At 55.0% G+C, this 115,343-nt stretch carries 100 protein-coding genes, 4 tRNA genes and 1 pseudogene (2 of these 105 cut by a window edge); 65 read left to right on the top strand and 40 right to left on the bottom strand.

What is annotated here, in order from left to right; all coding sequences use genetic code 11:
* Nucleotides 1–677, top strand: the final stretch of a protein-coding gene (gene infB / locus IY73_RS01040) for a translation initiation factor IF-2 (RefSeq protein WP_053978684.1). Its footprint begins 2,194 nt before the window's first position; the window shows 677 of its 2,871 coding nt (coding positions 2,195–2,871); its start codon lies off the left edge, out of view; it ends in the stop codon at nucleotides 675–677.
* A 483-nt stretch (nucleotides 678–1,160) separates the two neighbouring features.
* A complete protein-coding gene (locus IY73_RS01035; protein WP_053978683.1) occupies nucleotides 1,161–2,492 on the top strand; it encodes an MFS transporter in 1,332 nt (443 codons plus the stop codon).
* A 120-nt stretch (nucleotides 2,493–2,612) separates the two neighbouring features.
* On the opposite strand, the gene IY73_RS01030 is transcribed toward IY73_RS01035, so the two are convergent.
* On the bottom strand, nucleotides 2,613–3,884 hold the full coding sequence (locus IY73_RS01030; protein ID WP_053978682.1) for an MFS transporter: 1,272 nt from the start codon (nucleotides 3,882–3,884) through the stop codon (nucleotides 2,613–2,615).
* Between the two features lie 269 nt (nucleotides 3,885–4,153).
* On the opposite strand from IY73_RS01030, the gene rbfA reads away from it, so the two are divergent.
* The 7 genes from rbfA to rpsO all read left to right on the top strand — a co-directional run bounded on the left by rbfA (nucleotide 4,154) and on the right by rpsO (nucleotide 10,283).
* Nucleotides 4,154–4,603, top strand: coding sequence for a 30S ribosome-binding factor RbfA (gene rbfA / locus IY73_RS01025; RefSeq protein WP_053961430.1), 450 nt, complete (start codon nucleotides 4,154–4,156; stop codon nucleotides 4,601–4,603).
* 37 nt (nucleotides 4,604–4,640) lie between these two features.
* Complete coding sequence (locus IY73_RS01020; protein ID WP_053961429.1) at nucleotides 4,641–5,648, top strand: DHH family phosphoesterase; 1,008 nt, start codon at nucleotides 4,641–4,643, stop codon at nucleotides 5,646–5,648.
* Nucleotides 5,649–5,650: 2 nt separating this feature from the next.
* Nucleotides 5,651–7,003, top strand: a complete 1,353-nt coding sequence (locus IY73_RS01015) for an MATE family efflux transporter (protein WP_053978681.1) — start codon at nucleotides 5,651–5,653, stop codon at nucleotides 7,001–7,003.
* Nucleotides 7,004–7,011: 8 nt separating this feature from the next.
* Entirely contained in the window at nucleotides 7,012–7,794 is a 783-nt protein-coding gene (locus tag IY73_RS01010) for a 4'-phosphopantetheinyl transferase family protein (RefSeq protein WP_053961427.1), read from the top strand.
* 5 nt (nucleotides 7,795–7,799) lie between these two features.
* Nucleotides 7,800–8,750, top strand: a complete 951-nt coding sequence (gene truB, locus IY73_RS01005) for a tRNA pseudouridine(55) synthase TruB (protein WP_053961426.1) — start codon at nucleotides 7,800–7,802, stop codon at nucleotides 8,748–8,750.
* Nucleotides 8,751–8,826: 76 nt separating this feature from the next.
* A complete protein-coding gene (locus tag IY73_RS01000) occupies nucleotides 8,827–9,816 on the top strand; it encodes a bifunctional riboflavin kinase/FAD synthetase (protein ID WP_237023741.1) in 990 nt (329 codons plus the stop codon).
* Between the two features lie 197 nt (nucleotides 9,817–10,013).
* Nucleotides 10,014–10,283, top strand: coding sequence for a 30S ribosomal protein S15 (gene rpsO / locus IY73_RS00995; RefSeq protein ID WP_053961424.1), 270 nt, complete (start codon nucleotides 10,014–10,016; stop codon nucleotides 10,281–10,283).
* Between the two features lie 221 nt (nucleotides 10,284–10,504).
* Here rpsO and IY73_RS00990 read toward each other — a convergent pair whose 3' ends face one another.
* Complete coding sequence (locus IY73_RS00990; protein WP_053961423.1) at nucleotides 10,505–10,999, bottom strand: phosphoribosyltransferase; 495 nt, start codon at nucleotides 10,997–10,999, stop codon at nucleotides 10,505–10,507.
* 464 nt (nucleotides 11,000–11,463) lie between these two features.
* Here IY73_RS00990 and IY73_RS00985 point away from each other — a divergent pair, with 464 nt between their 5' ends.
* The 11 genes from IY73_RS00985 to IY73_RS00935 all read left to right on the top strand — a co-directional run bounded on the left by IY73_RS00985 (nucleotide 11,464) and on the right by IY73_RS00935 (nucleotide 27,576).
* On the top strand, nucleotides 11,464–13,707 hold the full coding sequence (locus IY73_RS00985; RefSeq protein WP_053961422.1) for a polyribonucleotide nucleotidyltransferase: 2,244 nt from the start codon (nucleotides 11,464–11,466) through the stop codon (nucleotides 13,705–13,707).
* A 465-nt stretch (nucleotides 13,708–14,172) separates the two neighbouring features.
* On the top strand, nucleotides 14,173–15,891 hold the full coding sequence (locus IY73_RS00980) for a sodium:solute symporter family protein (protein WP_053978680.1): 1,719 nt from the start codon (nucleotides 14,173–14,175) through the stop codon (nucleotides 15,889–15,891).
* Between the two features lie 12 nt (nucleotides 15,892–15,903).
* A complete protein-coding gene (locus tag IY73_RS00975) occupies nucleotides 15,904–16,230 on the top strand; it encodes a hypothetical protein (protein ID WP_063665723.1) in 327 nt (108 codons plus the stop codon).
* 182 nt (nucleotides 16,231–16,412) lie between these two features.
* On the top strand, nucleotides 16,413–17,549 hold the full coding sequence (gene galT, locus IY73_RS00970; protein ID WP_390175775.1) for a galactose-1-phosphate uridylyltransferase: 1,137 nt from the start codon (nucleotides 16,413–16,415) through the stop codon (nucleotides 17,547–17,549).
* The gene (galK, locus tag IY73_RS00965; protein ID WP_053978679.1) at nucleotides 17,542–18,849 is read left to right on the top strand and encodes a galactokinase; all 1,308 of its coding nucleotides are present in this window, start codon (nucleotides 17,542–17,544) and stop codon (nucleotides 18,847–18,849) included. The genes galT and galK overlap by 8 nt, the downstream gene beginning before the upstream one ends.
* Before the next feature lie 138 nt (nucleotides 18,850–18,987).
* Nucleotides 18,988–19,743: a 4-hydroxy-tetrahydrodipicolinate reductase gene (gene dapB / locus IY73_RS00960; protein WP_053961418.1), complete on the top strand. Its 756-nt coding sequence runs from the start codon at nucleotides 18,988–18,990 to the stop codon at nucleotides 19,741–19,743.
* The gene (thyX, locus tag IY73_RS00955; protein WP_053961417.1) at nucleotides 19,740–20,489 is read left to right on the top strand and encodes an FAD-dependent thymidylate synthase; all 750 of its coding nucleotides are present in this window, start codon (nucleotides 19,740–19,742) and stop codon (nucleotides 20,487–20,489) included. The genes dapB and thyX overlap by 4 nt, the downstream gene beginning before the upstream one ends.
* Nucleotides 20,490–20,595: 106 nt before the next feature.
* On the top strand, nucleotides 20,596–21,501 hold the full coding sequence (gene dapA, locus IY73_RS00950; protein WP_053961416.1) for a 4-hydroxy-tetrahydrodipicolinate synthase: 906 nt from the start codon (nucleotides 20,596–20,598) through the stop codon (nucleotides 21,499–21,501).
* Between the two features lie 191 nt (nucleotides 21,502–21,692).
* On the top strand, nucleotides 21,693–23,561 hold the full coding sequence (locus tag IY73_RS00945) for a ribonuclease J (protein WP_053978678.1): 1,869 nt from the start codon (nucleotides 21,693–21,695) through the stop codon (nucleotides 23,559–23,561).
* 131 nt (nucleotides 23,562–23,692) lie between these two features.
* Complete coding sequence (locus IY73_RS00940) at nucleotides 23,693–26,212, top strand: DNA translocase FtsK (protein ID WP_082345269.1); 2,520 nt, start codon at nucleotides 23,693–23,695, stop codon at nucleotides 26,210–26,212.
* Between the two features lie 203 nt (nucleotides 26,213–26,415).
* Nucleotides 26,416–27,576: a TerC family protein gene (locus IY73_RS00935; RefSeq protein ID WP_082346507.1), complete on the top strand. Its 1,161-nt coding sequence runs from the start codon at nucleotides 26,416–26,418 to the stop codon at nucleotides 27,574–27,576.
* Between the two features lie 80 nt (nucleotides 27,577–27,656).
* On the opposite strand, the gene IY73_RS00930 is transcribed toward IY73_RS00935, so the two are convergent.
* Nucleotides 27,657–27,944 carry a YciI family protein gene (locus IY73_RS00930; protein WP_053961413.1) on the bottom strand — a complete coding sequence of 96 codons (288 nt, stop codon included), beginning with the start codon at nucleotides 27,942–27,944 and terminating at the stop codon, nucleotides 27,657–27,659.
* A gap of 48 nt (nucleotides 27,945–27,992) precedes the next feature.
* Nucleotides 27,993–28,538 (bottom strand): amino-acid N-acetyltransferase, encoded by a 546-nt coding sequence (locus tag IY73_RS00925; RefSeq protein WP_053961412.1) that lies wholly within the window; start codon nucleotides 28,536–28,538, stop codon nucleotides 27,993–27,995.
* Between the two features lie 92 nt (nucleotides 28,539–28,630).
* On the opposite strand from IY73_RS00925, the gene pgsA (IY73_RS00920) reads away from it, so the two are divergent.
* The 4 genes from pgsA (IY73_RS00920) to IY73_RS00910 all read left to right on the top strand — a co-directional run bounded on the left by pgsA (IY73_RS00920) (nucleotide 28,631) and on the right by IY73_RS00910 (nucleotide 31,188).
* Nucleotides 28,631–29,263, top strand: a complete 633-nt coding sequence (pgsA, locus tag IY73_RS00920; protein WP_053978677.1) for a CDP-diacylglycerol--glycerol-3-phosphate 3-phosphatidyltransferase — start codon at nucleotides 28,631–28,633, stop codon at nucleotides 29,261–29,263.
* Between the two features lie 3 nt (nucleotides 29,264–29,266).
* Entirely contained in the window at nucleotides 29,267–29,761 is a 495-nt protein-coding gene (locus tag IY73_RS07975) for a CinA family protein (RefSeq protein WP_082345268.1), read from the top strand.
* A gap of 141 nt (nucleotides 29,762–29,902) precedes the next feature.
* Nucleotides 29,903–30,175 (top strand): helix-turn-helix domain-containing protein, encoded by a 273-nt coding sequence (locus tag IY73_RS00915; protein ID WP_053962627.1) that lies wholly within the window; start codon nucleotides 29,903–29,905, stop codon nucleotides 30,173–30,175.
* 164 nt (nucleotides 30,176–30,339) lie between these two features.
* Nucleotides 30,340–31,188 carry a PspA/IM30 family protein gene (locus tag IY73_RS00910; protein ID WP_053978676.1) on the top strand — a complete coding sequence of 283 codons (849 nt, stop codon included), beginning with the start codon at nucleotides 30,340–30,342 and terminating at the stop codon, nucleotides 31,186–31,188.
* 59 nt (nucleotides 31,189–31,247) lie between these two features.
* On the opposite strand, the gene IY73_RS00905 is transcribed toward IY73_RS00910, so the two are convergent.
* Genes IY73_RS00905 through IY73_RS00895 form a run of 3 tightly spaced genes read right to left on the bottom strand, consistent with a single transcriptional unit; the run spans nucleotide 31,248 to nucleotide 33,247 of the window.
* Entirely contained in the window at nucleotides 31,248–31,871 is a 624-nt protein-coding gene (locus tag IY73_RS00905) for an energy-coupling factor transporter transmembrane component T family protein (RefSeq protein ID WP_053961409.1), read from the bottom strand.
* Between the two features lie 12 nt (nucleotides 31,872–31,883).
* A complete protein-coding gene (locus tag IY73_RS00900; protein WP_053978675.1) occupies nucleotides 31,884–32,561 on the bottom strand; it encodes an energy-coupling factor ABC transporter ATP-binding protein in 678 nt (225 codons plus the stop codon).
* Nucleotides 32,558–33,247 (bottom strand): biotin transporter BioY, encoded by a 690-nt coding sequence (locus IY73_RS00895; RefSeq protein ID WP_082346506.1) that lies wholly within the window; start codon nucleotides 33,245–33,247, stop codon nucleotides 32,558–32,560. Before IY73_RS00895 ends, IY73_RS00900 begins: the two co-directional genes overlap by 4 nt.
* A gap of 88 nt (nucleotides 33,248–33,335) precedes the next feature.
* On the opposite strand from IY73_RS00895, the gene IY73_RS07970 reads away from it, so the two are divergent.
* The 4 genes from IY73_RS07970 to miaB all read left to right on the top strand — a co-directional run bounded on the left by IY73_RS07970 (nucleotide 33,336) and on the right by miaB (nucleotide 36,920).
* Nucleotides 33,336–33,560, top strand: a complete 225-nt coding sequence (locus IY73_RS07970; protein ID WP_315861664.1) for a DUF3046 domain-containing protein — start codon at nucleotides 33,336–33,338, stop codon at nucleotides 33,558–33,560.
* A 149-nt stretch (nucleotides 33,561–33,709) separates the two neighbouring features.
* Nucleotides 33,710–34,771 (top strand): recombinase RecA, encoded by a 1,062-nt coding sequence (gene recA, locus IY73_RS00890; RefSeq protein ID WP_053978674.1) that lies wholly within the window; start codon nucleotides 33,710–33,712, stop codon nucleotides 34,769–34,771.
* A 3-nt stretch (nucleotides 34,772–34,774) separates the two neighbouring features.
* Nucleotides 34,775–35,380, top strand: coding sequence for a regulatory protein RecX (locus tag IY73_RS07965; protein ID WP_082345266.1), 606 nt, complete (start codon nucleotides 34,775–34,777; stop codon nucleotides 35,378–35,380).
* Nucleotides 35,381–35,453: 73 nt separating this feature from the next.
* Complete coding sequence (miaB, locus tag IY73_RS00880; protein ID WP_053978673.1) at nucleotides 35,454–36,920, top strand: tRNA (N6-isopentenyl adenosine(37)-C2)-methylthiotransferase MiaB; 1,467 nt, start codon at nucleotides 35,454–35,456, stop codon at nucleotides 36,918–36,920.
* An 86-nt stretch (nucleotides 36,921–37,006) separates the two neighbouring features.
* Here the strand turns inward: miaB and IY73_RS00875 are convergent, their stop codons facing one another.
* The gene (locus tag IY73_RS00875; RefSeq protein ID WP_053978672.1) at nucleotides 37,007–38,347 is read right to left on the bottom strand and encodes a DUF349 domain-containing protein; all 1,341 of its coding nucleotides are present in this window, start codon (nucleotides 38,345–38,347) and stop codon (nucleotides 37,007–37,009) included.
* Between the two features lie 180 nt (nucleotides 38,348–38,527).
* Here IY73_RS00875 and miaA point away from each other — a divergent pair, with 180 nt between their 5' ends.
* Genes miaA through hflX form a run of 4 tightly spaced genes read left to right on the top strand, consistent with a single transcriptional unit; the run spans nucleotide 38,528 to nucleotide 42,542 of the window.
* Nucleotides 38,528–39,460 (top strand): tRNA (adenosine(37)-N6)-dimethylallyltransferase MiaA, encoded by a 933-nt coding sequence (gene miaA / locus IY73_RS00870; protein WP_053978671.1) that lies wholly within the window; start codon nucleotides 38,528–38,530, stop codon nucleotides 39,458–39,460.
* 51 nt (nucleotides 39,461–39,511) lie between these two features.
* The gene (locus tag IY73_RS00865) at nucleotides 39,512–40,282 is read left to right on the top strand and encodes an IclR family transcriptional regulator (protein WP_053961401.1); all 771 of its coding nucleotides are present in this window, start codon (nucleotides 39,512–39,514) and stop codon (nucleotides 40,280–40,282) included.
* 12 nt (nucleotides 40,283–40,294) lie between these two features.
* A complete protein-coding gene (gene dapF / locus IY73_RS00860; RefSeq protein ID WP_053961400.1) occupies nucleotides 40,295–41,164 on the top strand; it encodes a diaminopimelate epimerase in 870 nt (289 codons plus the stop codon).
* Nucleotides 41,157–42,542, top strand: a complete 1,386-nt coding sequence (gene hflX, locus IY73_RS00855; protein WP_053961399.1) for a GTPase HflX — start codon at nucleotides 41,157–41,159, stop codon at nucleotides 42,540–42,542. Before dapF ends, hflX begins: the two co-directional genes overlap by 8 nt.
* Here the strand turns inward: hflX and IY73_RS00850 are convergent.
* Together IY73_RS00850 and IY73_RS00845 are read right to left on the bottom strand one after the other, a co-directional pair.
* The gene (locus tag IY73_RS00850) at nucleotides 42,528–42,788 is read right to left on the bottom strand and encodes an HPr family phosphocarrier protein (RefSeq protein WP_053961398.1); all 261 of its coding nucleotides are present in this window, start codon (nucleotides 42,786–42,788) and stop codon (nucleotides 42,528–42,530) included. The two genes, hflX and IY73_RS00850, sit on opposite strands and share 15 nt — an antisense overlap.
* Before the next feature lie 116 nt (nucleotides 42,789–42,904).
* Nucleotides 42,905–44,974, bottom strand: coding sequence for a PTS fructose transporter subunit IIABC (locus tag IY73_RS00845; RefSeq protein WP_053961397.1), 2,070 nt, complete (start codon nucleotides 44,972–44,974; stop codon nucleotides 42,905–42,907).
* Nucleotides 44,975–45,415: 441 nt separating this feature from the next.
* Between IY73_RS00845 and IY73_RS00840 the strand changes: the two genes are divergently transcribed.
* Nucleotides 45,416–47,176, top strand: a complete 1,761-nt coding sequence (locus tag IY73_RS00840; RefSeq protein ID WP_053961396.1) for a phosphoenolpyruvate--protein phosphotransferase — start codon at nucleotides 45,416–45,418, stop codon at nucleotides 47,174–47,176.
* Between the two features lie 45 nt (nucleotides 47,177–47,221).
* Here the strand turns inward: IY73_RS00840 and lexA are convergent, their stop codons facing one another.
* Nucleotides 47,222–47,899 carry a transcriptional repressor LexA gene (gene lexA / locus IY73_RS00835; protein ID WP_053961395.1) on the bottom strand — a complete coding sequence of 226 codons (678 nt, stop codon included), beginning with the start codon at nucleotides 47,897–47,899 and terminating at the stop codon, nucleotides 47,222–47,224.
* A gap of 213 nt (nucleotides 47,900–48,112) precedes the next feature.
* Between lexA and IY73_RS08445 the strand changes: the two genes are divergently transcribed.
* Both IY73_RS08445 and nrdR read left to right on the top strand, forming a co-directional pair.
* Complete coding sequence (locus IY73_RS08445; protein WP_199397491.1) at nucleotides 48,113–48,760, top strand: LysM peptidoglycan-binding domain-containing protein; 648 nt, start codon at nucleotides 48,113–48,115, stop codon at nucleotides 48,758–48,760.
* Nucleotides 48,761–48,864: 104 nt separating this feature from the next.
* Nucleotides 48,865–49,350 (top strand): transcriptional regulator NrdR, encoded by a 486-nt coding sequence (nrdR, locus tag IY73_RS00830; RefSeq protein WP_053961394.1) that lies wholly within the window; start codon nucleotides 48,865–48,867, stop codon nucleotides 49,348–49,350.
* Between the two features lie 56 nt (nucleotides 49,351–49,406).
* On the opposite strand, the gene hrpA is transcribed toward nrdR, so the two are convergent.
* The 5 genes from hrpA to IY73_RS00805 all read right to left on the bottom strand — a co-directional run bounded on the left by hrpA (nucleotide 49,407) and on the right by IY73_RS00805 (nucleotide 61,164).
* Nucleotides 49,407–53,318, bottom strand: a complete 3,912-nt coding sequence (gene hrpA / locus IY73_RS00825; protein ID WP_199397490.1) for an ATP-dependent RNA helicase HrpA — start codon at nucleotides 53,316–53,318, stop codon at nucleotides 49,407–49,409.
* Between the two features lie 170 nt (nucleotides 53,319–53,488).
* The gene (locus IY73_RS00820) at nucleotides 53,489–55,603 is read right to left on the bottom strand and encodes a beta-glucosidase (RefSeq protein WP_053961391.1); all 2,115 of its coding nucleotides are present in this window, start codon (nucleotides 55,601–55,603) and stop codon (nucleotides 53,489–53,491) included.
* Nucleotides 55,604–55,825: 222 nt separating this feature from the next.
* A complete protein-coding gene (locus tag IY73_RS00815; RefSeq protein ID WP_053961390.1) occupies nucleotides 55,826–57,976 on the bottom strand; it encodes a glycoside hydrolase family 3 C-terminal domain-containing protein in 2,151 nt (716 codons plus the stop codon).
* Between the two features lie 195 nt (nucleotides 57,977–58,171).
* The gene (locus IY73_RS00810) at nucleotides 58,172–60,283 is read right to left on the bottom strand and encodes a beta-glucosidase family protein (protein ID WP_053961389.1); all 2,112 of its coding nucleotides are present in this window, start codon (nucleotides 60,281–60,283) and stop codon (nucleotides 58,172–58,174) included.
* A 290-nt stretch (nucleotides 60,284–60,573) separates the two neighbouring features.
* Nucleotides 60,574–61,164, bottom strand: coding sequence for a peroxiredoxin (locus tag IY73_RS00805; RefSeq protein ID WP_053962626.1), 591 nt, complete (start codon nucleotides 61,162–61,164; stop codon nucleotides 60,574–60,576).
* Nucleotides 61,165–61,288: 124 nt separating this feature from the next.
* Here IY73_RS00805 and IY73_RS00800 point away from each other — a divergent pair, with 124 nt between their 5' ends.
* Nucleotides 61,289–62,239, top strand: coding sequence for a hydrogen peroxide-inducible genes activator (locus IY73_RS00800; RefSeq protein WP_053962625.1), 951 nt, complete (start codon nucleotides 61,289–61,291; stop codon nucleotides 62,237–62,239).
* Nucleotides 62,240–62,341: 102 nt separating this feature from the next.
* On the opposite strand, the gene IY73_RS00795 is transcribed toward IY73_RS00800, so the two are convergent.
* The 4 genes from IY73_RS00795 to IY73_RS00780 all read right to left on the bottom strand — a co-directional run bounded on the left by IY73_RS00795 (nucleotide 62,342) and on the right by IY73_RS00780 (nucleotide 67,641).
* On the bottom strand, nucleotides 62,342–63,271 hold the full coding sequence (locus IY73_RS00795) for an SDR family oxidoreductase (RefSeq protein ID WP_199397489.1): 930 nt from the start codon (nucleotides 63,269–63,271) through the stop codon (nucleotides 62,342–62,344).
* A 195-nt stretch (nucleotides 63,272–63,466) separates the two neighbouring features.
* A complete protein-coding gene (locus tag IY73_RS00790; RefSeq protein WP_053978669.1) occupies nucleotides 63,467–64,159 on the bottom strand; it encodes a GNAT family N-acetyltransferase in 693 nt (230 codons plus the stop codon).
* A complete protein-coding gene (locus tag IY73_RS00785) occupies nucleotides 64,159–66,687 on the bottom strand; it encodes a DEAD/DEAH box helicase (RefSeq protein WP_096334755.1) in 2,529 nt (842 codons plus the stop codon). The genes IY73_RS00790 and IY73_RS00785 overlap by 1 nt, the downstream gene beginning before the upstream one ends.
* A gap of 3 nt (nucleotides 66,688–66,690) precedes the next feature.
* Nucleotides 66,691–67,641: a PAC2 family protein gene (locus IY73_RS00780; protein WP_053961387.1), complete on the bottom strand. Its 951-nt coding sequence runs from the start codon at nucleotides 67,639–67,641 to the stop codon at nucleotides 66,691–66,693.
* A gap of 233 nt (nucleotides 67,642–67,874) precedes the next feature.
* On the opposite strand from IY73_RS00780, the gene IY73_RS00775 reads away from it, so the two are divergent.
* The gene (locus tag IY73_RS00775) at nucleotides 67,875–68,858 is read left to right on the top strand and encodes a DUF5642 family protein (RefSeq protein ID WP_148417447.1); all 984 of its coding nucleotides are present in this window, start codon (nucleotides 67,875–67,877) and stop codon (nucleotides 68,856–68,858) included.
* Between the two features lie 148 nt (nucleotides 68,859–69,006).
* Nucleotides 69,007–70,128, top strand: a complete 1,122-nt coding sequence (locus IY73_RS00770) for a DUF4192 family protein (RefSeq protein ID WP_053978668.1) — start codon at nucleotides 69,007–69,009, stop codon at nucleotides 70,126–70,128.
* Here IY73_RS00770 and galE read toward each other — a convergent pair.
* The 4 genes from galE to IY73_RS00750 form a co-directional block, all read right to left on the bottom strand.
* Nucleotides 70,125–71,114 (bottom strand): UDP-glucose 4-epimerase GalE, encoded by a 990-nt coding sequence (galE, locus tag IY73_RS00765; protein ID WP_053961384.1) that lies wholly within the window; start codon nucleotides 71,112–71,114, stop codon nucleotides 70,125–70,127. The genes IY73_RS00770 and galE overlap by 4 nt on opposite strands.
* A gap of 3 nt (nucleotides 71,115–71,117) precedes the next feature.
* The gene (locus tag IY73_RS00760; protein WP_053961383.1) at nucleotides 71,118–71,807 is read right to left on the bottom strand and encodes a metal-dependent transcriptional regulator; all 690 of its coding nucleotides are present in this window, start codon (nucleotides 71,805–71,807) and stop codon (nucleotides 71,118–71,120) included.
* A 161-nt stretch (nucleotides 71,808–71,968) separates the two neighbouring features.
* Nucleotides 71,969–72,946 carry an RNA polymerase sigma factor SigB gene (gene sigB, locus IY73_RS00755; protein ID WP_053978667.1) on the bottom strand — a complete coding sequence of 326 codons (978 nt, stop codon included), beginning with the start codon at nucleotides 72,944–72,946 and terminating at the stop codon, nucleotides 71,969–71,971.
* A 78-nt stretch (nucleotides 72,947–73,024) separates the two neighbouring features.
* Complete coding sequence (locus tag IY73_RS00750; protein WP_053978666.1) at nucleotides 73,025–74,587, bottom strand: DUF7059 domain-containing protein; 1,563 nt, start codon at nucleotides 74,585–74,587, stop codon at nucleotides 73,025–73,027.
* Between the two features lie 81 nt (nucleotides 74,588–74,668).
* Between IY73_RS00750 and IY73_RS00745 the strand changes: the two genes are divergently transcribed.
* Entirely contained in the window at nucleotides 74,669–74,920 is a 252-nt protein-coding gene (locus IY73_RS00745; RefSeq protein ID WP_053961380.1) for a DUF3039 domain-containing protein, read from the top strand.
* Nucleotides 74,921–75,045: 125 nt separating this feature from the next.
* On the opposite strand, the gene IY73_RS00740 is transcribed toward IY73_RS00745, so the two are convergent.
* Both IY73_RS00740 and ppgK read right to left on the bottom strand, forming a co-directional pair.
* Nucleotides 75,046–76,842 carry an RNA polymerase sigma factor gene (locus tag IY73_RS00740; RefSeq protein ID WP_053978665.1) on the bottom strand — a complete coding sequence of 599 codons (1,797 nt, stop codon included), beginning with the start codon at nucleotides 76,840–76,842 and terminating at the stop codon, nucleotides 75,046–75,048.
* 226 nt (nucleotides 76,843–77,068) lie between these two features.
* Entirely contained in the window at nucleotides 77,069–77,842 is a 774-nt protein-coding gene (gene ppgK / locus IY73_RS00735; RefSeq protein ID WP_053961378.1) for a polyphosphate--glucose phosphotransferase, read from the bottom strand.
* A 271-nt stretch (nucleotides 77,843–78,113) separates the two neighbouring features.
* Between ppgK and IY73_RS00730 the strand changes: the two genes are divergently transcribed.
* The gene (locus IY73_RS00730) at nucleotides 78,114–79,043 is read left to right on the top strand and encodes an inositol monophosphatase family protein (RefSeq protein WP_063665717.1); all 930 of its coding nucleotides are present in this window, start codon (nucleotides 78,114–78,116) and stop codon (nucleotides 79,041–79,043) included.
* 132 nt (nucleotides 79,044–79,175) lie between these two features.
* Here the strand turns inward: IY73_RS00730 and IY73_RS00725 are convergent, their stop codons facing one another.
* The 4 genes from IY73_RS00725 to IY73_RS00710 are packed head-to-tail and all read right to left on the bottom strand — an operon-like array spanning nucleotide 79,176 to nucleotide 83,915.
* On the bottom strand, nucleotides 79,176–80,834 hold the full coding sequence (locus tag IY73_RS00725) for an NAD(P)-binding protein (protein ID WP_053961377.1): 1,659 nt from the start codon (nucleotides 80,832–80,834) through the stop codon (nucleotides 79,176–79,178).
* Between the two features lie 3 nt (nucleotides 80,835–80,837).
* Nucleotides 80,838–82,052, bottom strand: coding sequence for a thiamine pyrophosphate-dependent enzyme (locus IY73_RS00720; protein ID WP_053978664.1), 1,215 nt, complete (start codon nucleotides 82,050–82,052; stop codon nucleotides 80,838–80,840).
* 11 nt (nucleotides 82,053–82,063) lie between these two features.
* On the bottom strand, nucleotides 82,064–83,350 hold the full coding sequence (locus tag IY73_RS00715) for a transketolase C-terminal domain-containing protein (protein WP_199397488.1): 1,287 nt from the start codon (nucleotides 83,348–83,350) through the stop codon (nucleotides 82,064–82,066).
* A complete protein-coding gene (locus tag IY73_RS00710; protein WP_053961375.1) occupies nucleotides 83,337–83,915 on the bottom strand; it encodes a 2-oxoacid:acceptor oxidoreductase family protein in 579 nt (192 codons plus the stop codon). The genes IY73_RS00715 and IY73_RS00710 overlap by 14 nt, the downstream gene beginning before the upstream one ends.
* Nucleotides 83,916–84,547: 632 nt before the next feature.
* Here IY73_RS00710 and IY73_RS00705 point away from each other — a divergent pair.
* From IY73_RS00705 to IY73_RS00695, 3 genes are all read left to right on the top strand, one after another.
* Nucleotides 84,548–84,853, top strand: coding sequence for a DUF4193 domain-containing protein (locus IY73_RS00705; RefSeq protein ID WP_053961374.1), 306 nt, complete (start codon nucleotides 84,548–84,550; stop codon nucleotides 84,851–84,853).
* 224 nt (nucleotides 84,854–85,077) lie between these two features.
* Nucleotides 85,078–85,554, top strand: coding sequence for a dUTP diphosphatase (gene dut / locus IY73_RS00700; protein WP_053961373.1), 477 nt, complete (start codon nucleotides 85,078–85,080; stop codon nucleotides 85,552–85,554).
* Nucleotides 85,555–85,557: 3 nt separating this feature from the next.
* Nucleotides 85,558–86,370, top strand: coding sequence for a DUF3710 domain-containing protein (locus IY73_RS00695; RefSeq protein WP_053961372.1), 813 nt, complete (start codon nucleotides 85,558–85,560; stop codon nucleotides 86,368–86,370).
* Here IY73_RS00695 and IY73_RS00690 read toward each other — a convergent pair.
* Complete coding sequence (locus IY73_RS00690) at nucleotides 86,367–87,149, bottom strand: alpha/beta fold hydrolase (RefSeq protein WP_053961371.1); 783 nt, start codon at nucleotides 87,147–87,149, stop codon at nucleotides 86,367–86,369. The two genes, IY73_RS00695 and IY73_RS00690, sit on opposite strands and share 4 nt — an antisense overlap.
* Nucleotides 87,150–87,284: 135 nt before the next feature.
* Between IY73_RS00690 and IY73_RS08280 the strand changes: the two genes are divergently transcribed.
* Both IY73_RS08280 and IY73_RS00685 read left to right on the top strand, forming a co-directional pair.
* Entirely contained in the window at nucleotides 87,285–87,569 is a 285-nt protein-coding gene (locus tag IY73_RS08280) for an OB-fold nucleic acid binding domain-containing protein (RefSeq protein ID WP_148565036.1), read from the top strand.
* Nucleotides 87,566–88,324: a DUF3159 domain-containing protein gene (locus IY73_RS00685; RefSeq protein ID WP_063665716.1), complete on the top strand. Its 759-nt coding sequence runs from the start codon at nucleotides 87,566–87,568 to the stop codon at nucleotides 88,322–88,324. Before IY73_RS08280 ends, IY73_RS00685 begins: the two co-directional genes overlap by 4 nt.
* Here IY73_RS00685 and IY73_RS00680 read toward each other — a convergent pair.
* Both IY73_RS00680 and IY73_RS00675 read right to left on the bottom strand, forming a co-directional pair.
* Nucleotides 88,284–89,030, bottom strand: coding sequence for a potassium channel family protein (locus IY73_RS00680; RefSeq protein WP_063665715.1), 747 nt, complete (start codon nucleotides 89,028–89,030; stop codon nucleotides 88,284–88,286). The two genes, IY73_RS00685 and IY73_RS00680, sit on opposite strands and share 41 nt — an antisense overlap.
* On the bottom strand, nucleotides 89,030–89,698 hold the full coding sequence (locus tag IY73_RS00675) for a potassium channel family protein (protein WP_053978663.1): 669 nt from the start codon (nucleotides 89,696–89,698) through the stop codon (nucleotides 89,030–89,032). Before IY73_RS00675 ends, IY73_RS00680 begins: the two co-directional genes overlap by 1 nt.
* 147 nt (nucleotides 89,699–89,845) lie before the next feature.
* On the opposite strand from IY73_RS00675, the gene IY73_RS00670 reads away from it, so the two are divergent.
* Genes IY73_RS00670 through dxs form a run of 3 tightly spaced genes read left to right on the top strand, consistent with a single transcriptional unit; the run spans nucleotide 89,846 to nucleotide 95,135 of the window.
* Entirely contained in the window at nucleotides 89,846–91,879 is a 2,034-nt protein-coding gene (locus IY73_RS00670; protein ID WP_053978662.1) for an APC family permease, read from the top strand.
* Complete coding sequence (locus IY73_RS00665; protein ID WP_063665714.1) at nucleotides 91,863–93,209, top strand: class I SAM-dependent RNA methyltransferase; 1,347 nt, start codon at nucleotides 91,863–91,865, stop codon at nucleotides 93,207–93,209. Before IY73_RS00670 ends, IY73_RS00665 begins: the two co-directional genes overlap by 17 nt.
* Before the next feature lie 48 nt (nucleotides 93,210–93,257).
* Nucleotides 93,258–95,135 carry a 1-deoxy-D-xylulose-5-phosphate synthase gene (gene dxs / locus IY73_RS00660; protein ID WP_053978660.1) on the top strand — a complete coding sequence of 626 codons (1,878 nt, stop codon included), beginning with the start codon at nucleotides 93,258–93,260 and terminating at the stop codon, nucleotides 95,133–95,135.
* Between the two features lie 83 nt (nucleotides 95,136–95,218).
* Here dxs and IY73_RS00655 read toward each other — a convergent pair whose 3' ends face one another.
* The 7 genes from IY73_RS00655 to IY73_RS00625 all read right to left on the bottom strand — a co-directional run bounded on the left by IY73_RS00655 (nucleotide 95,219) and on the right by IY73_RS00625 (nucleotide 99,394).
* Nucleotides 95,219–96,469 carry an HRDC domain-containing protein gene (locus tag IY73_RS00655; protein WP_053961364.1) on the bottom strand — a complete coding sequence of 417 codons (1,251 nt, stop codon included), beginning with the start codon at nucleotides 96,467–96,469 and terminating at the stop codon, nucleotides 95,219–95,221.
* A 7-nt stretch (nucleotides 96,470–96,476) separates the two neighbouring features.
* Nucleotides 96,477–97,043 carry a DUF3000 domain-containing protein gene (locus tag IY73_RS00650; RefSeq protein WP_390175774.1) on the bottom strand — a complete coding sequence of 189 codons (567 nt, stop codon included), beginning with the start codon at nucleotides 97,041–97,043 and terminating at the stop codon, nucleotides 96,477–96,479.
* A gap of 98 nt (nucleotides 97,044–97,141) precedes the next feature.
* A complete protein-coding gene (locus tag IY73_RS00645) occupies nucleotides 97,142–98,368 on the bottom strand; it encodes a glycosyltransferase family 87 protein (RefSeq protein ID WP_053978659.1) in 1,227 nt (408 codons plus the stop codon).
* Between the two features lie 75 nt (nucleotides 98,369–98,443).
* Nucleotides 98,444–99,016, bottom strand: coding sequence for a GNAT family N-acetyltransferase (locus IY73_RS00640; RefSeq protein WP_053978658.1), 573 nt, complete (start codon nucleotides 99,014–99,016; stop codon nucleotides 98,444–98,446).
* A 124-nt stretch (nucleotides 99,017–99,140) separates the two neighbouring features.
* A tRNA-Val gene (locus tag IY73_RS00635) sits at nucleotides 99,141–99,215 on the bottom strand.
* Nucleotides 99,216–99,231: 16 nt separating this feature from the next.
* A tRNA-Cys gene (locus IY73_RS00630) sits at nucleotides 99,232–99,302 on the bottom strand.
* Nucleotides 99,303–99,318: 16 nt separating this feature from the next.
* Nucleotides 99,319–99,394 (bottom strand) — tRNA-Gly (locus IY73_RS00625).
* Between the two features lie 335 nt (nucleotides 99,395–99,729).
* Here IY73_RS00625 and IY73_RS00620 point away from each other — a divergent pair.
* From IY73_RS00620 to IY73_RS00540, 17 genes and pseudogenes are all read left to right on the top strand, one after another.
* Nucleotides 99,730–99,801, top strand: a tRNA-Val gene (locus IY73_RS00620).
* Nucleotides 99,802–99,998: 197 nt separating this feature from the next.
* Nucleotides 99,999–102,026, top strand: coding sequence for a threonine--tRNA ligase (thrS, locus tag IY73_RS00615; protein ID WP_082345559.1), 2,028 nt, complete (start codon nucleotides 99,999–100,001; stop codon nucleotides 102,024–102,026).
* 61 nt (nucleotides 102,027–102,087) lie between these two features.
* A complete protein-coding gene (locus IY73_RS00610; protein ID WP_082345557.1) occupies nucleotides 102,088–102,600 on the top strand; it encodes an HIT family protein in 513 nt (170 codons plus the stop codon).
* Between the two features lie 15 nt (nucleotides 102,601–102,615).
* Nucleotides 102,616–103,269, top strand: coding sequence for a phosphatidylinositol phosphate synthase (pgsA, locus tag IY73_RS00605; protein WP_053978657.1), 654 nt, complete (start codon nucleotides 102,616–102,618; stop codon nucleotides 103,267–103,269).
* Nucleotides 103,270–103,349: 80 nt separating this feature from the next.
* Complete coding sequence (locus tag IY73_RS00600) at nucleotides 103,350–104,288, top strand: phosphatidylinositol mannoside acyltransferase (RefSeq protein ID WP_053979178.1); 939 nt, start codon at nucleotides 103,350–103,352, stop codon at nucleotides 104,286–104,288.
* 3 nt (nucleotides 104,289–104,291) lie between these two features.
* Complete coding sequence (locus tag IY73_RS00595) at nucleotides 104,292–105,416, top strand: glycosyltransferase family 4 protein (protein WP_053978656.1); 1,125 nt, start codon at nucleotides 104,292–104,294, stop codon at nucleotides 105,414–105,416.
* The gene (locus IY73_RS00590) at nucleotides 105,413–106,081 is read left to right on the top strand and encodes a hypothetical protein (RefSeq protein WP_053978655.1); all 669 of its coding nucleotides are present in this window, start codon (nucleotides 105,413–105,415) and stop codon (nucleotides 106,079–106,081) included. Before IY73_RS00595 ends, IY73_RS00590 begins: the two co-directional genes overlap by 4 nt.
* Before the next feature lie 131 nt (nucleotides 106,082–106,212).
* The gene (gene pdxS / locus IY73_RS00585) at nucleotides 106,213–107,106 is read left to right on the top strand and encodes a pyridoxal 5'-phosphate synthase lyase subunit PdxS (RefSeq protein WP_053961355.1); all 894 of its coding nucleotides are present in this window, start codon (nucleotides 106,213–106,215) and stop codon (nucleotides 107,104–107,106) included.
* Nucleotides 107,107–107,255: 149 nt separating this feature from the next.
* A complete protein-coding gene (pdxT, locus tag IY73_RS00580) occupies nucleotides 107,256–107,861 on the top strand; it encodes a pyridoxal 5'-phosphate synthase glutaminase subunit PdxT (protein ID WP_053979177.1) in 606 nt (201 codons plus the stop codon).
* 135 nt (nucleotides 107,862–107,996) lie between these two features.
* Nucleotides 107,997–108,761: a YebC/PmpR family DNA-binding transcriptional regulator gene (locus IY73_RS00575; protein ID WP_053978654.1), complete on the top strand. Its 765-nt coding sequence runs from the start codon at nucleotides 107,997–107,999 to the stop codon at nucleotides 108,759–108,761.
* 69 nt (nucleotides 108,762–108,830) lie between these two features.
* The gene (gene ruvC, locus IY73_RS00570; protein WP_053961353.1) at nucleotides 108,831–109,400 is read left to right on the top strand and encodes a crossover junction endodeoxyribonuclease RuvC; all 570 of its coding nucleotides are present in this window, start codon (nucleotides 108,831–108,833) and stop codon (nucleotides 109,398–109,400) included.
* Nucleotides 109,401–110,000 (top strand): Holliday junction branch migration protein RuvA, encoded by a 600-nt coding sequence (gene ruvA / locus IY73_RS00565; RefSeq protein ID WP_053961352.1) that lies wholly within the window; start codon nucleotides 109,401–109,403, stop codon nucleotides 109,998–110,000.
* Entirely contained in the window at nucleotides 109,997–111,124 is a 1,128-nt protein-coding gene (gene ruvB / locus IY73_RS00560; protein ID WP_063665713.1) for a Holliday junction branch migration DNA helicase RuvB, read from the top strand. The genes ruvA and ruvB overlap by 4 nt, the downstream gene beginning before the upstream one ends.
* A gap of 94 nt (nucleotides 111,125–111,218) precedes the next feature.
* Nucleotides 111,219–111,686 carry a preprotein translocase subunit YajC gene (yajC, locus tag IY73_RS00555; protein WP_053978653.1) on the top strand — a complete coding sequence of 156 codons (468 nt, stop codon included), beginning with the start codon at nucleotides 111,219–111,221 and terminating at the stop codon, nucleotides 111,684–111,686.
* A 71-nt stretch (nucleotides 111,687–111,757) separates the two neighbouring features.
* Nucleotides 111,758–113,452, top strand: a complete 1,695-nt coding sequence (gene secD, locus IY73_RS00550; protein ID WP_063665712.1) for a protein translocase subunit SecD — start codon at nucleotides 111,758–111,760, stop codon at nucleotides 113,450–113,452.
* 97 nt (nucleotides 113,453–113,549) lie between these two features.
* A pseudogene (secF, locus tag IY73_RS00545) lies at nucleotides 113,550–114,464 on the top strand (protein translocase subunit SecF); the annotation flags it as partial.
* 119 nt (nucleotides 114,465–114,583) lie between these two features.
* On the top strand, nucleotides 114,584–115,343 hold the 5' portion of the coding sequence (locus IY73_RS00540; protein ID WP_053978652.1) for an ABC transporter substrate-binding protein. 941 nt of this gene lie beyond the right edge of the window; the window shows 760 of its 1,701 coding nt (coding positions 1–760); the start codon lies at nucleotides 114,584–114,586; its stop codon lies off the right edge, out of view.

The following is a 115,343-nucleotide window of genomic DNA, read 5'->3' as shown; positions in this document are numbered from 1 at the left end:
CACTGGCAGCCAAGACTCGTAAGCGCGTCAGTTTGGAGGATCTCGACGAGGTCTTGAAGGAGACGTCGAAGCTCAACCTCATCCTTAAGGGTGACAACTCTGGCACGGTCGAAGCTCTTGAGTCGTCGTTGCTGGAGATTGAGGTTGACGACGAAGTTGAGCTCAACATCATTGACCGTGGTGTTGGTGCTGTGACGGAGACGAACGTCATGCTGGCGCAAGCTTCTGATGCCGTCATCATTGGTTATAACGTCCGTGCCGAGGGTAAGGCCACGGAGATCGCCAACCGTGAAGGTGTGGAGATTCGTTACTACACCGTCATCTATGAGGCTATTGATGAAGTGGAAAAGGCTCTGAAGGGTCTTCTCAAACCGATCTACGAAGAGCATGTCATTGGCCATGCCGAGATTCGTGCACTGTTCAAGTCTTCCAAGGTTGGTACGATCGCTGGCTGCATGATTAAGGACGGAATTGTCCGGCGCAATGCTAAGGCTCGTGTTGTGCGAGATGGCAATGTTGTCTGTCCGGAGACATCTGTAAACTCGCTACGGCGTGAAAAGGATGATGTGACAGAGGTTCGTGAAGGTTTCGAATGTGGTCTGACAGTTGGATATTCCGATATTAAGGTTGATGACATTATCGAGGTTTACGAAATTGTCGAGAAGCCACGCGACTAGTTTTGCGTTACACGTGTAAATAGTACGTAACAAGAGGCTCCCTTCTTCTAGCGGGAAGGGAGCCTCTTTTACCGTTTGAAGTGGCAAAAAATGGCGAAAGGTAGCCACGGGGGTAGCGAAGGGGGTAAAAATGGGGGTGAAATATGGGGGTAGATGCGTAAATTGTGAAAAAGTTTTTTGTTGTGTCAGAGACGTTCACCATTATTTACCCAAAACTACCTCAATTTCATCATGTGGAAATACTTATTCGGAGTATCTAACTAAACCCCAAGCTATCTTCGGGTTATGTGAGACGAGACTTGTCCTAATCTTCCAATAATTCCGCATAGTGACGCGCTTCACATTGATGTAAAAGGGTATTGCAGAGCAAGAAATTAAGAAAGTTCTCAGACGCTTAGAAAGGTTTTAGAGGGCCAAAAAATAAGGGGAACGTAAGAGTCATAGTGTGAGTGCAGGTTAGTAATTCGCCCAAAGGAGACGTTGATGTCTTTGTTCACCAAGAACGCGGATCCGTTAGCCCTGTCCACTATCACCCCCGAACTGAAGAAAGCACGCGCTGCGGACTCCGTAGCTTTTGCTATTCAGGCCATGCTGATGGTGGCTCTGCTAACTTCTCTGCCCTCTCTTATGCCCCTGCTGGGTATCTCAGCTTCTAAGATCGCTCTCGTCGTTCTCGCTCTTTCAGCTTTCTCTGCAGCGGGTTCTGTCGTTATTACCATTGTTGCTAGTAAGACTTCCAGTGCCTTCGCTATTCGTGTCGCACTCGCACTACTTATTCTCGCCAGTTTCGGCCTCACCTTTGGCCCTGCATCCCCCGGTAACTCTAAGCTCCCCGTCTTTATCATCTGCACGATCTTCTATGGGTTTGCCGTGGGTGCACTTGATGCAACCACTAACATGCAGGCCGTGGCTATCCAGCGTCGCTACGGACGAGTTATTCTCAACTCCTTCCACGCAGTGTGGTCGGCCGGTGCCATCGTTGGCTCCCTCGTAGTTTCTCTAGGCCAGTGGGTTGCCGGAAAGATGGGATTCGGTCCCACCGCTGACGGCGATCCCTACCTTTATCAGCGCTACATGTGGACAATGGTGACCCTCATCATCCTCCTCACCATTGTTATCTTCATCATCTCCCCGAAGATGTTGAAGTACGGTCACGAAGAGGATGAGACCAGTGCTGAGGTGAAGAAGAAGTTCCACCCGCCGATGAAGATCTTTGCCGCTCTCTGTGCAGCCATGGTCTTCTTCTACACCATTGACTTCGGTATTCAGAACTGGTCCGCCGTCTTCCTGACGGATATCGAGCACGCCGATAAGGCCATTGCCCCGTTGGGTCTCTCCTGCTACATGGTTCTCGGGATGATCGCTCGTATCGTTGCTGACCGGCTGGCTCGCCGCTTCGGTGAAAGCAAGACGCTTTTTGTTGCCGCTATTATCTCCCTTATTGGCTTGGTCATCGTCCTACTCGCCAAGTCTCCGATCGTCGCTGTGGTTGGCTTTGCGATTGTGGGTTGTGGTGTTCCGATCACCGCCCCGCTGTGCTTCTCCACTGCCGGCTACCTGGTGCCAATGGAACAGCTCGACGAAGCTATTGGGCGCCTCAACCTCTTCAACTACATCGGTACTCTGCTAGGCGGCGGTGTGGTTGGTCTCATCTCGCAGGGTGATATGAAGGTAGCAATGCTTTTCCCCCTCGTGATGTGTGTCGCACTTGTTTGCCTGTCGCCCTTCTTCCGTCGTCCCACTGACCTGGAAGCTGTCGAAGAAGGCGATACTGTGGATGTTGGTAACATTACCTTCACGGATGTTCTCAAGTAAGAGACGAACTAACTAATTCCATTTTGAGTTTTCCCATAATGATGTCCCCTCCGGATGAGTCCGGAGGGGACATCATTATGAAGTTGTAAGCAATGCGGGCTGCGGTGCAGCTCGTGTGCTTTAGTCAACAATAACGTCGGGCTTCTTAAACGACGGCGAGGTCAGTAGAAGCAAAACTGCCATCACCAAGGGGAAGATCATGGCGATTTTCAGGTTGTCGCCAGCGATCAAACCGACAATGCCGCCGCCGAAAACGGTACCAGCGTAATTGAAAAGGTTAAGCCGGCCGACAGCTTCGTCCATCTGGTTGATAGGAACCATGTATCCGGCAGTGGAGAAGCACAGCGGGGCGGTGATCGGAACACCACAACCCACAATCGCAAAGCCAACCACAGCGACGATGGCGTTCGAAGCTGTGAGAACGACGATCATACCGATGATGGAGACAACCGCAGCCAGTGCGAGAGTTTTGACCTCGCCAAGCTTGTTGACGACGCGATCAGCGAGTGAGCGGGCGATCAGACCAAAGATGGTGTAGACCGTAACACCCAGGGGTGCAGTGGCTTTATCTGCCTCGAGAAGCTGTTCCAAATAGAGTGGGGACCAGTTCTGAATACCAAAGTCGATGGCGTAGAAGAACGCCATGGCAGCACAGAGAGCGGCAAAGGCCTTCATCGGTGCGGCAAACTTAATCTTGTTGCCCTGGTCATCGACTAGGGAGTCTTTCTCCCGGCCGTACTCGAGCATCTTCGGAGAGATGATGAGACTTACAACGGCGAGGATGAGGACTACCGTAATCATCGTCCACATGTAGCGCGGGTAGAGGTAGGGATCAGAAACTACATCCCCGGCAGCACTTTTATGAGGGCCGAATCCGGCCATATCGCCAATCGCTTGGCCTGCGGACACCAGCAAGGAGCCGACGATGGCACCCACTGACCAAATGGCGTGGAAGGAGTTGAGAATAACTCGTCCGTAGCGGCGCTGAATAGCCACGGCCTGCATGTTGGTCGTAGCATCGATAGAACCGACAGAGAGCCCGTAGATCAGGATAGAGACGCAGAACAAGGGCAGACGGGCATTTTCTGCAGCGGCAGGGGTAAACGCGAGGAACAGGCCAGAAACAACCAGCATCCCCAGTGCGATACGAATGGAGAATGCAGAGGAGGTACGCTTCGCGACCAAGGTCATGAGGGTAGAACCCACTGCAGCAATAATGGAGAGAGCGAGAACGATATACGCGACATGGCGGAGTTCAAGCCCGAGGATGGGAACTAGGCTCGGCAAAGACGTCACCAACGCCACCAGCAGCATGGCGTGAACGCCGAATGCGCAGGCAGCGGAGATACGAGACTTGCGGAGTTCGGGAATAATAGCGGTATCGACCGTCACAGTAGTCTCCTCATGGAATGGTTGGCTTTCCCTATTGAACTTAGTCAAATGTGCTTTGGCAGAAGCTGTTTTTCACAGTTGAGACGAAATCAGGATGGCTAAGTGGGTACCGTTCCCCAAAACTTGGCAATATGTCAGCTTCCCCTTATTCTCGCATTCGAGGGAGCCGCCTCACCTGTTCACCCCGTTATTGGGTATTCTCGAAAGGTACGTCACACACTGTCATGCCGTGTACCGTGTAGCGGCATACTTCGTCAGAGGAGGGCCTTATGGCATCATCGCCCCGTACGCGCCGACTCGCAAAGCGTATCGGTGAGATCGTGGCTACCGCGATTGACCGAGAAATTAAAGACCCTCGCCTGCAATACGTCACTATCACTGACGTGCGGCTAACCGGAGACCTCCACGATGCTACGGTCTATTACACGGTACGGGGAGAAACGCTGGATGCGACTCCTAACGTGAATGCCGCAGCTGCTGCACTTAATAAGGCCAAAGGCCAGCTGCGTACTTTGGTCGGGCAGGGCACTGGAGTTCGGTTTACACCCACGTTGCGCTTCGAAGCTGACACCGTTCCCGATGCTGCTCTCCGCATGGAGGAGCTACTGGCAAAAGCGCGTGCTGCTGATGCTGCTACTGCAAAGGCGCGGGAAGGAGCCTCACCTGCTGGCGAAGCAAACCCCTACCGGGACAACGAAGACGTCGATTCTGACGACTAATTCAGAGCGAGGGTGTATCACCCCAGGAAGGAGACGCGTGACCGCGCAGCACGTTACGATCGCTGAAGCAGCCCGCCTCTTTGCAAACCACGCCCACCGAATCGCTGTTATTGCGCACGTTAATCCTGACGCTGATGCTATCGGCTCAGGTCTGGCAGTCGTGCATATCGCCCATCTTATGGGGAAAGAAGCCTGGCTGAGTTTCGCACGCCCTGACCGCACTCCAGAAACACTACAGATCCTGCCCGGTGCGGAGAGTATTGTGCGTCCCAATGAGATGCCTGATGATCTGGATTTTGTGGTTGTCGTGGATTGTGGTTCTGCTGATCGTATGGGAGAACTGCACCATCTTGCCGAGAAAGTGCCCTATACCCTCATTCTTGATCATCATCGATCTAATGACGGCTTTGGCACCCATAGCGTGATCATTCCCCGTGCAGATGCGACAGCTCAGCTCGTGTTGGATGTACTAGATGAACTTGACCTAGAGCTCACCAAAGATATCGCACAGTGCCTTTTTGCTGGTCTCCTTACCGATACTGGCGGGTTTCACTGGGGAAGCCCACGGGCACACAGCGATGCAGCACGCCTCGTACAAGCGGGAATCGATTCGGATACCCTTACTCGCCAACTCCTGGACACCCGCCCCTTCAGCTACCTTGAGCTGCTTGCAACAGTCTTACAGACAGCCACCTTAATTCAGGATGCAGGAAAGGGAAGAGGCTTGGTTTACGCCACAGTCCCTTATGACGTTTACCGTCACGCTCGTCCCGAAGACGTACAAGCTCTCATCGAGGTGGTCCGTACTACTGCAGAAGCAGAAATCGCCTTGGTCGTGCGGGAGATGACACCCGGAACATGGACCGGATCTCTCCGTTCGCGGAGTCTCGTCAATGCCGCGGAAATTGCCCGCCATCTTGGAGGCGGAGGGCATCGCCGGGCCGCTGGTTTCACCGTGCAGAGCACGTTGGCAGAGGTGCTCGAGAAAATTCTTATCATACTGAGTGACCCACCTCTGCACGACGGACATCGGGCACTGAACTAGCGATGCCTACCCCGTCTCAGCACTTGTCACAGCACCTCATTCCTGATCTCTTGCGGCTAGCACTCCCTGCACTCGTTGTCCTTGCCGCAGAACCGCTGTATGTACTCTTTGATACTGCGCTAGTTGGTCATCTGGGAGCAGTCGAACTAGCAGCACTCGCTGCTGGCGGCACAGTTCTGGCAGTTGTTTCGTCACAGCTTACATTTCTGTCCTACGAGACAACGGCACGATCTGCTCGATTCTATGGGGCTGGCGAGGCGAGGCTTGCCCGTCAAGAGGGCGTACAGGCAAGCTGGCTCGCTCTCCTAGTAGGCGTCAGCATCCTCGTTATTATGCAGATTTTTCTGGAGCCCATTGCTCAGCTCCTCACCGGCGGCGGTGAATTAGCCTCCGATACCGTGCTGTGGCTGCGTATCGCATTAGGGGGAGTTCCTTTTATCCTGTTGTCCATGGCGGGAAATGGGTGGATGCGAGGTGTCCAAGAGGTCCGTCGTCCTCCCATTTTCGTTGTTATCGGCTTCGGTTTATCTGCAGTTTTGTGCCCAGCCCTTATCTACGGTTGGTGGGGTTTACCCGCGCTCGGTCTGCATGGTTCCGCGTGGGCCAACGTCGTAGGACAATCAGCTACGGGGCTACTTTTCTTAGTTGCACTGATTCGAACAGCCCGGCAGTATCAGCTGTCCTGGAAACCGCAGTGGTCGGTCGTCCGTGAACAGCTCCATATGGGTAAAGACCTAATTGTGCGGTCTCTTGGATTCCAGGTGTGCTTTCTTTCCGTTTCGGCGGTAGCTGCGCGTATCGGGGCGGAGACACTCGCAGCTCATCAAATTGTGTGGCAAATCTGGGTGTTTACGTCCCTCCTCCTCGATTCGATTGCGATTGCTGCACAGTCATTGGTGGGGGAGTCTCTCGGTGCGCAGCGTACTACCGAGACAAGTCGGCTGGGACGACAGATTGTGGTGAGTGGGACACTTTTCGCGACGGTTATCGCTTTCGCCTATGCGGCGTTGCACAGTGTGATTCCGAAAATCTTCACCCACGACTCAGCAGTGCTCACACAAGCGTCTATCCCGTGGTGGTTTATGGTGTGCTTGCTTCCTGTGGCAGGTGCCGTGTTTGCATGTGATGGGGTCCTTCTTGGCGCAGGGGATGCTGCATTTCTCCGCAATGTCACCGCAGCCGCCGCATTTGGCTGTTATCTTCCGATGATTTGGCTGAGCTACAGCATGCACTGGGGGTTGGCTGGGCTGTGGAGCGGGTTCGTTCTTTTCATTGTTGTGAGAGCAGTCGCAGGGCTTATCCGACAGCGACGTGGGAAGTGGCTTATATATGGAACACCTGATGCTTTAAAGTAAGCACTATCATGAGCCAGCACCTTTATACTTTCTATCAGCTTGTTTCTCATCTTGGTCACGGGGTGAACGGAAACTGCTTCTGCGATGACGAAGATTTCACCGCTACTTCGGCCGCCGCTGCGGAAGCGCTTGCCCAGCTCCTCCCAGCAGAGAGAGAGCTCGTAGCACAAGCCGTTCCCAGCCGTCAATGGGAATTTGCACGAACACGTCTCCTCGCTCACGAGCTGCTCAGCACACTTGGTTACCCACGTGTGGATCTTCTCCGCGATGAACAACGCGCGCCACTATGGCCTGTTGGGGTGTGCGGAGCCTTGGCACACACACATGGATTCCAATGCGCACTCGTCGCGACGACCGATCGGGTTCTGACATTAGGTCTCGATGCCGAACGTGCCGGACCTTTGCCTCCCGATGTGCTGGAGTCAATTGCCAGTCCAGGTGAACGGCAGCACCTCAGCCAACAAGCTGCTCATCTTCCCCTTGACACGGTACTTTTTTCCGCAAAGGAAGCCCTCTACAAAGCCTGGTATCCGGTTACTGGTGCCTGGCTAGGATTTGAGGACGCAGAGCTGAATCTCATCGTGGACAGCGTTACCGCAAAGACATCTGAGACGACAACCTATCTTTCCGGTTCGGGACGTTTTACTGCACGAGTTGAAGAGCAGGTACTGGCGCTCTATGAGGACACCTCCCCACAGTGCATGGAATTCGCAGAATGCAGCGGGGTGTGGGTGGTGGAGGAGGGGCTCATTGTCACTGCGTTGGTTCTTCCCGCCCCACAGGTAGACTAAGCGGCATGTCTCGTCGTCCTGTTTCCTTGGCTGACTCTGGACTTGTCGTCGTTGATAAACCCGCCGGTATGACCAGCCATGATGTTGTTTCTGTATTGCGAAGGGCTTTCCACACCCGTCGCGTCGGTCACTCCGGCACCCTCGATCCTGCTGCCACCGGTGTGCTCGTTGTGGGAATTGAGCGGGGCACAAAGCTGCTGCCGTTCCTTCTGCAGGAATCGAAGAGTTACCAGGCCACTATCGTGATCGGCCAGGCGACCTCTACAGAAGATGCGGAGGGTGAGGTGTGTGCTACGGATGCTCCCGAGCTTTTGGACGCTCTCACCGAAACCCAACTGCACGATGCTGCAGCCCAGTTCATAGGCGATAGTCAGCAGGTTCCTTCTGCCGTCTCGGCAATTAAAGTTCAAGGGGTGCGCGCCTACGAGCGTGTACGGCGGGGAGAGTCCGTTGAACTGGCGGCACGCCCGATCCATGTGGATGAGTTTTCCTTGTCGGACATCCATCGCACTCCCGAGGGGTGGTGGCAGCTCAACGCTATGGTGAGCTGTTCAGCCGGCACCTATGTGCGGGCTCTTGCCCGCGATCTAGCCGCACGGGTAGGGCTGCATGCACATCTCGCTGCATTGCGACGTACGCGAGTCGGGGCCTTCGACCTGTCATGGGCGCAGCCCCTGGAGAAATATAAAGCCGCAATCGACGCAGGGGAGCGGGCCCACCTTACCCTCGACCTGGACACTGCTACATGCATGGGGAGAGATACTCGTCATCTTTCAGCTGAGGAAGCGACCAAAGTGGCATTGGGACAGCGTATCGCTCCTGCTGGTCTCCCCGGAATCTATGCTGGGGTTGACCCAGAGGGGCACACAATTGCACTGCTAGAAGAGACGTTTGCGAAGGCAGACCCGGGGACTGTACGGTCTGTTTTTGTCGCGCGCCCAGCCACCTTGCAGTAGTTGTTTACCGTTTCGTTGGGCTTTGTCGATGCTTCCTCAATTCCCTCCATCGGCTCTCACCCATTACCCTGGTAATGTGCATATTTGGCAAGGCGTAGAAAACTATCCGCTCGACCGTGGCCCTAGCGTTGTCACCATTGGGGTTTTTGATGGGCTCCACCGGGGACACGCTCGTTTGGCGACAGCTGCCGCCCACTACGCGGAGAAGCATGGCATCACCTCTCTCATGCTCAGTTTCCACCCCCATCCCTCTTCAGTGGTGGGTAAAGGTATTGCTCCCCTCCGACTTTCTACTCTCGAATTCCGTGCCCAGCTGGCGCATGAAATCGGGATCGATGAGTTTGTCGTCCTCAGCTTTACCCCGGAACGTGCTGGCCAGGCTCCTGCAGACTTCGTGAAAGAAGTGCTGGTAGATAGGCTCCACGCAGAGCATGTTGTGGTGGGAGAGAACTTTACCTTCGGTGCACGTGCCGCGGGCACCCCGGAGGTTCTTACCCAGTTGGGGGAGGAGTACGGTTTCACCACCGAGATTGTTCCCCTTCTCAAAGAAGACGGGCATACCGTGTCCAGTACCTACATCCGACAGTCGCTGGCAGATTCTCGCATTAGGGATGCTATCCAGGCGCTTGGCCACCTCCCACGAGTAGAAGGGGAAGTGGTTCATGGAGCCGGCCGAGGCGGGCGCCAGTTAGGTTTCCCCACTGCCAATATCAGCTTTGCTAGTGATATTGCGCTCCCGGCCGATGGCGTTTATGCCGGCTGGTTCGCCATCGTTGATGAAGGCCCGGTAGAGGGCACGATCGAGCCGCAGAAGTGGTACCCCACGGCGGTGTCGGTAGGGACAAATCCCACCTTTGACGGGGCGGTCCGCACCGTTGAAGCTTTCGTTCTTGACGAGGACGCTGACCTCTACCACCGATACGCGGTTGTCGAGTTTGTCGATCGAGTGCGTGGAATGGAAAAGTTTGACTCCGTTGATGATCTCTTGGAGCACATGCATCGCGATGTGGCGAAGACACGAGAGATCCTGGAGGACTCCGCCGTTCCCCCGACTGAACTGTGGTAGTGGGCATCGCTACGGGGGCGTAACGCAGCAGTGCCTGTAGGGGCATGCTGCTGCGGGGATTTCACAATTTTGTGCTGTCTCCTGATAGACTGACAGCTCGGTGTTCACTGTGGTTCGTGGCGGTGCACCATCTTCCCCCTGCTGTTAAGGGGAGAGGCTCTATTAATACACGACACTGAAAAACAAGGAGTTATCTCGTGGCCCTTTCGTCCGCTGAGAAGAAGGAAATCCTCGCCGAGTACGGTCTGCATGACACCGATACCGGTTCCCCGGAGGCCCAGGTGGCCCTCCTGTCGAAGCGAATCTCTGACCTCACCGAGCACCTCAAGGTTCACAAGCACGATCACCATTCGCGCCGTGGCCTGCTGCTCCTCGTTGGTCGTCGCAAGCGTCTGCTTAAGTACCTTGCAGATGTCGACATTGAGCGCTACCGCTCCCTGATTGAGCGTCTTGGTTTGCGCCGCTAGCATGCGTTATTAGACGAGGCGTAGCTGACGTTCAGTGCATCTAAGCCCCTTTCTGTGGAAGTGTTTCCCAGGAGAGGGGCTTTTTTGTGAGCAGGTGTCAGTGGACGGGTAGAAAAGACCAAGCGGTGGAAACACCACACGCAGGTAGGCGACAACGACAATAAGGAAGTGGCCCTACTCCAGGGAGAGGAACAGGGCCACAGGTTCGTTATCGGCAGAAATTAGATGCCGTCGGGGAACTCCACGGGCGGCAGGGTCGACCACGGGAAGTTGATCCACCGATCGGTGCGCTTCCACACGTATTCGCACTTTACCGTGGAGTGAGACTTTTCGAAGACCACCGCGCAGCGTACATCAGCGACGTATTCGTGCACGAAGTCGTAGACGAATCGAAGTGTAGCACCGGTATCAGCAACATCATCGGTGATCAGCACACGAGCGCCCTGCAGCATGCCCGGCTTCGGAACTGGAGGGAGCATAACGGGGAGATCGAGCCGTTCGTTTATACCGGTGTAGTACTCCACGTTCATCACGTGGAGGTTCTTTACATCGAGGGCGTAGCCCAAGGCACCTGCGACAAAGAGTCCCCCGCGGGCGATAGAGAGAATGAGGTCAGGCCGGTACCCATCATCGGCAACCATTTGTGCAAGTTCACGAGAGGCGGAACCAAATCCTTCCCACGTCAGTACTTCACGATCAGGCGACGTATCGGTCACGGTGTAGCCTTTCTGGTGTGGTGCGTTTCTCGGGGGGTAGGGAGGAAGCACGGTCTCCGCGTGATAATTCCGCCGTGTCATGTACGCCAGAATCACATCGATTGTTAGGTTCTAGTATGCCGGAAAAGACCCGAGGGACGTAATAGGGGAGAGGTGACCTGCAGCATATCAACGGCCAGGAGCGCGCCCACGACACGACTACTATATGTGCTACCTCGGGATTTGCTACACTAGGAGTGTCACTAAAGCCTGCTTGAGGCTAACCCATTGGAGCTGACCTACGTGTGAACGGTCCTCGGTGGTGGTTGTCGGACCTATTCTCTTCACAAAATCCTTTCTGACGTGGCATAAGACGAGAAACAGATGAGCTGTGTCGGGGTGTGGGAAGGGGCAGTATTCCGGCAGCTTCGATCGATGACCATGTTTTCGACTGGGCAGCTCCCAGACGAAAGATGCATAACCCTATGACTGAACTCCGTGAGTTCGAGGTGGAAGAGGGCGTTTTCGAAACCGAAACCACCATCGATAACGGTGCTTTTGGCACGCGTAATGTCCGTTTCGAGACTGGCCGTCTGGCAAAGCAAGCTGCGGGTTCCGCAGTTGTGTACCTCGATGACGAAACAATGATGCTGTCGTGCACCACCGCTTCTAAGCAACCCCGGGAAGGTTTTGACTTCTTCCCTCTGACGGTTGACGTGGAAGAACGCATGTATGCTGCGGGACGGATCCCCGGCAACTTTTTCCGCCGCGAAGGTCGCCCGACCACTGACGCTATTCTTACCTGCCGGCTTATCGACCGTCCGCTCCGCCCCAGCTTCGTGTCTGGTCTGCGTAACGAGGTGCAGGTGGTTGTTACCATGCTGAGCCTGCGACCCGGCGACATCTACGACTGTGTCGCCATTAACGCTGCGTCCTGCTCCACCCAGCTGGCTGGCCTGCCGTTCTCTGGGCCGGTTGGTGGTGTCCGCATCGCCCTTATCCCCACCGAATCCAACCCGGAGGGGCAGTGGGTGTGCTTCCCGACTGTCGAACAGCTCAAGATGGCTGTATTCAACATGGCGGTGGCCGGTCGTATTGTTTCCGAAGATGACGGCACCGGCAGTCCGGAGATCGCCATCATGATGGTGGAAGCTGGCGCAACCGAAGAGGTAGTGGAGCTCGTCGGCGGTGGCGCACAAGCTCCCACTGAAGAGGTCGTTGCAGGTGGTCTGGAAGCTGCCAAGCCCTTCATCGCACAGCTTTGCCAGGCTCAGCAGCAGCTTGCGGGCGTAGCCGCCAAGGAAACTGCAGAATTCCCTCTCTACCCGGCATATCAAGACGATTCCTTCGAGGCAGTGGAGAAGGCTGCCACGGCGGAACTGGAGAAGATCTACACCATCGCAGACAAGCAAGAACGCGAAGCTGCCGACACTGAGCTCAAAGAGAAGGTGTTTGAGGAGCTTGCTGAGCAGTTCGAAGGACGCGAGAGTGAAATTGGCGGTGCTTACAAGGCCATCACCAAGAAGATCATTCGACAGCGTATCCTCAAAGATCATTTCCGTATTGACGGCCGTGACGTCACCGACATCCGTGCCCTTTCCGCAGAAGTTGAGGTGATTCCGCGCGCCCACGGTTCCTCTCTCTTTGAGCGCGGGGAAACCCAGATTATGGGTGTGACCACCCTTGACATGCTGAAGATGGAGCAGCAGATCGACTCCCTCGGCCCCGAGGAGAGCAAGCGCTACATCCACCATTACAACTTCCCCCCTTATTCCACCGGCGACACCGGCCGTGTCGGCTCCCCGAAGCGCCGTGAAATTGGCCACGGTGCTCTGGCTGAGCGTGCCCTGCTGCCGATGATCCCGTCTCGTGAGGATTTCCCCTACGCCATCCGCCAGGTTTCCGAGGCTCTCGGTTCTAATGGATCCACCTCGATGGGTTCGGTCTGCGCCTCCACTATGTCGCTCCTCAATGCAGGTGTGCCGCTGAAGGCTCCGGTTGCCGGTATCGCAATGGGTCTGGTTTCCGATGAGGTCGATGGCGAAATGCAGTACCAGGCCCTTACTGACATCCTTGGCGCCGAAGATGCCTTTGGCGATATGGACTTCAAGGTGGCTGGTACCAAGGACTTCATTACCGCCCTGCAGCTTGACACTAAACTCGACGGCATCCCCTCCCACGTACTGGCAGCTGCTCTCACACAGGCTCGTGATGCACGCCTCACTATCCTTGATGTGATGAATGAAGCTATTGACGCCCCCGATGAGCTGAGCCCCTACGCTCCGCGGATCACTAGCATTCAGATCCCCGTCGACAAGATTGGCGAGGTCATCGGCCCTAAGGGTAAGCAGATCAACGCCATTACCGAGGAGACTGGCGCCAATATCTCTATCGAGGATGACGGTACGGTCTATGTCTCTGCCACCAATGGGGATGCCGCACAAGCTGCCATCGACCTCATTAATGCGATTGCTAACCCGCAGCTCCCGAAGGTCGGTGAACGGTTCCTCGGTACTGTGGTGAAGACCACCGCCTTTGGTGCGTTCGTGTCGTTGCTGCCGGGACGTGACGGCCTGGTACACATTTCGAAACTGGGCAAGGGTAAGCGCATTGCCAAGGTTGAAGACGTTGTCAATGTTGGCGATAAACTGCAGGTGGAGATTGCTGATATTGATAAGCGAGGCAAGATCTCCCTGGTGCCTGTGGATGATAGTGACGATAACGAGTAAGACGTTGGTACCCATCCTGCGTTGCTGCTAGTGACACCGTCGTAGCAGGCGCGTACTATACGGTGTTCTGAAGCCCCGATCCTTTTCCTGAGGATCGGGGCTTCAGCGTACAGCAGCGGTGGCAAATTGTTTCACTGAATCGGGTTCTCCTGTTGCATGAAGATAGCCACTCTAGGGCTGTGTAGAAATCCCAGCTAAGCCCCATCCTGCCCGTTAATCATGGGTAAATACTGCAAGAGAAAACGATTCAGAAGCGCTTTAACGGTTGCCAATTTTCATTCTCAGGAAAGCCTGGACTGTTAGTGTAATCCCGACTGAGCAAAACGTTCGGTACCTAAGGCGTGCCTCCACGGCCACCAATGAATGACAAAAACGTCGGGTCATAGTCTCGCTTTAGGTGTGAATTAACCGCTGGACAGCGCACTGTCACATCGAGAGCGACAATGGGCGACTTGAAGGAGACCAATGATCCTCGCTGAAGGCGCGGTAGACTTCAGGCTAGACGCCATATGGGTGGACTACCTGATCATCGCAGTATATTTCTGCTTCATTCTGAGCATCGGCATGCTGGCCCGACGCAAGGTTTCGAGCAGTATCGACTTTTTCCTTTCTGGGCGTAACTTGCCCGCATGGGTTACCGGTCTGGCATTCATCTCTGCCAACCTCGGTGCCACTGAACTTATGGGTATGTCCGCTACTGGTGCCCAGTACGGCTTCCCGACCTTCCACTACTACTGGGTAGGCACCATCCCTGCCATGCTGTTCCTCGGCGTGGTCATGATGCCGTTCTACTACGGCTCTAAGGTGCGTTCGGTGCCGGAGTTCATGCACGAGCGTTTCGGTGTGGGTGCACACCTCGTGAACTCCCTCTCGTTCGCACTGTCGCAGCTCTTCATCGCTGGTACTAACCTCTACCTGCTGCAGCTTGTGGTGAACCGCCTCTTCGGCTTGCCCACCTGGGTGTCCCTCATCATTGGCGGCGTCATCGTGCTGGCTTACATCACCCTCGGTGGTCTCTCCGCCGCTATCTACAACGAAGTTATGCAGTTCTTCGTCGTGGTGGCCGGCCTGCTTCCCCTCACCCTTATCGGTCTGCACCGTGTGGGTGGGTGGAACGGACTCAAAGAAAAGGTCATCAACGATGGTCTACTAGGCGATCAGCAGCTGCACACCTGGCCGGGCGAAGCCCTCTCCGGTTTCAACAGTCCCGTCCTTTCAGTGATCGGCATCGTCTTTGGCCTCGGCTTCGTGCTGTCCTTCGGTTACTGGACCACCAACTTCGTCGAGGTTCAACGCGCTATGGCTTCTAACACCATGGATTCCGCTCGCTGCACCCCGATTATTGGTTCCTTCCCCAAGATGTTCATCCCCTTCATTGTCGTTCTGCCCGGTATGATCGCCGCAGTTCTCGTCAACGAAATGATGGCCTACAAGGGAATGGCTTATGCTGACGGCGCTTCTGCCGCCACCGCAGCGTTTGATGGTCTCAAGTACAATGACGCTATCCTGCTGTTGATGCGTGACGTGCTTCCTAACGGCCTCCTCGGTGTCGTGCTGGCCGGTCTTTTGGCATCCTTCACCACTGGTATGGCTGCCAACATCTCCTCCTTCAACGCCGTCTTCACCTACGACATCTGGCAGCGTTACATCAAGAAGGACAAGGACGACAAGTACTACCTGAATGCAGGACGTATCGTCACTGTAGTCGCCACCGTCATTGCTATTGGTACCTCTCTGCTGGCTGCTTCCTTCTCCAACCTGATGGATTACCTGCAGACCCTGTTTGGCTTCTTCAACGCACCGCTGTTCGCAACGTTCATCGTGGGTATGTTCTGGAAGCGCATGACTCCGACTGCAGGTTGGGTCTCGCTACTGGGCGGCACTCTGTCCGCTGTGGTGGTCTTTGTTCTCGGCCAGGTGGGAGTCATTCACCTTCCGGGTCAGGGCCTCGCCTTCATGTGCGCCATCACCGCTTTCGTAGTGGACGTGCTGCTGGCTGTGGTGGTCTCTATCTTCACCAAGCCCAAGCCGGCAAGCGAGCTGGTGGGCTTCGTCTACTCTGAGACCCCGAAGGAGCACTTCCACGATCCGCGTGATGTTGGTCGTGCATGGTACCGCCGTCCGGTCCCGTTGGCCATCATCTCACTGGTGCTGGTCATCGCCCTCAACATCATCTTCGCTTAGGAGTGAATACCCATGGCTAAGAAGACTACGACCGCTGGCGCCTTCGACGTCCGCAACATTATCGGTTTGCTACTGACCATCTACGGTGTCATCCTAACGATCCTCGGTGCCGTTTCCTACGACGCTGCCGATGCCGCAAAGACCGGTGACATCAACGCTAACCTCATCGTCGGAATTGTCCTTCTGGTGGTGGGTGTGTTCTTCCTTGTGTGGGCAAAAGTTCGCCCGCAGGTTGTTCACGCGGATCCGGAGAGCCTCGCAGAGGAAGCTGCCGCCATCGAAGATAAAGCAATTGCCACTGGCGATGCGTTTGTCTCTCTCGATGAGGACAAAGAATAGCTGCTGCTCGCTTTCGTAGCATGCATAGAGACAAACCCCGCTCGCCATCGATTGGCACGCGAGTGGGGTTTGTTTCGCCATAATAAGAACAAGAGCAGTCCCGCACAACACTAAACAACTTACTTATGAGGAGTACTGTGTCTCACACGGAAAAACGACCCGCTACCAAGCCAGCGGGGGAGGTGACTCCGATCGTCCGGAAAACAGTGACAACACTGTCTGATGGACGAGAGCTGATCTATTTTGACGATTCCGAGCCCTATCTATCAGGGGAAGCCACCCGCGAACTTCACGATGGGAGAGGCCTTCCCACATCCACACCACTCAGCTCTATGCGTCGTGACCCGTTGACAGGTGACTGGACCGCACTAGCAGCACACCGGATGAACCGGACATTCATGCCCCCGGCTAACGAGAACCCGCTGGGTCCCACGAGACCCGGACAGCTGCCAACTGAGATTCCCGCAGACAACTACGATGTTGTCGTTTTCGAAAATCGATTCCCGTCTTTTGCCCGTACTGCTTACCTCGATGAGGAACTGCCTAGCACGGTAGATGGGATGGACCTTGTTCCCCAAGCGCCCGGACGCGGCCGTTGTGAAGTTGTCTGCTTCAGCCCCAACTCCGCAGGAAGCTTCTGCGAGCTGTCCGAGCGACGTGTCCGCACCATCATTGAAGCGTGGGCTGATCGGACCGCGGCGCTTTCTGCCCTTGATGGTATTGAGCAGGTGTTCTGTTTCGAGAACCGGGGTGAAGAAATTGGGGTCACACTACAGCATCCGCATGGTCAGATCTACGGTTACCCCTTCCTTCCCCCTCGCACAGAAGCTATCCTCCGGCAGTCCCGCGCCTACTTCGAGAAAACTGGACGGCAGCTTCAACACGATGTTGTGATGGCCGAGCTTGACGCTCGTACCCGTGTGGTCTTTGAGAGCGAGTATTGGTTCGCCTACGTGCCTGCCGCCGCAAAGTGGCCGTTGGAAGTCATGCTGGTACCCAAACGAGATGTCTCAGATTTCCCCGCGCTCTCTGTAGAAGAGCGTGGGGAATTGGCGGTTGTGTACCCGCAGTTGTTGCGCCAAGTTGATCGATTCTTCCCCGGAATTGAGAAGACTGCCTACATCGCAGGCTGGAACCAAGCACCTGTGAATGAGGGACGTGAGTTCGGCCGTCTCCATTTGCAGCTCTTCAGCCTGCGTCGTTCCCCCGACAAGATGAAGTTCCTCGCCGGTTCTGAGTCTGCGATGGCGGTGTGGATTAACGACACTACCCCCGAACGTATCGCCGAACGACTCCGAGAGGTCGCTGAACATGAGTGACACATTTGCCATGGTCAGTGCTGACGCTGCTGCACAGCTCTTTGCTGACACTTACGGTTATGAACCCACCGGTGTGTGGTCTGCCCCCGGACGCGTCAACGTTATTGGCGAACACGTTGATTATGCCGGCGGTATTTGCCTACCTTTTGCGATTAATCGCCGCACCTATTGTGCTGCCGCACTCCGCGAGGATGGTGTGATCCGTCTCGCCTCCCGCCTTCCGTATTCCCGTAAGGCGTCACGGTGGGAAGGAAAACTCGCTGAGATAGGACCTGGTAATCCTAGTAGTTGGCCGGGATATCCAGCAGGCGTGATCTGGAGTATGTGGCAGGATGCTGACGCTATCGGTGTCAACCTGACGGAAAACTCCGGCTTTGACATGGTGTTTGTCTCTGACGTTCCGTTGGCCGCGGGGCTCTCCAGTTCTGCTGCTATTGAACTTGCCGCCGCCTGTGCGGTCTTCGATCTCACCGGACCGGGCTTGGAGAGTCTGGATGAGGGACGTCTCGACGAACCCTCCAATCACCTTATTGCAGCGTGTATTCGTGCTGAGAACGATGTTGTGGGTGCTTCGACAGGTGGTCTAGACCAGTCCGTATCCTTCCGTGGACGCGTAGGTGAAGTGCTTGAACTCGATATGGGTGAGAATGCTGTCGCAGAGGTTCCCTTTGACCTCGATAGCAATGGTCTCGCTATTCTCGTCATGAATACCAATGCTCCGCATAGCCTCAGCGACGGACAGTACGCCTCGCGTCGCGCAGTGGTTGACCGTGTGATGGAGGGACTTAATGTTACGGCTCCGCATCGGGAACACAAGCTTGTCGATCGTGCCGTGGAATGGGCTGCGACCCAGACTGAGGCAGAAAAGAAGAAGGGCAAGCAAGCTTGGTTGGATCTCGTCGCACGACGAATGCGTCACATTGTCACCGAGTCTCGTCGCACTGAGTCCCTTGTCCAGGCGCTGCGGAAGGGAGCACTTGGTGACCCCAAGGATGCCGATGCGGTACGAGGCCTCGAACAAGTTGGTGGTCTGATGACGGCGTCCCACGAGTCACTCCGTGATGACTATGAAGTCAGTTGCCCTGAACTCGATAGTGCAGTTGATGCGGCTCTCGAGTGTGGTGCCTGGGGCGCACGGATGACCGGTGGCGGTTTTGGCGGTTCTGCTATTGCTCTCATCAATGCAGAAGACGTTGACAAGGTGGGAAAGGCAGTGTTAGCCAGCGCTGCACAACTTGGTTTGGCTACTCCCAGCTTCCTAGTCGCTGTTCCAAGCGAAGGCGCGGGCCGCGACAAGTAGTCTCTAAAGTTCGGAAGAGTGTGGAGCCCAGTCGTGTGACTGGGCTCCACACTCGTGTCGCAGAGTAGACTAGAGCACGATATGAAGAGCTGGTGCTCACGGATAACCCTTTGAGCCCGAGGGAGAAAAGAACGGAAGATGGCTGAACTGTTGAAAGTCGGTGTAGTAGGTGCCCTCGGTCGAGTCGGCAAGACAATGTGTGAGGCAGTCAATGCTGCTTCAGATCTGGAGCTGGCCGCCGCTGTCGATCGTGACGACGATCTGCAGACTCTTGTCGATAACGGTGTTGAGGTCATTATTGACTTCACCCACCCCGACGTGGTTATGGACAATCTGGAGTGGCTCATTAAGCACGGTATTCATTGCGTGGTGGGAACCACTGGCTTCACCGAAGAACGCCTAGCACAGGTGCGCAGGTGGTGCGAAGAAAATCCCGGTGTGGGGGTTATCATCGCTCCCAACTTTGCCATTAGTGCTGTGCTGTGCATGAGTTTCGCTGAGCAAGCTGCGAAGTTCTTTGAATCTGTGGAAGTTATCGAACTCCATCATCCAGATAAGGCGGATGCACCGTCCGGTACCGCCACGACCACCGCGCAGCGTGTTGCGGCAGCCCGCCATGCCGCTAACGTTGCTGATAGCCCAGATGCCACAACCCAGAGCCTTGAGGGAGCACGTGGTGCGACAGTGGATGGAGTGCACGTCCATGCCGTTCGTCTGCGTGGTCTCATCGCCCATCAGGAAGTTCTCCTCGGTGGTCCGGGAGAAACTCTCACGATTCGACAGGACTCCACGGATCGAACCAGTTTCGTCCCCGGTGTTCTGCTGGGTGTCCGAGAAGTGGCAGAGCGCCCTGGCCTCACATTCGGTCTTGATGCGGTACTGGGCCTAGCATGACCAACCTGGTCACGATGCGCGTTCAGCTCGTCGCATATACACACTTTGAACCGCCCGCAGATCTCTCCTGGGAAACAGACGCGGAGGGTGCGGAAGCGCTGACCGAGTTTGCAGGCCGGGCCTGCTACGAAACGTGGGACAAGCCGAACCCCCATACTGCGACAAATGCTGGGTACATACGGCATGTGCTGGAAGTGGGGCATGTTTCGCTACTTGAGCACGCCAATGTAACGTTCTATATCACGGGTATTTCGCGCTCTTGCACGCATGAGCTCATTCGTCACCGGCACTTTTCCTATTCGCAGCTTTCCCAGCGATTTGTGCCAGAGGAGGATGCACTTGTTGTTCCACCTCCCGCTCTCGAAGATGATCCGGAAATGGTGGCGGTTTTCACTGCTGCCGCTGAACAGAGTCGAGAAGCCTACCGAACCCTGCTTACTGCTTTAGAAGAGAAGTTCGCAGATGAACCGAATGCTCTGTTACGTCGTAAACAGGCACGTCAAGCAGCCCGTGCAGTTCTCCCTAATGCTACGGAAACGCGCATTGTGGTGACGGGAAATCTGCGGTCATGGCGTCACTTCATCGGCATGCGGGCAACCGAGTATGCGGATGTGGAAATTCGGCAGCTGGCTATTTCGTGTTTGCGGCAGCTACAGAACATTGCCCCTACTGTGTTCGGAGACTTTGAGATCTCCGTGCTATCCGATGGTTCGGAAATCGCCACCAGCCCATACGCCATGGACTGAATCACTCTGGCAGACCGTGGGCACTATAGTGAAAGAGTACTGAGGATCGTGCTTCAACATAGTCTGCAGTTCCTCAATCATCAAGAGAAACGGGTAGTCTAAAGCTATGACGAACGGAATGGCCAGCACTCGCGCTGCAGAGCACTTTGGAACCGTCCTTGTCGCAATGGTGACCCCCTTCGACAAGGATATGGAGCTCGACATTGATGCAGGTGTAAAGCTCGCCAAGAAGCTTGTCGATGATGGTTGTGATGGCCTTGTACTGGCTGGTACGACCGGTGAATCTCCCACGACGTCCACTGAGGAAAAACTGACGCTGATGCGTGAGGTGAAGGCTGCGGTGGGGGATCGCGCCAAGATTGTGGCGGGAGCTGGGAACTACAGCACAGCGTCCTCCATTGAGTTAGCACGGAAGTCGGAAGCAGCAGGTGCAGACGGGCTGTTGGTCGTCACGCCCTACTACTCAAAGCCACCGCAAGAGGGGCTGTACCAGCACTTCAAAGGAGTTGCTGAGGCCGTCGATTGCCCAGTGATGCTCTACGATATCCCCGGGCGTACTGCTACTCCCATTGCGGAGGAAACGGCCATGCGGTTGGCGGAAGTCCCCAATATTGTGGCTATCAAAGAGGCTAAGGGAGACCTGGCTTCCGGTGGTCGTCTCTACCAGAACACTGAACTAGCGCTCTATTCTGGTGATGACCCAATTAATATTCCGTGGCTTTCTGTTGGAGCCACAGGATTCGTGTCGGTGGTGGGGCACCTGGCCGCGCGCACTCTGCGGGGGATGAGGGATGCTTTTGACCGTGGCGATCTCGCTGAGGCTTTGCGGTTGAATGCCACCATGTTCCCGCTCAATCGTGCCATGGCTCGTTCTGGTGGAGTGAGTTTTGCCAAGGCTGCCCTACAGCTCATTGGTATGCCTGTCGGTATTCCGCGACTGCCGCAGGTGCCACTTGATGCTGCCACTATGGATGTTTTGGCAGAGGATCTGCGCCAGGCAGGTGTGCTGTAAACAGACCGCTTCGGCTAATCTGTTATGAACATTACGTCACCGGGACTATCTAGAGGGATGAGATGGTTATGGTGAATGGGGATACATTCACCCCCGGGGTGCCATTATGCGCTGTCGCATATTTTTAGACCGCTCGCGACGATGACCGTCGCCTTATCCCCACGACGGGGATACACAATTGAAGGATAAGTATGTCTGATACGAAACGTACCGGCCGCAAGCGCGTTACTCGCCGCATGGGGCCGCCTGAGGCTGACCCCGAAACCTTGGTATTCGATAACGACGATGCCGGTTCTACCAACTCTTCTGCCGAGACGTACACCGAGTCGAGTTATGGTGGCGTGCATATGATGCAGGGAATGGACCTTTCCGAACCACTCTCTGCTCCTACTCCGCTGGCCCCAGGAGCTATGCGACTAGTAGCGCTGGGCGGTGTGTCCGAAATCGGTCGCAATATGATGACCTACGAGTACGATGGGCGTATTCTTCTCTGCGACTGCGGTGTACTGTTCCCCAGCTCGTCGGAGCCGGGAATTGATCTGATCTTGCCAGACTTCGGTTATCTGGAAGATCGGCTCGATGATATTGAGGCACTTGTCCTCACCCATGGCCACGAAGACCATATCGGGGCTATTCCCTTCCTCCTTAAGCTGCGGCCAGATATTCCCATCGTGGGCAGCGAGTTTACAAATGCACTGGTTAAAGCGAAGTGTGAAGAGCACCGGCTGCATCCACACTGCACTAATGTGACGGGGGAATCGAGCCATAATGCAGGCCCCTTCACTGTGGAGTTTTTCCACGTGAATCACTCGATTCCGGGGGCACTAGGTGTGGTAGTGAAGTCTCCAGCCGGGGTAGTTGTGCAAACTGGTGATATCAAAGTCGACCAAACTCCTAAAGATAATCTCCCCACCGATCTGCCTGCGCTGTCTCGTTTTGGTGATGACGGTATCGATCTCATGCTTGTCGATTCCACGAATGCCACTCACAAAGGTTTGGCACCGAGCGAAGCAGAAATTGAGCCAGCCTTACGTCGTCTCATCCGGGATGCGGAGGAACTTGTCGTTGTGGCCTGTTTCGCTTCTAACGTCACTCGCGTACAGATGGTCGCTGATGCTGCCGTTTCGGCACATCGTAAGTTGGCGTTGAGTGGGCGCTCAATGATTCGCAATATGGCTATTGCCCGCGATATGGGTCTCTTCACTATCTCCGATGATGACCTCATTGATGCGCAAGACATCAACCAATACCGGCGCGATGAAGTTGTTGTCATGACGACGGGTACTCAGGGAGAGGCGATGGCGGGGCTGGCGCGTATGGCGCGCAGTGAACACCGTCAGGTGAGTCTGCATGATGGCGATACTGTCATCATGTCCTCATCCGTCGTTCCGGGTAATGAAGAGGCGGTGTTTGGCATGCTGAATACGCTTGCACAACGCGGTATCAAGGTCATTACCAACCATGATGCCAATATCCATGTGTCGGGACACGGATACGCTACTGATCTCCTATTCCTCTATAACGCTGCCCGTCCATCCAATGTGATGCCGGTTCATGGGGAATGGCGTCATCTGCGGTACAACCGTGACTTGGCTGTCTCGACGGGAGTTGCTCCGGATCGTGTCGTTTTCGCTGCTAATGGTGTGTGTGTTGATCTTTTTGAGGGCCGTCTATCGATTGCAGGACAGGTGCCGGTAGGACATCTTTATGTTGATGGTTTGTCTACCGGCGACATTAGCGGCGATGTGTTGGCTGATCGTGCGATCTTGGGTGAAGGTGGCTTCATTGCGGCTACGGTAGTGGTTGACCGCCGCTCTGGGCAGCCTCTCGCTACTCCACAGGTGATAGGTAAAGGGTTCACTGATGAACCAGACGCTCTGGATGATGTTCCAGAGTTGGTGGAGAAAGCACTACGCAAGCTGGCTAAAGAGGCAGAGAATGACCCGTATCGTATGGCGCAAACAGTGCGCCGTACAGTAGGGAAGTGGGTGGCTAAGAAGTGGCGTCGTCGCCCGATGATTGTGCCTACCGTCATCATGGCGGAGCCGCCGCAGGAGTAGAACGCCTGGTGCTTTCCGGAGGTTTTGTCCACCACAGTGTGTTACCAGTGTTATTAGTGTGACTAAAGGGGTTACACTAATACCATCAGTATGCCTTCTTTACTACCGCAGGAAAGGACCCCGCTTTTACAGTGAGCGCTTCTCGGGCCCCTCGACAAGCACGGCGTGGCAGCAGCACTGCTGCCCGTCGTCCTGCTGCACGTCGAACCTCTGGAACACGGCAATCGAATCGCCGTCCACAGACCCGCCGTCCGCATCCACCAGCGGCGCAGCGTACCGCCGGTGCATTCAATGCTGTGGGGCAGGGGTTGAAAAAAGGCTGGACAGCACTAGCAACCGGTGTCGGTAAGGGCGTACGGACGATTAGTCGGGCTGGTGAGATTGACGCAGGTCATGCGCGAGACGGTTGGGCGTTATTCTGTTGTGCCCTGGGTATTGTCCTCAGTGTCATGCTATGGGCACCTATGTCCGTCCCCATCGGAGGATATGTCCTTGGAGGATTGAGCTATGTTGTGGGCACAGCAGTACACCTGCTCCCGATCCTCCTTTTTGCAGCCACCTTCCTGCTAATGCTGACCCCACCAATTCTGGACGAGCGGCGCGTTCCTATCGCACTCGGTGGAACCTTGCTGAACTGGTCTGTGCTGGGCATCTGGCACATTGCCAGTGGCCGACCCCACAACATCCATGAGGTCCAAGACGGTGCTGGCGTGCTGGGCTTCATCACAGGCGAGCCACTCGCGCAGGGGCTCACCTCCCCACTCGCCGTCATCATCTTCCTTCTCGTCGCATTCTTTAGTATTCTGCTCCTTACCAATCGCCGCATCCACGATGTGGGAGCCTACCTACGGATTGCAGTGATCACTATCCGTGATGGGATTGCGGCACGGCGTGCGGAAACCAGCGTTGTGGTCTCAGATGACGACGATGATGCAGAGAGTGCTGAACTTCAACCGGCCTACCTCTCCCGTAGCCCCGAAGAAAACTATCCGACAGAGCCGGATACCTCCGAACTTGCCCTCATGCGGCAGCAGTGGCGCGAACGGATCGCAAACTATGAGGACGACGACTCTGCTGCTACTACCGCCGCTGTCGAGGACGATACAACGGTCGCGGACGTCGATGATGACGATGACGAACTCGTCATGAGTACAGAGTTCTCCGACACGGATTACGAACTTCCCGATGCGGAACTTCTCATCGCAGGTGAACCGGCACGGGGGCATTCCCGTGCTAATGACCTCATCATTGACGCTATTAATGGAGTCTTCGAGCAATTTGCCATTGATGCTGCAGTCACCGGAATGAGCCGTGGGCCGACAGTGACTCGTTACGAGGTGTCACTTGGCTCTGGTGTGAAAGTCGAAAAGATCACCGGGGTACAGCGCAATATTGCCTACGCTGTCGCCAACGACAATATTCGCCTCCTCGCCCCCATCCCAGGTAAATCCGCAGTTGGTATCGAGGTTCCCAACACCGACCGCGAAATGGTGCGTCTTCACGATGTGCTGACATGCGACTACATGCAGCGCAATAGTGACCCGATGATGATCGGCATGGGCAAAGATATCGAAGGCGGCTTCGTCCACTCGTCCATCGAGAAGATGCCGCATCTGCTGGTCGCTGGTGCTACCGGATCGGGTAAGTCTGCCTTTGTGAACTCCACGCTCATTTCTATGTTGGTTCGGTCCACCCCAGAACAACTACGGCTCATTCTCATCGATCCAAAGATGGTTGAGCTCACTCCCTACGAGGGTATTCCCCATCTCATCACCCCCATCGTCACGCAGCCAAAGAAGGCTGCGGCGGCGTTGGAATGGTTGGTCGAAGAGATGGAACAGCGCTACAAGGATATGCAGGCCACCGGCACACGAAAAATTAGCGACTTTAATGCGAAGGTTGTATCCGGAGAAATAACCGCTCCGCTGGGCTCCGAGCGAGTCTACAAACCGTATCCGCGCGTCGTCTGCATTGTTGATGAGCTCGCTGACCTTATGATGACCTCAGGAAAAGAGGTGGAAGACTCCATCGTACGGTTGACCCAGAAAGCTCGTGCAGCGGGTATTCACCTTATTTTGGCCACCCAGCGCCCCTCAGTAGACGTCGTCACCGGTCTCATTAAGTCCAATGTTCCCTCGCGTCTGGCCTTCGCTACCTCATCTCTGACAGACTCGCGTGTCATCTTAGATCAAGGTGGTGCGGAGAACCTCATCGGTATGGGTGATGCACTCTTTATCGCCCAAGGTGGCCGTCCTGTGCGTATGCAGGGTGCATTTGTTTCCGATGAAGAGATCTACCGCATCGTCACGTTCATTAAGGAACAAGCAGAGCCAGAATATGAAGAGGGCGTAACGGAACAAAAGACGCAAGGTCGGGAGATCGATGAGGAAATCGGTAAGGACCTAGATGATCTTCTTGCTGCCGCAGAACTCGTCATCACGTCGCAGTTCGGGTCGACTTCGATGCTGCAGCGAAAACTTCGTGTGGGTTTTGCGAAGGCAGGCCGCCTCATGGACCTCATGGAATCCCGTGGCATTGTGGGTCCTTCCGAAGGCTCGAAAGCCCGCGAAGTTCTGGTGAAACCGGAAGAGCTTGATGCCGTGATGTGGTCGTTGAAGGGCGGCGACCCACACGCTATGAGCGAAGGCTGACGGTGTCAGTAGAGCGCATGTCCTACTCTTCTGTACACTGGACTGCGTAGGAGGGGAGTATCCCACATCCGTACTCGTCGTCAACACGTTATGTCCGTACTTAACCGGCGAACGGGCTCAGTACGCATTCTTTACGGTATGCGGGCTGTAGCGGGAGAGACCTCCGGAGATACGTGTACTTGCACATCCCCGGAGGGAGTTCTATGGACGTTAATGCCCTAATGTGGATCATCAGTGTCGTGGTGATCATTGGCCTCTTCATTTTTGATTTCTATTCTCACGTCAAAACTCCGCATGTTCCTTCTCTCAAAGAAGCTGCTCTGTGGTCTCTGTTCTACATTGTTGTCGCATGCATTTTCGGCGGTTTTCTTTGGTGGTATTGGAGAGAGCCAGGCAACCCTCATCAGCACGGTATGGAATTTTTCGCCGGCTACGTTACCGAGAAGTCTCTTTCGGTAGATAACCTCTTTGTCTTTTCCCTCATCTTGGGTAGCTTCCGCGTCCCTGCAAAATACCAGCAAAAGGTTCTTCTTATCGGCATTGCTATTGCCCTTGCACTGCGAGCTATCTTCATTGGCATGGGTGCTGCAGCTATCAACACATGGGCATGGGTCTTCTACCTCTTTGGTCTTTTCCTGTTCTACACCGCCATCAAACTGGTGGTGGAAGAGATTAAGGACGAAGAACCCAAACAGGTCAGTGAACACGCGTCAGTGAAGTTCGCCCCGCGGTTTTTCCATGTGAGCCATGAACTTCACGGAGATCGCATCATGTTCCGCCGCGGTGGCAAAGTAGTGTTTACTCCGCTTTTTATCGCGCTCGTCGCGATTGGTTTCACTGACGTTCTCTTCGCCCTAGACTCGATTCCTGCCATCTATGGCCTCACCAAAGAGCCGTATATCGTCTTCATGACGAACGCCCTGGCACTGTTGGGTCTGCGGCAGCTGTACTTCCTCCTACACGGTTTGCTTGATAGGTTGTCGCTGCTCAGCTACGGCTTGTCTATTATTCTTGGTTTCATCGGCATTAAGCTGGTGTTGCATGCCCTCCATGAAAACAAGGTGCCTTTCATTAATAATGGTGAGCCTGTGCACGTCTGGCAGCCATCCATTACTTTCTCGCTGCTCTTTATTCTCGGTGTCCTTGTCGTGACAGTGGTTGCTTCTGTCATCAAAAACGCAGTAGATAAGCGACGCGGAACTCATGATCCAGAAACGCTTATCGAGGAAGAAAAGGGGCAGCTTGCCGCCATGGAGGCTGAAGCAGCTGCGCATGCTCTGCCAGATGTAGGCTATGACGATGACGAGCCTCTCCTCCCGCACCCTCATCTCCGTCGGCATAATAAGAAGTCCGCAACAGACTAAGCTTTTGTCGCTGCCACCGACATAAAGGAAAGGTCCTGGCCCCCTAGTGAGAGTCAGGACCTTTCAGGTCTATAGGCCGGTTAGCAGTCAGTGAAAGCGCCGAGCACCGACTTCCACTCACGGCAGGACCGATCCACGACCATACCGTTCTTGTAGAACGGATCCTGGTTCATAAAGTCGGTCGCTTCCTTTTCGTCTTTTGCCTTCACCAAGATCAGGGCACCTTCACCGCTGGTGAATGGTCCAGAGGCCAGAACGATATCGTGTTTTGCTCCCTCGCCAAGGTACCCACGGTGCAAGGGGCGCAGCTCATCCATCTTGGCGGCATTAGCGTCGTCATACACATAGCGGAATGCGAAAACAGACATGGTTTTCTCCTCGTGACGGTTCAGTACAAATAGTGACCAGTATGGGGTCTATTGTAGTGTGGCACAGTGTGGTCCCACATGAGCCAGCATACGCGTATTGCCGAGTGTGTTTGGCTTCACGGAGGATAAGTCGAGGAATTCCGCTACGCCAGCATCGTAGGAACGCAGCATCTGGTCATAAATTGGCCTGCTCACTGGAGTTCCTTCGATTTCTTCGAACCCATAACGAGCAAAAAAGTCGACTTCGAAGGTGAGGACAAAGACCCGTTTCAGCCCTAATGCACAGGCTTTACTTAGCAACGTTGTGACAATCTTATGGCCAAGGCGTTGCCCCTGGTTATCGGGGTGGACAGCAACGGTTCGCAGCTCTCCCAGGTCCGACCACAGTACATGTAGTGCTCCGCACCCCACAATCTGGCCATCAACTTCCACCACGACGTATTCCTGGAGTGCCTCGTAGATGTCGATGAGGTTCTTGGCAAGAAGAATCTTGCCAGCGTAGATGTCAACTAGGGCTTTAATCCCAGGGACATCATGGGTGGTGGCAGCTCGTACACTGACGGCGGTGGAACCGGCAGCGGGAGTGTTCGTCATAGCAACCAGAATAGCGCCTCGACAGAAGTTAGGGGAGCGGGCAGACTAGAATGGTACGTGGCTGTGCACTAGCTATACGAAGGATGGGCCACATGGCGATGATGGAAGAAACCCGTGCGAAAGTATGGAATATCCCCAACGTTCTAACGGCTACTCGGATTCTCCTCGTACCAGCATTTCTGGCGGTTTTTTTCTGTGTTACCCCGGAAGCTACTGCGCGTATCTGGGCTGTTGTGATTTTCTGTATTGCGATGGCGACGGATACCGCTGACGGCCATATTGCGCGCCGTTATGGGCTTGTCACTGACTTTGGCAAGATTGCCGATCCTATTGCAGATAAGGCCATTATGGCGGCGGCACTTATCAGCTTGAATATTGTTGGGAAACTCTGGTGGTGGGTGACGGCTATTCTTCTCATCCGAGAAATTGGTATCACCATTTGGCGTCTTACTGTCCTCAAAGATCGAGTTGTCCCCGCTAGCCGTGGTGGTAAGGCTAAGACTATGACACAAACCTTGGCCGTCTTCCTCCTTCTCATTCCCTACGATGGTTGGCTTGCCTGGTGCGGTTGGATCGTCATGGGCGTGGCTCTTATCCTGACTGTCGTCACCGGTGTTGACTACATTTGGAAGGCCTATCGTGCTCCTCAGCCGGGAGATACCGCTGCATCGGTGACAAGCTCCGCTGGAGAGGCTCCTGGCGCTGGCTCTGAGGTCCACGGGTAACTCATGGAGACGGTGCTATCTCCTCTCGCTGTAGCGACAATCGCGGATCTGAGCAAGCGTCGTCTTACCATTGCTGCGGCCGAGTCGCTGACAGCAGGAATGTTTTGCGCGAGCCTTGCATCGGTGCCAGGTGCCAGTGCGGTACTGCGCGGCGGTCTTGTTGTCTATGCCACTGACCTCAAACACCGTTTGGCAGGCGTATCCGCCGCTACGCTACAGAAAATGGGCCCTGTTGCGGAAGATACTGCTGCTGAGCTAGCAGAGGGAGCAAGACGTACGTGTCAAGCAGATATTGGGGTTGGACTCACCGGAGTGGCGGGACCTGCCACACAGGGGGGACATCCAGTGGGAACGGTCTTTATTGGTGTGGCATTGCCACAGGCGCCAGTCAATGTTCGTGAGTGCCATTTTCGAGGAAGTAGGCAGGACATCCGGCAGCAAAGTGTCGATAGCGCATTGGGTATGGTGTGTGATCTTCTCGACCAACTTGGGTATTAAAAAAATTATTATAAATAAAATAATTTTAAGGCTTTGACCTGGGTATTTGTAGCAAAATTTCTTCCTTTCCGATGTTGCAGAGAAAATACTGGGAATTAATTCGCTCACAGCGTTGTTGTGCTGAGTGTGAATGACCCAGTGATGACCAGTACCCGCCCCCTTCTTCGTGAAGCCCTGGGCGCAGTTCTCCGAACCTACCGTCTCGATGCTAATCGCACTCTCCGAGACGTGGCAGAAACAGCGCGCGTCAGTTCTGGTTACCTTTCTGAGCTCGAACGCGGCCGTAAAGAAGTCTCATCGGAAGTTCTCCGGTCTATCTGTGACGCCCTTGGTGTCAATCTCGCGGTGGTACTGCTGCGCGCAGCCTCTCTCATGGGAGTCGAGCAAGACTCCCGTCTCCGTGCAGCCGCTTAACCTCAACATAGTAGATATTTCTTTTCAGACGGAAAGCGCGCCAAAGTAGCTCTCCTACAACGTTCGCTGGTTCTGTACTATCGGTGGTAACAGCTCCAAATTGGGAGGATGTCCGGTCAGCGGCATCACATGACATGCTGATCTGTCTACGTCGAGGAGTAAGAATGGCTAATCCCTTTGTTAAGGCCTGGAAGTACCTGATGGCAAAGCTCGATCTTACGGTCGAAGAAAACGCAGATCCCAAGGTGCAGATTGAACAGGCGATTGCCGAGGCAAAGCGTCAGCACCAAGAATTGTCCCAGCAAGCTGCTGCCGTTGTCGGTAATCAGCGCCAGCTTGAGATGAAAATGAACCGTCAGCTTGCGGACGTAGAGAAGATCAAGAATAACGTTCGCCAGGCTCTCTTGATGGCCGAGGATGCCCGTAAGAAGGGTGACAACGATAAGGCTGCCGAATACGAAAATGCTGCGAATGCTTTTTCTGCACAGCTTGTTACCGCCGAGACTGCTGTCACTGACCTCAAATCTCTCTATTCCCAGTCCAGCGGAGCATCCGATGCTGCCCGCGCGGCCGTTGAACGCAATGCGCGCGTCCTGCAGCAGCAGCTGGCAGAACGCACCAAGCTTCTGAACCAGCTGGATCAAGCCAAAATGCAGGAAAAGGTTGTTCAGACGATGCAGCAGTTGAACGCCTTCGAAGCAGACAACGTTGTTCCCAACCTTGAACAGGTGCGCGAGAAGATTGAAAGCCGCTACGCTCAAGCTATGGGGCAGACGGAACTCGCGAACGGTGGTATGGCTAACCGGCTGATGGAAATTGAGGCCAACTCTTCGGAAATGATCACCAATAACCGTCTTGAAGAGATCCGTGTCCAAATGATGGCTGCCGGCGAACTGCCGGGTGGGGACGCCCCCGCCCCTGAGCAACTCACTGCTGCTCCCGGAGAGACTGCGGCCCCTGTTGAAGCTGAAACTCTTCCTGCAGAGCCGATTGATAACCAGCCTGCTCAGTAACCTGTATTGCAGCCCTCGACACTGCGTACTTTCGTTGTCTGACGCCATATAAGGTCCCGTTAGTGGCCCGGGGAATCATCGATTCCCCGGGCCACTAACGCATCTGCAACTCCGTCAGCATAGAGAAGAATCCGGGAGAGTAGCGGAGTGGTGAGGGCGCGGAGGGAACGTGTGGCACTCCGGGACCACAGGGACTCTCGGACATCATTCACCATCGCAGAGATGACCGGAATAGTCTGCAGAGTGAGGGCGAAGGTCAAAGCGATGCGGTCAGTAGGAATCCCTAAACGACGAAGCGGATGGAGAAGGACAACGTAGCCGTCTATCATGTCAGTCACGCGCGTGGTGAGAGTGACGCTAATGGCCGCAAGAACGCAACAGAGGATGATGCCTGTAATGCGAAGCGCCTCTTGCCACCCAACCGCCCACCACTGGTAGAGAGCGATGAGAGCGAGAAGGGGGAGAGTCGGCCATATCTGCGCCCAGACGATGCGAACTGGGGCATGCACCACGGCAAGAAGTATGGCTACTAGGATGAATGGTACGGTTACCCAAGAAACCTGGCGGCAGCCTACCGCTACGGCAATCACCCAGAGCACTAATCCCACCAGTTTGGCGGCAGCAGGTAAACGGTGGAGGAACGATGTTCCGGGGTAGTACACCCCAAGTGTTCGAATAGTCATCGTGAGAGCCTGCTAGTTGTCTAAGAACGCGTCATATGCCGCTAATGCTTTTGCGGGACTATCGTCTGCGAGAATGCTGCCGTTGTTCAGTACCAGCACGCGATCCATCTGTTCGAGAATAGAAAAATCGTGGGATACGACGACAATCTGTGCATCCATTTGGTGGAACACGGTAAGAAGACGGCGCGTATTGCGCCTATCCAACATTGCGGTAGGTTCATCGGCAAGCACGAGTTGAGGATCGATGGCCATGATGGAGGCTATGGCTAGGAGCTGTTGCTGTCCACCGGATAGTTGATGCGGTGAGGAGTCCGCCCGTTCTGCTAACCCAAAATCTGTAAGGTGACGGAGCGCCTGCTGGCGCCTTGTTTTTTTATCTTTGATGCGCGTGCGCAGGGAAAACTCCACATCTTCGATGAGGGTGGGCATGAGGATCTGTGTACGTGGATCGGAAAAGATAAAGCCAGTATGTTGGCGTATCTTGGCACGGGCGTTCCGAGTGTTAAGACTATTGACAATCACCTCACCGCGGGTGGGAATGATGAGTCCGTTCATCATTCGAATGAGCGTTGATTTACCTGATCCATTGGGGCCGGTAATGCCGATGCGTCGTTCGGTGAGAACTGCAGAGATATGGCGAAGAACGACAGTGTCCTCGAACGCGTGGGAAACATCCTGTAGTTCGATCATGATTGTTGCTCGTCTCCGGGATTGTTATCCGAAGTGAGTGTGATGTCTCCCTCTCGTGGTGGTTGAACAGGCATTTCTGTGTCTAGTTGATTGAGTGTGTCTAGAGCCCGCCTCTCTCCACCCGGCAGCGCCCGAATATTGGGGAGAGCTTTCAGCTGTGCGGCAGTGACCGACGCTGCTACAACGATCTTGAGGAGGTCACCCGGGAGATATGCTGGCAAGGTGACGGCAGCGGCGTTGAAGGAGATATGGCCAACAACCATCATCCCAGCGATGCCGAAGGCATAGTTGACGACAATGCCACCGAGGATGCCAGCGAGAATGTTGATGCCTATATTTCTTCCTGTGTGCCACTGTGTGATGAGTCCGATGACTGCAGCAGCCGGAAGGTATCCCAGGAAGAACCCAGCTGTGGGAGAGGCGAGTGCGACGAGACCTGAGCGGCCTCCCGCCAGAATGGGGAGGCCGGTGCAGGCTAGTGCGATAAAGAGCAGTGCGGCTAGGGTGCCTCGCCGTGGTCCCAAGACCATTCCCATAAGAATGATGCCGAGATTCTGAACCAGGATGGGGACACCAAGTGGACCGGCAGGTAGCGGAGGAACGAAACCCAGCACAATTGTCACCGCAGCGAAAACAGCAATGTACGCTACGTCTCTGGCTGGTGAAGAAGAATGGGTGATAGACATGAGGCAAGATTCAGTAGACAGTGTTCAATGGTTTATGAATAGACCATATGCCACATAGCGTAAACCTCGCTAGGCTTAGCGTGTGCGTATGACAGAATTTCAGGTAGCACTCCACCGAGAATTTGGAGAGATGGTGGGGGATAGCCTCCTAAGCGATACGATACTGAGTGACCTTGATGGGAAAACTCCCCAAGAAGCACTGGATGCCGGCTATGACATTCGAGAAGTATGGCTTGCACTCTGTCGACATCAGCAAGTTCCGGAGGAAAGGCGATGGGGGCCGGATATTGGTGCAGGCGACATGGTGGACTAACAGTGCTGAGAATCCTGCATGACACGATCGCTAAAGTGGAAATTCGAAACTGTGTTCTATTAGACTGTGGATAACTGATCTTTTGTTACTAGGTCTCTTTATAGTGGGCAGTAACAACAGTGAACGACATCATAAAGGAGAAACCACTCATGGCCGCTGCAAAAATTCCCGACCGTTCTAAGGCCTTAGAGCATGCTCTGGCACAGATCGATAAGCAGTACGGCAAAGGGTCGGTGATGCGCTTAGGTGATGAGCAGCATCAGGCAGTTGCGGCTATTCCTACCGGTTCAATCGCCCTGGATATTGCCCTTGGTATTGGGGGTTTGCCGCGTGGCCGAGTGGTGGAAATCTACGGTCCAGAATCGTCAGGTAAGACGACAGTTGCCCTTCACGCAGTGGCAAATGCACAAAAGGCGGGCGGTATTGCCGCCTTTATCGATGCTGAACATGCTCTTGACCCTGAGTATGCGCGTGCGCTTGGTGTGGATACCGATGCGTTGCTCGTTTCGCAGCCGGATACAGGCGAACAAGCACTCGAAATTGCTGATATGCTCGTTCGCTCCGGAGCCATCGACATCATCGTGATTGACTCTGTTGCCGCGCTGGTACCGCGTGCTGAAATTGAAGGCGAGATGGGCGATAGCCACGTTGGTCTGCAGGCGCGATTGATGAGCCAAGCACTCCGCAAGATGACTGGTGGGCTTTCTGCTTCTGGCACCACTGCTATCTTCATTAACCAGCTTCGAGAGAAGATCGGTGTGATGTTCGGGTCCCCGGAAACAACCACGGGTGGTAAAGCTCTCAAGTTCTACTCGTCGGTGCGCCTGGACGTGCGTCGTATTGAGACCCTGAAAGACGGTACTGAACCTGTCGGCAACCGTACCCGTGTGAAAGTGGTGAAGAACAAGGTTGCCCCGCCCTTTAAACAAGCAGAGTTCGACCTCCTTTATGGGCAAGGTATTTCTCGCGAAGGATCCATTATCGATATGGGCGTCGAACAAGGGTTTATCCGCAGATCCGGATCCTGGTACACCTACGAAGGTGATCAACTGGGACAAGGAAAAGAAAAGGTACGCACCAATCTGCGGGAGAATCCTGCCCTTTGTGATGAGATCGAAGAAAAGATTCTTCGCAAACTTAAGATCGGTGCCTACGCCAATGAACCCGATGATGACGCAGCTACCACCGATGATGGTTCTGTGGATTTCTAAACCTTGACGACGGATAACGGCCACCAGCAGCGCACCCTTCAGACTCTTCGAGCGGCAACGGAGAGTGTGTTGTCCGCATCGTCTTATAGTGGAGACAATCTCGCCGATGACCTTCGTGATCGTGCTAGAGAGGCGGCGCTGCGACTCCTTTCTATACGCGAACGGAGTAGCAAGGAACTTACCGATCGTCTCCGTGACAAAGGCTTTCCTACAGAAATTGTGGACGACCTCGTCACACGCTTTCTCGAGATTAAGCTGCTCGATGATGAGCGGTTTGCCCGCGAATGGGTTACCTCGCGCGCCCAACACAGTGCGCGAGGGAAAAGCGTCCTTCGTCAAGAACTACGTCACAAAGGGATCCCCACTCCTGTCATTGACGCGGTACTCGAGAGCCTTTCGCCAGAAATAGAAGAGGACAGTGCACGAATGCTGCTCTCCCGAAAACTACGAGCGATCGATCCGGCTAGCCTTAGTGACCGTGAGATTTACCGCAAACAACAGCGCCGCCTCTACAACATGCTGGCTCGGCGAGGGTTTTCCAGTGAATTGGCACAGCGCGTCACCCAGGATGCCTTAACCGAGCATCGCGCGAATTCGTCTACGGAATAAGAGAAGTTCCCCAGCTCGGGTAAACTGGAAGACCTGCCCACGACAAGCAGCATCCAGACAGGAGGGGAGCACAGTGGAGCGCAGGCAATACGAGATCCGCACCTTTGGGTGCCAGATGAATGTCCACGATTCCGAACGGATCGCAGGAGTTCTCGAAGCAGATGGCTACACCAGCTTCGAAGGCAAAGGAACACCAGATCTCATCGTGTTCAATACCTGTGCTGTGCGCGAAAACGCAGCCAACCGCCTCTACGGAACGTTAGGTCTCCTCCGCCCCCTGAAAGACGACAATCCCCGCCTACAATTTGCTGTCGGCGGCTGTCTTGCCCAAAAAGACAAAGACGACGTCCTTGCCCGTGCACCATGGGTAGATGTTGTCTTCGGAACGCATAACCTCGGCTCGCTTCCCATACTCTTACGCCGTGCTCGGCACAACCAGGAAGCACAAGTCGAGATTTACGAGTCCCTCAAAGAATTCCCCTCGACCCTCCCGGCAAAGCGAGAATCGTCCTATGCCGCCTGGGTGTCAATCTCCGTCGGATGCAATAACACGTGCACATTCTGTATCGTCCCTTCACTTCGCGGCAAAGAGATCGATCGTCCACCAACAGATGTTGTTGCGGAAGTCCAGAGCCTCGTTGACGAAGGCATTCAGGAAATCACCCTGCTCGGACAGAACGTCAACTCCTACGGAATGAGCTTTGCCGACCCGCAACGCCCGCGGAATCGGCAAGCCTTCTCTGAACTATTGAGAGCTTGTGGAGAGATCCCCGGACTGGAACGTCTGAAGTTTACCTCGCCCCATCCAGCACAATTCACCGAAGATGTCGTGCTAGCTATGGCAGAAGTCCCCACGGTGTGCCCACAACTCCATATGCCACTGCAATCTGGTTCAGACAGGATTCTGCGTGCTATGCGCCGCTCCTATCGACAAAAGCGGTTTCTCGGCATCGTCGATAATGTTCGGGAGCACCTCCCCAACGCTGCCATCACGACCGATATCATTGTCGGATTCCCCGGAGAGACGGAAGAGGACTTCCAAGAAACCCTCAAGGTCGTCGAACGCGTCCGCTTCAGCAGTGCATTTACGTTCCAATACTCACCCCGCCCCGGTACGCCAGCAGCGGAAATGGAAGACCAAGTACCCGCGGGTGTAGTCCAAGAACGCTACGACCGGTTGGTAGCACTGCAGGAACGCATCACCCTAGAAGAAAACCAGAAGCTTGTGGGGTCAACGCAGGAACTTCTTGTCACCACACACGACGGCCGGAAAAACAATGCCACCCAACGCCGCAGCGGCCGTACTCGCTGCGGTCGGCTTGTCCACTTCACCGATCACAGTGCTGAAACTGTTCGCCCTGGAGATATGGTCACCGTCGCGATCACCGATGCGGCTCCCCACCACCTTCTCGCCGACGACGGTATCCTTTCCGCGCGGCACACCAAAGCTGGGAATAACTACGTGGCCGGGATTCGGCCCCAAGTAAAGCCGGTGGGAACAGGGCTGGGAATACCCACGTTCCGCACCGTGGAAGCCTAGTCGGCGGGGTGAAGAAAGCTCGGGTATGCAGCGTGTACCCGAGCTTTCTTCACCTATCGATATATGGCGACAACAATGTGATGCCTCTACAGCCCGTTGAGTGAGTCCTCTGCGGCCTTCGCCCACTCAGTCCATTGGGCAGCCTGTGCGCGCGCCTTTTCCGCATCCTTGGTGCGGCCAGCTTTTTCTGCCTTTTCCGCCTGAGCCTCAAAGTCCTTGACACGGTCCCAGAACTGCTGCGCGCGGGCCTGCACTTCCGGATCTGTCCGCTGCCACTCAGCTTTTTCCATATCGGCAACATGGCGTTCCAGGTTCCGCAACGCGTCGTCGAAAGGACGCATGTCGGCACGTGGGACACGCCCAATCTGCTCCCATTTGCCCACTAGTTCGCTCACTAACGAACGAGCCTCATCATAGTTCTCCGCGGCATCAATACGCGGCGAATACTCATCGAGGAGGGCGCGCTTCGCCGCACCATTGGCTGCAAACTCCGAGTCCCGCTGATCCATTACAGCCTTGCGGCGATCGAAGAAGTTATCCTGAGCCTTCTTGAAGCGTTCCCACAAGGAGTCATCCACGTCCTTCTGCGCGCGACCTGCCTTCTTCCATTCGGACATCAAATGCCGGTATTCGGCAGCTGTGTCATTCCATTCCTCAGAATCTTGCAGTGCTTCTGCCGCGGCTACAAGCTCTTCCTTACGTCGCGCAGCTGCTGCACGCACCCGGTCGAGTTCTGCAAAGTGAGAACCACGACGCCGGTTAAAACTTTCCCGGGCGCGAGAGAAGCGCTTCCACAACGCGTCGTCAGTTTTCCGATCAATACCGTGAATGGTCTTCCATTCCTCCAAGATGTCCCGCAAGCGGTCCCCAGATTGCTTCCATGACGTGGCAGATGCACCAATTGCTTCAGCTTCTTCAACAAGCTTTGTCTTCCGCGCAATCGCGGCATTACGACGCTGCTGGCGGAGTTCTTTTGCCTTCTCCTCGGCAGTAAAGGACTTTGCCACGACTTCTTGTAGACGCTCATCGAGCGCCGCAAGATCGCCAATAACTGCAGCCGTAGCCAGGGATTCTTTCAAGTCTGCTGCGTGCTTGCGCGTCGCAGTAGCTTCCACTGGATGGCTTTCGAGACGCCGCTCAAGCAGAGCGACCTCAGTAACGAGATCATCATAACGGCGGCCGAAATGGGCGAGTCCTTCTTCGGGGGCACCAGCCTGCCATGTCCCGATGAGGCGCTCTCCGTCTGCCGTCTTCACCCATGCTGAGCCGTCTTCGTCAACACGGCCCCATTTTTCCGGCTGTGAACGCGGAGGAGCTACCACGGTGGTACGTCGGCGTAATTGTGCTGGACTCGGACCTGCAGCAGGGGTACCGGAGGTAGGGGGGACAGGGGATGAAGGGGTAGGGGACGGTGTGGTATCGGACATTTCTGCCTCATCTCTGCCGCGCGACACGGCTGCCAAAGTGAAAGTGCAGCACCTTCTCCACAAGAAGGTGCATATCTTCAGAGTAACGAGTTACACCCTATTCTTGCCTAAAAACCGCAAGAATTTCGAGATGTGGGAAGATAACTACAGCAGATCCCAACGACGAAAGAAACCCTCACGATGCCAACGACTCTACCCACTCCGGTTGCCGTCGTCGGTCCTACTGGATCCGGAAAGTCAGCACTCGGTCTTGCGCTCGCAGAGCGTCTAGGTGGCGAAATTGTGAACTGTGACGCCATGCAGCAGTACCGAGGAATGGATATTGGAACTGCCAAAACACCCGTGGCAGAACGCCGAGGGATCGCGCACCACCAGATTGATGTGCTGGAGGTAACTGAAACAGCTACCGTTGCTCGCTATCAAGAGGCGGCTCGAACAGACATCGAACGTCTACGCAGTGCTGGGATTATCCCCATTATTGTGGGAGGATCCATGCTCTACATTCAGTCTTTGCTCGACGACTGGCGCTTCCCTCCGACTGATCCAACGGTGCGTGCTTATTGGGAAGCCCAGCTTGCTGAGCGGGGTGTCGCGGATCTACACCGCGAATTGGCCGAGCGGGATCCAGCGGCCGCGCAGACGATTCTCCCATCAGACCCACGTCGTACGGTGCGTGCTCTGGAAGTAATGGACCTTACCGGCCAGCCCTTCACTGCCTCTCAACCGCACCGGGGGGAGCCTCCCCAATGGGGGACCCACATTGTTGGTCTAGCTACCAATGTTGAGTGGCTTGACCCCCTCCTACTGCACCGGACTCAGCAAATGTTTGCAGATGGATTGGTGGAGGAAGCGCGGGCGCTGTGTGACGATGGTCTTCGGGAAGGTGTAACTGCCGCCCGTGCGATTGGTTATACCCAAGCCTTAGACGTCATTGACCATCGTCTTTCCGTAGAAGAAGCAGTGGAAAGCACCTTTGTGGCAACTAGGCGCTATGTTCGTCGCCAGCGGTCCTGGTTTAAACGAGACGAGAGGATAAACTGGTGTACAGCATCCACGGATTCTCTTGCTGACGAAGTTTATAACGCCCTTCCAGCACTACGGGAGACACCGTAGTTGTCGGGAACATTACTTGTAGGCTTTTTCACACGATAAGGACAATAGGCAATGGTTGATGAGTCAGTCTTCCGGTTTAGCGGTGATGACTCGAAGCGAGGACACGTTCAATCCGTGGACCGTTCTCTCCAATTGCTTGATGCATTGGCTGATCTGGGAGGGATGGCCTCTCTCTCTGATCTCGTCACCCACACCGCTCTTCCTGTCGCCACCATTCACCGGCTTATCGGGACCATGCGAGATGCCGGCTATGTTCGACAAGAAGCCAATCGCCACTATGCACTAGGTGTCCGGCTCGTACGCTTGGGAGAAAGCGCCGGCCGGCTAGTGGGTGACTGGGTTAAGCCCACTCTGCAACGCCTCGTTGACTACACCGGTGAAACCGCCAATATGGCAATGCTCGATGGGAACCAGGCGGTCTACATGGCAGGTGTTCCCTCACCTCATATGATGCGCATGTTCACCGAAGTAGGCCGGCGAGTTGGTGTTCACAGCACTGCTGTGGGTAAAGCACTCGTCGCGTGCTTAGACGACGTCACCATTATGAGAATGCTGGAGACGCAAGGTATGCGCCCTGATACCGAGCACACCATCACCGACCCGGACGCGTTTCTCGAGCACATCCGCATTGTCCGGGAGGCTGGTTATGCCACCGATGAACAGGAAAAAGAAGCCGGTGTACGGTGTGTTGCAGTAGCACGCGTCGTTGGTTCCACTCCTATCGCGCTTTCCGTCTCTGGACCTGAAGCCCGCTTCACTGTAGAAAAACGCAACTCTGCTGTCGCCATCCTTCAGGAGGCGGCAAACAAGATGCTCTGCTAGTAGGCTGTCTGCATGATCTTTCTTAAAGCTCACGGAACGCAGAACGACTTCGTTGTTCTTCCCGATCCAGAGTGTGCACTGCGCCTCAGCGCCCCCTATGTTGCTCAGTTGTGCGATCGACGCGCAGGTATCGGTGCCGATGGTGTCATTCGCTTGAGTCGCGCTAAAGATTTGCTTGTAGCGGGGGAACTCGCGGCATTGCCCACCGGAGTCCACCCTGATGAGTGGTTCATGGATTACCGGAACGCGGACGGCAGTATCGCCGAGATGTGTGGAAACGGTGCTCGTGTCTGTGCACATGTCCTTACCGCTCGCGGTTTTTTGCCAGCAGATACCGAACAGGGGGCATTCGGAACTCGGGCGGGCAGGAAAGAGTTCCACATTCACGAATACGCGGATAATGGCACCTGGGCCGATGTAGAGATCGCGATGGGGGAAGTTGAGCTGATGGGAATCTCCTCGGCAGAGTTCGCCGGTCAGCATGTCGCCGGGCTCGCGCTTTCTATTGGTAACCCGCATCTTGCATGTGTCCTGTCGAACCTCACTGCGGAACAGCTGGCCGCGATGGATTTCCGTCAGCCCCCAGAGCTCGATACAGAATTTTTCCCGGCAGGAACCAACCTAGAGATTCTTACCCCGCTTGTAGACGGACATACCTCCATGCGGGTCTATGAACGTGGTGTGGGAGAGACTCAATCCTGCGGTACTGGTACTGTCGCCAGTGCCTTTGCGGCCCTCGCTGATGCCGGTATAGAAAATGGCGCAGTCACTATTTCTGTCCCCGGTGGTGAACTCCAAGTGAGATTTACCCCGGAGACTAGTTTCCTCCGCGGCCCATCCGTCATCGTTGCTGAAGGAGAGTACCTCGAGCCTTATGCGTGAACCAACCCGCGGTGAAATGGAATTGGAGGAGCGATCCTCCTTACGCCATGTGGTGGGTCTTTCCACCGAACTCCAGGACATCACCGATGCCGAGTATCGAGAGCTTCGTTTAGAGAAAGTCGTCTTGGTTGGTGTCTGGACCGAGGGGTCAGTTGCACAGGCTGAAGCGGCTATGGCTGAACTAGCGGCACTTGCAGAAACTGCTGGAGCTGCGGTACTCGACGTGTTGATTCAGCGGCGTGATAAGCCGGATCCTGCCACTTACATCGGATCGGGAAAAGTGCGGGAAGTAAAGCAGGTGGTCGATGCGCTCGGCGCAGATACCGTCATCTGTGATGGTGAACTTTCTGCAGGTCAACTCATTGCGCTAGAAAAAGCCATTAACGTAAAAGTAATTGACCGTACCGCGCTCATCTTGGATATCTTTGCCCAACATGCTTCCTCCTCAGAGGGCAAAGCACAGGTCACACTGGCACAGATGGAGTACATGTTGCCTCGCCTGCGAGGTTGGGGTGATACTCTGTCGCGGCAGGCGGGTGGTCGCGCTGGTTCCAACGGCGGTGTCGGCCTGCGTGGTCCGGGTGAAACCAAGATCGAAACTGATCGACGCCGCATTCGGCATCGTATGGCCAAACTGCGCCGTGAGCTGGCGGAGATGAAAATGTCTCGACAAACCAAGCGACAACGGCGGCGTGCGGGGGATACCCCCTCGATTGTCATCGTGGGATACACCAATGCGGGTAAATCCAGCTTGCTGAACCGTATTACCGGCGCCGGTGTGCTCGTCCAGGATGCCCTCTTCGCGACGTTGGATCCCACCACTCGTCGTGCAGAGCTTCCCGACGGTCACTCAGTTGTCTTGACTGACACTGTCGGATTCGTTCGCTACCTTCCCACCCAACTCGTCGAAGCTTTCCGCTCCACGCTGGAAGAAGTAGCTGATGCTGACATTATCGTGCAGGTTGTCGACGGCTCCGACGACTTCCCGCTGCAACAGGTCGAGTCAGTCAACGATGTGTTGGCGGATGTGGTTGCGGAATATGGGATTGACCTACCGCCGACCGTCATTGTTATCAATAAATGTGATGCAGCTGAGCCGCTGACGTTAGCGCAATTGCGGAGCGAGATCCCGGATGCTGTTTTCGTGTCTGCACGCACAAGGGAGGGGATGGACGATTTCCTAGTGGCTCTCTCCCATCTACTTGATGAACGTGAAACCACCGTTCACGCGCTTATTCCCTATGACCACGGTGAGCTCGTCTCCCGCTTGTATGAACATGGGCGGGTGCTTAATGAAGAACACGGGCCCGATGGGACGACCATCGAAGCCCGTGTTCCGCGCGCGCTAGCGCAACAGCTTGAATTATTCCGCGTCTAGGTCCTGCGCAACCAAGTCGGCGATGGCGTCCACAGCGGCGACATTCTCCGACTCAATGGTGACGGTCTGGCCATGTTCCACGCCGAGGCTCATGATGAGCAGTGCGGAAGTGGCATTCACTGGTTCTTCGCCGTCAACTGCGATGGTGATTTCTTCATCAAACTTGGCAGCAGCATCGGAGATAATGCCGGCCGGGCGCGCGTGAAGGCCAATAGCGGAGCCAACAACAACATCTTTCGCAGTCATAATTCCTCAGGTCTCTGTGAAGCTTCTTGCAATGATTCTACTTTACGCAAGGGTGAGGGCGAAAAATGGCGAACGGAGCCACCATATTCACTCTCTCGGACATCTCGTCAACTAACTTATGCTGCCGCCGGTGCGGTTTTATGGCCAGCATTCTTCCTCCTCAGCACCGCTTTCAGGAAGATGACGACGATAGTAGTCGTTGCGGTTCCGGCCGCCACGGCAGCAAGGAATCCTAACGGGTTGTCCATAGCAAAGAGGACGAAGATTCCTCCATGCGGGGCTCTACACCCAACGTGGAGAGCCATAGAGAGACCACCCGCAACTGCTCCGCCTAGCGTAGTGGCGGGGAGAACACGGAGTGGATCGGATGCAGCGAAAGGCACGGCCCCTTCCGTCACGAAAGAAAAACCAAGCAGCCAGGCCGCTTTACCGTTCTGCTGTTCATTGGAGGTGAAAAGATGCTTGCGGATGACGGTTGCAAGAGCGAGACCTAGCGGAGGTACCATACCAGCCGCCATCGTCGCTGCCATGACGGAAAAGGCTGCTCCTGATTGCGCTGCTAAACCAGCGGTGGCGAAAAGATATGCAGATTTGTTGATCGGCCCACCTAGGTCGGAGCACATCATGACGCCCAGAAGAACTCCTAACAGAACTGCTGAGGTATCGCTCATTCCAGCAAGCCACGTTTGGAGCCCGCTCATGGCCCACGCTAGGGGTTTGCCTAAGCCAAATACCATCAGAGACCCCACAATGAGGCTGCCCAAGAGCGGCAGAATAACGACCGGCATGAGTGTTTCTAGCCACTGCGGGACGGGGATCAGTCGGAAGAGCAGTACGACTAAGCCAGCGAGGAGACCCGTCACAATCCCACCCAGGAAACCGGCTCCGAGGAATACAGATACTGCACCTCCGACAAAGCCTGGTGCGATTGCTGGACGCCCACCTAGCCCGTAAGCGATGTATCCGGAGAGGACCGGAATAATGAAACTCATCGCCATCTGTCCTAAGGCGTAAAACACCGAGCCGATGTAGAGCGCTACGCCACTTCTACTCGTTGTGAGCTGTAAACCATGGCGGTCTCCAACCAGGTAGCTCATCTGCGGTGGAAGATCATTCAGGGAATAGTGGGTGAGCACTTGCCGAGCCACTCCTCCTACTTCATATCCTCCAATAAGGAACCCTAAAGCGATGAGAAGGCCTCCGGCAGCGATGAACGGGATCATGTAGCTGACCCCTGTCATTACCGCTTGTCCAATTCCCGAGAGCTTTCCTTGCAGAGATGCAGGAATGCTCTTGATAAACGTGCTACGGGTTCGGTGGGGGCGGTTTCGGTGGGCGCTCTCACTGTCGAAACCTGCTTCTCCGCGGGAGAGGCGGGCCAGTTCGACTGCTTGCTGGATGACAGTATTGGGGGAGTTGAGAGCTTGTCGGACACCGACGGAAATAGAAGGAAGGTTGACAAACCTATCCCGACCGCGAATGGCCACATCGGACGCGAAAATAACGACGTCGGCATTGTCGATTTGCCGGCTTGTTAGCTGTGTATCGTCTCCTGCCCCTTGTGTCTCCACATGCAGCTCGACGTCGGGGAAGTGGGATTGAATGGCTTGTTCAAGTGCTTCCGCCGACATATAGGTATGGGCAATTCCGGTGGGGCAGCCGGTGACCGCAAGAAGCTTGATTTTGTGATTACATGCGGGGGTAGGCGGAAGGAGTGGCCCCGAGTTACCTAGGGGGCCGTTGAGGAGTCGGAAGACATCTGCGGGCTCTTCTGCTTCATGCAGTTGTGCCAGCACTTCATCATGGACAAGAGCACGCGCTAGGCGGGAGAGTAGCTTAGTGTGGCTGATGAGTCCGTCGAGCGGTGTCGCCAGCATGAAGATGAGATCGGCTGGCCCGTCAGTGGCACCGAAATCGACAGGATGGGACAGGCGTGCGAAGACAATGGTGGGGAAAGCAATAGCTTCCGTACGGCAATGGGGAATTGCGATGCCGCCCGGAAGCCCCGTGGCAGACTGGTTTTCCCGTGCCTGGAGATCTTGTGTAAGTTGTTGTGCGTCACCAGATCGGCCGATGTCTTCGACGCGCTGAGCAAGAGCGGTGATGACGTCACTTTTCGTGGCCCCGAGATCAACGTCGAGGAGGACGGCATCTGCCGACAGAATGGTGAGGAAGCTAGGCGCCATGCGGTTGTCTCAAGCCTTTCTGTCTGAGTGATTTATGCGTGCGGTGCCGGCGCGTCGCGCGTACTACCTACGGGGTCGTGGAATGCAGGGGAGCGGCAACCAGGGAGGGGATTAGCTGCTTTTGTCACTTGTAAGTGAGACCTTTGCCCACCTCGACAACGAGAAATGAGGCAAGGAGAGAAAAGGGTTCGCTCATGGTGGACATCATCAGATATTCCGTCAATCATCTTACTGAATCGTGCCGTGCTCGTCGGAAAATGAGGTTGCAGCAACTGTTGCAATTGCTATTGAAAAAAATCACAGTTGTCGCTAATGCAGCAATTTGACCGGGTAGCAAGGATTGGGCATATTTAGGGGTGTAAGACATCCGCCCAGCATGAGGCCCCGTCGCTCATCGAGTTATGAGAGGTTTCCTCTAAGAAACACCGAGGAAGAAGTGCGATGAAGGTGTATATGAACAACGCCGGACCAACCAATGGCCAGAGCAGAGCACTACAAGGTATTGCCGTAGTACCTGGCGTCGTTAATGGGTCCGTTGCGTGGTTCCGACATGGGCCAGAACTTCCCCGGCGTGGCTACCGAGTTAAGGTTGCTGATCGTCCTGCGGAACTTGAGCGGTTCCATGACGCCCTCGATGATGTTGCGACAGGATTACGTGAGCAAGCGGATCGACTGACGGGAGTTACCGCCGACGTCATCCGATCGAGCGTCTATTTGGTTACTGACCGTGGATGGGTCGGACCGGCGGAACGCGATATTACCGCTGGTATGACTGCGGAAACAGCCACCGGTCACCAGATTGGTCGTTTCATCGAACTGCTGGAACGACGTGGCGGTTTTGCTGCAGAACGGACGGCAGATCTCCGAGATATTCGTGATCGCATTGCTCGACGTTTGCAGGGGATTGACGAACCAAGTCTTCCCAAATTGACCCCCTCTTCTATTCTCGTCGCAGATGAACTTGCACCTGCTGATATTGCGGCAATCGATCCGAATTCAATTGGTGCAATTGCCACGATTCGTGGCGGTCTTACTGGGCATATCGCTATTGTCGCTCGTCAGTTGGGTATCCCATACGTCACTGGTGTGATGGATCTAACTGTCTTGTCAGAGGGGACGAGTGCGCTGCTGGATGGTGTGCGTGGTTTGGTGATTGCTAATCCCCCCACCTCCGTCGTTGCCCAGCGTCTCGCTTCAGATGAGCGTCATCGCGAACAGGTAGAAACATGGTCGGGTCCTGCACAGACTCGCGATAAAGTGCCGGTTTCACTGCTAGCAAACGTGCAAGATGAGAATACTATCGACGAAGCTCGCCATACCATGGTGGACGGAGTGGGTCTCTTCCGCACCGAGCTCTGTTTTATCAACCGGAGTGTTGAACCTAGTGTCGACGAGCAGGCCAGTATCTACGAAAAGGTTTTTCGTGCATTCGGAAATAGGGTGACCATTCGCACCTTGGATTCTGGGTCTGACAAACCTCTGAAGTTTGCGCATACAGGGCGGGAGGAGAATCCAGCCCTAGGAATGAGGGGAGTGCGCATTGGACTGCAGAATGAGGATCTTCTCATTCGCCAACTTGATGCAATTGCAGAGGGCGCGCGCCGGGCGGGTTTGTCGGACGATACTGCACCGCGAGTAATGGCCCCCATGATTTCACGAGTGTCCGAAGCGCGGCATTTTGCGGCGATGGTACGCGAGCGCGGCCTTATTCCGGGCATTGTCGTGGAAGTTCCGGCGACCGCGATAATGGCTGAGATGTTCATGCGTGAGGTCGATTTCTGTTCCATTGGTACGAACGACTTGATTCAGTACACTATGGCGGCGGATCGTCTCTCCGCCGACCTTTTTGAACTTACAGATCCCTGGCAACCGGCAGGTTTGCGGCTGATCAATAGTGTCATTGAAGCGGCCAAGAAGTGCGGTAAATCTGTCTCTATTTGTGGCGAGTCAGCTAGTGATCCCTATCTAGCGCAGGTTTTCGTGGGGATGGGTGTTGATGCTCTCTCCATGGCTCCAAACGCAGTACCTGAGGTGGGCGTAGTCCTCGAAAAATGGGATATGCACCATTACCAAGAGTTGGCCCAGGAAGTTCTTAAGGCTGAAGGCGCGCACCATGCTCGCCGTATTGCCGCAGACTACTTCGCTCAGCTTAAAGAGGACGAAGGTGCTGTCGGTGAACTCTCAGAGGAGATGACAGGATAAATCGCCTGATCCTGTCATCTGGGTAGGTCGATCGCTGTAGGCTCGCTAGACCTTGCGGAGTACTGCAACGACTTTGCCCATAATGCGGGCGTGTTCACCGGGGATGGGGTCAAAAACCGGATTTTGCGGCATAAGCCATATACCGGTGTTGTTGTGGACGAAAGTCTTTACCGTTGCCTCTTCGTCAATGAGGGCCGCAATAATGTCGCCGTTGTCTGCGACATTCTGGGAACGGACGATAACCCAGTCGCCATCACAGATCGATGCGTTGATCATCGACTCACCTACTACCCGCAGCATGAAGAGATCGCCGTAACCTACTACATCGCGGGGGAGGGGCATAACATTTTCAATGTTTTCCTCCGCCAGGATCGGAGCACCGGCGGCGATACGACCCACTAGAGGGACGAAAGCAGCGGTATCGTCACCATTGGTATCGGTGAATGTGGAGCTAGATGTCGGTTCCTGCGGGACGTGCTCTACGTCTACTACCTGCATTGCCCGAGGTTGATTGGGGAAACGCTTAATGAAGCCGAAGTTTTCCAGGTTGTCGAGTTGGTAGGACACCGATGAGGTGGAGTTGAGACCAGTCGCATCGCAGATCTCGCGAATGGTGGGAGGATAGCCACGTAAGTCATTGGCATCTTTAATGAAGTCGTAGATGCGGCGTTGACGGTCAGTCAGATCGTGATAGTTCGGACGTCGGCGGGATGCGGCTGCCATGACTGACTCCTCTGCTGGTCAAAGTGGCTTACTTCCAGGTTACGGACGGCATCTATCAAAATCAAACATTTGTGCGAATGTCGGTTGTTTTCTTTATTTTGTTACAGGGCTTTGATACAACAACGGTATCTCCATAATAGTTCGTACACATGTTCGAATATGAGCTATACTAATTCTATAGCCAGCAACGACGAAGGGAAAGAGGTCATAGAAATGGTGACGATATCTTCCTTGCATGGTACTTTAGCACTGCGTTCTACTGAATCCGATAGTGTGCCCCATTCGTTAACGCTAGATAATGCGTTCGATAGGGGGAGGGGTTATGTCACCTTCTCCCGCAGTGGTCGCAGCATTCCGCTCCGGGTGACTGTTCCCGCAGATTCTTCCGCTGTAGTTGCTGCTCAGTCACGTGTGCAGTCCCCTTCATTGCGGCAACGAGCACGTCGTGGATCGTTTGTTTATGAGCGTCCGCGACGTGTCCGTACAGCTCGTTCTCAAGTGGGAGTGGTGTCTCCTTGTGATGACTCCGCACTATCGTCGTCCGCGGTAGTTCAGCGTTCTTCTCTCGGTGCTCTACGCAATCCGGTGTGGGGGCAGCTGGCCATTATCGTCGTGCTGATGGTGACTCTTGGCGTACTCGCTTTTACAATTGCCCAATTGGTTGGTGATCCGGCGGCGTCTATCCCGACGTCTCTCACGACTATCAGTGTGCGTACTGGAGATACGCTAGGAAGCATCGCGTCCCACTATGCTCCTCGCGCAGATACTGCTGCTGTTATTGATCGAATCCGTGATCTTAATGAACTACAGTCGGCTGCGCTCCTACCAGGACAAGTTCTAGTGGTTCCTGTGGGTCTGTGACTCAATATATTGATCCTGAGGCTTATAATGGTCAGCGGACACCTCCAATAAAGCTGTAGTAGTGTCCACATCCGCCGTTTGGGTATGTGAGAGGTAGAGCCGCAATGCGCTGTCCGTTCTGTCATTCGCCGCAGTCCCGTGTTGTCGACTCTCGTTCCATTGACGGTGGGAAAATTATCCGACGACGCCGTGAATGTCTTAACTGCGGAAAACGCTTTACCACCCATGAGACGGCTATCCTCAACGTCATCAAACGGAGCGGTTTGTCCGAACCATTCTCTCGAGACAAGGTGTTGCAAGGTGTTCGCCGTGCCTGCCAAGGACGAGATGTCTCTGAAGACGAACTCAAGTTACTCGTCGAAAAAGTAGAGGCCAATGTTCGATCAACAGGTGCATCCGAAATACCTTCACACGAAGTCGGCCTCGCGATCCTTGGGCCACTCCGAGAACTAGACGAAGTTGCCTACCTCCGTTTCGCCTCGGTCTACAAGTCTTTCACTTCTCTGGAAGACTTCGAAGAAGAAATGGCAGCTTTGCGGCACGACCATGGACACATTGGTGCAGGTTCCACCGGATATGATGACCTTTAAACCACATATCGTCAGTACAAGATGAATGATGTCCCCGTGTACTCGAGGTCCTACACCTACAGTGAGACCTGCACGGGAAGTACAGCAATTTCCTGCATAAGTTTCTTTTCGGAGACTTTCTCCACCGTTCCTAGCTGCTGCGCAAAGGTGCTCACTTTAAACTCCTCATACAGCCAGCGCACCTTTTTCACAGCGAGCGAATCCTCAGGTGCAGGAGCCCCACACTTTTCCCACAATGCATCCTCGACACGGTAGAACGCCTCCACCGAGGCAGACCACGGATCCTCCCACTCGCCGTCATACAGTACGGCTTTGCCAAGACGCTCCTGGGCGGCCTGCAAGTACCGAGGAATGTGCTTCACACGAACTGCCCCATGCGCCGTGACGAAACCTGGCGAGGTGAGCCACTCCACCTGCTCACGAACATCTTGCACAATCCCCTCCCCATCCGGGAGATTAGCCAGCACCTGCAGACGAGCTTCCACTGCTTGGGCAACGAGTAACGCAATCGCACGCTCACGAGGGGGAACTTTCTCAGCTGCACTCTGGCGCAAAGAAGAGTAACCGTCCAGCGTGCGGGTCGGAGCCCCAGCCTGCACAACAATATCCCGCACTGCGCAAAGGTGACAATCCTCCCGGAGAGACTCCTCACCTCCGGGATAACTCCGCAATGCCATGCGCTGAACCTGGGGAATACCATTAAAGAGTTGACGGCGAGCATGCGGAAGCTCAGCAAGTAACAACGCTATTAGTGCTTTATGCTGCGCCACCTGCGCCGATGTAGCACTCGGATAAGCATGAACATGCCATCCGTCCTTTTTCCGTAGTAATGCAGGATATGCAGTGACGTCACCCTGCGAGATCTGCGGCAGAATATCTCCAATCTCCTCGGTCCATGCAGAAAAAGGACCCTTCTCCACTGTACGGAAGGTCGAGCTAATTGCTTGGGCGCTAGTGCCCTGTTGCCTGCCCTGTAGTTCTTGCACGTTTCGCGCTGTATCAATAGTGCGTCCCCGCTCGTCCACGGCAACAAAGCGTATGCACAAATGCTGAGGCAGCTCCGCAGCAGAGATGACAGAGAGCGGGACAGCCACTCCACGCACCTGATGCAAGGCTTCCTGGAATGCCTGCCGGAAGTCACGTGAGTAATTTTCTACTATGGTTCCCGCCATGGCCTGGGCTGTCTCAGGAAGGGGAATAAACATACGACGATATTCTTTAGGCAATCCCCGCAACAAAGCAAGGATGAGCTCCTCCCGCATCCCCGGCACTAACCATGTGAAGGGTGCGGGGGATACCGCAGGAAGCTGTGCGAGCGGAATAACCACCGAAATTCCGTCTTCCGCAGAACCCGGTTTAAAGGCATACTTCAAAGGGAAGCCTGATAGCTCATCAGGATAGAGACTGCTATCCTCGCCGGCTGAAGTGGCAGCCCTGATGTCTTCTTCTGAGAATTCCAGTGAAGCTCGATCAGCAGCACTGGCTTGGCGCCACCATTGGTCAAACTGCACCTGTGACATGATCTGTTCAGGTACGACCTTGGCAAAGAGCGTCGCTAAAGCCTCTTCGTCGGCCACGCTTCCACGCTGTCGTGCCTTTTCTTCATAGTCCTGTAAACGTTGGATCGTGGCATCATTGACAGCAGTAAAAGGATACTGTCGGTCCCAATCACCCTGGACCAGCCCGTGTAAAAGAAAAAGGTGGCGCGCAAGGTCAGGGTCAATCTTGCGGTACGACACGAGCCGATCGACCACCAGCGGTACTCCCCATAAACTGGTGGTCTCATAGGCCTGCACCTCACCTCGCGAATGCGACCAATGTGGTTCTGAGTAACGGCGGGAGAGTGAGGCGCCAGCGGCTTTTTCCACCCATTCAGGCTCAACGGTTGCTACCGTGCGGGCCCACACGCGAGACGTCTCCACAATCTCATAGGCCATGACGAAGCTGTTCTTCCGCGCGACACCGCTACTCGGGAAAATAGCGAATCGTTTTCCCCGTGTACCCTGGTAGTCTCGCGTTTCGCCGATGCGTGAACCAATATGGCTAAGAAGCCCAGCCAATAGTGCACGATGGATGTCGTCCTCTTGGACCCCGCCTTTCTCCTGATGGGGGACCCACGACCATTTCAAGTCCCGGCATATTTCGCTCAGCTGTTGGACGAGATCGAGCCATTCCCGGTAGCGCATCCAGTGGAGAAACTCCCGTCGGCACAGTTTGCGGAATGCTGAACGAGAGAGTTCGTGCTGCTGCTCACGAAGGTAATCCCAGAGCTGAAGATAAGAAAGAAAATCACTTTGTGGATTGCGGAAACGTGCATGCAGTTGGTCCGCCTCCTGCTGCTGCTCTGTCGGCCGTTCTCGAATATCTTGGAGGGAGAGACCAGCGACAATAAGGAGGACGTCCCCTAGGATGTCACGGCGCTGTGCTTCCACCAGTATTCGGGCAAGACGCGGATCGGTTGGGATGCGCGCCATTGTCCGGCCAGTTGCCGTCAAAGCCATATCGTCGCGTAGTGCACCCAACTCGCGAAGGACCTGGACGCCGTCACGGATAGAACTCAATTCGGGGGGATCAAGGAAGGGGAAGTCCTCCACCGATCCGAACCCAAGGTCAGCCATGCGGAGAATGACGGCAGCCAAATTCGTGCGGAGAATCTCGGGTTCGGTATAAGCCGGACGAGCCTCAAAGTTTTCCTCGGAGTACAGTCTTAACGCAATACCATCTGAAAGGCGCCCGCAGCGCCCCGAACGTTGGCGTGCAGATGCTTGTGATATTTCTTCTATAGGGAGGCGTTGGATTTTCGTCCGATGAGAGTAGCGGGAGATGCGGGCAGTACCAGTATCGACAACATAACGAATCCCCGGCACCGTGAGCGATGTTTCTGCCACATTAGTAGCTAATACAACCCGCTGTATGTCATGGGGTTCGAATACGCGGTGCTGTTCCGCAGCGGAAAGACGCCCGAAAAGTGGCACAATGTCGAGGGCGGGGAAACGCTGCTGACGCAGTGCTTCCTCAGCTTCTCGTATCTCCCGTTCTCCCGGAAAGAACGCTAGAATATCACCGCCTTCTAGAGAGGACTCGGTATAGAGTTCGGTAATGGCGTCCACAAAAACATCGAGGGGATCGTCGTCGTCTTCACCCGGTCGATAGCGGATCTCAACAGGATATGTTCGCCCCGATACCTCAATGATCGGTGCAGGCTCACCCTCCACCGCGAAATGCTCGGCGAAACGTTCCGTCTCAATCGTCGCAGACGTAATGATGACATGCAGGTCGGGGCGCTGAGGCAAAATCTGTTTGAGATATCCCAAGAGGAAGTCGATGTTGAGACTTCGCTCGTGTGCCTCGTCGATAATGATGGTGTCGTAAGCGCGTAGCAGCCGGTCATGGTGGATTTCTGCTAAGAGAATGCCATCCGTCATCACCTTAATGGAAGTGTCTTCCGAGACCGTGTCTGTGAAGCGAACCGAGTAGCCGACTAATCCACCTAGCGGGGAATCGAGTTCGTCAGCGATACGTTCTGCTACTGATCGTGCAGCAATTCGACGAGGCTGTGTATGCCCGATAATGCCACTTGCACCCCAGCCTAGGTCGAGACAGAGCTTGGGAAGCTGCGTCGTTTTACCTGAGCCAGTTTCACCTGCGACTACGACCACTTGGTGATGCAGTAGTGCCTCACGGATATCCTCTAGCCGGGAGGTAATAGGTAACTGATCAGGGTAATCAGGATGGGGAAGGGCCGCACGGCGAAGTTCGAGGCGCAGTTCTGCGCATTCAAGATCATGCTCAATTGCTGCACAGGATTTGAGCGAGCGGACTTTCTGGAGTCGACGGTGCAGCTGGTTGTAGTCCCTCAGCATGACATTCTCTCCAATGCCAAGACGGCTGAGAAGACGATGCCGGTACTGCTGAACGTCTGCAGGAAGCGGAGCAGATGCGGAAGTACGACGCCGATGCTGGGACATAAACTCAGATTACCCGTAGTGAGGGATGCAGGTGAAAGAGCCTGGCAGGAGAGATCGGTAGTTAAGATACTGGTGGCCTCCTGCTTTTGGGGGTAGGAGACCACCAGGTAGGGGATAGCGGATGAGCTCAGACCATGCCACGAGTGTGTACTGGAATGGTCATGAGTTTCTTAACGTACCGTGTAGTTCAGCGTGTAGGGAGTATCCTTCACATTCGATCCTAGGTAGATGCGGTAGACACCTGGCATGACCACGAACTTGTGGATGGTGCTGTTCCAGTAGCTGAGCTGTTGTGGCAGCACTGTAATCGTGATCGTCTTCGACTCGCCCGGCCGCAGATACACCTTCTGGAAGCCGCCGAGTTCCATCGGTGGAACTGGCACACCCTGATTGCGTGGCTTCCCCACGTAGACCTGGGGGACAGTCGCCCCAGGTCGCTTACCCGTATTGGTGACGGTAAACGTTACCTTAATTGGTGCGTTGGCGGCACCGGAGGTTGTCTGCAGGCGTGGTGCCGAATATGCGAACGTGGTGTAGGAGAGACCGTAGCCGAAGGGGAATAGTGGTACTTGGTTGTGGGCCTGGTACCAGCGGTATCCAACATAGATTCCTTCACTATAGGTGGGGGTGAGACCAAGCGGACCGCCCGGGAACTGTGCGAGGGTGTGTGCAGGCCACTGGCCGTCGGTCGTGGGGAATGTCTGCGGAAGGTGGCCAGAGGGGTTCACATCACCGTAAAGGAGTGCGGTGGTGGCTTTGCCACCTGCTTGCCCGGGCTGCCACATATTCAATACTGCGGCGACTTTCGGTAGCCACGGCATGGCAATGGGACCTCCGGTATTAAGAACGACAATTGTGTTCTTGTTGGCAGCAGCGACTTTTTCGATCAGCGCGGTCTGCTCAGGCAAAAGGTTGATGGTGGTGCGATCCTTCGCTTCCATGGTGAGGTTGGTGACGAAGACGATGGCCACGTCGGCCTTCTTTGCTTTCTGCGCAGCGCTGAGGAGGTTAAGACCAGAGGAGAAGGTAACCTTTGCGCCACGTGAGCGCTTCGTAATCTCGCCGAGAGCTGTGTCTGTTTCAGTAGCGGAAACGTTAGAGGAACCACCGCCGCCAACGGCTACCTTGGCAGGCTCACCGAAGATGGCAATGTGTCGGGCAGTGCTCGTCTTCAACGGCAAGGCACCATTCTTGTTCTTCAACAGAACGGCACCTTGTTCCGCGATCTTCTGTGCCGCAGCATTACCGCGTGCCACGTTGACAGGATGAATCTTCTTCGTGCGGTCGAAGAGGCCGAAGCGGAACATAACGGTGAGCGTCTCCTTGACGCGTGCATCGATGTCCTTCTCGCTCAGTCGACCTTGCTTGATAGCGAGTCGTACGGTGGGTTCGAATGACGTGAAGGTCTGTGGCATCTCGACGTTAAGACCATTCTTGAAGTCTTCGGTAGACCACGATGCGGGGAAGTCTGTGACGACATAGCCGTCAAAGCCCCAGGCATGACGCAGGTATTTGGTGAGCGTGTAGTAGTTGGAGCATCCGTGTGTACCATTGAGGGCGTTGTAGGCGCACATTACAGAGCCAGGATCGGCTTGCTTGACGGCCATCTCGAACGGCTTCATGTAGATTTCGTGCAGAGCTCGTTCGGGAACCCGAGAATTGCCAATATTGCGAGCAGTCTCCTGGTTGTTCACCACGAAGTGTTTGAGCGTGGCGATAACGCCAGCAGACTGGATGCCTTTCACATTGGCAGTGGCCATCGTGCCGGACAGGTAGGGGTCTTCGCCGTAGTATTCAAAGCCACGGCCGCCAAGCGGGTTACGAGCGATATTGAACCCGGGTCCATAGAGCTGATCGGTGCCGAGTGCGCGGGCTTCTTCGCCAGCTACTCGACCTTCGAGCTGTGCAATCGCGGGATCCCATGAGGCGGCGTAGGCGAGTGGGGCCGGGAACTTCGTTGCAGGGTCGGCGCCATTGCGGACGCCGGCGGGGCCATCGGATTGGACAAACTCAGGAATGCCGAGTTCAGGGATGGGAGGAATGTAGCCGATGGCCGGGGTGTGCGGGCCGGAAAGCTTGGTTCCGGAGAGCATATGAATCTTTTGGGAGAGATTCATTGTCGAGACCAGCTTGGCAGCGCGCTGTTCTGGGCTGAGAGAGGTGTTCATCCAAGGCCGAGCCGGGGTAGCACCAGCGCTACCCATAAGAGCAGGGGTAAGGGCAACGACTGCGGCAATGCCTAGCGTAAAGAGTCCTCGCGCAGTGTTTTTCTGTGGTGTAGACATAGGGATAACACGTCCTTACAGTGAATCATTGGTCACCTTTAAAGTTATTCCCTTTGGGACGTAACGGTAGGTAATCGTGACGATGATTTACGCTCTTCCGCACTATAAGCAACAGCCGGTGGCTACTTTGAAACAAGCAGTCACCGGCTGTTAATTGAGCTGATGTGAGGACACATCCGAATTAGACCTATCCCGAGGGGGTATTAGCTAACTCGGAAGGTGTTACCGCACTGTGTATGTGAGATAAAGCGGGGTGTTGTCGACGTTCTGGCCAATGTAGATCTTGTAGACGCCGGGCTTCACGACAAACTTGTTCAGTTGGTCATTCCACACGGAGAGCTGCAGCGGATCAATAGTGACAGTAACGGTCTTGGACTCGCCCGGCTTCAGGTGCACCATTTGGTAGGCGCCAAGTTCCTTCACCGGAACCGGTAGACCCGCCTGGGGCTTGCCAACATAGATCTGTGCGGCAGAAGAGCCAGCACGCTTGCCTGTGTTGGTGACAGTGAAGCTCACCTTAATAGGTGTGTTCTTTCCACCTGAAGTAGCAATGAGGCGCGGTGCAGAGTACTTGAAGGTGGTGTAAGAGAGGCCGTATCCGAAGGGGAAGAGCGGACGCAGGTTCTGCTTCTGGTACCAGCGGTAGCCGATCCAGATACCTTCGGTGTAGTTGACGTTCATGCCGAGACCATCACCGGGGAATTGGCTGAAGGTGTTAGCGGGCCACTGACCGTCAGCTGCCGGGAAGGTCTGCGGAAGGCGGCCGGACGGGTTGACGTCGCCGAAGAGCAGGGAAGCAACTGCAGCACCACCGGCTTCACCGGGCTCCCACATGTTGAGGACACCTTCCACCTTGTTGAGCCACGGCATAGCGACCGGGTAGCCGGTGTAGATTACGACGATGGTGCGCTTGTTGACCTTGGAGACTGCATCGATGAGGTCCTGGTCAGAACGGCTCAGCTCAATAGTTTCGTTGTCAAAGGCCTCTGCAGAGGACTGTGCAACGAAGACGAGGGCGGTATCAGCCTTCTTGGCGCTGGCGACAGCGCCGGCGGTGTCATCGGAGGCGTTGTAGGTGACTTTCGAGCCCTTTGCCCGCTTGGTGATTTCTGCTAGTGCGTTGTCCTGACGGATAGCTTTGGTAGCAGAGGAACCGAACTGGTCAGCGAAGGCGCGAATGGGATCGCCTGTGACAGCTTTGGTGTCCTTAGCCGGGTTGCCGATGACTGCAATGGTCTTGCTGGAGGCAGTAGAAAGTGGCAGCGCGTTGTTCTTGTTCTTTAGCAGAACAGCGCCCTTCTGGGCAATTTTCTTGGCTGCCTGGTAACCGCGTTCGACGTTAATGGGGCGAACCTTGTGATCCCGGTCGAAGAGGCCGAAGCGGAACATGACGGTAAGGGTTTCCCGCACACGATCATCGACGTCTTTTTCAGTCATCTTGCCAGCAGCGATAGCGGCACGGATGAAGGGTTCACGAGTCATGCCGTTGAAGGGCATCTCAACGTTTAGACCGTTCTTGAGGTCCGTCGGGGACCAGGAGGCTGGGTGGTCGGTGCCAACGTAACCCTTGAATCCCATACGGTGGCGCAGTGATGTCATCAGGGTGTAGTAGTTGCCACATCCATGGACACCATTGATCTGGTTATAGGAGCACATCACGCCGCCGGGATTCGACTCTGCAATCGCAATCTGGAACGGCTTCATGTACATCTCATTGAGGGCGCGCTCAGGCACGTTAGAGGAGCCGAAGTTGCGGAGCATCTCCTGGTTATTGGCAACATAGTGCTTGAGGGTAGCAATGACCTTGTTGGACTGAATGCCCTTAACGTTGGCGGCAGCCATCATGCCAGACAGATAGGGGTCTTCGCCGTAGTATTCAAAGCCACGGCCACCCAGCGGGTTACGGGCCAGGTTAAAACCAGGGCCATAGAGCTGGTCGGTACCGAGAGCGCGGGCTTCCTCACCAGCTACGCGTCCCTGTAGGTAGGGGATGGACGGATCCCAGGATGCAGCGTAGGCGATGGGGGAGGGGAACTTGGATGCAAGGTCGTCACCATTACGGACACCAGCGGGACCATCGGATTGGACGAACTGTGGTACTCCCAGTTCGGGGATTGGGGGAATCCAACCGATGCCGGGGATGGCCTTATCTCCCTTGAAGATTTTCTGGCCGTGTGTCATATGAACTTTTTGGGAGAACGTCATGGCCTTGAGAAGTTTGTCGGCACGTTGCTCGGGAGTGAGTGCGGTGTTCATCCACGGGCGGACTGGGGTGGCATTAGCGCTTCCCATGAGGGCCGGGGTGAATGCCAAGGCGGCGGCGATACCCGCTACAGAGAGGGATCGTAGCGTTTTCGTCCAAGATGCGGTCATATTGTTGCACGTCCTGTTAGGTAGATCGATCAAGTCAGCTTCTAATTTACCGATTGTGTTTTTTCAATTTGGGAGAATTGTTGTTTATTGCCTAGTAGCGCGCAGGAGTCAAGCGGACTGCCCAAATACATCTGATGTCCCTCCCCAAAAAGAGGAGGGACATCAGCAAAAAACTATTTAGCGAGAGAAACAGGTCTACCGCACCGTGTATGTGAGATAAAGCGGGGTGTTGTCGACGTTCTGGCCAATGTAGATCTTGTAGACGCCGGACTTCACCAAGAATTTCTGCAGTTTGGAATTCCACACAGAGAGCTGCAGCGGATCAATGGTGACAGTAACCGTCTTCGATTCGCCCGGCTGCAGGTACACCTTGGTGAAAGCACCCAGCTCTTTCTGGGGAACCGCTAGCCCTGATTTTGGCTTCCCCACGTAGACCTGTGCAGCACTAGCACCTGTCCGCTTACCGGTATTAGTGATCGTGAATGTCACCTTGACTGGTGCAGACTTACTGCCGGAGGTGGCAGCAAGGCGCGGTGCAGAGTACGCGAAGGTGGTGTAGGAGAGGCCGTATCCGAAGGGGAAGAGGGGGCGCTTATTCTGCTGCTGGTACCAGCGGTAACCCACCCAGATCCCCTCGCTGTAGTTAACGTCTGTGCCAATCCAGTCACCCGGGAACTGGGTCATCGTGTTGGCGGGCCACTGACCGTCAGTGGCAGGGAAGGTCTGCGGCAGGCGACCAGACGGATTGACGTCGCCATAGAGCAGCGCAGCGGTTGCTGATCCACCGGCTGCGCCCGGCTGCCACATATCGAGAACACCAGCAACATCGTTGATCCAAGGCATGGCGATGGGGTTACCAGAGTTAATGATGACAATCGTCTTCTTATTGGCTGCAGCTACCGTCTTAATGAGGTTCTCGTCTGCTGGCTTGAGGTTCAGCGTGACGTTGTCAAAGAGCTCAGTGCTAATCTTCTCGACGAAAACCAGCGCAACGTCGGCATCTTTGGCATTATTAGCTGCACCGAGTGGGTCGAGTGAACCGTTGAAGGTTACTTTTGCTCCCTGAGAACGTTTGGTGATCTCGTCGAGCGCGTTGTCACGCTTCTTTGAGATGACGTTGGAAGACCCGCCACCTCCCAAAGCGAGACGGGCAGAGTCACCAATAACGGCAATCTTACGGGTCGTCTTGGGGTTCAGAGGCAGAGCATTGTTCTTGTTCTTCAGTAGGACAGCACCGTTCTCAGCGATCTTCTGTGCTGCTTGGTAACCACGTTCGACATTAATCGGGCGGATATCCTTCTTTTTGTCGAACAGACCGAAGCGGAACATCACGGTGAGGGTTTCCTTGACACGCGTATCAAGGTCTTTCATAGTGATGTCACCGCGATCCAGAGCAGCCTTTACGAGTGGCAGAGAAGTGCGGAAGGTACCCGGCATTTCAATGTTGAGACCATTCTTCAGGTCGGTGACATCCCAGGATGCTGGGTAGTCGGTAACAACGAGTCCGGTGAATCCCATACGGTCACGAAGATTGGTAACAAGGTTGTAGTAGCTGGAGCACCCGTGTTCATGGTTGATGGCGTTATAGGAGCACATGACGGCGCCGGGCTGAGAATACTTGATAGCAATCTCGAATGGCTTCATGTAAATCTCGTGGAGAGCGCGATCCGGAACGTTAGAAGAACCCAGCATACGGTTAGTTTCCTGGTTGTTCGCTACATAGTGCTTGAGGGTAGCGACGGTCCCTGTCGATTGTATAGCTCGGACATTGGCGGCGGCCATGATGCCAGAAAGATACGGATCCTCACCGTAGTATTCGAATGTACGGCCAGCCAGCGGGTTCCGGGCGATATTAAAGCCAGGTCCGTAGAGTAGGTCGGTGCCAAGATCTTGTGCTTCCTCACCAGCAATGCGACCTTCCAAGGCCGCAATGCTGCGATCCCACGATGCTGCGTAGGCGATAGGGGAGGGGAATTTGGTAGCGGGATCGGTGCCATTGCGAACACCCGCAGGACCATCTGAGTGGACAAAGTCCGGAATTCCGAGTTCAGGAATGCCTTTCACGGTGCCAACGGACGGGATCGGACCTTTGCTCGTCAACACACCGTGCACGAGGGTAACTTTTTGCTCGAGGTTCATCACCTTTAACAGCTTTTTAGCACGTTGTTCGGGGGTAAGAGCGGTGTTCATCCAAGGGCGAGCGGATGTAGCGGCAGCGCTTCCGGTGAGTGCTGGGGTGAGCGCTACTGCCACTGCTGCACCCAGGGTGATGAGGTTCTTCGTCATCTTCCGAGTTTGGTTTGTCATGCGGGGACTTCCTGCTAGAGAGCGAGTGAGAACATGTGGTCATATGACCGATTCTCAGGGGATGCTATTAATTTAACGATTCAGAGAGAGTTTTGTGCACCACTTGCCACGTGTTGATAGATGCGAGACGAGAGTGCCAAAATCGCACCAAGAAATACTGATTGACATAGGGATACTGTTTACTTATAGCGGAAAAGAAGTGGCAAAAAATGGCAAGAAGAAGGATCCCTTACTGATTGTAAGGGATCCTTCTTCTGTTGTCTTAGTGGGTTTTAACCGAAGGCGACGACCTACTTGAAGACGGAGGAAACAACGTCTAGCTTGTTGATGGTGGGATCGTTCTTCTTCCAGTCGCAGCCGCAGGGGCCAGCAGTCTGCAGAGCATCGAGGACGCGCAGAACCTCTTCCACCGAACGGCCGACAGAGTCGGGAGTTGCGGAGACGTACTGAATCTTGTTCTCGGGGTTAACGATGAAGGTCACGCGGTCGGCAACGCCATCAGCGTTTTCCACACCGGTGGCCTGGACAAGCTCGTGCTTGATATCAGCAAGCATGGGGAAGGGGATCTCGAGCAGCTTGTCGTTGGTGGCACGCCACTGGAAGTGGGAGTATTCGGAGTCGATAGAAACACCGAGTACCTGGCAGTCGCGATCGAAGAACTCATCATTGAGGTCACCGAACGCCTTGATCTCAGTCGGGCAGACGAAGGTGAAGTCCTTCGGGTAGAAGAAGATGACGCGCCACTTGTCATTGTAGCTGTTGTTGTCGATAGTCTCGAAGTAGTCCTCGGGATTGTCGGCGTCAATATCGTGCAGGTTTCCACCCTTAAGTGCGGTCAGGGAGAACTCGGGGAATTCGTCATCAATAGTAAGCAGAGCCATCTTGTACTCCTTCTGGTGAATACCAATACATTCGTCACCATGTTCTGGTGATTCCTCTTGGCTTTTATCTTTCATGCTTGAAATTAAAAAGTCAAGACTTTTGGAGTGTATTATAATAATCATTATGGCTAATCAATCATATCAACCGACTATCGCGCACCTGAGAGCCTTTGTTGCTGTCGCGCACCACCGTCACTTTGGTGCTGCAGCGCACAGTCTCGGAGTCTCACAACCGTCACTGTCGCAGTCCCTTGCAACCTTGGAAGAAGGCATCCACCGCACCTTGATTGAGCGATCGACGCGACGTGTCATCGTCACGCAAGAAGGTGAGTCACTCCTCCCGTATGCAGAGGCTGTTATCGCTGCAGCCGATCATTTCCGATCTGCGGCACAGGGCCTCGGACACGGTCTGGAAGGTGATCTTTCCATCGGTCTTATTCCTACCGCGGCACCTTACATTTTGCCCCAGATTCTGGGTCTTACAGCCCAGCATTACCCAAATCTTTCGGTAACAGTAATCGAAGACCAGACGGCACGCTTGCTGGAAAGCTTGCGGGCTGGCCGTATCGACGTGGCATTGTTGGCGCTTCCTCTGGGAGAGACGGGCTTCAACTCGATTACTCTTTACCAAGAGGACTTCGTGCTAGCTGTTCCCAAGGGGCACCCCCTCGAAGGTCGTAAAGATCTCCCGACAAGTGTGCTGCGTGAGGTGCCTCTCCTGCTTCTTGACGAGGGACATTGTTTGCGTGATCAGACAATTGATCTCTGTCATTCTGTGGGGGCTATAGTGGGCAAATCTAATACGCGCGCTGCCTCTCTTCCCACTATTTTGCAGTGTGTCTCCGCAGGAATGGGTGCCACGCTGATCCCTGCTTCTGCGATTCCTGTGGAGGGCTATATGAAGGGAATCGCAATCGCACGATTTGCAGACCCGGTACCGGGTCGAAAGATGGGCCTTGTCTATCGCTCGTCATCGACTCGTGGGGGAGACTGGGACTCACTCGCACGCACTATCGGGGAAGCATTCGCGAATACAGTCGGAACGACGCACGAGAAGGTCGCTCGCAGCCGGTAAATCTCTAGGCCATTGATTGACACAATGCCATGAAAGATGGGGTGGGCGGATCATCTGATCCGCCCACCCCATATCTGTTAGGTGAGGAAAGAGCTCAGCTAACTATTTGCGGCCAGTGAACTCATTCATGCCGTCATTAATGCCAAGGAAGTTTGCCATAGCGTCAAACCAATGTGTAGGAAGAACACGCATCAGCGAGGTGTACTTCACCAGCGGCGGCATAAAGACTTCCTGCTGTCCAGACTCAATGCAGGCAATGATCTTGTCGGATACCTCTTGCGGCTTGAGAATGGGCAGCAGCAGCGGGATACGTGTCTTCACACCATCGAACATGCCGGTGGAGATGTAGTAGGGGCAGACAGTGAGGGTCTTCACGGCGGACTTGTTTTTCGCCAATTCATTGCGGAGTGACTCCATGAAACCTCGTGCACCCCACTTGGATGCTGCATAATCAGTCATCAGAGCAGGTCCGATAGTTCCTGCGGCAGAGCTCAGCGTAATGATATGGCCGTGGTCGCGGGCAACCATACCGGGAAGGAACTCGCGGGTGACGTAGAACAGGCCGTTGAGATTGATGCCGAGAGTACGGTCAATCGCTTCGTCGGAGAGTTCAAGCAGAGGAGCACCGGATACCACACCAGCGGAGTGTACGAGAATATCGACCTGGCCGAATTCATCGAGCACTTGCTTTGCCGCAGCCTTCACGGCCTCACGGTTAGAAACGTCCACTTGGTAGCCTTTAGCAGTGCACCGCATCTGCTGCAGACGGGCAACAGTGTCATCAATACGGTGCTGGGTAAAGCCCCAAATAATGACGGCCTTTGCACCACGACGAGCGCACTCTTCCGCCATTAAACGACCAACACCGTTAGATCCGCCAGTAATAAGGACGACGTGTCCGGCAATGGCAGTGCCGTCATTCATCGTTACTTTCTTCATGAGGTTCTTCACGACGTTCTTAATCATGGTGGGTCCACCATTCTTTACCAGGGGCAGAACGTCCTTGATCACCTGCATTGGTACGTGTCCCATACTGAGCCCTTTCGACAGTGATTATCGTTACCGTTTTCCACTAAATGCGCGAAGTAGAGAGGAGTTTTCTCCTTCTGGAAACGATTGTAACGAGCGAAAGGCGTGTAGGATGAAACCCCCAGACATGACTTAGCGCACACTTGCGAAACAACCTGCAGAGTTTTACACGCCAACTAAATAGCCCCGTAGAAACGATTAAGAAAAGCGGCTGAAAGACACCATTGTGGTGGTTCGTGGCAAGCAGTAGCATCGTCCTCGGATAAAACCGTTGTGCAGGTAGAACCCTACCAACTCTTCCCTGCATTCCAGCGTCAGCAGAAGGTCCTTTCGGGGAGGTTGGTGGAGGAGCTGTGCGGCGACACCGAAGCCGCGGAAAGCTGGTGCTACCGCCAGGCTGGAGAGGTAACATTGTTCCTCAAACCCGCGTGCATTTTTTGAAAGAAAAGCTTCAAAGTAGTAGCGCCAAAAGTGTTTTCCCAATGTACGCCACATGATTGGTAGCGTCACAACAGACTTTGTGACCATCCTGCCGAAGTGACGGCATTGTGTGAGGAACGCTCCACCTGCGGATGCATGCTTCCCCGCAGGTGCGCCCTCCACCTCCCAAATGGCAGCGCCGGCAACGCACTCAGGGGTCGTATGCATATCCGTGGAGCTGGCCTCTGTAGCTGTTACCGCCACCATCAGAGTGCCAGCTGCGTATGCATCTTCAGCCCAAAGTTGAATGAGCGGGAGAGCACTTTTAGCCCGATCCTGAGAATGTGGAAACAGCCAGATGAGATAGGGCTCGACCGGCCCAAAGGAGTCGGCAATGATGTTTGCTGCGGTCGCTACCTCTTCATGACGAGCTGGACGAATGCGGAATACTGGAGTGATGTGAGAACTCATTAATGCGTTAAATCCTTAATCTCGAGGGACTGAAAGTGTACTTCTCCGTGTTCATCGGACAGAGTGCTATCGACGACTGCATCGATGACCCACGAATGGTCCCCTTCCGGATCGCAGATGGTTTGGCGAACGTCCCATGTTGCTCTATCTGGGGAAGGAGTGATGGTGATGAAACGAGCACTACGGGCGTCGCTATCGGTCATGATGTCGTCGTATTCGGCCCAGTAGTCTTCCGTTTCCTGGTACCAGTCGGGATACTCCAGTGAGATCCTTTCATCGAGTTGGGTAAGAGTTTTCGTGTCATCAAGAGCGAGTAGAGAAACATGTCGGAACATAACAGTGCGGATGAGGCGTTCGAACAAGTAGCGGTTCTCGGTGAGGAGTGGTGGGGGAGCGGTAGCATTGCGTTCTTCCTCGGTGGGCACTCGACCGGCCTGTAGAGCTTCCCATTCTGCGAGCAGTGAATTGTCAATTTGGTCCACGAGCGCCCGTAGCCAGTCGAGAATGTCGCGCAGCTCGTCGGTGAGTGCATCGTGCGGAAGCAACCGTCGGAGTGTGTTATAGCAATCGGTAAGGTACCTCAAAACAGTTCCCTCGGCATGGGAAATACCGTACGTGGCAATGAGATCGCCAAAAGTCATCCCATTCTCCACCATCTCTCGGACAACTGATTTGGGGCTAAGATCCCATTGCTGCGCCCAGGGGTGCTCCTCTCGGTAGTTCTCCAACGCAATGGAAAGCTCTTCCGCAAGCGGCTGTGGCCAGGTTATCTCATCAAGCTCGGCCATCATTTCCTGGTAGCTCACTCCGTCTTCTCTAAGTAGCTGAGCACGGGCATGACGGAGCTTCTTTTGTTGTGCGTAGAGAACCGGATAGGGACTTTCGAGAATTGCCTCGACAATGGAGAGTACCTGTAGCGGGTAGTCGGCTGCATCGGCATCGAGAATGCTCAGATAGGCTAAGGCAAACGGGGATAGCGGCTGATTGAGTGCCAATTCATGGGGGAGATCACCACGAATGTGAACCCATCGTCCATCCGCATAGGGCTCGTCTTGGTGTGTCACCACACCAGACTTTTCTAGACCGCGGAAGAGAGCAAATGCCTCGAGAGCAAGTTTCCGCTGTTGTGCTCGGCTGACATAACTATGTGTGATGAGATGCCGGACAGCTGAGAATAAACTCCCCGGCCGCTCAATGAGTTGAAGTAGCATACTCGCCGTCATCTGCATGCGAGGAACCAAGGTTTCTGCAGGGGAAGAGGTGAGTTTTTCGAAAGTCGTCTCATTCCAGCTAACGACGCCCGGTTCTTTCTTCTTCTTTTTCGGCTTTTGGCCTTTCCGAGTAGCTCGCAGCGCGTCAATTTCTTCAACCGGAGCCTGTACGATAACGAGGCCTTCAGTGTCGAACCCAGCCCGTCCCGCCCGACCGGAAATTTGTTGAAACTCGCGGACTTTGACAATGCGCTGACGATGACCATCAAACTTGGCCAAACCGCTGAACACAACAGTGTGGATGGGCACGTTGATGCCCACTCCCAATGTATCTGTTCCACAAATGACAGTGAGCAGGCCTTGTTGGGCAAGCCGTTCGACGAGCCGCCGATACTTAGGGAGCATCCCCGCATGATGGACACCCACGCCGTGCAGCAGCAGCGTACGCAGCGAAATTCCGAAACTAGTAGAGAATCGGAACCCACGTAGTGCTTCCGCAATGCGGGCACGTTGCTCCTTTGGGATAAGGGCAGTAGCTTTCAGCTGGTTGGCATAGCCGATCGCATCTCGTTGGGTAAAGAACACGATGTAGAGGGAACCTAAACCCTCGTTCACAAGAGACAGGACAGACTCATTGAGTGGAGAGCGCGAGTACCGATAGGTAAGGGGCACTGGTCTCTCCGCACCAGTAACCTCCGTGACAACCCGGCCTGAACGCTCGTACAGTCCGTCTTTCCACAGTGTCGTGTCACCGAGTGTGGCAGAGAGCAAAACAAATTGAGTATGGGGGAGTTCGATGAGTGGTACTTGCCATGCCCAGCCGCGATCTGGGTCTGCCACAAAATGGAATTCGTCCATGATTACAAGCCCGGCCTCACACTTTTCGCCTTCGCGGAGGGCTTTATTCGCCAGGATCTCGGCAGTTGCACACACAATAGGTGCGGAAGGATTGACGGTGGCGTCTCCAGTCATCATCCCAACGTTTTCGGATCCAAAGACCTCGCACAGTGCGAAAAATTTCTCATTGACGAGCGCCTTAATCGGTGCAGTATAGAAGCTGACCTGATCATGCGTCATCGCCCACCAGTGAGCAAAGATGGCTACTAGGCTCTTCCCCGATCCAGTAGGGGTCGAAAGGATAAGGTGATCGCCAGCACTGATGGTGAGAAAAGCTTCAGCTTGAGCAGGGTAGGGGTCGATGCCAGAATCGGCAAGATAGCGTTCAAAACAGTCAACGACGGACGTATCCAGCAGTGATACAGGGCAATCTATAAGTTCGGGAAGATAGTTGGACAGAGTCGGGGTCGAAGAATCCACGGGCTATGCGTCGCCTTCTTCCGCAGGTGGATCCTGCCGGGTATCAACTTGGGAAAGGAACTTCTCCAGCTCTGCGCCCAACTTTTCGGAGTTCATAAGGTCTTCGGCGAACACCTTGAGGTCCGCCTCCTCCGTCTTTTTCCGCTCATGCTCCTCTTTGAAAGAGTCATAGGTTTGTTCCATCGTGCGGACGACAGTGACCAGTTCTGGGTTATCGTCTATCTGCTCATTGACTTCTGTAAGAAGGTCGTCGGCGTCCTTCTCGATAGCCCCAGTGGGAATGGTAAGCTGGCAGAAAGACTGAAGAGCATGCAGAAGCTGGACAGCTGCAGGGGAATAGTGCGACTGAGCAAGGTAGTTAGGAACCTGTGCGGTGAAGCCATCCATACGGAAGTGTTCCTCTTGCAAGATATAATCGAGGTAGGCATCAAAGCTAGCGGGGAAACGCATAGAGCCTTCCCAATTCGTGATTCCCTCTCCCTCGAAGTGTTGTGAGCCATGGTGCAAACAGGGGACATGGCGAGTGTGCGGAACGCCCATTGTGGCGGCAAAGATTCCGACAGTTTCTTTCACTCCATAAGACGCCAGTAAACCGAGAATCTCACGAGAAAGCTGTCCCCAGTGCAAGTCCGGTTCGGTGCCTTCCAGGAGGAAAAAGGGATGGCCGTTGTTGTCGTAGAGGAGCCACAATTTGATGTCGTGGGGATGGAAAGCTTCCAGTTTTCCGTCACGCATGAGCATTGCCGGGCGCCGATTGGTGTATTCGATAACAGCATCAGCAGTGAAGTTCGCCACCAGCTCCTTCTCAAGCGAACCTAGCAGATGCTGAGTGGTGATAAATACGGTATTGCCGGCATCGACAAAACCAGTAAGTCCGTGTACAAACGGGACGCTATCGACACCATCGGGAAGTGTCGGACGTGGGAACTGCGGTCGATGAAGAGAATCGGGCATATCGTCTCCTCCTTCCTAGTCGAGTAGCGGGTCCCAGTGACGAGACTCGCGCAGCGCACAGCAATCTGCAGTACGCTGCTGGGAAGCTGTCTCAAGAAGCGCTCTTTCTTACGAGCATACTTGTTTGGAATCCCGGTGGGGACACACTCTTGTCAACATACGCCGCTCCGTCGACATTCCCAATCCGCAGCTAACCCGTGCATAAGGAGCACCTCTCAGGTAAATTAGGAATCATGAAGATTCGGCACACACGGGTAACCCGTGCTGCTCTCGCTCTTTCAACCGTACTGTCGCTATCTCTCGTTTCCGGATGTGGATCAGAGGACACACAGGCGGAGAAGCCTGCAGCACGCGGGGCAACGACGGAACGTCCCGGCGGTGCAGCGGAGCCCTCTCAGGCACGTTCTGGTCGGACTGGAACAAATGGCCGGGATGGATCTCGGCAGAGCGGCGTCAAAGTGCCGGAGCATAAGAAACCCCGGGTTGATTGGGCCGAGTTTCTACGCGATCCTGCAAACTACCTGCTCGGTGGAACTGAGTTTCCCGGTGGATATTCGGCGCGCACACTGAGTCTGTCAGAACGCGGTAAAGCAATCCAGGATGTTGGCAGGGCTGGTGTTAGCGTCGAGAACTTCCCTAATTCGTGTAATGGGGCGGCGGGGCGCATTGGGTCCGCAAATGACCAGATTGCTATGCAAATGGCGTCAAAGCAGAATCATTCGCTGACGCTCGTCGTAATTAATAACTCTGATCCCACTACTGCGGTATCTGCATGGGCCGACAAAAACGACCAATGCCCAACATTCCTCTCGCAGGAAAACGGGGTGACCTCGACAGTCTATGTTGAGAAAACAGAAGCGCCAGAAATTGCTGGCTCGCAGGCAGTGGGCTATCTGATTACGACAAAGACCACGAATCTGCGCGGTAGTACGACGCAAGAACAGCTTCTCTATGCAATCCCCATGGGGGAGGTTGTTGTCGAGGTAATGGGAATGAATTTTGGTGGTCCCGTTAATCGTGGAGAAGTAGATGACGTCCTGCAACAGGCCGTAAAGAAAAGTACGGAAGTCGAGCGGAAAGCCACTGAAGCAACCCAAAGAGACGCCAAAAAATCCGCTAGCAATAGTAGTTCCCCTACCACCCAGAAGCCGAGATCGACTCAGTCTCCCCGAACGACTACTGCCAGGCCCTCAAAACATCACTCAACAGACGAATAACCTGCACCGCAGAGCCCTCTAAAATCCGTTGCTTGCCCAGCGAGCAACGGATTTTGTATTGTCCACACCTTTTCGTGACTGTGGACTAGTCCGTGATGACGCTAGGAGCTGACGGCTTTACGTACCTCGCCTTTGCGACAGTGTCAGTATGCATTACACCATTTCTTCACCTGGGCACCTCATCGCGCAGCTACCGCACTTCTTCGGATTCGATGTCTGTGACTCACTTGTCGTTATGACCACTTCCGGCGTCACTCATGCGCTCGGACCGCTTCTGCGTGTCGACATTCCGAAACCGGGTAAGACAACGGAGACACGACGGACAGTAACAGCCGCACTGCGGCGTCTTGCCGACCGAGAATTCGGAGAGCTTGTCATCATCCTAGTTAGCTCAGACTGGACAGCGCAGGGGGCCGCCCAAGCAGATGCTATAGATGAAGTCTGTGAAGAGGTAGCCTATTCTGTTGGGTTCATCATTAAGGATTTCTATATGGCCCGCCATTGTCATCCGGGGGGATACTGGGTCTCTCTCTACACAGGAGATAAGGGTCCAATTCCAACTGTCATCCCCATCGAAACAGTTTCTACCGGCTGCATCGGTGCGGCAGTGCTGCCACAGCAACAGCGAGAAATGACCACTGGTGGGGCATCAACAGCAGTCAACAGCATCAAATCGGGACCGGATTCAACTACTTCTCCTGAACGCCAGAAGAAGCATTCTTCCGCGGGACTACCATCGCTGATGTCCCGTGAAGAGACACAAGAGTGGGTCGCTGCGCGAACTACGGATCTCTCCCATCTCGCTGAATGGGAAGTACGGGCGGAAAGCCTGGCCCTTCGTTCCGTCCCCTCGGGAAAAGAATTGCGTCAGATTCTGCAGACAACCCCTACACATTCCGTACAGGCCCCATCCGCAGTCGTCATGCGCCAGTTTTTTCTCCGTAGTATAGAGTCTTGCCAAGGAGCTGATGGTCTCATCGCACTGCTGGCCGACCGTGATGCGGATCAGTGGGCAGAGTGGATGTGGGAGCTTATCCCCAGCGTCGATCTCGCTATGCGGTCCTACCTGCTCTTGACACTGGCATTTTGGTACTACATCCATGGCGACGGCTTTCGGGCACACACTATGCTTGACCAAGCAGCAACCATCGACCCACAGTGTGTTGAAATTCGGTCATTGCAGCAGCTGCTGGCCATGTGCATTGAGCCCAAGGCACTACGAAAAGTTGTCGACGAAATTGCCGAATCCCTCTGGGAGGAAGGCGCCTAGCGAGCCTTGTGCGCTGCGAAAGCGCGGTCACCAAGCTGACGAGTAAACTCCCATGCGTCGCTGACGATTTCGGTGATATCAGTGTGCTGCGGATTCCAGCCCAGTTCCTGCTTAGCCTTTTCGGAGGAAGCAACCAGGACTGCAGGGTCGCCCGCACGGCGTTCCGCTACCTCGGCAGGAATTGGGTGCCCAGTGACCTGCCGGCAGGCCTCGACGACTTCCTTGACGGAGAAGCCTTCACCCGATCCAAGGTTGAAGATCGAATGACGGCCTTCTGGAGACTTCTCCAGTGCAAGAATATGTGCATCTGCCAGGTCCAAGACGTGGATGTAGTCCCTGATACAGGTGCCGTCGGAGGTAGGCCAGTCATCGCCGAATATGTAAATCTTCTCGCGGTAGCCCATGGCGACTTCAAGTACGAGAGGAACGATATGGGTCTCGACCTTCCGATTCTCACCAGCTCCAAGGTAGGCACCTGCCACGTTGAAGTAGCGTAGCGAGGTGGCAGTCAGACCATAGGCGTTGCAGTAGGAGGTAATCGCCATATCCATGGAAAGCTTGGTGGCCCCATATGGATTCGTGGGGTGGGTAGGCATGTCTTCGGTAATGGGAACCTCATCAGGCTCGCCGTAGGTAGCTGCGGTCGAGGAAAAAACCAACCGAGGAACGCCGTTGTCACGGATAGCGTCGAGGAGGGCCAGGGTGGTAACAACGTTGCCTTGCCAGTACTGGTCCGGTACTTCACAAGATTCCCCGACCAGAGAGCGAGCAGCGAAATGCAAAACACCGTCGTACGACTCCGCAGATAGCACCTCGTGTGCAACATCCTTGATGTCGCCTTCAAGGAAGCGAGTTCCCGCAGGTACTGCTTCCCTGGTACCGGTCGACAAGTTGTCGACAATAGTGACGTCGTGACCACGTTCCACCAGAACGGTAGCAACGCAGCTACCAACGTATCCGGCGCCGCCGGTAACCAGGAGTTTCATGTATTACCTCTTCACAGGCTCAATATAAAAGGCGTGTGCCATGTCATTAGGAATGGTAATCCACTCTCCGCCCAATGAGCACAGTCGAATGACACCATCTTTCTCTTTGACACTGATGCGGGCTCCGGGGCCAATCGCATTGGCGATCAGACTATCGACAAGGTACTGATCGGTCTGGGCGATTTCGCCTACTTGGCGCAGCGTGACAATGAGTGGTTCGTCACTGAGATCAAGCTCAGTGAGACGGGGGTAGTCTTCTGACACGGGCGCATCAGCGGAGATTCGGTCAAGACCAGGAATCGGATTCCCATAGGGGGAGTGGTGCGGGTGGTCTAGCACCTTTACAAGATGGCGTTCGACATTTTCACTAATTACATGTTCCCAGCGGCATGCCTCGTCGTGGATCTCTGCTACATCCATGCCAATGATATCGACGAGCAGTCGCTCGGCGAGGCGATGCTTTCGCATGACTGCTACCGCGATCTCGCGACCTTTAGGGGTGAGATGCAGTTCTCGGCTCGCCTCAACTGTCAGAAGTCCATCGCGTTCCATACGCGCCACGGTCTGGCTGACTGTGGGACCAGATTGCTCGAGACGTTCCGCAATGCGGGCGCGGAGAGGCCTAATACCCTCTTCTTCGAGTTCGAGGATGGTCCGCAGATACATCTGGGTAGTATCGACAAGCTCTTTCATGTGAGAGTCCTTTTCCTTTATGGGCAGACCGAAATAATGGTGTGGGCAGCCATACCTATCTTAAATCAAAAATGCAGGAAGACCCTGCCTAAACGCCTTCGTGAAGAAGAGTTTTTAGGCAGGATCTCGAAGCTTTTCGCTAGTAGCTATCGGAGATGTAGCTAGCTTGCATAGGCGCGGAGACGTTCGATGTCTTCGCTTTCCCGAAGACGCTCCAGCACCGTACGTTCAATCTGGCGCACACGTTCACGGGACAGACCGTATTTCTTTCCGATGAAGTCCAAGGTGTGGGTTTCACCGTCAGCGAGACCATAGCGCCAGCGAATGACATTACGTTCACGCTCACTGAGATCATCCAAAACGTCATGGACGTCTTCCGCCATGAAACGAGTCATGGTGTATTCGACAGCGTCGAGGGCACCATCATCTTCAATAAACGATCCCAGTGGTGAATCATCATCAGAACCAACTTTGGTGTCCAGACTAATGGGATCTCGTGCTTTGTCGACAAGATCGAGAATCTTCTCGACCGGTATACCGGATTCCTCGGAAATCTCTTCCCAGGTTGCCGGACGTCCCAACTGTTGATTGAGCTCACGCTTAATCCGAGAGATCTTGTTGAACTGCTCTACCAGGTGAACAGGAAGTCGAACTGTCCGAGTCTGCTCTGCCATTCCGCGGGTAATAGCCTGGCGAATCCACCAGGTGGCATACGTCGAGAATTTAAATCCCTTGGCGTAATCGAATTTATCGACAGCACGGATGAGACCAAGGTTTCCTTCTTGAATGAGGTCGAGGAGAGGCATGCCGCGGCCGGTGTATCGTTTCGCGAGGGAGACGACAAGGCGGAGATTCGCTTCCAAAAGCTGCTGGCGAGCGAGTTCCCCGTCTCTCACCAACATTCGCAGCTGTCCACGACGAGTATCTCCATAGCGGGGATGTTCCTCGAGAAGATGTTCCGCGTAGATGCCCACTTCAATGCGCTTGGCCAAGTCAACTTCTTCTTCAGCCGTCAGGAGCTGCCGTCGACCAATGGCATTCAGATAAACACGTACCAAGTCGGCAGTCTGAGAGGGGCGATCAAGGTCCTGCTCCTGCGTCCTATCAACAACTGCCGTTGTTGCGCTATCTGAGGTCATGGGATCCTCCTCATCGTAAGTCGATTCACTCAGTTCAACGCGTGAGCCCCCAAAAGAGTTCCCAAAACCTAAAATTAATTACAGGGTGATGATCCCATGCAGATAGAGGGCATGAAGAGCGGAGCACACTGCGGGACGGAAGATGTTCCAGTCCCAGTCCTGTACCGTACAGAGGAGTTCGGCGACGTCACCGGCCGAAAGCCCGTCTCGGCACAGTCCATTGAGAACCGTGCGGAGGGGTTCATCGATAACGTGATGGAAGCTCGGTATGTCGCGGCGGTAGACCGAATAGCTAGAGATGTGTGTTCCTTGCCCATCCGACGAGGGGGTTGCGGTATCGAAGAATACTGCTTGTGGAGAGAGCGCGAAACGTTGCGAGAGCAGTTCCTCGGTCGACCATTGCTGTAGGTTATCCCACCGTTCCCAGCGTGACAGAGATTCGGCGGCGAGTGCATCTCCTTCAGGGGCAGTGAGTTCTTCAACCAGGACAGTCGACGGACCTGCAGTCTTTCGCATGAACACTACGCCGAAGCCAATGCTGGCCACACCGTGATCGGCAAAATGGCGAAGCCACTGTGCAGCGTAGTCTCTCCATCGAGGGTCAGCAGGATCGCGGCCTGAATCTCTCATCCAGGTCGCTACATAAAGAGCGGGGTCAACGCAATCGCGTTCGACAATCCATACGTCGACCCCCTCGGGAGGTACCCATTGGGCAAGGCGGGCCCTATAGTCTTTATCCTGTTCATGCACCCATGCCCCCAGAATTGTCGCATGCCCTCCCTCTTTAAGATAGTGGGGTGACTGGCGCACCATAAGTTCGGTCGCACCATCAAGGTCGAGACCCGAGTCCCTATAGGAATGGGTGATCTTCTCGGAGGCGACAACAAAAGGCGGATTCGCGACGATTGCATCGAATTCATGGTCAGCTACTGCATCAAACCACGGGGCTTGTCGTATCTCTGCACGCGGACCTGAAGGAACAGTTTTTTCCTGGAGGAGGCTGCCTTCGGGGACGACAGACACTCCATTTATCGCAAGAGTTGCAGCCGCGAGCTCACAGCAGCGAGGTGACAAATCTGTGGCGATAATGCGCCTAGCATAGTGGCTTCCATGGAGTGCTTGAATCCCGCACCCGGTCCCAATGTCAAGGAGAGAATCGACAGTGTCTAGTGGGGTCGCACGCAGGAGAGATAGGGACGCTTCCCCTACACCAAGGACATGGTCCTCGTGCGTGGCCGCAGGAAACAGTGCACCGTCAAGATCAGAGAATACCCAGTGATTTCCGAAGCCTGTGTCGACGGGACGCACATCAAGCGCAACACGATAGAGTCCGCTGTCCTCCATCTGAAAGAGTCCGCTGTCAAGGAAATCAGCGAGATCATGTCCCGCCAGGCAAAAGAGTGCTGAGATCTCTTCCGCGCTCTGCGGCTCTCCTAGCAAGAGAAGGCGCACGAGAGATGCTAGGGGAGCGGTCTTTCCTTCCCGCGGAGTGGCTGTTGCTAGCCACACGGGAACCGGTTCGTGTCGGAACAGCGCTTGAAAGGCATCGTCACCAAGTAGCTCATGCAATCCATCGATGGTGTAGTTCATTCGGTGGAAACTGGAGCGAAGAGTCTCGAGAATAGGCGAAGCAATAGTCACCTCATTATTCTGGCACAGACTTTTATCACGGTAGGAAGTGGAGTTTGGCGAGAGTGGAAGGCCGTCAGAAAAAAGAGCACAATGACAGATGTGAGTACTGCTACTGATGTCCTAGAACGCCCAGATGTTGACCTGGAAGAAAAAACAACTGATGAAGCCCCTAAGTACTTTCACTATGTCAAGAAAAACAAGATCGTGGAGAGTGCGATCACGGGGACTCATGTGGTTGCTCTATGCGGAGAAGTGTTTCCGGTAACCCAGACTCCTAAACCCAACTCTCCGATTTGCCCCGAATGCCAGCGAATTTACGACACACTGCGGAAATCCCGTTAGTGTATCGATCTGCTGCTTAAACGACCTAAGAAAAGAGACCAGCCTGATGGCTGGTCTCTTTTCCTAAGTCCTCTGCAGAACCCGTCTGCTGGATTCAGACAAATCGAGTGTTCTCTTCGAACGGTCTAGTCGAGATAATCTCGCAGGACCTGCGACCGTGAAGGATGGCGCAGTTTTGACATTGTCTTCGACTCGATCTGGCGGATACGTTCCCGAGTGACACCGTAGACCTGGCCAATCTCGTCAAGCGTGCGGGGCTGCCCATCGGTGAGACCGAAGCGAAGACGAACCACCCCGGCTTCACGCTCAGAAAGGGTATCCAGGACGTCCTGCAGCTGGTCTTGGAGAAGGGTGAAGGACACCGCGTCAACGGCGACAACAGCCTCAGAGTCCTCAATGAAGTCACCCAGCTGTGAGTCGCCTTCGTCACCAATAGTCTGGTCTAGAGAAATAGGCTCACGAGCGTACTGCTGAATCTCCAACACCTTTTCAGGGGTGATATCCATTTCCTTTGCAAGCTCTTCAGGAGTGGGCTCACGGCCCAGATCCTGCAGCAGCTCGCGTTGGATACGACCAAGTTTGTTGATGACCTCCACCATATGGACCGGGATACGAATGGTGCGAGCCTGGTCTGCCATGGCGCGGGTAATGGCCTGACGAATCCACCAGGTAGCGTATGTGGAAAACTTATAGCCCTTGGCATAGTCGAATTTCTCGACGGCACGGATAAGGCCAAGATTTCCTTCCTGAATGAGGTCGAGGAAGGCCATACCGCGGCCGGTATAACGTTTCGCTAGTGAGACCACCAAGCGGAGGTTAGCCTCGAGAAGATGGTTCTTGGCTTTGTTACCATCCCGGATAACAAGCTTCAGATCTCGCCGTTGTGACGGAAGAACCTTTTCTCCCTGCGCTTCCAGTTGCTTGAGATACCAGTCCGCGTACAAACCGGCCTCAATACGTTTAGCAAGGTCAACCTCTTCTTCCGCATTGAGCAGAGCGACCTTGCCGATTTGCTTGAGATATGCCCGGACCGAGTCCGCAGAAGCTGTCAGTTCAGCATCTTTACGCGCCTGTTTAAGAGCTGCAGACTCGTCCTCATCCCAGACAAAGTCTTTCGATGTAGGCTTCTTTTTCTTCGCTGCAGCACGCCCGGTCGAGGTCTTGGACAGTACTCGAGAGGCAGGCGAATTATCGACGGCAGGTGCCTCTTCTTCGTCCTCGTCATCCTCTTCGCCTTCGATGACCACATCGTTAACATCGTCGTCATCATCGTCGTCGTCAACGTCGTCATCGATGGGATCGAGATCATCATCCAGATTCAGATCGTCATCGGTCAGATCGTCGTCATCGAGATCATCATCATCGTGGTTCTCGTCTAGATCTGCATCGAGATCTAGCTCGTCGTTATCGAAGTTATCCTCATCGTTCTGTAGCGCGTCCTCGGCCTTGAGCTCCTCTTCGGCAGCATTTTTGGCCCGTCGGGGCGTGGTCTTCTTGGCGCTACGAGTCGATACGGTCTTAGTACTCGCGCGCTTTCGCGTGGTCTTCTTTGCTACGGTCGTATCCTCGCTTGTAGCTGAGGTCTCCGTGGCAGAGGTAGAGGAACGACGTCGTGGGGTAGCCCTCTTCTTTGCTGTCGCAGTGTCACCGTCAGCAGCTTTCGCAGCGGCAGCCGTTGTGCGTCGTGTGGTCTTTTTTTTCGCGGCGGTATCGCTCTTGGCAGCAGCAGCTTTAGTGGTTCGCCGAGTTGTCGATTTCTTTGCAGGAGATGTGCTTTCTGCAGCGTTATCTACTGTTGCGGCATCCGTATTCGCGGATGCCGCAGAGGACGACGAGCGGCGGCGTGTACTGGAGGTACGGGTCGCCGTCTTTTTCTCCGGAGTAGTGGAGGCGGACGTAGATGCGCTCTTAGAGGCTGCCACAAAAAACCTTTCGAGACTATGCGAGCATAAAGTCAGTTAGTGATTCCATCGCGTTACCAGAAGTACCTAGGGTACGCGAGTAAACGAGGAGAACATGCCTTGTCATTGTACCGACTAGCTGACAATATTGCCGAACCCTCAGCCTGCGGGTGTCGTACACTGCACAGGACTCAATAAAAAGACCAGCGCCTTGACGCTGGTCTTTTTCCTTCCTGAACTGATGTGGTTATGGGCAGATACCGTTAGCAGCAGCATAGGCGGCACCGACGATACCGGCATGGTTGCGCAGTGCTGCGGGCACAATTGGAGTACGAATATCGAGGTTGGGCATCCACTTAGCGTGCTTACGCGAAATACCGCCACCTGCGATAATAAGGTCAGGCCAGAAGAATTTTTCCATACCGCAGATCATGTCATTGACGCGTGCCGTCCATTCCGGCCAGGTGAGGTCTTCACGCTCACGCACAGCGGCAGAAGCATGCACTTCCGAGTCCACGTCGCCCAATTCGAAGTGTCCAAACTCAGTGTTGGGGACAAGGATGCCGTTGTACAGAACAGCCGATCCGATGCCTGTGCCGAAGGTCAAGAGAACAACCAAACCCTGTGCGCCTTTGGCCGCACCATAGTAGAGCTCGGCAATGCCGGCAGCGTCAGCGTCATTGATGACAGTCACCGCTTGCCCGGGCAGATGGCGAGTGAATAGGTCCTTGACATCAGTGCCGATCCACGATTTATCGATGTTCGCGGCTGTTTGTGCAGTCTGTTGCTGGATGACGGAGGGGAGGGTCACTCCGACGGGGCCTTCCCAGCCGAAGCGGTGGGTAATCTCAGCGACGACGTCTGCAACCGCATCAGGGGTGGCCGGTTGGGGGGTAGCGATACGAATACGTTCGCCGATGAGTTGGCCGGTATTGAGATCAACGAGTGCGCCCTTGATGCCACTACCGCCGACGTCGACACCGAAGCCGCGCAGTTGTGACTGGAGACCGTTTTCCGCCATGGTGTTCCTTTGAAATGGAGAAGCCTGTGAGGTGTGGTGCTTTATCAGTATCTTAAGCGTCTCATGATGATCGGTGAATGCGCTAGACGTTACTGAATCGCTCCAGATAAGATTACGAAATGCAAACCCCGTTCTGCCAGCTTTGTTGCCAGACGTAGCATAGAAATGACGAGAGGAAAGAGGATTCTTGTCCTTCTTCTCGAAGAAAGCGACCTTTTCTTTGCTCGTCTACCACCTCCCGCACAGACAACGTGTTAGAAAGATGTGTGCCATGGCTGATTCTGCCGTCACCACGTTTGAACCCATTACTCCTGCCGAACTTCGTGATCTGGCTGTAACGATGGCAGTTAATGCTGCGCAGCTCGTCGCGCAACGCCGTGCCGAATTGCTCGCTGAGGATACCACCGATAATGCTGCTGCCCTGGGACAACAGCTCAAAACCACAGAGTGCGATCCCGTCACCATCGTTGATCAAGAAAATGAAAAAGTGCTTCGTGAGTTCCTCACCCGGGTGCGTCCGTATGACTCTATCTTGGGTGAAGAAGGTGGGGGAGAAGTCCTCACTGGCGACGAGAACGCCGTCACCTGGGTCCTTGACCCCATCGATGGCACTGTTAACTTCCTGTACGGGATTCCTGCGTATTCGGTATCCATTGCTGCCGCGATAAATGGCAAAGTTGTTGCCGGCGCAGTCGCGAATATTGTTGCTAGCGAAATTTTCTCTGCCCATCGTGGTGGGGGAGCAAGCGTTATCAGCGTAGAACAGGCGCAGGCCGATCCGTCCAGTGCCCGTACAGCTCCGCGCCTTCACTGCAATGATCCAGAGAGCTTAGGGGTTACTCTTTTGGGCACGGGCTTTTCCTACACGTCCTCAAAACGAGCCTTGCAAGGCGCCCTGTTCTCACAGGTCATTTCGCATGTTCGTGATATTCGGAGGCTGGGATCGGCGGCCCTCGATCTGTGCTTCGTCGCGGCAGGCCGTCTTGACGCATACTACGAGCACGGATTGCACCCGTGGGATCGAGCCGCCGGTGGCATTATTGCGCAGGAAGCTGGAGCCGTGACGGTTATTCCCGACCCCGCAGAAATCGGTCATATGGGAACATTGAACTACGCAGTGGCTCCTTCTGTTGCGCAGGAATTTGTGAACATGATGGAGGCAGCGGGTGGTCTGCAGCCGATGCCTTTGCTCAAAAAATAGTAGCGACTCGGTGTAACACCACGGGTACTGAACTAGACCAGCCGTTATCGACACAAAATCGTATAGGAAGAGGGGTGGTCCTCCGTACGGAGAGAACCACCCCTCTTCTAAGCCACGTGAGCTAAGACAACATTAGGCTTGCTCAGGGACAAAGTCGATAGCGCCACAGGGGCACTCTTCGACGCAGATACCGCAGCCCTTACAGTAGTCATACTTAAACTCGTACTCACCAGGCTTGATCTTGGTGATGGCGTTATCGGGGCAGACCCCGAAGCAGTTGTCGCAACCGAAGCAGTTACCACATGACATACAGCGACGGGCTTCGAACAACGCAGAGCTTTCGTCCAAGCCCAGTACAACTTCGTCGAAGGTGGAGGCACGGCGAGCGCCTTCCAACTTCTCGCGAACCTGTACAGGAGCATCAGCGTAGTACCAGGTGGACAGCCGGTCGAAGGACGCATCAGCATGCTTAGGGGCCGGATGATACTCAGTATCGCGGAGGAAGGCGTCAATGTAGCGCGCTGCCTTCTTTCCGTGGCCGATAGCGACAGTAACTGTGCGCTCCGACGGAACCATGTCGCCACCAGCGAAGATACCGCGGTGGCCAGTCATCATCTGGTCGCTTACCTGCACCACGCCATGGCTGATCTCGATCTGGTCATCGTTTTCGATGAGGGAGAGGTCCGCATCCTGGCCCAGCGCCATGATGAGAGAGTCGCCCTGCAGCGTTTCGTATTCACCAGTCGGCTGGGGGAATCCGTTCTCGTCGAGTTCCATCTTTTCGATCTTGATCTCGCCCTGATCGACGTGCTTCACCGTCGACAGCCACCGCATGAGCACGCCCTCTTCCTCGGCTTCTTTAACCTCAGAGTCGTGGGCGGGCATCTGATCACGAGTACGGCGGTAGAGAATGACGGATTCCGAAGCTCCCAGGCGGCGGGCAGTACGCGCGACGTCAACAGCGGTATTGCCGCCACCATAGACATACACGCGACGTCCCAGTAGTGGCTTCTCCTCGGCATCAGCGTCGGTCACATCACGAAGCACCGACACCGCGTCGACCATAGTGGCAGCAGAACCAGCAGGAATGTTGACGTTCTTGCCAATCTGCGCACCCACTGCGAGGAAGATGGCGTCGAAATGTTCGATCTCTTCCGCCACATTCTCCACCTTAGAGTTGAGCTCGATCGTCACACCCATGTCCTGAATGCGCTTGATTTCAGCACGTAGGATGCCGCGCGGTAGGCGGTAGGAGGGGATGCCGAAACGCATCATGCCGCCAGCTTCGGGACCGGCGTCACGAATGGTGACAGTGTGGCCCGCACGACGCAGGTGGTAAGCGGCGGAGAGGCCGGAAGGACCAGCACCAACGACCAGGACCTTCTTGCCTGTTTCCTCTTGGAGCAGGGGGACGGTCCAACCTTCAGAGATCGCCTTGTCCCCAAGGAAACGTTCAATAGCGTTAATGCCGACAGCTTCATCGACCTGAGCGCGGTTACATGCTGTTTCACAGGGATGGTAGCACACCCGACCCATAGTGGCGGGCAGCGGGTTGTTCACCATAATCTCGCGCCAAGCGGACTCGTAGTCGCCTTCTTCTGCGTGGTACAGCCATTCCTGCACGTTTTCCCCGGCAGGGCAGGCCTTGTTGCACGGAGGCAGGTTGTGAACGTAGACGGGACGTTCAGTACGCCAGGAGCCCGTTTCGTTTGCTAGGGAGGAACCGACCTCCAGCGTGATAGCAAATGGTTCAGAGGTGGGGGCAGTACCTTTAGATTCAGGGGCAGTCATGTCCTACTTCTCCTTATGTCCGCTCTTGGATTCGAGAATGTGCTGCTTGTGCTCCTGGGCCTCTTTGTTAGCCTGGGTGGTTTCGGCAGCATCTCGAACGGTGCGAGCAAAACGACCCTCGGGATCATCTCCAACCGACATCACGCGCTCGAGCACGTCATCATCAAGGCCCTCTGCGTCGATGAGTCCATAACGGCGGATGTTGCGGTCAGCGATGGCCTGCAGGCGGGCCAGGGTTTCCATGTCCTTGTTCTTAAAGATATGTGCGAAGCGACGCTGCGGGCGGAGGTATTCCTCCACCGGCACCGGGCGGCGAATCTTCATAACAGACGTGATTTCGCCTGCTTCTGCTTCATAGACCGGGAATAAACCGGTCTGAGTAGCAAGGCGAGCCAGCTTAACGGTGTCACGAGATGCCGATCCCCAGCCCAGCGGGCAAGGCACTAGGATGTGGATGTAGCGCGCACCGTGGTACTGCATAGCCTTCTTGACCTTGTATTCGAGGTCACGCAGGTCTGCGACGGTAGCGGTAGCAACGTAAGGAATCTCGTGAGCCATGGCGATACGAGCCATGTCTTTGCCTTGGCCGAACTCGTTACCAGGATGCTCACCAACTGGCTGAGTGGTGGCAGTCCGGGCGGTAGCCGGGGTGGAGCCAGAACGCTGCACGCCGGTATTCATGTAGGCCTCGTTGTCGTAGCACAGATAGAGGACGTCGTCGTTACGCTCGAACATACCGGACAGGCAGCCCATACCGATGTCGACGGTACCGCCGTCACCGCCTTGGGCGATAACACGAGTACCCTGCTTGTTCTGGGCACGGAGGCCGGCAGCAGCGCCAGCTGCAACAGCGGGAGCGTTGCCAAACAGCGAGTGCAGCCAGGGGAGAGTCCAGGACGTCTCCGGGTAGGGAGTCGAGAACACTTCCAGGCAACCCGTGGCGTTGACCGCAATGAGCTGGCCGTCGGTGACCGCCATTGCGGTGTCAAGGGCATAGCGAGCGCCAAGGGCCTCACCGCAGCCCTGGCAGGCACGGTGCCCGGAGGTCAACGAGTTGTAGCGATCGGGGTCGGACTGGACGGAGCGCAGCTGTTCTTCTGCCAGACGGTTACCTACGGCGTAAGAACCTACCTGGTAGAACTTAACCTTCTCGCGAGCAGGAATGGAGGTCTCACGAGTAGACGGCATACCGGGGAGGGGAAGGCTTACTTCACTCATTGCATTACCTCCTAGTTGTTGCGGGCGTCAGCCGCTTGGTTGGCACGGGTGTTTACGTCGCGCAGCATGTTTTCAGCCATGGGGCCAGAGCGTCGGACAGCTTCCTCACGCTCGAGCTCGGCCTCCACAAGAGTGCGGTCGAGATCGAGGAAGGTGAGAGGTTCAAGCGTATTGGCATTGGCAGAAGCAAGCATTTCATGGATGGAATGCTTGGTGATGTTACGACCACCCAAACCGGCAATGACTTCGTAAAGCTTGGGCTGCAGATCTGGGTCAATGACACGCAAAGAGTCGAGAATGTGGGATGAAACGATACCGCCGATACCGACCTGGAAGGCCTTCTCAAAGCTGATGATCGTCGTCGCATTCTTCAGAATGTTGCCAACGGTCTCGAAGGGGAAGGGGCGGAAGGAACAGATCGACAGAACACCAATCTTTTCGCCTTTCTCACGACGCTCGTCAACAACGTCCTTCAACGTACCCACGATGGAGCCGAGTGCGACGATGATCGTCTCGGCGTCCTCGCAGTGATAGGTGTGGACGAGTCCGCCCGAAGAGCGTCCAAAGACCTTTTCGAATTCCTTCTGAACCCGCGGAATAAGCTTGAGAGCTTGCTTCTGCTTGTGGTGAGCGAGGTAACGAACCTCAGTGAAGGCTTCGGGGCCCACCATTGCACCAATGGACATCGGATTCTCCGGATCGAGTACCTGGCGCGGCTCATATGGGGGCAGGAACTGTGCAACCTGTTCCTCTTCCGGAACGTCAACCTGCTCGACGGCGTGCGTAAGGATGAAGCCGTCCATGCAGACCATCACTGGCAGTGAAAGCTCTTCAGCGATACGGAACGCCTGCACATGGAGGTCAGCGGCTTCCTGGTTGGTCTCCGCGTAGAGCTGCAGCCATCCGGAATCGCGCTGGCTCATCGCGTCAGTGTGGTCGTTCCAGATGTTGATCGGAGCGCCAATAGCACGGTTTGCAACCGTCATGACGATGGGGAGGCCCAGGCCGGAGGCGTTGTACACGGCCTCAACCATGAACAGAAGGCCCTGGGATGCCGTTGCGGTGTAGGCACGGGCGCCCACTGCCGATGCGCCGATAGAGGCTGACATAGCAGCGTATTCGGACTCGACATTAAGGTATTCGCACCCGGTAAGGTGGCCATCCTTGACCAGCTTAGAAAGGGCCTCCACAATGTGGGTTTGCGGGCTGATGGGGTAAGCAGCGACGACCTGCGGTTTGCAGGCGGCAACAGCCTGAGCCATCGCCTGAGATCCTTCAATCTGCTTAAGCACTGGCATTCACCTCTTCATTAGAGAGAAGTTCCGCAGCGGCCTGGGCTGCTGCAATATTCTTTTCAGCAATAGGGGTGGGAAACTTCGAACGGATGGCTTTCTCGACCGCTTCCATAGAAACAATGTCGGTGAAAGACGTAACGGCACCCAGTAGGACAGCGTTAGGGACGTTGCGACCAACGTATTGGAAAGCCAGGTCAGTAGCCGGAATTACACGAATGTGTCCTGGCAGGTGGCTTTCGACGAGTTCAGTGAGATCAAGCTCGTCAATCGACTTTGTGGAGTTGATGAGGGCGTATCCTTCAGGCTTGAGACCTGAAAATACGTCCATGATTGCCAGGAGTGTAGGGTCCTGGACAACAATCAAATCCGGTTCTAGCACGGGTTCGCGGGTGCGGATCTCCGTGTCACGGATTCGACAATATGACACCACTGGGGCGCCAGTGCGTTCGGAGCCAAAGCTCGGAAAGGCTTGTGCGCAGTGGCCATCTTCAAATGCAGCAAATGCGAGGAGGTCGGATGCAGTGACTACACCCTGTCCGCCTCGTCCATGAATTCGTACCTCGACCATAACTAAAACTATACGGCCGAAATGTCCCAAATGACCTGCGTGGGAAGGGCGTCTATCGGTGAATTTCCGCGGCTACTTTGCCTAATTGGCGTGAGTTTTCAGGATTTTGTAAAAATGGAAAAATTCTCTCAGATTTAGGAGGAAAGAAAGTGCAGGTAGATTGATTCCGTACAGGCTTTTAGCAGGCACTTTCCGTAATATGGAATTATATTTCCATGCGAAAAATTATTTTAAGAATTTCCATTTTTGAGCCATTTAAAGGTAAGGATAACCTAAAAAGTTGTGGCTATCAAGTGGAATTACGAAAGAAAAACAGTCGGTACTCGTCACCGTTGTTGGGGATAATGTCTGCGTGCAACCCGCAGGGGTCCTGACCTTAATGAGATACGGCAATGAATGGCGACTCTTGGGAAGTACGAGCTGCCTACTATTTCAGCCGTGGAGAAAAGTGCAGTTCAGTGGCGTGAACTAAATGGTAAGAATCTCTCCAAGAGAAAGACATCGAGAAATCCCGTTGTTGGCTAGCGTTGGCCGATATCTTTCTGTAGTATGCCGTTGTCGAATCGCACTCGCGATTTGTGTGCATAGGCACCGTCTCGTCTCTCATTGTGACGATTAAGGATTGAGCAATTATGGCGACTGACTACGACGCACCGCGTAATAACGATGCCGACGGTCTTGAAAGTAGTTCTCTGGAAGAACTTCAGGCAGGACGCGGAGAAAGCCAAGCTGGCTCCGCGGAGATTGACGAGGTCGATACTGCTGAGTCGTACGAGCTGCCTGGTGCTGATCTGTCTGACGAAGAGCTCACCGTACGAGTCGTCCCCAAACAAAAGGATGAATTTACCTGCGGTGTTTGCTTCCTCGTACAGCACATTAGCCGGCTCGCTTATATCGACGAGGACGGCACCATGGTGTGCCAGGACTGTGCGGGATAGGGAAACATTTCCTAGCACAGTGGACTAGCATTTCGTTCGATCGCTCCATTCTCACCAAAAGCCACGTAGAGAGTTCTTTACGCGGCTTTTTGTCGTATTTCTCCGGCGTGTGGAGAACATCAGTTTCCGTCATATAGCCACCAAAATGCGAGGTTATCCCGGTGGTACGGAAACTCTTAGAGGTCTCTCCCGCTCGAGCGTCAATCGCCGGTAGACTCGACACCATGTCCGAACTCACATCTGGCTCTTGCATCGTTGACATTGTCCGCCTCGACTCCAAGCTCCCCGTTCCTGTGCGTGCCCACGTCGGCGACGCTGGTGTCGACCTGTACTCCGCCGAAACCGTGGTGCTTGAACCCGGTCAGCGCGAACTGGTACGCACCGGTATCGCGATTGAACTGCCCTTCGGCACTGTGGGTCTCATTAATCCCCGGTCCGGTCTGGCAGCCCACAATGGCCTTTCGATCGTGAATGCTCCCGGCACCGTCGACGCCGGTTACCGCGGTGAGATCAAGGTCTGTCTCATTAATCTCGATCCCCACAACTCCATTCGCATCAAGCGTGGCGACCGTATTGCTCAAATGCTTGTCCAGCGCGTGGAAATGTTTACTTTTAACGAAGTCGACTCACTCGATGATTCCGAGCGTGGAGAGGGTGGCTACGGTTCTACCGGCGGTCATTCCACGCTGGAAGAAAGCTAACGAATGTTTGGCATTGGAAAGAAGAAAAAGAAGGCTGCGGCAGAGCCTGCTCCTCAGACTGGGGACGCTGGCGCTGTAAAAGAAGCAGCGTCTGCGGAGGAAGCCGGAACCGATGCTACCCGCAGTGTGCCACGCTCTGCCCACCATCAGACGCGGGTAGACCACGGGGTGGGGCCATTCGATGAGTCGGATGGAGGGCTGACGGAACTTCTTGACCCAAACGACGAAGGACTGGGGATCGCAGACTTCGGCGCTTATGCCTTTGTAGCTCCAATGGACGCACAGCTGCAGATTGAAACGTCTGCTGACGGGAATCTTGCTGTGCACATCCTTGTGGGCAATGGTCATATCACCATGGACGCATACTCAGCACCGAAGTCTGGTGGCCAGTGGCGTATGGTTGCTTCCGAGCTAGCAGATGGTCTGCGTGCACAAGGTGCCAAAGTCTCTATCCAAGACGGTCCCTGGGGACGTGAGGTGGTAGGGACTGCCCCTGACTCACTTATTCGTTTCATCGGTGCCGATGGACCACGCTGGATGCTTCGCACAGTAGTCGTCAGCAATGCTGCAGATGCTGAACAATCGGCAGAGATTGCCCGAACTGTGTTTGCCCATACGGTGGTCCGACGCGGTATGAACGCAATGCCTGCTCGTACGCCCATTCCATTGGTGCTACCCACGGAGATTCTCGAGCAGGTCCAAGCAGAACAACTTCGACAGCAGGAAGCTGCAAAGGTAGCGGCAGAACAGGCACGTCGGCGTATGTCGGCAGATCGTGGCGAAGCACTCCAACAATTCGATGGGCCCGAGTCCTAAGAAAACAGCTCAAATAATAGAGAAAGGCTCGCTCGGCTGAAGACAGCAACGTCCTTCTCGATATCTGACAAACATAAATGGGTGGTTGCGCTGTTCTGCAGTGCGGCCGCCCATTCTTGTCCCACGGTCGCTGGATGGAGAGGGTCGTCGTCAACAGACACTACGCCCACTGGCGTCGTGATACGTGTGAACTCTTTGCTAGTCAAAGAGGGCGTAACGGACACCTCCCGCATAAGCGCTGCCAGCTCGTCACCATATCGTTCCCAACAAGGATCCTGGAGAGCAGATAACCATTGGGGAGAGGACGCGACCATTGCTGCTCGTACTTCAGCTATCCCGAGCTCATCAAGCGCAGCCGCCGTTGCACCAGCAGACAGTGCCGCTGGTGCGGTGTGAAACCCATCTCCTGTCCACGGCGCCATAAGCGCAACTACCGCTGCTAGTGGCGATGGAACAACAGCGTGTGAATTCTCTCGATGGGATTCCTGTAATGCAATGCGGCATGCAGCAATTGCCCCAATAGACACCCCGGCGATGATAACCCTTTCACCCGCTTGGGTGGCTTCCGCGAGAACATCATTGACGTCACTAAGAAAACCTTCGAGCAAGTGACCCGGTTGGGGGTCGACGGCCACCAACCGGGCAGACAACTCTTCAGCTAACAGGGAAAATGCCAGCTGAGAAAAGTGAGCGTCAAACCCTGTTCCCGGCAAGGCAATAACACACAGAGGAGGCTGTAAGCGGGGTAGTGCTAGGGGAGTGAGGAGGGGCCCGACCATATGCTCAGTGTACTGTTCGGGAGATCGAGGTTCACAGAAGCCAGGCAGTGGTGGAATGATGCAGATTTTTCTCAGCAGGAACGTTAGACTTGCAACGTCTTATACAGGTAGTCTCCGCCTTCGAGGAGCGTCGTTATGAGTGTCCTGCATAACCGTATCACCCCTATTGGGGCATGTCGGCTCGGTCACAAAGTCACTGTCACAGGAACAATTAGCATGGTGACAGTCAGCGCCCCTCACGCACCTGCTGGCGTAGAAGCGCATCTTTATGATGACTCAGGAGTTATTGAGCTTCATTGGATGGGTCGTCATACCATGCCGGGTATAGATACCGGACGGCATATTGAAGTTGAAGGACGCATCGCACTGCATGGGCGAGATTTGGCTATCTACAACCCACGCTACGAATTGCTATCATGACTGCACCAGATCCTACTGATCCTCAGCGCACTGACGAGTGCCCCTCGCTACCCCCAGCTGAAATAGAGAACGACTTTCACGCCGAGGACTCCGTCCATGCGGAAATCGAAGAAACCTTGCTCGAACGCATGGGAGGGTGGCAGGGATTGGTCTATTCCACGCTGCCTGTCCTTATCTTTGTCCCCGTCAATGCATGGAAGGGGCTACAGCCGGCGATCTGGGGAGCACTTGCCGTTGCACTTGTTATTTTTATTGCCAGACTGATCCGCAAAGAGAAACTGACTCCAGCAGTATCCGGATTCCTCGCCGTTGTGCTATGCGCGTTCATTGCGTACCGAATGGGTAATGCAAAAGGATATTTCGTCTGGGGAATCTGGATATCTGCAGCCTATGCTGTCCTCTCCATCATTTCAATGATCGTCCGCTGGCCCATCGTCGGTGTTGTGTGGAACGCATTGAATGGACTCGGCCAGGACTGGCATGCGGACAAGAACTGCCGCCGCTGGTATGACCTTGCAACGTTTGCATGGGTTCTTGTGTTCGCCGCACGATTTGTTGTCCAGCAGTGGCTTTATGTAGAGGAGGCGGCTACGGCGCTGGGCGTCACCCGCATCATCATGGGGTGGCCGCTCACAATTCTGGCTGTGGTGGTCACCGTATGGACGGTACGCAAAGCGACGGTGGCAGAATTGGCTCCAGCGGTTGAGACAGTCTCTAGTGGAGAAAATTCGACTCGCTCGGATCTAGCGGAGTAGCACCGGCGTTTGTGGCTGCCTCATAGGTGTCATTCACTACTGTGGGACTAGCCTGGCACACAAGTGTGGTGAGCTCCTCCTGTGCTGAACGATTTGCAACGAAGAGGAGTTCATCACCGGGTTCGAGAGCATCATCCGGCCTCGGCACAATAACGTTGTTGTCGCGCACGATAGCGACCAAAACCCCATCACGGGGGAAACGGAACCGTCCAACTTTCTTCCCCGCCAGGTGTGTGCGGTTGGGGAGACGAATTCCTAAGAGGTCCACGTCTCCTCTTCGTAGCGGCATAAGCCGTACCAGCTCACCGACATTAATCACCTGTTCCACGACAGACGCCAGGAGCTGCGGCGTGGACACCATCTCGTCCACCCCCCAGGACTCATCAAACAGCCATTCGTTGCGAGCGTCATTAACGCGGGCCACTACTCGGGGAACCCCAAATTCCGTTTTCGCTAGCAGACTCAAAACCAGGTTAGCTTTGTCATCTCCGGTGGCAGCGACGACGACATCAAACTTCTCCAAGCGGAGCTCCTCCAGCGCATGAACCTCACAAACGTCCATGTGGACCCAACGGGCGTCTGGAATAAGATGAGGTCGTAATCTGGTTTCATTCTGCTCCAGGATAAACACTGAATGCCCACTTTTGACGAGCTCATGCGCAATAGAGATACCTACACCACTTGCTCCGGCGATTGCGACTCGCATTAGTCTTCTACCTCCTGTGGAGCAATTCTGCCGATTTCGACCGCACGCTGTTCTTTCTCGCTCAATACCGATAGCCACACATGGTCTTCAGCCTGAATGCGTGTTCGTGATGTAGGGATAGCGGCTCGGCCTGCTCTCACAATAAATGCGCAGCGCCCCTCAGTAGCTTTCTCCAACTCACTGAGCGACTGGCCTACCCAATCTACGTGAAGAATCAGCTCAACGATAGAAACCTGTCCAGATGGATCGGACAGCGTGCTGCCCACGCCCTCCCCAGTGATCACGTGGAGCAAACGTTCCGCAGCCCAAGGTACCGTTGCGATGGTAGGAATGCCTAAACGCTCGTAGATTTCGGCTCGACGTCCATCGTAAATGCGAGCAATTACCCGTTCCACGTTGAACTCTTCACGAGCTACCCGAGCAGCGATAATGTTGGTGTTATCGCCGCTTGATACTGCAGCGAAAGCATCAGCTTCAGTAATTCCCGCCTCGGTGAGAACATTGCGGTCGAATCCTTGTCCCAGTACTCGTTTACCCTGGAAATCATTACCTAGCTTGGCAAGAGCTTCACTCTTGACATCGATAACGCTGACGTTGTGGCCGAGAGCTTCTATCCTTGTCGCAAGCGAGCGGCCCACACGGCCACAGCCCATAATCACCACGAACACAAGTGCTCTCCTCTGGATGATCGCAGGGGATTCACCCCGCTTGGTAGCTTCTAACCTATATTCTAAAGTAGAGAAACTGCTTAGCCAGCGGATCGCCACATGAACTCTGGATAGGCTTAAGGACTGAAATCTGTTGACGGGAAACTCATGATGAATCTGTCACGCCGCGCAAAAGGGTTGCTCTTGGGCTCCCGAATCCGTAGCGATGAGTCTCACCAGATTCTTCTTCCCAATCAGCTTGCGGCGCCCCTGTTTACTGCCAACATGCTGAGCTCTGTCGCGTACGTCCCCCAGTTTGTTCTCATGGTGTTGGCAGTTGCGGGTGCTTCCGCCATTACGTGGGGTCTCGGTGTTGGATTGGCCATGGCGCTCCTCCTGCTCCTCGTAGTGGGCGCACAGCAGACCATTATGCGTATCTACCCAGGTGGGGGTGGCGACTACCAGGTCGTCAAACGCAATTTGGGGTACCGCACCGCTGCTAGCGTTGCAGCTGGGTTTATAGTCGATTACGCCCTCACCGTGGCGTTGTGTTTGAGCATGATGGTGCATATGTTTGCCGGTATCGCACCGGATGTTATGCGCTACACCCCCCTCATTGCGGTAGGCATTCTGGTTATTCTCCTGTGGGTCAGCATGCGGGGTTATGCCAATTCCGCCTGGGCAACGCTTCTACCTACCGGCTTCTTTATTCTCGTACTCATTGTTCTGTTGGTGGGTGGAGCTGTCCGAGCAGCCATGGGCAACTCCATTGTGGCGGTGTCTGCCACCTACGGTCTGACCCCCTCGGCACGTTTTGCAGATGGGGTTACTCACGCACCTGCCGAAGCGGTGCTGATGTTGTTAGCGGGCGGGATTGCGATTGGTGCCACAGCGCTTTCCGGTGTTGAAAGCGTTAACAATGGCATGGAGATTCTCAACAAGCCACAGAACCGAAATGCCTCACGAATTCTGGCTCTCTCTGCTGCAGTAACCTTTGGACTCATGGTGGGAGTGGTGGTGCTTGCATGGGCCAGCCGAGTCGCCTTCGTCAGTGACCCACTTCGTCAGCTTCCTGGCTCACCTGCCGGTTACGTGCAACAACCTCTGCTTGTCCAGCTCGCTTCCGCAGTGTTCCCCGACTATCCCTTCATGGAATGGGTAGTTATGGTGGCCTCGGCTCTGGTTCTCATGGTGGCGGCCATTGCGGTATTCATCAGTTTTCCCTCACTGACAATGCACGTCGCAAAGGATGGTTTCTTACCACAGTTCCTTTCCGCACGAGGCCGTCGTCTAACACACAATGGTGGTATTTTCTCTCTCGCTATTCTGGTGGTGTTGGCGCTTGTGCTCACTGATGGGCAACCGCGACGCCTGCTTGAGCTCTACGCACTGGGGTCTCTGTGGGCCTTTCTTATCGCCCAGATTGCGATGGTGAAACATTGGATGCGTCACCTGCGTGCGGCACGTACTCCACTCAAAATTGCGCGTGCTCGAAGTGGTTTGGCACTCGCAATTTTTACTGCTCTTCTGCTTGCGACGGTCCTCCTTCTTTCGGTGATCTTTAAATTTACCCGTGGTGGGTGGGCGTCGATCCTCACTGTCGTCATCATCACCTTCGTCCTCCTCTCTTTCGGTCGACACTACGCAAAAGTAAAGAAGCGTCTCGCTGATGCACGTTGGCAGGGGATGGCGCCGTCTCGGACCCACGCACTCGTCATCGTTTTTGGCCTGCACCTTCCCACTCGTCGAGCTTTGGCCTACGCGCGTGCGGCCCGGCCAGATGCGGTGGAAGCAATCACCGTCAATATCGATGATGTCAAGACCAGAAAGCTCGTCGAAGCGTGGACGAAGTCCGAAATGGACATACCTCTGAAAGTTTTAGAGGCCCCTTATCGGACAATTCTCGGCCCAGTAGTTCGCTATATTCGTCGTATCCGGGCACACAACCCTCGCGATGTGGTGAACGTCTATATTCCACAGTTGGTGGTGAAACACTGGTGGGAGTCCATTGCCCATAACGAAGTAACGAACCTTATGTTGAAGAAGTTGGTGCGTGAGCCGGGGGTGTCTGTTACCGTCGTGCCGTTCCTCCTCGACGAGAATCAATTCGATATGGAGGAGGTAGGCGCCGCTGCCGATGCTAGCGAGGACGTCATTGTAGTCACCCCAGAAACCCCCGAAGGAGATGAAGGTGAGCGCTAGACAGCAAGACGGTTCAGTTGTCTCTGCGCCTAGGGATGGTTCACGCATCCGTGTAACGTGTGCAGGCCCTGCGCACGGTGGGGAAATGGTAGCCCGGTATGATGGGCGAGTCATTTTTGTCTCTGGTGCCCTCCCCGGTGAAGATGTCACCATTGAGATCACAGAGAACAAAAAATCCTTTTCGCGCGGACACGTCATCGATATCCATGCTGCTCATCCGAAACGCGGCGAACATGTGTGCCCTGCGGCTGCTGCGGGTGCAGGTTGCTGTAGCTGGGATTCTGCAGCGGTGAGTCTCCAACGAGAGATGAAAGCACAAATTGTCGAGGACCTCCTCCACCGCCTGGGTGCGGTACAGGACATCCCGTGGAGGGGAAAAGTGAGTGCGCTGTCGGATAATGACACACTCACTGCTACGCAATGGCGAGTACGACAACGGTTGAGCATTACCAGCGGCGGAGACGTTGGTGTACGCGCAGCGCATTCACATGAGGTCATCCCGCAACACTGTTCACAGGTGGTACCACTCTTATTTGGATCTCCCGATCAATGGGGAATTGCGGATGACGTAGCTGCACTGGCGGGGACAAACTCGGAACTTGTGCTGGCCGCAGATTCGTATGGAGAGCGACATATTATTGCTCTAACGCATAACGAAGATCGGCACCGGGCGTCTCGTCGGGCACGCGTAACATCTCGACGTGCGCGGATACAGCAGGTACACCATCGACAGGTGTTGGGAGGATCGGGAATTGCCCGTGAACGCGTTCTCGGGAGAGAGTGGTATCTTCCCGCAGAGTCTTTCTGGCAAGCACACCACGATGCTGCCACGACGTACGCCACACTGGTTCGCGACTGTGCGGACCTTGATACTGGCGAGGTTGCGTGGGATCTCTATGGTGGATGTGGAGTATTTGCTCATGCATTATCTCTCGCCACACCCTATCCGGGTCCGATTGTGTCGGTGGACGTTGCTGGGCCCGCTGTGGCAGCGGGGAAAGCTGCTTTCTGTTCTGATGGACCCGATGTTTCGATAGTAGAGAGCGCTGTTGGACGATGGTTGCAGGGGAACATTGCTCCTCAGTACCAGGCGCCCGCTACCGTGGTGCTCGATCCTCCCCGCGCGGGGGCAGGACGCGACGTCATTTCTGCTATAGCAGTGCATGCGCCACGCACAGTCCTCCATTTTGGCTGCGATGCAGCAGCCTTTGCACGTGACATCAAACTCTGGAAAGACAACGGTTACACCTTAGCTGCGCTGCAGATTTTCGACGGATTCCCGAATACCCCGCACATGGAGTGTTTCGCCCTGTTGAGGCGTCTACTCTAGACTGTATGAGTCCCACCCGGGCGAGCTCATCCGAAGGAGGTGCCACCTGTGTCTATTCTGGAACACATCAATGAACCTGATGACCTTACTGAGTTAAGTTATCTCGAGATGAAGGAATTAGCGGCAGAGATCCGCCAATTCCTCATCAATAACGTTTCGCATACCGGTGGTCACCTGGGCCCTAATCTCGGTGTGGTCGAATTGACGCTAGCAGTCCACCGCGTTTTTAAGTCTCCACAAGATGCCATCATCTTTGACACAGGACACCAAAGCTACGTTCACAAGATGCTCACTGGGCGACGCGAATACTTTGATACATTGCGGCAGGCAGGTGGCCTTTCCGGGTACCCGAGCCGCTCTGAGAGCCGACATGACTGGGTGGAATCGTCCCATGCCTCAGCCTCACTGTCGTACGCCGATGGGCTGGCAAAAGCCTTCGCCATAGACGGCATAACCCGTCGCAATATCGTTGTGGTGGTCGGAGACGGGGCACTCACGGGCGGTATGACATGGGAAGCGCTCAACAATATCGCTGAGCACAAGTACACGTCACTCACCATCGTGGTTAATGACAATGGTCGCTCCTATGCGCCGACCATCGGTGGCCTTGCCGAGCGCCTCACTCGTCTGCGGACTGAAAACGCATACGAGTGGGCCATGGACCAAACGAAGAAGGAACTGCAAAAGCGTGGAAAGTTGGGGCAGTTCATCTACTCGTTGCTACATGGTTTTAAGACCGGCATCAAAGACACTGTCGTCCCCGAGCCGCTCTATAGCGATTTAGGACTCAAGTACATCGGCCCTGTTGATGGTCACGATCAGCGGTCCATGGAAATGGCCCTTGAACGTGCTCGAGATTTTGACGGCCCGGTCATTGTCCATGCGGTGACGCGGAAGGGCGAAGGTTACGCGTTTGCGGAACATAATATGCAGGATCACATGCACACCACGGATGCAATCGATCCTGTGACAGGAGTCTGCCTGGTTCCCCGCAAGCCCGGGTGGACAGCGGTTTTTGCACGTGAAATGCTCCGCATCGGAGCTGAGCATCCCGAGGTCGTGGCTATTACCGCCGCAATGGCAGAACCTGTTGGATTAGCTCCCTTCCGCGAAAAGTATCCGGAACGCTTCTTCGACGTCGGTATCGCCGAACAACACGCTATTACCTCCGCAAGTGGACTCGCCCTGGGGGGAAAACACCCAGTAGTGGCCCTGTACTCCACCTTCCTGAACCGCGCATTTGACCAGCTCTTGATGGATGTAGCGCTCATTAAACAGCCTGTCACAGTGGTGCTTGACCGTTCGGGTGTAACAGGACCTGATGGCGCAAGCCATGATGGAATGTGGGACCTATCGCTGATGAGCATCATTCCCTCGATACGCGTAGCAGCACCGCGTGACCCACAACGCCTTCGTGAAGAAATTGCGGAAGCGATTGAGACTAAAGACGGACCGACCGTTGTGAGATATCCCAAGGGCATCGTCACTGATGACCTCAATGCGCTTGAGAGCACCGATGATGGTGTCGATATTCTCTGCAAGTATGGTGATGACATCCTCATTGTGGGAGTGGGTACCTTCGCCCGGCGAGCGGTGGCAGCTGCCCACAAGCTAGCGGAAGAAGGTATCCAGGCAACGGTTGTGGACCCCCGTTGGATTCTCCCCATTCCGCCCTCCATCCTTGCGCATGCCTGTCAGTACCGCATGGTTGTTGTGTATGAGGACAATGGCATTAATGGCGGCATTGGATCTGTCTTGGGTAACGTTCTGCGCAAGAATGAATGCGATGTCCCACTCCGTCAGCTTGCCCTTCCACAAGAGTTTCTCCCCGTAGGAACGCGCAAGACATTGCTTGAAGAACGCGGACTTGATGCAGAGAGCGCTGCAGAGCGTATGCAGGACTGGTTCCGTCACCTCACCCGCTAGCGATGCTGTGCGTGGGAGTATGCGAGTGCACGAATTCTTCCGTGTAATGGCTCCTCCACAGAAATTCTAGTGGGCAAGCGCTACTACAAGGGGAGATGCAGCGCATCAGACAGTGGCACCGCAATCTGGCTTATCTGCCATGGACGAACCTGTGAGGAACGTAGGCTTTCCGTCACGCTTGGCGGAGAAGTTTGCTCAGTGAGAGACCAACTGAGGGCTCGTAACGCCTCCCCAGCAACAAGATCCTGTGCATCAATGGCGAGCTGCTGGGCAATCTCATCAGTGACAGCACGGCATTGCGCAAGATTCTTGGCAGCTGCTGGATTAAGACGCTTCCACTGGCTCTGGTGGGGAATATTGCGGCCAGCATGCGGTCGAAAAGCAGGAAGATCCTTCTCGGAAACAGCTAGCGCAGCATTAATAACGTCCAGCCAGCGAGACCTGTGACGAGTCCGTTGGGTTCCTTTTACACGTTTAAATTCCGCTTCGCTCGTGGGTTTCTGTTCCGAAAGTGCAATGATGAGGCGGTCAGGAAGAAGCCTCCCGGGAGCGATATCTTTCTGAGAGGCTAATTCATCGCGGGATATCCACAGGCGGCGGACGATCTCCATTTCGCGTCTGTTCTTTAAGATGTGAATTCGGGAGGTGCTGCGCCACGGATCCTGTTTTGGCGCGGGATCAGGTTTGCAACGTTCAAATTCGCACTCTTGGCGTATCCACTCATCTCTACCTCGGTCTAGTGCCTCCGCATAGAGTGCATCCCAGAGCTCGATGAGATATTCAACATCAAGAGCTGCATAGTTGAGCCACGATTCCGGCAGTGGACGACGGGACCAATTCTCTGCACCGTGGCTCTTGTTGAGATGTAACCCCAATACTTCTTCCGTCAAGTGCCCCAGATTACACTTCTGGTATCCCAGAAGACGCCCTGCTACTAAAGTGTCGGCGAGCTGATGTGGAGTGAGACCCAACTGGCGAAGACAGGGGAGATCCTGATCGGCAGCATGGAGAAGCCAGGGGAGGGGGTTGATTACGGCCGCTAGGGGCGCAAGATCCGTTGCTGGATCTGCACAGCGTGTTGGGTCGATGAGAAAGCTACCTGCCCCGTTCCGTCGCAGTTGGATGAGCTGCGCTCGCTGAGAGTAGGTGAATCCGCTTGCTCGTTCGGTATCCAAGGCGAGGAATCCAGAGCCCGCTGCGAGAGTGGCCGCAGCGTCGGCAATTTGTGCAGGGGTGGAGAGTAAAGGTGGCAGCCCCTCACGGGGAGTGGTGACAGAAACAGCTGGTGTTGGTTCGATGTTCAGCGATGACGGCGTGGGAATATGCTTTGACACGATACCGCTAACGGCGTTCAGTAAGGTCTGTGACCCCTACGGGAGGCAGGCCAGCAACGAAGGCAAGGGTCTCTGCGACCGCTTCTAAGTGAGCAGCCATGTCGGTGTTCTCAGCTGTCCACGAGGCGCGCATTTCCAATTGATAAGCGCGTGGAGGCCCAGAGATATCACCGTAGCGGACAGAGTGTGTGGAGGTGACGGTACCGCCGAGCATGGAGAATTTCACAGCGCGCTCACGCAGACCATCGACGAGCCAGCTCCATGCGACTTCCGCGAGCATTGGATCTTCAGCGACCGCCGCATCCATGTCTGCTTGGATATAGGTGACGATCCGCATTGTTCCGTTCCAGGCGTCTTGTCCGCTGGGATCGCACAGCACAATGAATCGGCCGTAAGCATCGCCTTCGCTCTGTTCAGGAATGATCAATTCCTCCAGATGGGCAACCTCTAACCCGACGGCGTAGCTCAGCGGCGCAAGACGCTGCGGGGGACGGATTGGCCCCACTTCAATCTCGCGGCGCATCTGGGCGTGTTTGAGGGAGTCAATCGCTTCATCGAAAGCAGTAGACTCGATACTGGATTCTTCGCTGATCACGGTTATTACGCTAAAACACTGGCGGGAGAATCCCAGCTGACGCGCCGAGTCTGAGTGAGTTTAGGCAGGAGTTTGCCTCAGAAAAATGCGACGCGCCCCAATGGATAGTGTGGGTCGTGCGTTTTCTGCGCTGCCAGGTAGCGCCAAAGCCCGACCACAAAGATGATGATGAGCAGTAGCAGCCATCCGATAGTTGCACGACTGTACTCAATCCAGCGTCCGTAGATGTACCAGCGTGTGGAGTACCAACTGGATCCCTCCAGTACCAAATAGATCGCCACCCATGCTGGCCAGTTTCGGAGGAAACTCGCTTTGCTGACGATCGTCATAACCATCGGGATAAGCATAATGGAGTAGTAGCGTTGGCCGAGCGCGCCCCCCAAAAACGCAATGAGCAGTGCAGCTCCTGCTGTGGTAGTCAGCCATAGACGTAGGTCGATACTGCGGTAAGGCTGCAACAGAATAATTGTTGCCAAACCAAGAAGAATGACAGCACAGCGGACTATCCACACGAGGGGCTCAGGGGCACCCCAATAGGCGAGCCAACCCGCAATGGCATTGTTGTAGTAGTCCCGTACTTCTCCTAAGTAGCCGAATGTTCGCGTCCAGTACACGGTGGGGTCAGCGGCCAGAACCCACCCAATAGCATTGAGAAGAATGGGGATGAAGAGCGCAGCCATAAAAGGCTGCCATCGTTTCAGAAGTAGTGGGAGGAGCAGCAGTGGTGCCAACATCGGTTTGATGGCCAAGGAGAGTCCGAGAGGCACCCCCGCCCACATGTTTTTATTCCGCATCAGCAGGTAAAGGAATCCAACTTCACACAGATAAACCACGCCGTTGATATTGCTGAACACCAGCGTGTTGGTGACGCCTTCGGAGAGAAAGCTGAAAAACAGTACTAAGGGGAGAGCGCAACCACGAAGACTGTAGTCAAACATTTTGACGAGCAGCATAGTGGCCAGCACGATACAGACCGCATTACATCCAATGAAGAGCCAGCGGCTCAGAGTTTCATTACCGATGAGACCAAAGGGGCTCAACAACAAGCTCCCCGAGGGAGCATAGAGGTAATGAGGGTTGGTGAAGCTGTAATTATCTGTGTAGACGGGCTGTCCGGCGAGAAACTTTGTCACCGCGGCGTACACCGGTGCAAAGTCGTTAGTGACGTAGCCGTTGACCGCTTGTATGAAGACTTTGTGCACCATGACCAGCACTGCCAGCGGCCAGAACACCACAGTTAACACCCTATTAAGGGAATCTTTGTCCCATTCCTTAGCGGCTGAGAGGGACGCAGGTAATGCCATTCCTTATCCTTGCAGTGAGATGGTAGCGGACGATGTATCACTCGACACTGTCGTATAGCAGTGTAGTGCCAGCTTTTAGGTATGCGGTGCATCTACGAGGAGTTTCTCCAGGACGACGTCATCGTTGCGGGTAGTCCCAACGTAGTAGATGCGTGGCCCAACAATCTCAAAACCTTGTTTTTTATAAAATCGAAGAGCCCGCTTGTTCTCGGCATTTGTTCCAAGCCAGAGACTCGAGTAACCACAGTTAACAGCTTGTTCAACAGCATGGTTCATGAGGGCATCGGAAATCCTTGAACCGTGGTGCTCCGCGCGGACGTAGAGCTTGTCGACGCCGAGAGAGGGACGAACGCGAAGTTTTTCATAGGCCACGGGGTCCATTTCTGCCCCTGCTATTAAGAGCAGGTACCCTAGCAGATGTTCGGATTCTGTATCTTCCGCAACCGCAAGGTAGTGCGCAAGGTTGGTGAGATGCCCGCGTAGTCGTTCCTCATTGAACTGGTAGTTACAATGCTCGGTAATATCTTCCGCGGTGACCGAGCTGGGGCAGGCCATCGGAAATGTCGCACAGGCCAATTCGCGCAGCGCGGGAATGTCAGCATCGTAGGCTGGGCGAACACGGAAAGAAGCAGGGGACAGTTCAGTCATAGATTTAGTGTAAAGGACACTGCTATGGTGTCCTTAGCGAGTCGTGGTCAGATGGGGCCCGCTGGGATATTCCAGGTGATGAGACAAAATAGTAATATGGCGGCCGAATGGCCGCCATATTAGTTGGTGCGCGATACTGGGATCGAACCAGTGACCTCTTCCGTGTCAGGGAAGCGCTCTCCCGCTGAGCTAATCGCGCAAGTTCTAAACAAGAGAGGTGGAGACGGGAATCGAACCCGTGTGCACGGCTTTGCAGGCCGTTGCCTCGCCACTCGGCCACTCCACCGCAGGTGTTTCCACCATGGAGCGGATGACGGGATTCGAACCCGCGACCCTCACCTTGGCAAGGTGATGCGCTACCAACTGCGCTACATCCGCATTGCAACCTGTGAGCCCGGAACTGAGAACCTTTCAGATCTCGTTTCGCTCTTTGAGCTTGCTTCGATTACATTAGCGGACAACTACGCACTCTGCAAAATCGCCTGTTCACAGGTGTGTTGCGTGTTGTTTATGAGAGTGGTTACGCATGTCTTAAGACGCTCGTGGGGAAAGTGAGGATACGGCGAATGGGGGATGCCAGGTGCGGTGGTGGATTTGCTTGTTTTCATCCTGTCGGTGCCCACTTGGACAAATTGGGCGGCGGTCTGCTAGATTCTTCTCGTTGCAGTTAGCACGTTTCTCACCTTTGACGAGAAAGTGTTTAGCAAGCAAACGGTCCCATGGCTCAGTGGAAGAGCGTCCCGTTCACACCGGGGAGGTCGCTGGTTCGATCCCAGCTGGGACCACTTTTTGTATTTGAAGGAAGAAATGGGGTGCCGTCCTGCTGCGTGGAATATTGCTCCATCTTCGCGCTAAGATGAGCAGGCAACGTCGGTAGCTACCAGGTATGTAGCACCGCACCACAATCAAGGAGCACTTCCTCGTGTCGAATGACTCATCTTCTCAGCAGGCCGCCCTCGCAGCGGCCGATCTTGTATTTTCCATCCCTGCCGGTACACGAGCCGGTACTGCATTGCGGGATACCGAACTGCCGACCAAAGGTATTAACGCGATCCTGGGTGTTCAGGAAGGCGACGGCACTATCCACGATCTCGGATGGGTAGCAGAATCAGACACTACCGTCACCGCAATTCCCGCAAATACAGAAGATGGCCGCATCATCATTCGGCATTCCGCTGCGCATGTGATGGCACAAGCGGTACAGCAGCTTTTCCCGGATGTGAAGTTTGGCATCGGACCTGCCATTGAGAATGGTTTCTACTACGACTTCCGTGTCACGGAACCGTTCACCCCGGATGATCTCAAAGCTATCGAGAAAGCTATGCGGAAAATCGTCAAACAGGGGCAGCAGTTCCGTAAGCGGTCTTTTGCCAGTCTTGCTGAGGCCGAAGAGTTCCTCGCGGACCAGCCCTACAAGCTTGAACTGCTACGGGAGAAAGCTTCTGGTGTGACGTTCACCGGTGACGAATCTGCAGATCTGGGCGACGGCGCTGTTACGGTGTACGACAATGTCAATCCGCGCACCGGGGAGGTGTTGTGGAGTGATATGTGTCGTGGCCCGCACGTCCCGACCACTAAGTTCATCCCGGCATTCCATCTGACTCGTTCCTCTGCCGCCTACTGGCGTGGCGATCAAAAGAACGATGACCTGCAGCGCATCTACGGCACCGCCTGGGAATCCCAGGAAGCCATGGATGAGTATCTCGATCGAATGGCCGAAGCCGCGAAGCGTGACCACCGCCGGTTGGGGACAGAACTGGACCTTTTCAGCTTCCCCGATGAGATTGGCTCTGGGTTCCCGGTGTTTCACCCCAAAGGCGGCATTATCCGAAACGAGATGGAACAGCACTCTCGTCGACGCCACATCGAGGCCGGCTACCAATTCGTATACAGTCCTCACATCACCAAAGGTGACCTATTTAAGACCTCCGGACACCTCGACTGGTATTCCGACGGTATGTTTCCCCCTATGCACCTCGATGAGGAACTGGACGAAAATGGCGACGTCCGCAAGGCTGGGCAGGACTACTATGTCAAGCCAATGAACTGCCCAATGCACAACCTCATCTTTGCGTCCCGTGGGCGTTCTTACCGTGAGCTTCCCCTCCGCCTGTTCGAGTTCGGTACGGTCTACCGCTACGAAAAATCAGGCGTTATTCACGGGCTCACCCGTGCGCGTGGTTTCACCCAGGATGATGCTCACATTTACTGCACCGAAGATCAGCTGGAAGCCGAGCTCACCGACGTTCTTACGTTCATTATTTCGCTGCTCCGCGACTACGGACTCGACGACTTCTACCTTGAGCTCTCTACTAAAGACCCCGAGAAGTTCGTAGGGTCGGATGAGATTTGGGAGAAGTCGACGGCTACTTTGCAGCGGGTTGCAGAAGCCTCTGGCCTCGAACTTGTCCCCGATCCAGCAGGTGCAGCGTTTTATGGACCAAAGATCTCCGTCCAAGCTCGCGACGCTATCGGCCGTACGTGGCAGATGTCGACAGTGCAGCTTGACTTCAACCTTCCTGAGCGCTTTGGTTTGGAATACACCGCACCCGATGGCACCAAGCAACGGCCAGTCATGATTCACCGTGCACTCTTCGGCTCCATCGAGCGATTCTTTGGCGTGCTGACAGAACACTATGCCGGTGCTTTCCCTGTATGGTTAGCGCCACTGCAGGTCATGGGTATCCCGGTCGCTGACACCTTTGCCCCGTACCTTCAGGAAGTCATTGCCGAGTTGGGCTCCCGCGGTATTCGTGCGGAAGTAGACTTGAGTGACGACCGCATGCAGAAGAAGATCCGTACGCACACCACCCAAAAAGTGCCGTTCATGCTGTTGGCAGGTGCTCGCGATGAGGAAGCAGGTGCCGTGTCCTTCCGCTTCCGTGACGGTTCACAGGTCAATGGTGTGCCACGTGCTGAAGCAATCGACCTCATCACCGAATGGGCCCGTTCTCAGCGCAACGAATCACCAACTGCTGAGCTGATTGAGGACCAACGTGCCGAAGCCTGAGTATGTGGATTCTGGGCTAGGGACGCCTGACAAGCTTGAACGTTTGTGGGCTCCCTACCGCATGTCCTACATCACGGAAGAAGCCGCTCCTGTGGAGGAGCCGGAGACTTCAGCTAACGCCTGCACAAAATCCCGCGATCCCTTCCTCTACCTGCCGAAGTGCAGTGATGAGGAGGGGCTCATCGTGGCCCGTGGTGAACTCTGCTTCGTGTGTCTCAACCTCTACCCCTACAACCCGGGGCATTCCATGGTGATTCCTTATCGGCAGGTCGCCGATTATGAGGATCTCACCACTGCGGAAACCATGGAACTAGCTCTGATGACACAACGGCTTATTCGGGTGATTCGAGCAGTCTCGCAGCCCGATGCTTTCAATATCGGGTTCAATCTCGGAAATGGTGCAGGTGGTTCCGTAACAGACCACCTCCACCAACATGTTGTTCCACGCTGGGTGGGGGACGCTAATTTCATCACCCTCTTCGCTGATACCAAGGTGCTTCCGCAAACCCTGCAGGACACGCGCCGTCTCTTGGCAGAAGAATGGGAACGTCAAGTTGCCGCAAGTGATCATTAGGCATAAGGAGATGTAGTGATCGGAAAGTATCTGCGCCCAGGAATCTCAAAAGTTATTAATCCGGTCGCCCGCGGACTTCTCAAGATTGGGGTCACGCCGAATATGATGACCATCTTCGGTACGGTACTCAATATCACGCTCGCGGTTGTGCTCATTGCGCTGACCGAGCACGTCACCATCGGCGCTATCCTGCTTGGACTCACCGTGTTTGTCGACCTTATCGATGGTGCTATGGCGCGTCAGATTGGGCATGGAACGCCTTACGGTGCAGTGCTTGATGCCACCCTCGATCGGATTGCCGACGGTGCCGTGATTGGTTCCATTCTCTGGTGGGAAATCAACAATCGCCCTGATGACACCTGGCTTCTCATCACTACCATTGTCACGCTTGTCTTTTCTGAGGTCATTTCGTATGCCAAGGCTCGTGCGGAGGCGTCCGGAATCCCGGTCAACAATGGATTGATAGAGCGTCCTGAGCGCCTCATCATTGTGCTCGTCGGTATCGGGTTCACCGGTATCGGCCTGCACTTCGGTGTACAGTGGATGACCTACTTCATCAATGCTGCCATGTGGATCCTGGCTATCGGTAGCATTATCACCGTGGGACAGCGTCTGCACCTGGTGTCAAAAGCTCCCCATGCACGTGAAGATTTTGAGGTTCAACACTAGCTTTTGAGAAAGTCAGTGGCTCTGGTCACCGACTTCTGCACAAGGAGACACGCCCCATGGCAGAACAGCCGCCAAGCCGTATGACTGAACTACGGGAGATCCTGTCCGATAAGGCCTACGCGCTAGGCTGGGCGGTCGTCAAAGCTCTTCCCGACTCTTTGGCTTGCCGCATTTTTGACACGGCTGCCGATGTGATCGCCAAACACCAACCTATGACTCAACTCCGCAAAAATCTTGCACGAGTGATAGGGGTGGCAGGGCCCGAGGACGTCCCCGACGAACTTGTGCGTGCCGCCATCCACTCCTATGCGCGGTACTGGCGGGAAGCCTTCCGCCTACCGTCCATGCGTATGGATACTCTCTTTCCGCAGCTAGATGCCTCTGTTGAAGGGAAACACCATATCACTGACGGCTTGGCCAAGGGAAAGGGTGTCGTGCTGGCACTGCCGCACTCGGGTAACTGGGATATGGCGGGTGTGTGGCTCGTCCATGCGGTCGGCACCTTTAGTACTGTCGCAGAGCGGCTCAAACCAGAAAGCCTCTACCAGCGTTTTGTTGACTACCGGGAAAGCCTCGGCTTTGATGTGATTCCACTGACTGGTGGGTCAGTGCCGCCGATGCAACACCTTAAAGAAACACTCAACCGCAATGGTGTTATCTGCCTCCTTGGTGAACGTGATCTGCGCGCGCGCGGAGTGGAAGTAACGTTCTTTGGGGAACGAACTCGTATGCCCGCCGGCCCCGCGAAATTAGCGACTGACACGGGTGCTGTGCTGTGCCCCGTTCACTGTTGGTATACCCCGGGTGGCTGGGGAATGAAGGTGGGAGATCCCGTTGACACCGGCGGGGGAGTGGTGGCAACCACCCAGCTCCTTGCTACTGCATTTGAACACGCTATTGCTCAGCATCCCGAGGACTGGCATCTTTTACAACCCCTCTGGTTGAAAGATCTGTCGGCTGGTCATCTTGCCCATATCGAAGAAGGTGTGAAAAAGCCCGCTGAAGAGAAGGAGGGCTAATTCGTGCGTATCGGCATGATCTGCCCGTACTCTTTCGATGTTCCGGGCGGTGTACAAGCGCATATTCTGGAAATTGCGGACGAGATGATTGCGCTCGGCCACTATGTCGAGGTGCTTGGTCCGGGGGTGAAAAAAGATGCCGTTCCCGCCTACGTGACGCTAACTGGGCGGGCAATCCCCATTCCTTTTAACGGTTCTATAGCCCGGCTGAGCTTCTCTCCCCGCCACTGGCGTGCAGTGAGGACCTTTATCGAAGAGGGGGATTTTGATGTGGTTCACCTCCATGAACCAGCCTCTCCAAGCCTTACCATGTGGGCCACCTATCTTGCCCAAGGGCCGCTTGTTAGTACCTTTCATGCCTCTGGTAAACCGAGTCTTCTCGTCCGGATTTTCCGCTCCTTTTTGATGAAACGGTTTGAGGGCATCAGCGGCAGAATTGCGGTGTCTAATATGGCACGACGGTGGCAGATGGACGGCATTGGGGGTGATGCCGTACTTATCCCTAATGGGGTGCGAGTCTCGAGATTCCGAACGGCGCAGCCTCTGTCCGGTTACGAACGCTTAGACCATCCCGTGTTACTTTTCCTTGGGCGCTACGACGAGCCGCGCAAGGGAATGGATGTTCTGCTGGATGCGCTACCTGCCGTCCATGCTATATACCCGAATGTCGAGTTGATGGTCGTTGGCGACGGTGATGCCGCTACGCTACGGCGAAAAGTTGCAGAGAATGTCGGTACGCTTACGCTACTGGGGCACGTGTCAGAGGCAGACAAGGCCGCTGCGCTCCGTTCCGCAAGTGTTTTTGTTGCACCCAATACGGGCGGCGAAAGCTTTGGCATCGTTCTCGTTGAGGCTATGTCGGCAGGAGTTCCGGTGGTCGCCAGCGAGATTCCCGCTTTTGTGGCTGTTCTCGATAAAGGAGAAGCAGGCTGGCTCAGCCCAGTAGGAGATCCTGCAGCGCTGGCACAGACGATTCTTACCGCACTGCAGGAGCCTCAGAAAACGACCGCCAAAGTTGTTCGAGCCACGAGTTTTGTCGCGCAATATGATTGGTCGGTTGTGGCCCAGCAAGTACTTGCGGTTTATGACACCGTCACGCTGGGGGCCGGGAAGGTACAACTCAAGTGATTTCTTTACCGATATGGGCCGTCGTTCTCATTAGCATCCTGGCAAGCAGTATCGTTGTCACCGCTACCTGGGCCTATTTGACAGCGCAACGGCTCCATCGCCTACATAAACGATGTGAACAGGCCGCCATTGCCCTGGAGGGAACGCTTGACCGCCGTGCCCTTGCTGCCCGGATGGTCGCCAGAGCAATGCGGCGGGCTGCCACCCAACTTGATGTCGACACAGCGGAAGCTGCCGAAATGTCCCGTGAAGCGAACACCATCAGCCATACTGCCCATATTGTGGAAGCGACTGCATGCCCTCAACTTTTAGATCTGCGCGATCGGGAAACGGTAGAGAATGACCTCACACTCGTCTTGCGTCGCTCCGATTTCTCGCAAGTCGACCATGAAGACTTGGCGGGACTACAAGAATCGGCGTTGCGCGTCAATTTGGCGCGGCGCTTCTACAACAATGCGGTAAGCGAGGCCCTTGCCTTACATACAGCCCCTATGGTGCGTTTTTTCCGCCTCGCCGGACATGCCTCGCAGCCGCACTACTTCAATATTATTGATGAATCCTGGTCGGAGATGGATGCCACCTCCTTCGACACAGAGAAGCTTGCGGTAGAACCAGCGCCATCGGCGTCAATGGAGACGAATTCGATGCACACTGAGCAAGATTAACCCACCTCTTACCGACGTGGTTTAAGCTGTTAGAGATAGTTACTATCCCCACCCCCCTTTTAATGGTGTTGTGCATATTCCCTTAGCACGTGTGTCTGGGGGAGATATGTGCGTAGAGACTAGGAGTCATTGTGACCAACGAGAATCAGACGGGTACCTACCGCGTCAAGAGCGGCATGGCCGAGATGGTCAAGGGCGGCGTCATTATGGACGTTGTGAACCCTGAGCAGGCTCGTATTGCCGAAGATGCCGGTGCGGTTGCCGTTATGGCCCTCGAGCGCGTTCCTGCCGACATTCGCGCACAAGGTGGCGTCGCTCGCATGTCCGATCCGGACATGATCGAGGGAATTAAGGAAGCCGTCACCATCCCCGTGATGGCGAAAGCTCGTATTGGTCACTTCGTGGAAGCCCAGGTCCTGGAAGCTATCGGTGTCGACTACATCGATGAGTCCGAAGTTCTTACCCCGGCTGACTACAGCAACCACATCAATAAGTGGAACTTCACCGTCCCCTTCGTGTGCGGTGCCACCAACCTGGGTGAGGCTCTTCGCCGTATTACCGAAGGCGCCGCCATGATTCGTTCGAAGGGTGAAGCAGGTACCGGTGACGTCTCGAATGCCGTCACCCACATTCGCTCCATTAACGCTGGAATCCGCAAGCTGCAGGCAATGGATCCGGATGAGCTTTACGTTGCTGCTAAAGAACTGCAGGCCCCCTACGAGTTGGTCAAGGATGTGGCAGAAAAGGGCAAGCTCCCCGTGGTCCTTTTCACCGCTGGTGGTATTGCCACTCCCGCCGATGCTGCCATGATGATGCAGCTGGGTGCAGATGGTGTCTTCGTTGGCTCCGGTATCTTCAAGTCCGGTGACCCCGCGAAGCGTGCTGCCGCCATTGTGAAGGCCACCAAGATGTACGACGACCCCAGTGTGGTGGCCGACGTTTCCCGTAACCTTGGCGAAGCCATGGTGGGCATCAATGTGGATGACCTGCCGGTCGACCACCGACTTGCTGACCGCGGCTGGTAGCAACAACGAGGCCGACTTTAGCCCCATATGCGCAGGGCAAGTGGCGTCCTGCGAGTGTATATGTGCTCGCTGCTGACGTTGCCTGCCCTTCCGCTATTTGGGCAGAGAACACCCACCCTGCCTACCCATTTCGACGAGAAAAGAGCATGATGACTGCTCCGCTTATTGGCGTCTTGGATGTCCAAGGTGCCGTCACCGAACATATTGACGCAATGCACGCATGCGGCGTGGATGTACGGCGCGTGCGTCTTGCCCGCGATTTCGACGGTATCGATGGACTCATCATCCCCGGTGGTGAATCGACAACCCTGTGTAAGCTCCTCACCATTTTTGACATGTGGAATCCCATGGCTAAGCTCCTCTCTGAGGGTCTTCCCGTGTACGGTTCGTGCGCTGGTATGATTCTTTTGGCCAAAGAGGTGCTGGACACACGCGCTGATGCACGTAGTTTTGGGACCATGAATATGACGGTGCGGCGTAATGCCTTCGGCAGGCAGGTTGACTCATTCGAAACCGACCTTCCCATCGCAGCGCTGGGGGCTGAGCCGTTCCGCGCTGTCTTCATTCGCGCCCCATGGGTGGAAGAAGTTGGAGAGGGAGTGGATGTTCTGTGCAGCGTCACTGACGCACAGGGAAGGACCAATCCGGTGGCGGTACGGCAAGGCGCCGCGCTCGCAACCTCCTTCCACCCGGAACTCGTCGAGGATCGACGTTTCCACCAGTACTTCCTATCAATCGTGCAGGGCACCGCGTAAATTCCGTATGCTCGGCAGCTAGGCAGTAAATTTTAAATAACTCACTAAACACCTTAAATATCAGGGCACACGTGAGCGCCTGTGGAAGATTGACGACAGGCACGTGTACCACGTAAAGGGAAAGGACGTGACACCATGAGTGGCCACTCCAAATGGGCGACGACTAAACACAAAAAGGCTGCCATTGACGCTAAGCGCGGCAAGATGTTCGCCAAGCTCATCAAGAATATCGAAGTAGCAGCACGCACCGGTGGCGGTGACCCCGCCGGTAACCCTACCCTCTACGACGCTATTCAGAAGGCTAAGAAGTCCTCTGTCCCCGCTGACAACATCGACCGTGCCGTAAAGCGTGGATCCGGTGCAGAAGCCGGTGGTGCAGACTGGGAAACCATCATGTATGAGGGCTACGGCCCCAACGGTGTCGCTGTGCTCATCGAATGCCTCACCGACAATCGCAACCGCGCTGCTGGCGAAGTACGTATCGCCATGTCCCGGAATGGGGGCAATATGGCCGATGCGGGCTCGGTGAGCTACCTGTTTAATCGTGTTGGCGTTGTCGTCGTCGAGAAGAAAGACGGCATCAGCGAAGATGATGTACTGATGGCGGTACTCGATGCCGGTGCCGAAGAAGTAGCGGACCAAGGTGAAGCCTTCGAGGTTACCTGCGGTTCCTCTGATCTCGTTGCGGTACGAACTGCTGTGCAGGATGCCGGTCTCGACTACGATTCCGCCGAAGCTGAATTCCGTGCCGATGTGCAGGTACCGCTGGATCTGGAAGGTGCCAAGAAGATTGTTCGCCTCGTCGATGCCCTCGAAGAAAGCGACGACGTCCAAAACGTGTACACCAACATGCAGATCTCGGATGAGGTAGCAGCAGAGCTTTACGACGACGAGGACTAACTCGTTGTTTGAACGGATGAGGACATACGTCCGTCGTCCCATCCCCCTGACGAGTGAGGAACGGAAGTCATGACCCAAACCTGTGTTGTGGGCATTGACCCCGGCCTCACTCGTTGTGGTATTGGCGTTGTTCGGAGTGATGGTGGGACCGCAGTCAAACCTCTTGCCGTCGACGTGGTTCGTACCCCTGCCGACATCGATATCGCACAGCGCCTACTAGCTGTAGCAGAAGGTGTTGCCGCGGTTCTCGACCGATACCACCCCGAGGCAGTAGCCATTGAACGAGTGTTTACCCAGCACAACCGGAATACTGCGGCGGGGACAGCAATGGCGGCGGGAGTTGCCGCAACTGAGGCAGCTCGCCGCGATATTCCCGTCACCTTTTACACCCCGAGCGAAGTAAAAGCTGCGGTATCCGGCAATGGGCGAGCCGATAAGTCACAGGTCACTGCTATGGTTACGCGTATCCTAGGGTTAGTTGACCAGCCTCGTCCTGCGGATGCTGCTGATGCGTTAGCTATTGCTATCTGTCATCTATGGCGCCATCCCCTGCAACAGAAACTGCGGACGACGCAATCCACGTCCTCGCTTGTTGACCCCGTGGGAGTTCATCCGCTGCCGAGTAGTAAGGAGCCATAAGTGATCGCCTCTCTGACCGGTATAGTTGACCGGATTATGCTCGACAGCGTCATCATCACGGAGGGGGGAGTGGGATACCGAGTATTCGCTACGCCGGATACTTTGGCAACATTCACCCGTGGAAGCACTGTCACTGTGCTGACAGAGTTGGTCGTGCGGGAAGACTCCTTGACGCTTTACGGATTCGCTCAACCCGATCAGCAGGAACTCTTCTTGCTGCTACAGAAAGTCTCCGGCATCGGCCCACGAATGGCGCTGTCTATTCTCTCAGTCCTCCATCCCCAAGAACTGTGTGCAGCACTGTCCCACAGCGATACCGCAGCTCTGCAGAAAGTACCAGGGGTAGGGAAACGTGTCGCCGAACGCCTGGTCGTTGAATTAAAGGACAAGGTCGAGACGATCAGTGGAGACGAAGACACAACTTTATTGGCACCCACCCAATCCAATGTTGCTACAGAAGTGACGGAAGCTCTCGCCGGCCTTGGCTTCTCGCAACGAGAAACCGAGAAAGCCATTGGATTAGTGCTTCAGGCGACCCCTGATGCGGATGCTGCCACCGTGCTCCGGAAGGCACTCTTACACCTGGGAGGGCGAGCATGATTGAATTCACCGAGGACGATTTCGTCCCGTCTCGTTCCTCCGCGGGTGACACTCCTGCAGCAGAGGGAGTGTTGTCAGGTGCAGCATTGCGAGGGGAAAACGAAGAACTGAGTCTACGCCCAGCAGACCTCACCACCTTCATTGGCCAAGAACGAGTGCGCGAACAGCTCGATCTGGTACTCAGCAGCGCTCGAAGCAGGGGAGTAGTACCCGACCATATTCTCTTTAGCGGTCCGCCGGGTCTTGGGAAAACCTCGTTAGCGATGATTATCGCTAAAGAAATGGGGACGGCCCTTCGGAGTACCTCCGGTCCGGCGCTCGAAAGACCGGGTGATCTCGCCTCAATTCTTTCGAACCTGCAGGAAGGCGATGTTCTCTTCATCGACGAAATCCATCGCATTTCGCGGCCCGCAGAAGAGATCCTCTACCAAGCCATGGAGGATTTCCGTATCGACGTGATGGTGGGTAAAGGTCCAGGCGCTACCTCAATTCCCCTCAGCTTGGCACCATTCACATTGGTAGGAGCCACGACCCGAGCAGGTTTATTGACGAGTCCATTGCGGGATCGCTTCGGTTACACCGGCTACATGGACTTCTATGATGTTGAGCAACTGGAGGAGATTATTCACCGCTCAGCCAGTATCCTCGACATCGACATTGTGCCGAGTGGAGCAGGGGAGATCGCATCCCGCTCACGAGGTACACCGCGCATCGCAAATCGTCTTCTGCGACGGGTCCGTGACTATGCCGATGTTCGGTCGCAAGGCCATATTGACCGTACAGTTGCACGTGCTGCTCTCGCTGTTTATGACGTCGACGAGTTAGGTCTAGATCGTCTCGACACCGCCGTCTTGGACGCAATTATCCGCATGTATAACGGCGGTCCAGTCGGTCTTTCCACCATTGCTGTTGCGGTGGGGGAGGAGCCGAACACCATCGAAGAAGTCTGTGAGCCTTTCCTCGTGAGAGCTGGCATGCTCTCGCGTACACCGCGCGGGCGCGTAGCTACCCCACAAGCGTGGGAGCACCTCGGACTCACCCCTGCCCCATCGTCCCCAGTCGGTAAAAAGGCCGGAAGTGACAATCAACCAGGGCTATTTTCCAATAATCCTGGCACACTGTAATGGTGCAAACACGACGGGCAGATGAGCGAAAGCGTTTTGACCCCGTTCCACACCACTAACCTCGGCGCGTTGCGCCATTGAGAATGGAGAACACATGACCGGTTCAATTATGCTCATTATCCTCGTTGTTGCGATGATCGTCTTCATGCTGTTTGGCAGTCGCAAGCAGAAGAAGATGATGGAACAACGCTACAATATGCTCACCGAACTACTGCCCGGGGATGAGGTGTCCACCACCGCTGGCCTTTATGGTACTGTCGTCAAGGTATCTGACACCAAGATTGACCTCATGATTGCTGACGGCATCGTCACCACCTGGGATCTCAACTCGGTGCGTGGCAAGGTCGAAGCTTCCCCCAGCGAGCTCGACGAAGAACTCGAAGCGGCTGCTACTATCGACGCAGCTGACAGTGCTTCTGACCCCGCACAGCCCACTTCCGCTCCGGAATGGAAGGATGCGGAGACCCCTGAGATTCCTGACACCATTGAAGGCCTGGAAGACTTGGATAAGGGCAAGGACGACCGCCCGAATGGCTCTCCCTCCGAGAATTCGGATAAGTAGCCGAATGGCCGTAATCTAGAAGGGCTAATGGCTTTTCTGGCCGAAACGTCACTAAAAGGAGTCCGACGACAGTGGCTGCTAACCGCACGACCGTGACGCCATCGTCGAAGAAATCCACTCAGTATGTTCTTTTGAGTGTCTTCACGATTCTCGTCATCCTGATGTACTGCCTCATTTTCTTTACCGGAAATGGCAAAGCGACACCGAAACTCGGTATCGACCTGCAAGGTGGTACTCGCGTTACCCTGACTCCTTCCGGTAACCCGTCTGAAGATCAGCTGAAGCAAGCCCAGACGATCCTTATGAACCGTGTCAACGGCATGGGTGTGTCTGGTTCGGAAGTTCAGATCGACGGTAAAAATCTCGTCATCGCCGTTCCTGGTACTAGCGCTGAAGATGCTCGTAACCTTGGTACCACCGCAAAACTGGTGGTTCGCCCGGTTATGGAAGCGCTCGGCCCGGATGCCACCCAGGTGGACGAGCAACCCAAGGTGAAAGCTCGGCCTAACGAAACCTCTGTTGAAGCCCGCGCACGCGAAATTGAGGCTCTGCGGGAATTCCGCCAAGCTCCTCTCAAGGGAGAAAACGGTAAACCGCTCGCAGCGGACCAACAACTGCGTACCTTGCGTGAGAATGCCACCAAATTGAGCTGCCATTCTGCAGACCGTTTTGCTGGTAACGACGATCCCTCACGGCCTCTCATTACCTGTGACTCCCAGGGGCAGAAATACATTCTGGGCCCAGCCCCACTCATTAACCCCAACAACCCGAACGGGCCACGCCTCGATGGTTCCTTCATCAAGGCAGACACCGTAGAGGGTGGCTTCAACAATCAGCAGGGCCACACCTACGTTTCCTTCGCTTTTAAAGGTAAAGGTGTGGATACCTGGGCGCGGGTGACGACGACGTACAACGGCCAGCAGGTCGCCATGGTGTTGGACTCCAGTGTGGTGTCCGCTCCCACCATCCAGGAACCCATCAAGAATGGCAATACCCAAATCACTGGCCCCTTCAACACGGCTGAGGCCATCTCTCTGGCAAATAACCTCAAGTACGGTGCACTGCCATTGAACTTCTCCTCACCCGACGGAACCCCTGGTGGCAAGGTAGACACGATTCCCGCGACGCTGGGTATCGCTTCCCTCAACGCGGGGCTGATCTCCGGCCTAGTCGGTCTTATCCTTGTCGCCATTTTTGCGCTGGTGGTTTACCGAGCACTGGGAATCGTCACCATGCTTTCTCTCGTCGCTACAGGAGCCATGGTCTACGGCAGCCTTGTGCTGCTGGGGCGGTGGATTGGCTATACCCTTGACCTCTCCGGCGTAGCGGGCCTCATCATTGGTATCGGTACGACAGCCGACTCCTTCGTGGTCTTCTTCGAGCGAATTAAAGACGAAATCCGTGAGGGGCGCTCGTTCCGCTCCGCGGTACCCCGTGGCTGGGCAAAGGCGCGCCGTACCATAGTCACTGGCAACGCTGTCACCTTTATCGCTGCTATCGTGCTCTACACGCTGGCTGTTGGCGAGGTGCGTGGCTTCGCCTTCACCACTGGTCTGACCACTGTCTTCGACCTCTTGATCGTGTTCATTGTGACGTCCCCGCTTGTGCTCTTGGCATCTCACTTGAAGGTCATGTCGAAACCCGTCTTCAACGGTTTGGGCAAACTGCAGGAGATCACCGCAGAACGTCGTGCAGCCGCTGCCCGCCTCGTCCAACAGCGCAATACTATTCCGGTTGCTGAGGCTACGGCTGGAGAGGAGAAATAACATGGCAGAGAATCTTGCCCCTATCGACGTCGATGCCGAACAGTTCGACGAAACCTACGGTGCTGTAAACGACCCTGCACAGCAACGGCACTCCCTCCTTACCCGTCTCTACACTGGTACCGGCGCCTTTAACATCGTCGGCAAACGCCGCAACTGGTACATCGTCAGTGGTGTCATCATTGCTGTCGCTATTCTTTCCATCATCATTCGTGGGTTCTCCTTCGGGGTGGACTTCACCGGCGGATCGAAGCTCAATATGCCGATTGGCGCAGAGAAAGTTGATATTGCCCAAGTAGAGAAGGTTTTCACCGATACCCTTGGATTCGAGCCCGCCAATGTCGCGGTGGTCGGCTCAGGCTCCGGGCGTATGGTGGAGATCCAGTCCCGTCACCTGAACAATGATCAGATTGCGAAGGTCAAGATGCAGCTCGGGGAGGCATTCGAGCCCGCAGATGCATCTGGGCATTCTGGTGCTACTGCCATCGGTGACTCCACGGTGTCCAACACGTGGGGATCCACCGTAACAAAGAAAGCACTGTTGGCTCTCTTCGTGTTCCTCGTTATTGTGGGCCTGTACATTGCTGTTCGCTTTGAGCGCGATATGGCATTCGCCTCACTGGCATCATTGGTGTTCTGCACTGTCACGACAGCCGGTGTCTATTCGCTCATTGGCTTCGAAGTCACCCCTGCCACAGTGATCGGTCTTCTTACTATTCTTGCGTTCTCCATCTACGACACCGTCGTTGTGTTCGACAAAGTACAAGAGAACACGGATGCTGCACTTCGCCACAAACGGCATACCTACGCAGAAGGTGCCAATCTGGCTATTAACCAGACCATTATGCGTTCTATTAACACCACTATCATCTCCGTGTTGCCCATCATCTCGCTGATGATCGTTGCGGTGTGGATGCTAGGTGTCGGCACACTACAGGATCTCGCATTGATCCAGCTCGTTGGTGTCGTGACCGGTACATATGCTTCTGTCTTCCTTGCCACTCCGCTTGTTGTGGACACCAAGAACCGCTTCCGTACCGAAGTACAAGAGCATGATAAGACCGTCCTGGAAGCACGAACCACCGATTCCGCTACGGATTCAGTAGCTGCAGCTGCCCACTAGGACTATGCACAATGGCTAGCACCGCTCTCCGCCACTGTGGCATCGTCGGTACTATCTGCTCACTTGTTATTGGCCTCTCCGGCTGTACAACGGGTGGGCTGAGCGAAGCTGTGGGCTACGCCATAGATGGCCCCGTTGTCGATTACAATGCTGCTACGGTCGCAGGCCATACCGGTGGGAGCCTAGCTGCTTTCCCACGGGTCAATATCGGTTTCTCCTACCTTGACGGGCTTGGCAATAGACTTGCTGACACCGAGTTCGGTACAGTCCAAGTAAAACTTGGGGCCCCTGTCCGGGTAGAGATGCATATTAATGACCGCGCCGAATTCTCCGACGGGGAACCAATTACTTGTGATGATGTCCTTTTTAGTTGGTTGGCCCGGCATCCTCAACAGGGCAGCCCCTTTAATGCGATGTCCATGCCTGGACTATCCGAGATCGGAACGATCAACTGCAGCCCGCAGTCAAAGCATGCCGAGATTGTATTCCAGTCAGGCCAGTTGCCTCGAGATTGGTTGGCGCTTTTTGGTGCCGGCACCATCATGCCCTGGCATATTGTCTCTCGAGCGACGGGAGTGAAAGATCTTCGTGAGCTTCTGGCAGGTAGCAATCCAGAAGGGCTCGCACGAGTTGCTGAGTTTTGGAATAAAGGGTGGCGTTTTGATCGCCCCTCACTAGATCTCTCCAGGTTTGTCTCATCTGGCCCCTACAAGATTACGGGGATCGATGAAGAGGGCGCCATCACCCTGGAACGCAATGACAAGTGGTGGG

It is taken from the genome of Lawsonella clevelandensis, from assembly GCF_001293125.1.
Classification (GTDB): Bacteria; Actinomycetota; Actinomycetes; order Mycobacteriales; family Mycobacteriaceae; genus Lawsonella; species Lawsonella clevelandensis.
The sequence above is the reverse complement of the archived record's forward strand: the minus strand, read 5'-3'. Positions and strand labels throughout refer to the sequence as shown.

Coding starts and splice junctions, on each gene's coding strand:
- galE (WP_053961384.1), bottom strand. CDS start 71,114: ATGAAACTCCTGGTTACCGGCGGCGCCGGATACGTTGGTAGCTGCGTT.
- IY73_RS00770 (WP_053978668.1), top strand. CDS start 69,007: ATGCATTACACCATTTCTTCACCTGGGCACCTCATCGCGCAGCTACCG.
- IY73_RS01035 (WP_053978683.1), top strand. CDS start 1,161: ATGTCTTTGTTCACCAAGAACGCGGATCCGTTAGCCCTGTCCACTATC.
- IY73_RS00845 (WP_053961397.1), bottom strand. CDS start 44,974: ATGGCGCCTAGCTTCCTCACCATTCTGTCGGCAGATGCCGTCCTCCTC.
- rbfA (WP_053961430.1), top strand. CDS start 4,154: ATGGCATCATCGCCCCGTACGCGCCGACTCGCAAAGCGTATCGGTGAG.
- IY73_RS00640 (WP_053978658.1), bottom strand. CDS start 99,016: ATGACTGAACTGTCCCCTGCTTCTTTCCGTGTTCGCCCAGCCTACGAT.
- IY73_RS00945 (WP_053978678.1), top strand. CDS start 21,693: ATGTCTGATACGAAACGTACCGGCCGCAAGCGCGTTACTCGCCGCATG.
- IY73_RS00790 (WP_053978669.1), bottom strand. CDS start 64,159: ATGAGTTCTCACATCACTCCAGTATTCCGCATTCGTCCAGCTCGTCAT.
- IY73_RS00670 (WP_053978662.1), top strand. CDS start 89,846: ATGATGAATCTGTCACGCCGCGCAAAAGGGTTGCTCTTGGGCTCCCGA.
- ppgK (WP_053961378.1), bottom strand. CDS start 77,842: ATGGCGGAAAACGGTCTCCAGTCACAACTGCGCGGCTTCGGTGTCGAC.
- lexA (WP_053961395.1), bottom strand. CDS start 47,899: ATGGCAGCCGCATCCCGCCGACGTCCGAACTATCACGATCTGACTGAC.
- IY73_RS00745 (WP_053961380.1), top strand. CDS start 74,669: ATGACAGATGTGAGTACTGCTACTGATGTCCTAGAACGCCCAGATGTT.
- IY73_RS00690 (WP_053961371.1), bottom strand. CDS start 87,149: ATGGTCGGGCCCCTCCTCACTCCCCTAGCACTACCCCGCTTACAGCCT.
- IY73_RS00850 (WP_053961398.1), bottom strand. CDS start 42,788: ATGACTGCGAAAGATGTTGTTGTTGGCTCCGCTATTGGCCTTCACGCG.
- thyX (WP_053961417.1), top strand. CDS start 19,740: ATGACCAACCTGGTCACGATGCGCGTTCAGCTCGTCGCATATACACAC.
- IY73_RS00815 (WP_053961390.1), bottom strand. CDS start 57,976: ATGACCGCATCTTGGACGAAAACGCTACGATCCCTCTCTGTAGCGGGT.
- IY73_RS00840 (WP_053961396.1), top strand. CDS start 45,416: ATGAAGGTGTATATGAACAACGCCGGACCAACCAATGGCCAGAGCAGA.
- IY73_RS00895 (WP_082346506.1), bottom strand. CDS start 33,247: ATGTCTATCACCCATTCTTCTTCACCAGCCAGAGACGTAGCGTACATT.
- IY73_RS00610 (WP_082345557.1), top strand. CDS start 102,088: ATGTCCTACATCACGGAAGAAGCCGCTCCTGTGGAGGAGCCGGAGACT.
- galK (WP_053978679.1), top strand. CDS start 17,542: ATGAGTGACACATTTGCCATGGTCAGTGCTGACGCTGCTGCACAGCTC.
- IY73_RS00910 (WP_053978676.1), top strand. CDS start 30,340: ATGGCTAATCCCTTTGTTAAGGCCTGGAAGTACCTGATGGCAAAGCTC.
- IY73_RS00915 (WP_053962627.1), top strand. CDS start 29,903: ATGACCAGTACCCGCCCCCTTCTTCGTGAAGCCCTGGGCGCAGTTCTC.
- IY73_RS07975 (WP_082345268.1), top strand. CDS start 29,267: ATGGAGACGGTGCTATCTCCTCTCGCTGTAGCGACAATCGCGGATCTG.
- truB (WP_053961426.1), top strand. CDS start 7,800: ATGTCTCGTCGTCCTGTTTCCTTGGCTGACTCTGGACTTGTCGTCGTT.
- IY73_RS00925 (WP_053961412.1), bottom strand. CDS start 28,538: ATGACGAACACTCCCGCTGCCGGTTCCACCGCCGTCAGTGTACGAGCT.
- IY73_RS00900 (WP_053978675.1), bottom strand. CDS start 32,561: ATGATCGAACTACAGGATGTTTCCCACGCGTTCGAGGACACTGTCGTT.
- ruvC (WP_053961353.1), top strand. CDS start 108,831: ATGACCCAAACCTGTGTTGTGGGCATTGACCCCGGCCTCACTCGTTGT.
- IY73_RS00645 (WP_053978659.1), bottom strand. CDS start 98,368: ATGGCATTACCTGCGTCCCTCTCAGCCGCTAAGGAATGGGACAAAGAT.
- IY73_RS00820 (WP_053961391.1), bottom strand. CDS start 55,603: ATGTCTACACCACAGAAAAACACTGCGCGAGGACTCTTTACGCTAGGC.
- recA (WP_053978674.1), top strand. CDS start 33,710: ATGGCCGCTGCAAAAATTCCCGACCGTTCTAAGGCCTTAGAGCATGCT.
- IY73_RS00980 (WP_053978680.1), top strand. CDS start 14,173: ATGATCCTCGCTGAAGGCGCGGTAGACTTCAGGCTAGACGCCATATGG.
- pdxT (WP_053979177.1), top strand. CDS start 107,256: ATGACTGCTCCGCTTATTGGCGTCTTGGATGTCCAAGGTGCCGTCACC.
- IY73_RS00795 (WP_199397489.1), bottom strand. CDS start 63,271: ATGGGACACGTACCAATGCAGGTGATCAAGGACGTTCTGCCCCTGGTA.
- sigB (WP_053978667.1), bottom strand. CDS start 72,946: ATGACCTCAGATAGCGCAACAACGGCAGTTGTTGATAGGACGCAGGAG.
- IY73_RS00865 (WP_053961401.1), top strand. CDS start 39,512: ATGGTTGATGAGTCAGTCTTCCGGTTTAGCGGTGATGACTCGAAGCGA.
- IY73_RS00710 (WP_053961375.1), bottom strand. CDS start 83,915: ATGGTCGAGGTACGAATTCATGGACGAGGCGGACAGGGTGTAGTCACT.
- dapA (WP_053961416.1), top strand. CDS start 20,596: ATGACGAACGGAATGGCCAGCACTCGCGCTGCAGAGCACTTTGGAACC.
- IY73_RS00800 (WP_053962625.1), top strand. CDS start 61,289: ATGGCTAATCAATCATATCAACCGACTATCGCGCACCTGAGAGCCTTT.
- dapF (WP_053961400.1), top strand. CDS start 40,295: ATGATCTTTCTTAAAGCTCACGGAACGCAGAACGACTTCGTTGTTCTT.
- ruvB (WP_063665713.1), top strand. CDS start 109,997: ATGATTGAATTCACCGAGGACGATTTCGTCCCGTCTCGTTCCTCCGCG.
- dapB (WP_053961418.1), top strand. CDS start 18,988: ATGGCTGAACTGTTGAAAGTCGGTGTAGTAGGTGCCCTCGGTCGAGTC.
- IY73_RS08445 (WP_199397491.1), top strand. CDS start 48,113: ATGGTGACGATATCTTCCTTGCATGGTACTTTAGCACTGCGTTCTACT.
- hflX (WP_053961399.1), top strand. CDS start 41,157: ATGCGTGAACCAACCCGCGGTGAAATGGAATTGGAGGAGCGATCCTCC.
- IY73_RS00705 (WP_053961374.1), top strand. CDS start 84,548: ATGGCGACTGACTACGACGCACCGCGTAATAACGATGCCGACGGTCTT.
- IY73_RS00810 (WP_053961389.1), bottom strand. CDS start 60,283: ATGACAAACCAAACTCGGAAGATGACGAAGAACCTCATCACCCTGGGT.
- dut (WP_053961373.1), top strand. CDS start 85,078: ATGTCCGAACTCACATCTGGCTCTTGCATCGTTGACATTGTCCGCCTC.
- IY73_RS07970 (WP_315861664.1), top strand. CDS start 33,336: ATGACAGAATTTCAGGTAGCACTCCACCGAGAATTTGGAGAGATGGTG.
- yajC (WP_053978653.1), top strand. CDS start 111,219: ATGACCGGTTCAATTATGCTCATTATCCTCGTTGTTGCGATGATCGTC.
- IY73_RS00975 (WP_063665723.1), top strand. CDS start 15,904: ATGGCTAAGAAGACTACGACCGCTGGCGCCTTCGACGTCCGCAACATT.
- IY73_RS01015 (WP_053978681.1), top strand. CDS start 5,651: ATGCCTACCCCGTCTCAGCACTTGTCACAGCACCTCATTCCTGATCTC.
- IY73_RS00875 (WP_053978672.1), bottom strand. CDS start 38,347: ATGTCCGATACCACACCGTCCCCTACCCCTTCATCCCCTGTCCCCCCT.
- IY73_RS00680 (WP_063665715.1), bottom strand. CDS start 89,030: ATGCGAGTCGCAATCGCCGGAGCAAGTGGTGTAGGTATCTCTATTGCG.
- miaA (WP_053978671.1), top strand. CDS start 38,528: ATGCCAACGACTCTACCCACTCCGGTTGCCGTCGTCGGTCCTACTGGA.
- IY73_RS00720 (WP_053978664.1), bottom strand. CDS start 82,052: ATGAGTGAAGTAAGCCTTCCCCTCCCCGGTATGCCGTCTACTCGTGAG.
- IY73_RS00730 (WP_063665717.1), top strand. CDS start 78,114: ATGGCTGATTCTGCCGTCACCACGTTTGAACCCATTACTCCTGCCGAA.
- IY73_RS00760 (WP_053961383.1), bottom strand. CDS start 71,807: ATGAAAGAGCTTGTCGATACTACCCAGATGTATCTGCGGACCATCCTC.
- IY73_RS00905 (WP_053961409.1), bottom strand. CDS start 31,871: ATGACTATTCGAACACTTGGGGTGTACTACCCCGGAACATCGTTCCTC.
- IY73_RS08280 (WP_148565036.1), top strand. CDS start 87,285: ATGAGTGTCCTGCATAACCGTATCACCCCTATTGGGGCATGTCGGCTC.
- IY73_RS00695 (WP_053961372.1), top strand. CDS start 85,558: ATGTTTGGCATTGGAAAGAAGAAAAAGAAGGCTGCGGCAGAGCCTGCT.
- IY73_RS00665 (WP_063665714.1), top strand. CDS start 91,863: ATGAAGGTGAGCGCTAGACAGCAAGACGGTTCAGTTGTCTCTGCGCCT.
- IY73_RS00935 (WP_082346507.1), top strand. CDS start 26,416: ATGGACGTTAATGCCCTAATGTGGATCATCAGTGTCGTGGTGATCATT.
- IY73_RS01010 (WP_053961427.1), top strand. CDS start 7,012: ATGAGCCAGCACCTTTATACTTTCTATCAGCTTGTTTCTCATCTTGGT.
- nrdR (WP_053961394.1), top strand. CDS start 48,865: ATGCGCTGTCCGTTCTGTCATTCGCCGCAGTCCCGTGTTGTCGACTCT.
- hrpA (WP_199397490.1), bottom strand. CDS start 53,318: ATGTCCCAGCATCGGCGTCGTACTTCCGCATCTGCTCCGCTTCCTGCA.
- IY73_RS00715 (WP_199397488.1), bottom strand. CDS start 83,350: ATGCCAGTGCTTAAGCAGATTGAAGGATCTCAGGCGATGGCTCAGGCT.
- IY73_RS00985 (WP_053961422.1), top strand. CDS start 11,464: ATGACTGAACTCCGTGAGTTCGAGGTGGAAGAGGGCGTTTTCGAAACC.
- IY73_RS00600 (WP_053979178.1), top strand. CDS start 103,350: ATGACTGAACTACGGGAGATCCTGTCCGATAAGGCCTACGCGCTAGGC.
- IY73_RS00725 (WP_053961377.1), bottom strand. CDS start 80,834: ATGACTGCCCCTGAATCTAAAGGTACTGCCCCCACCTCTGAACCATTT.
- pgsA (WP_053978677.1), top strand. CDS start 28,631: ATGGCGATGATGGAAGAAACCCGTGCGAAAGTATGGAATATCCCCAAC.
- IY73_RS00575 (WP_053978654.1), top strand. CDS start 107,997: ATGAGTGGCCACTCCAAATGGGCGACGACTAAACACAAAAAGGCTGCC.
- IY73_RS00780 (WP_053961387.1), bottom strand. CDS start 67,641: ATGCCCGATTCTCTTCATCGACCGCAGTTCCCACGTCCGACACTTCCC.
- IY73_RS00930 (WP_053961413.1), bottom strand. CDS start 27,944: ATGTCTGTTTTCGCATTCCGCTATGTGTATGACGACGCTAATGCCGCC.
- IY73_RS00805 (WP_053962626.1), bottom strand. CDS start 61,164: ATGGCTCTGCTTACTATTGATGACGAATTCCCCGAGTTCTCCCTGACC.
- IY73_RS00685 (WP_063665716.1), top strand. CDS start 87,566: ATGACTGCACCAGATCCTACTGATCCTCAGCGCACTGACGAGTGCCCC.
- IY73_RS00775 (WP_148417447.1), top strand. CDS start 67,875: ATGAAGATTCGGCACACACGGGTAACCCGTGCTGCTCTCGCTCTTTCA.